This window comes from Streptomyces sp. NPDC059874 (assembly GCF_042731135.1).
Taxonomy (GTDB): domain Bacteria; phylum Actinomycetota; class Actinomycetes; order Streptomycetales; family Streptomycetaceae; genus Streptomyces.
In genome coordinates, this window is sequence record NZ_JBHWJY010000015.1 from 10055 (window position 1) to 119789 (window position 109735).

The 109735-nt window shown below is 72.2% G+C and carries 83 protein-coding genes and 3 pseudogenes; 47 read left to right on the plus strand and 39 right to left on the minus strand.

The genetic code is table 11. From position 1 onward, the window contains the following. Window positions 1-143 precede the first annotated feature (143 nt). The 4 genes from ACFV9H_RS11485 (at window position 144) to ACFV9H_RS11500 (ending at window position 4972) form a co-directional block, all read left to right on the plus strand. Entirely contained in the window at window positions 144-1070 is a 927-nt protein-coding gene (locus ACFV9H_RS11485) for a formylglycine-generating enzyme family protein (protein ID WP_385396466.1), read from the plus strand. A gap of 196 nt (window positions 1071-1266) precedes the next feature. Then, on the plus strand, window positions 1267-2958 hold the full coding sequence (gene abc-f, locus ACFV9H_RS11490) for a ribosomal protection-like ABC-F family protein (RefSeq protein ID WP_385396468.1): 1692 nt from the start codon (window positions 1267-1269) through the stop codon (window positions 2956-2958). Between the two features lie 202 nt (window positions 2959-3160). Continuing rightward, the gene (locus tag ACFV9H_RS11495; RefSeq protein ID WP_385396470.1) at window positions 3161-3952 is read left to right on the plus strand and encodes a TIGR01458 family HAD-type hydrolase; all 792 of its coding nucleotides are present in this window, start codon (window positions 3161-3163) and stop codon (window positions 3950-3952) included. Between the two features lie 69 nt (window positions 3953-4021). Then, the gene (locus tag ACFV9H_RS11500) at window positions 4022-4972 is read left to right on the plus strand and encodes a MerR family transcriptional regulator (RefSeq protein ID WP_385396472.1); all 951 of its coding nucleotides are present in this window, start codon (window positions 4022-4024) and stop codon (window positions 4970-4972) included. On the opposite strand, the pseudogene ACFV9H_RS11505 reads toward ACFV9H_RS11500, so the two are convergent. From ACFV9H_RS11505 to ACFV9H_RS11515, 3 genes and pseudogenes are all read right to left on the minus strand, one after another. After that, window positions 4967-5590, minus strand: a pseudogene (locus tag ACFV9H_RS11505) (RNA polymerase sigma factor); the annotation flags it as partial. The gene ACFV9H_RS11500 and the pseudogene ACFV9H_RS11505 overlap by 6 nt on opposite strands. 90 nt (window positions 5591-5680) lie before the next feature. Then, complete coding sequence (locus ACFV9H_RS11510) at window positions 5681-7108, minus strand: cryptochrome/photolyase family protein (protein ID WP_385396474.1); 1428 nt, start codon at window positions 7106-7108, stop codon at window positions 5681-5683. Window positions 7109-7204: 96 nt separating this feature from the next. Next, window positions 7205-8731, minus strand: a complete 1527-nt coding sequence (locus ACFV9H_RS11515; protein ID WP_385396476.1) for an SDR family oxidoreductase — start codon at window positions 8729-8731, stop codon at window positions 7205-7207. Between the two features lie 195 nt (window positions 8732-8926). Between ACFV9H_RS11515 and ACFV9H_RS11520 the strand changes: the two genes are divergently transcribed. Further along, window positions 8927-9727: a VOC family protein gene (locus ACFV9H_RS11520; protein WP_385396478.1), complete on the plus strand. Its 801-nt coding sequence runs from the start codon at window positions 8927-8929 to the stop codon at window positions 9725-9727. On the opposite strand, the gene ACFV9H_RS11525 is transcribed toward ACFV9H_RS11520, so the two are convergent. The 4 genes from ACFV9H_RS11525 to ACFV9H_RS11540 all read right to left on the minus strand — a co-directional run bounded on the left by ACFV9H_RS11525 (window position 9724) and on the right by ACFV9H_RS11540 (window position 14760). Beyond that, window positions 9724-10530: an N-formylglutamate amidohydrolase gene (locus tag ACFV9H_RS11525; RefSeq protein ID WP_385396480.1), complete on the minus strand. Its 807-nt coding sequence runs from the start codon at window positions 10528-10530 to the stop codon at window positions 9724-9726. The two genes, ACFV9H_RS11520 and ACFV9H_RS11525, sit on opposite strands and share 4 nt — an antisense overlap. Beyond that, window positions 10527-12845, minus strand: coding sequence for an Rv1355c family protein (locus ACFV9H_RS11530; RefSeq protein ID WP_385396482.1), 2319 nt, complete (start codon window positions 12843-12845; stop codon window positions 10527-10529). The genes ACFV9H_RS11525 and ACFV9H_RS11530 overlap by 4 nt, the downstream gene beginning before the upstream one ends. Window positions 12846-12896: 51 nt before the next feature. Beyond that, a complete protein-coding gene (locus tag ACFV9H_RS11535; RefSeq protein ID WP_385396484.1) occupies window positions 12897-13643 on the minus strand; it encodes a GNAT family N-acetyltransferase in 747 nt (248 codons plus the stop codon). 217 nt (window positions 13644-13860) lie between these two features. Beyond that, a complete protein-coding gene (locus tag ACFV9H_RS11540) occupies window positions 13861-14760 on the minus strand; it encodes a helix-turn-helix domain-containing protein (protein WP_385396486.1) in 900 nt (299 codons plus the stop codon). A gap of 103 nt (window positions 14761-14863) precedes the next feature. On the opposite strand from ACFV9H_RS11540, the gene ACFV9H_RS11545 reads away from it, so the two are divergent. Then, complete coding sequence (locus ACFV9H_RS11545) at window positions 14864-15784, plus strand: MBL fold metallo-hydrolase (RefSeq protein WP_385396488.1); 921 nt, start codon at window positions 14864-14866, stop codon at window positions 15782-15784. Between the two features lie 27 nt (window positions 15785-15811). On the opposite strand, the gene xdhC is transcribed toward ACFV9H_RS11545, so the two are convergent. The 5 genes from xdhC to ACFV9H_RS11570 form a co-directional block, all read right to left on the minus strand. Further along, window positions 15812-16618, minus strand: a complete 807-nt coding sequence (gene xdhC, locus ACFV9H_RS11550; RefSeq protein ID WP_385396625.1) for a xanthine dehydrogenase accessory protein XdhC — start codon at window positions 16616-16618, stop codon at window positions 15812-15814. A 1-nt stretch (window position 16619) separates the two neighbouring features. Further along, window positions 16620-19010, minus strand: a complete 2391-nt coding sequence (gene xdhB / locus ACFV9H_RS11555; RefSeq protein WP_385396490.1) for a xanthine dehydrogenase molybdopterin binding subunit — start codon at window positions 19008-19010, stop codon at window positions 16620-16622. Next, window positions 19007-20479 (minus strand): xanthine dehydrogenase small subunit, encoded by a 1473-nt coding sequence (locus ACFV9H_RS11560; RefSeq protein ID WP_385396492.1) that lies wholly within the window; start codon window positions 20477-20479, stop codon window positions 19007-19009. Before ACFV9H_RS11560 ends, xdhB begins: the two co-directional genes overlap by 4 nt. 457 nt (window positions 20480-20936) lie before the next feature. Then, window positions 20937-21758, minus strand: a complete 822-nt coding sequence (locus tag ACFV9H_RS11565; protein ID WP_385396494.1) for an ABC transporter permease subunit — start codon at window positions 21756-21758, stop codon at window positions 20937-20939. Then, on the minus strand, window positions 21755-22678 hold the full coding sequence (locus ACFV9H_RS11570) for an ABC transporter ATP-binding protein (protein WP_385396496.1): 924 nt from the start codon (window positions 22676-22678) through the stop codon (window positions 21755-21757). The genes ACFV9H_RS11565 and ACFV9H_RS11570 overlap by 4 nt, the downstream gene beginning before the upstream one ends. A gap of 112 nt (window positions 22679-22790) precedes the next feature. Here ACFV9H_RS11570 and ACFV9H_RS11575 point away from each other — a divergent pair, with 112 nt between their 5' ends. Together ACFV9H_RS11575 and ACFV9H_RS11580 are read left to right on the plus strand one after the other, a co-directional pair. After that, on the plus strand, window positions 22791-23618 hold the full coding sequence (locus ACFV9H_RS11575; protein ID WP_385396498.1) for a dienelactone hydrolase family protein: 828 nt from the start codon (window positions 22791-22793) through the stop codon (window positions 23616-23618). A 91-nt stretch (window positions 23619-23709) separates the two neighbouring features. Continuing rightward, a complete protein-coding gene (locus ACFV9H_RS11580; protein WP_385396500.1) occupies window positions 23710-24441 on the plus strand; it encodes a helix-turn-helix domain-containing protein in 732 nt (243 codons plus the stop codon). On the opposite strand, the gene ACFV9H_RS11585 is transcribed toward ACFV9H_RS11580, so the two are convergent. Next, complete coding sequence (locus tag ACFV9H_RS11585) at window positions 24394-25047, minus strand: class I SAM-dependent methyltransferase (protein ID WP_385396502.1); 654 nt, start codon at window positions 25045-25047, stop codon at window positions 24394-24396. The two genes, ACFV9H_RS11580 and ACFV9H_RS11585, sit on opposite strands and share 48 nt — an antisense overlap. A gap of 125 nt (window positions 25048-25172) precedes the next feature. Here ACFV9H_RS11585 and ACFV9H_RS11590 point away from each other — a divergent pair, with 125 nt between their 5' ends. Then, on the plus strand, window positions 25173-25610 hold the full coding sequence (locus ACFV9H_RS11590; RefSeq protein WP_385396504.1) for an SRPBCC domain-containing protein: 438 nt from the start codon (window positions 25173-25175) through the stop codon (window positions 25608-25610). Window positions 25611-25619: 9 nt separating this feature from the next. On the opposite strand, the gene recQ is transcribed toward ACFV9H_RS11590, so the two are convergent. Then, on the minus strand, window positions 25620-27680 hold the full coding sequence (gene recQ / locus ACFV9H_RS11595) for a DNA helicase RecQ (RefSeq protein WP_385396506.1): 2061 nt from the start codon (window positions 27678-27680) through the stop codon (window positions 25620-25622). A 207-nt stretch (window positions 27681-27887) separates the two neighbouring features. Here recQ and ACFV9H_RS11600 point away from each other — a divergent pair, with 207 nt between their 5' ends. From ACFV9H_RS11600 to ACFV9H_RS11620, 5 genes are all read left to right on the plus strand, one after another. After that, window positions 27888-30089, plus strand: a complete 2202-nt coding sequence (locus tag ACFV9H_RS11600; RefSeq protein ID WP_385396508.1) for an MMPL family transporter — start codon at window positions 27888-27890, stop codon at window positions 30087-30089. Window positions 30090-30146: 57 nt separating this feature from the next. Then, window positions 30147-34763, plus strand: coding sequence for a type I polyketide synthase (locus tag ACFV9H_RS11605; protein ID WP_385396510.1), 4617 nt, complete (start codon window positions 30147-30149; stop codon window positions 34761-34763). A gap of 11 nt (window positions 34764-34774) precedes the next feature. Further along, window positions 34775-35455: a 4'-phosphopantetheinyl transferase family protein gene (locus ACFV9H_RS11610; RefSeq protein ID WP_385396512.1), complete on the plus strand. Its 681-nt coding sequence runs from the start codon at window positions 34775-34777 to the stop codon at window positions 35453-35455. 116 nt (window positions 35456-35571) lie between these two features. Then, the gene (locus ACFV9H_RS11615) at window positions 35572-37728 is read left to right on the plus strand and encodes a SpoIIE family protein phosphatase (protein ID WP_385396514.1); all 2157 of its coding nucleotides are present in this window, start codon (window positions 35572-35574) and stop codon (window positions 37726-37728) included. Window positions 37729-37872: 144 nt separating this feature from the next. After that, the gene (locus ACFV9H_RS11620; RefSeq protein WP_385396515.1) at window positions 37873-38103 is read left to right on the plus strand and encodes a response regulator transcription factor; all 231 of its coding nucleotides are present in this window, start codon (window positions 37873-37875) and stop codon (window positions 38101-38103) included. Window positions 38104-38110: 7 nt separating this feature from the next. On the opposite strand, the gene ACFV9H_RS11625 is transcribed toward ACFV9H_RS11620, so the two are convergent. The 4 genes from ACFV9H_RS11625 to ACFV9H_RS11640 form a co-directional block, all read right to left on the minus strand. After that, a complete protein-coding gene (locus ACFV9H_RS11625; protein ID WP_385396517.1) occupies window positions 38111-39097 on the minus strand; it encodes a serine/threonine-protein kinase in 987 nt (328 codons plus the stop codon). A gap of 195 nt (window positions 39098-39292) precedes the next feature. Continuing rightward, the gene (locus ACFV9H_RS11630) at window positions 39293-39898 is read right to left on the minus strand and encodes a hypothetical protein (protein ID WP_385396519.1); all 606 of its coding nucleotides are present in this window, start codon (window positions 39896-39898) and stop codon (window positions 39293-39295) included. A gap of 84 nt (window positions 39899-39982) precedes the next feature. Beyond that, window positions 39983-40444, minus strand: coding sequence for a hypothetical protein (locus ACFV9H_RS11635; protein ID WP_385396521.1), 462 nt, complete (start codon window positions 40442-40444; stop codon window positions 39983-39985). Window positions 40445-40571: 127 nt separating this feature from the next. Beyond that, a complete protein-coding gene (locus tag ACFV9H_RS11640) occupies window positions 40572-41165 on the minus strand; it encodes a hypothetical protein (protein WP_385396523.1) in 594 nt (197 codons plus the stop codon). Window positions 41166-41339: 174 nt separating this feature from the next. On the opposite strand from ACFV9H_RS11640, the gene ACFV9H_RS11645 reads away from it, so the two are divergent. Together ACFV9H_RS11645 and ACFV9H_RS11650 are read left to right on the plus strand one after the other, a co-directional pair. Further along, the gene (locus tag ACFV9H_RS11645; protein ID WP_385396525.1) at window positions 41340-42068 is read left to right on the plus strand and encodes a TetR/AcrR family transcriptional regulator; all 729 of its coding nucleotides are present in this window, start codon (window positions 41340-41342) and stop codon (window positions 42066-42068) included. Window positions 42069-42284: 216 nt separating this feature from the next. Next, window positions 42285-44888: a discoidin domain-containing protein gene (locus ACFV9H_RS11650; protein WP_385396527.1), complete on the plus strand. Its 2604-nt coding sequence runs from the start codon at window positions 42285-42287 to the stop codon at window positions 44886-44888. Here ACFV9H_RS11650 and ACFV9H_RS11655 read toward each other — a convergent pair. After that, on the minus strand, window positions 44854-47007 hold the full coding sequence (locus ACFV9H_RS11655) for an FUSC family protein (RefSeq protein WP_385396529.1): 2154 nt from the start codon (window positions 47005-47007) through the stop codon (window positions 44854-44856). The two genes, ACFV9H_RS11650 and ACFV9H_RS11655, sit on opposite strands and share 35 nt — an antisense overlap. Window positions 47008-47183: 176 nt before the next feature. Between ACFV9H_RS11655 and ACFV9H_RS11660 the strand changes: the two are divergent. After that, a pseudogene (locus tag ACFV9H_RS11660) lies at window positions 47184-47558 on the plus strand (hypothetical protein); the annotation flags it as partial. Window positions 47559-47680: 122 nt separating this feature from the next. On the opposite strand, the gene ACFV9H_RS11665 reads toward ACFV9H_RS11660, so the two are convergent. Next, window positions 47681-48094, minus strand: a complete 414-nt coding sequence (locus ACFV9H_RS11665) for a Fur family transcriptional regulator (protein ID WP_385396531.1) — start codon at window positions 48092-48094, stop codon at window positions 47681-47683. Between the two features lie 256 nt (window positions 48095-48350). Between ACFV9H_RS11665 and katG the strand changes: the two genes are divergently transcribed. The 3 genes from katG to ACFV9H_RS11680 all read left to right on the plus strand — a co-directional run bounded on the left by katG (window position 48351) and on the right by ACFV9H_RS11680 (window position 53719). Next, on the plus strand, window positions 48351-50561 hold the full coding sequence (gene katG / locus ACFV9H_RS11670; protein ID WP_385396533.1) for a catalase/peroxidase HPI: 2211 nt from the start codon (window positions 48351-48353) through the stop codon (window positions 50559-50561). A 187-nt stretch (window positions 50562-50748) separates the two neighbouring features. Further along, window positions 50749-51633, plus strand: coding sequence for a S1 family peptidase (locus ACFV9H_RS11675; protein ID WP_385396535.1), 885 nt, complete (start codon window positions 50749-50751; stop codon window positions 51631-51633). 193 nt (window positions 51634-51826) lie between these two features. Further along, a complete protein-coding gene (locus ACFV9H_RS11680) occupies window positions 51827-53719 on the plus strand; it encodes an NAD-binding lipoprotein (RefSeq protein WP_385396537.1) in 1893 nt (630 codons plus the stop codon). 9 nt (window positions 53720-53728) lie between these two features. On the opposite strand, the gene ACFV9H_RS11685 is transcribed toward ACFV9H_RS11680, so the two are convergent. The 5 genes from ACFV9H_RS11685 to ACFV9H_RS11705 all read right to left on the minus strand — a co-directional run bounded on the left by ACFV9H_RS11685 (window position 53729) and on the right by ACFV9H_RS11705 (window position 64916). Then, window positions 53729-55690, minus strand: coding sequence for an FAD-dependent oxidoreductase (locus tag ACFV9H_RS11685; protein ID WP_385396539.1), 1962 nt, complete (start codon window positions 55688-55690; stop codon window positions 53729-53731). 149 nt (window positions 55691-55839) lie between these two features. Then, window positions 55840-58404, minus strand: a complete 2565-nt coding sequence (locus ACFV9H_RS11690) for an FtsX-like permease family protein (RefSeq protein WP_385396541.1) — start codon at window positions 58402-58404, stop codon at window positions 55840-55842. Beyond that, window positions 58404-59141, minus strand: coding sequence for an ABC transporter ATP-binding protein (locus ACFV9H_RS11695; protein WP_385396543.1), 738 nt, complete (start codon window positions 59139-59141; stop codon window positions 58404-58406). The genes ACFV9H_RS11690 and ACFV9H_RS11695 overlap by 1 nt, the downstream gene beginning before the upstream one ends. 58 nt (window positions 59142-59199) lie before the next feature. After that, window positions 59200-62205, minus strand: a complete 3006-nt coding sequence (locus ACFV9H_RS11700) for a BTAD domain-containing putative transcriptional regulator (RefSeq protein WP_385396545.1) — start codon at window positions 62203-62205, stop codon at window positions 59200-59202. An 83-nt stretch (window positions 62206-62288) separates the two neighbouring features. Further along, a complete protein-coding gene (locus tag ACFV9H_RS11705; RefSeq protein ID WP_385396547.1) occupies window positions 62289-64916 on the minus strand; it encodes a SpoIIE family protein phosphatase in 2628 nt (875 codons plus the stop codon). A 307-nt stretch (window positions 64917-65223) separates the two neighbouring features. On the opposite strand from ACFV9H_RS11705, the gene ACFV9H_RS11710 reads away from it, so the two are divergent. Together ACFV9H_RS11710 and ACFV9H_RS11715 are read left to right on the plus strand one after the other, a co-directional pair. Beyond that, window positions 65224-66027, plus strand: a complete 804-nt coding sequence (locus ACFV9H_RS11710; RefSeq protein WP_385396549.1) for a tRNA-dependent cyclodipeptide synthase — start codon at window positions 65224-65226, stop codon at window positions 66025-66027. After that, window positions 66017-67201 carry a cytochrome P450 gene (locus ACFV9H_RS11715; protein WP_385396551.1) on the plus strand — a complete coding sequence of 395 codons (1185 nt, stop codon included), beginning with the start codon at window positions 66017-66019 and terminating at the stop codon, window positions 67199-67201. Before ACFV9H_RS11710 ends, ACFV9H_RS11715 begins: the two co-directional genes overlap by 11 nt. 105 nt (window positions 67202-67306) lie before the next feature. Here ACFV9H_RS11715 and ACFV9H_RS11720 read toward each other — a convergent pair whose 3' ends face one another. Then, window positions 67307-68752 (minus strand): glyceraldehyde-3-phosphate dehydrogenase, encoded by a 1446-nt coding sequence (locus ACFV9H_RS11720; protein ID WP_385396553.1) that lies wholly within the window; start codon window positions 68750-68752, stop codon window positions 67307-67309. 120 nt (window positions 68753-68872) lie between these two features. On the opposite strand from ACFV9H_RS11720, the gene ACFV9H_RS11725 reads away from it, so the two are divergent. Next, window positions 68873-70207 (plus strand): radical SAM protein, encoded by a 1335-nt coding sequence (locus ACFV9H_RS11725; RefSeq protein WP_385396555.1) that lies wholly within the window; start codon window positions 68873-68875, stop codon window positions 70205-70207. 189 nt (window positions 70208-70396) lie between these two features. Here the strand turns inward: ACFV9H_RS11725 and ACFV9H_RS11730 are convergent, their stop codons facing one another. Next, complete coding sequence (locus ACFV9H_RS11730; protein ID WP_385396557.1) at window positions 70397-70999, minus strand: sigma-70 family RNA polymerase sigma factor; 603 nt, start codon at window positions 70997-70999, stop codon at window positions 70397-70399. A 77-nt stretch (window positions 71000-71076) separates the two neighbouring features. Between ACFV9H_RS11730 and ACFV9H_RS11735 the strand changes: the two genes are divergently transcribed. Next, the gene (locus ACFV9H_RS11735; RefSeq protein WP_385396559.1) at window positions 71077-71931 is read left to right on the plus strand and encodes an alpha/beta fold hydrolase; all 855 of its coding nucleotides are present in this window, start codon (window positions 71077-71079) and stop codon (window positions 71929-71931) included. A gap of 77 nt (window positions 71932-72008) precedes the next feature. Continuing rightward, window positions 72009-72950, plus strand: coding sequence for a hypothetical protein (locus tag ACFV9H_RS11740; RefSeq protein WP_385396561.1), 942 nt, complete (start codon window positions 72009-72011; stop codon window positions 72948-72950). A 45-nt stretch (window positions 72951-72995) separates the two neighbouring features. Here ACFV9H_RS11740 and ACFV9H_RS11745 read toward each other — a convergent pair whose 3' ends face one another. Beyond that, window positions 72996-73355 (minus strand): zinc ribbon domain-containing protein YjdM, encoded by a 360-nt coding sequence (locus ACFV9H_RS11745; RefSeq protein ID WP_385396563.1) that lies wholly within the window; start codon window positions 73353-73355, stop codon window positions 72996-72998. A 156-nt stretch (window positions 73356-73511) separates the two neighbouring features. On the opposite strand from ACFV9H_RS11745, the gene ACFV9H_RS11750 reads away from it, so the two are divergent. Both ACFV9H_RS11750 and ACFV9H_RS11755 read left to right on the plus strand, forming a co-directional pair. Beyond that, on the plus strand, window positions 73512-75566 hold the full coding sequence (locus ACFV9H_RS11750) for a discoidin domain-containing protein (RefSeq protein WP_385396565.1): 2055 nt from the start codon (window positions 73512-73514) through the stop codon (window positions 75564-75566). A 90-nt stretch (window positions 75567-75656) separates the two neighbouring features. Next, window positions 75657-76256, plus strand: a complete 600-nt coding sequence (locus ACFV9H_RS11755) for a TetR/AcrR family transcriptional regulator (protein ID WP_385396567.1) — start codon at window positions 75657-75659, stop codon at window positions 76254-76256. 72 nt (window positions 76257-76328) lie between these two features. Here ACFV9H_RS11755 and ACFV9H_RS11760 read toward each other — a convergent pair whose 3' ends face one another. Further along, the gene (locus ACFV9H_RS11760; protein ID WP_385396569.1) at window positions 76329-77987 is read right to left on the minus strand and encodes an FAD-dependent oxidoreductase; all 1659 of its coding nucleotides are present in this window, start codon (window positions 77985-77987) and stop codon (window positions 76329-76331) included. A gap of 146 nt (window positions 77988-78133) precedes the next feature. Between ACFV9H_RS11760 and ACFV9H_RS11765 the strand changes: the two genes are divergently transcribed. Together ACFV9H_RS11765 and ACFV9H_RS11770 are read left to right on the plus strand one after the other, a co-directional pair. Continuing rightward, the gene (locus ACFV9H_RS11765; protein ID WP_385396571.1) at window positions 78134-79234 is read left to right on the plus strand and encodes a SchA/CurD-like domain-containing protein; all 1101 of its coding nucleotides are present in this window, start codon (window positions 78134-78136) and stop codon (window positions 79232-79234) included. A gap of 13 nt (window positions 79235-79247) precedes the next feature. After that, on the plus strand, window positions 79248-79505 hold the full coding sequence (locus ACFV9H_RS11770; RefSeq protein WP_385396573.1) for a phosphopantetheine-binding protein: 258 nt from the start codon (window positions 79248-79250) through the stop codon (window positions 79503-79505). Between the two features lie 65 nt (window positions 79506-79570). Here ACFV9H_RS11770 and ACFV9H_RS11775 read toward each other — a convergent pair whose 3' ends face one another. After that, window positions 79571-80629 carry a methyltransferase gene (locus ACFV9H_RS11775; protein ID WP_385396575.1) on the minus strand — a complete coding sequence of 353 codons (1059 nt, stop codon included), beginning with the start codon at window positions 80627-80629 and terminating at the stop codon, window positions 79571-79573. Window positions 80630-80664: 35 nt separating this feature from the next. Further along, on the minus strand, window positions 80665-81810 hold the full coding sequence (locus ACFV9H_RS11780; protein ID WP_385396577.1) for a nitrous oxide reductase family maturation protein NosD: 1146 nt from the start codon (window positions 81808-81810) through the stop codon (window positions 80665-80667). Window positions 81811-82124: 314 nt separating this feature from the next. Here ACFV9H_RS11780 and ACFV9H_RS11785 point away from each other — a divergent pair, with 314 nt between their 5' ends. Continuing rightward, window positions 82125-82487 (plus strand): hypothetical protein, encoded by a 363-nt coding sequence (locus ACFV9H_RS11785; RefSeq protein WP_385396579.1) that lies wholly within the window; start codon window positions 82125-82127, stop codon window positions 82485-82487. A gap of 161 nt (window positions 82488-82648) precedes the next feature. Next, window positions 82649-86467: a helix-turn-helix domain-containing protein gene (locus ACFV9H_RS11790; protein WP_385396581.1), complete on the plus strand. Its 3819-nt coding sequence runs from the start codon at window positions 82649-82651 to the stop codon at window positions 86465-86467. Here the strand turns inward: ACFV9H_RS11790 and ACFV9H_RS11795 are convergent. Continuing rightward, a complete protein-coding gene (locus ACFV9H_RS11795; RefSeq protein WP_385396583.1) occupies window positions 86464-87033 on the minus strand; it encodes a helix-turn-helix domain-containing protein in 570 nt (189 codons plus the stop codon). The genes ACFV9H_RS11790 and ACFV9H_RS11795 overlap by 4 nt on opposite strands. A 163-nt stretch (window positions 87034-87196) precedes the next feature. Between ACFV9H_RS11795 and ACFV9H_RS11800 the strand changes: the two genes are divergently transcribed. The 12 genes from ACFV9H_RS11800 to ACFV9H_RS11855 all read left to right on the plus strand — a co-directional run bounded on the left by ACFV9H_RS11800 (window position 87197) and on the right by ACFV9H_RS11855 (window position 99458). Continuing rightward, the gene (locus ACFV9H_RS11800) at window positions 87197-87976 is read left to right on the plus strand and encodes an ABC transporter permease (RefSeq protein WP_385396585.1); all 780 of its coding nucleotides are present in this window, start codon (window positions 87197-87199) and stop codon (window positions 87974-87976) included. After that, window positions 87973-88689: an ABC transporter ATP-binding protein gene (locus tag ACFV9H_RS11805; RefSeq protein WP_385396587.1), complete on the plus strand. Its 717-nt coding sequence runs from the start codon at window positions 87973-87975 to the stop codon at window positions 88687-88689. Before ACFV9H_RS11800 ends, ACFV9H_RS11805 begins: the two co-directional genes overlap by 4 nt. Before the next feature lie 29 nt (window positions 88690-88718). Further along, on the plus strand, window positions 88719-89735 hold the full coding sequence (locus tag ACFV9H_RS11810) for an ABC transporter substrate-binding protein (protein ID WP_385396589.1): 1017 nt from the start codon (window positions 88719-88721) through the stop codon (window positions 89733-89735). Between the two features lie 20 nt (window positions 89736-89755). Next, complete coding sequence (locus ACFV9H_RS11815; RefSeq protein ID WP_385396591.1) at window positions 89756-90865, plus strand: aryl-sulfate sulfotransferase; 1110 nt, start codon at window positions 89756-89758, stop codon at window positions 90863-90865. Between the two features lie 177 nt (window positions 90866-91042). Continuing rightward, the gene (locus ACFV9H_RS11820) at window positions 91043-92047 is read left to right on the plus strand and encodes an amino acid ABC transporter permease (RefSeq protein ID WP_385396593.1); all 1005 of its coding nucleotides are present in this window, start codon (window positions 91043-91045) and stop codon (window positions 92045-92047) included. Further along, window positions 92044-92832 carry an amino acid ABC transporter ATP-binding protein gene (locus ACFV9H_RS11825; RefSeq protein ID WP_385396595.1) on the plus strand — a complete coding sequence of 263 codons (789 nt, stop codon included), beginning with the start codon at window positions 92044-92046 and terminating at the stop codon, window positions 92830-92832. Before ACFV9H_RS11820 ends, ACFV9H_RS11825 begins: the two co-directional genes overlap by 4 nt. A gap of 41 nt (window positions 92833-92873) precedes the next feature. Then, window positions 92874-93890, plus strand: coding sequence for a transporter substrate-binding domain-containing protein (locus tag ACFV9H_RS11830; protein ID WP_385396597.1), 1017 nt, complete (start codon window positions 92874-92876; stop codon window positions 93888-93890). Then, the gene (locus ACFV9H_RS11835; RefSeq protein ID WP_385396599.1) at window positions 93887-94618 is read left to right on the plus strand and encodes a GNAT family N-acetyltransferase; all 732 of its coding nucleotides are present in this window, start codon (window positions 93887-93889) and stop codon (window positions 94616-94618) included. The genes ACFV9H_RS11830 and ACFV9H_RS11835 overlap by 4 nt, the downstream gene beginning before the upstream one ends. 144 nt (window positions 94619-94762) lie before the next feature. Continuing rightward, complete coding sequence (locus ACFV9H_RS11840; protein ID WP_385396627.1) at window positions 94763-95872, plus strand: LLM class flavin-dependent oxidoreductase; 1110 nt, start codon at window positions 94763-94765, stop codon at window positions 95870-95872. 17 nt (window positions 95873-95889) lie between these two features. Then, window positions 95890-97272 (plus strand): NtaA/DmoA family FMN-dependent monooxygenase, encoded by a 1383-nt coding sequence (locus tag ACFV9H_RS11845; protein ID WP_385396601.1) that lies wholly within the window; start codon window positions 95890-95892, stop codon window positions 97270-97272. Further along, complete coding sequence (locus tag ACFV9H_RS11850; protein ID WP_385396603.1) at window positions 97269-98315, plus strand: LLM class flavin-dependent oxidoreductase; 1047 nt, start codon at window positions 97269-97271, stop codon at window positions 98313-98315. The genes ACFV9H_RS11845 and ACFV9H_RS11850 overlap by 4 nt, the downstream gene beginning before the upstream one ends. 9 nt (window positions 98316-98324) lie before the next feature. Next, window positions 98325-99458 carry an LLM class flavin-dependent oxidoreductase gene (locus ACFV9H_RS11855; RefSeq protein WP_385396605.1) on the plus strand — a complete coding sequence of 378 codons (1134 nt, stop codon included), beginning with the start codon at window positions 98325-98327 and terminating at the stop codon, window positions 99456-99458. Here ACFV9H_RS11855 and ACFV9H_RS11860 read toward each other — a convergent pair. The 5 genes and pseudogenes from ACFV9H_RS11860 to ACFV9H_RS11880 form a co-directional block, all read right to left on the minus strand. Continuing rightward, the gene (locus tag ACFV9H_RS11860) at window positions 99391-99816 is read right to left on the minus strand and encodes a MerR family transcriptional regulator (RefSeq protein ID WP_385396607.1); all 426 of its coding nucleotides are present in this window, start codon (window positions 99814-99816) and stop codon (window positions 99391-99393) included. The genes ACFV9H_RS11855 and ACFV9H_RS11860 overlap by 68 nt on opposite strands. A gap of 26 nt (window positions 99817-99842) precedes the next feature. After that, window positions 99843-100877 carry an MDR family NADP-dependent oxidoreductase gene (locus ACFV9H_RS11865; protein ID WP_385396609.1) on the minus strand — a complete coding sequence of 345 codons (1035 nt, stop codon included), beginning with the start codon at window positions 100875-100877 and terminating at the stop codon, window positions 99843-99845. Window positions 100878-101011: 134 nt separating this feature from the next. Beyond that, window positions 101012-102580: a hypothetical protein gene (locus ACFV9H_RS11870; RefSeq protein WP_385396611.1), complete on the minus strand. Its 1569-nt coding sequence runs from the start codon at window positions 102578-102580 to the stop codon at window positions 101012-101014. A gap of 144 nt (window positions 102581-102724) precedes the next feature. Further along, a complete protein-coding gene (locus tag ACFV9H_RS11875) occupies window positions 102725-102919 on the minus strand; it encodes a hypothetical protein (RefSeq protein WP_385396613.1) in 195 nt (64 codons plus the stop codon). A gap of 126 nt (window positions 102920-103045) precedes the next feature. Next, window positions 103046-103162, minus strand: a pseudogene (locus ACFV9H_RS11880) (ABC transporter ATP-binding protein); the annotation flags it as partial. 102 nt (window positions 103163-103264) lie between these two features. Here ACFV9H_RS11880 and ACFV9H_RS11885 point away from each other — a divergent pair. Both ACFV9H_RS11885 and ACFV9H_RS11890 read left to right on the plus strand, forming a co-directional pair. Beyond that, a complete protein-coding gene (locus ACFV9H_RS11885; protein WP_385396615.1) occupies window positions 103265-104212 on the plus strand; it encodes a fibronectin type III domain-containing protein in 948 nt (315 codons plus the stop codon). Between the two features lie 63 nt (window positions 104213-104275). Then, complete coding sequence (locus ACFV9H_RS11890; protein WP_385396617.1) at window positions 104276-106387, plus strand: ATP-binding protein; 2112 nt, start codon at window positions 104276-104278, stop codon at window positions 106385-106387. A gap of 158 nt (window positions 106388-106545) precedes the next feature. Here the strand turns inward: ACFV9H_RS11890 and ACFV9H_RS11895 are convergent, their stop codons facing one another. After that, a complete protein-coding gene (locus tag ACFV9H_RS11895) occupies window positions 106546-106731 on the minus strand; it encodes a DUF5999 family protein (protein WP_365170754.1) in 186 nt (61 codons plus the stop codon). Between the two features lie 155 nt (window positions 106732-106886). Between ACFV9H_RS11895 and ACFV9H_RS11900 the strand changes: the two genes are divergently transcribed. Beyond that, a complete protein-coding gene (locus ACFV9H_RS11900) occupies window positions 106887-107324 on the plus strand; it encodes an SRPBCC family protein (RefSeq protein WP_385396619.1) in 438 nt (145 codons plus the stop codon). 149 nt (window positions 107325-107473) lie between these two features. On the opposite strand, the gene ACFV9H_RS11905 is transcribed toward ACFV9H_RS11900, so the two are convergent. Further along, on the minus strand, window positions 107474-108703 hold the full coding sequence (locus tag ACFV9H_RS11905) for an acyl-CoA dehydrogenase family protein (protein WP_385396621.1): 1230 nt from the start codon (window positions 108701-108703) through the stop codon (window positions 107474-107476). A gap of 196 nt (window positions 108704-108899) precedes the next feature. On the opposite strand from ACFV9H_RS11905, the gene ACFV9H_RS11910 reads away from it, so the two are divergent. Next, complete coding sequence (locus tag ACFV9H_RS11910; protein ID WP_385396623.1) at window positions 108900-109544, plus strand: TetR family transcriptional regulator; 645 nt, start codon at window positions 108900-108902, stop codon at window positions 109542-109544. The last annotated feature ends 191 nt before the right edge of the window (window positions 109545-109735 follow it).

Genomic DNA, 109735 nt, shown 5'->3' on the forward strand with positions numbered 1-109735 from the left:
ACGGACGGCAACGACACGGCGGCGTACGAGGGCGGCGGATGGCGGGCCGTCGCGGGGGGCCCCGGGGGCCCCCCCCCGGGGGGCCCCGGCGCCCCCCCCGGGGGCCCCCCCGCCCCGCCCCACCCCACACCGACGGAGCCGTCATGCTTTCCTGCTGCACCCCCGGACACGGTGACGCCACCACCATCGCGCTCACCCCGGCGCCGCGGCCACCCGCCGAAGCCGGCCGGCGGGCCGTCCGGCGCCTGATCGACCTGCCGGGCGGGCGCTTCCTCATGGGGACCGACGACCCGGACGGCTTCCCGGCCGACGGCGAAGGGCCGGTGCGCGAGGTCGCCGTCGACCCGTTCCGCATCGCCCCGACGACGGTGACCAACGCCCAGTTCGCCACCTTCGTCAAAGCCACCGGTCACGTCACCGAAGCCGAACACTTCGGCTTCTCCTTCGTCTTCGGCGGCTTCCTGGCGGACGACGTCGCCGCCGTGTCCCGGCCCGTCGCGGCCGTCCCCTGGTGGCGGGCCGTCCCCGGTGCGAGCTGGCGCCACCCGGAGGGAGCCGGCTCGTCCGTCACCGCGCGCCAGAGCCACCCCGTGGTCCACGTCTCCTGGAACGACGCCCAGGCGTACTGCGCCTGGTCCGGTACCCGCCTGCCCACCGAGGCCGAATGGGAGTACGCGGCCCGCGGCGGCCTCGAACAGCGGCGCTACCCGTGGGGCGACGATCTCGCGCCCGGCGGCCGGCACATGTGCAACATCTGGCGGGGTGACTTCCCCACCCTGAACACCGCGGAGGACGGCTACGAGGGCACGGCGCCGGCCAAGTCCTTCCGTCCCAACGGCTTCGGCCTCTACAACGCGGTCGGCAACGTGTGGGAATGGTGCGCCGACCGGTTCGCGCCGGGCGCCGGCCGCGTGATGCGCGGCGGCTCCTACCTCTGCCACGACTCGTACTGCAACCGCTACCGCGTCGCGGCCCGCAGCTCCAACACGCCCGACAGCTCCACCGGCAACATCGGCTTCCGCGTGGCCGCGGACCATGCCGTCCCCGGACGTGATGCCGCGCACCGGTGACGGCAACAGAGCCCACGCCTCCGCGGCGAGGTGAAATCCGCAAGACGAGACGGTTCGGTCCGCAGTACGCTGGTCCCATGTGCGTGCACTGCCTGTTCCTCTGACCCCTGCCGCGTGATCCGGCCACGGCCACCACGCAGCCGGTTCACGCTGCCCTTCGCCAGGAAGCAGGTGCCACGCTCTCAGAGGATTCCCCATGCAGCCCACCCGTCCCACGACTCCCACCACCGCAGGCTTCACCGCACCGGTCTCCCAGCTCGCTCTCACCGATGTGTCCAAGGCCTACGGCGACCGCGTCGTGCTCGACCAGGTCTCCTTCAGCCTGCGCCCCGGCGAGCGGGCCGCGGTCATCGGCGAGAACGGCGCCGGCAAGTCGACCCTCATGCGGCTGATCGCCGGTGTCGAGGCACCCGACCACGGCCGGATCACCCGCAGCTTCCCCGGCGGCATCGGTCACCTCGCGCAGACCCTCGGTCTCGGGCCGGACCGCACCGTGCGGGACGCCGTCGACTCCGCCCTGCACGAGCTGCGCACGCTGGAGTCCGACATCCGGGCCGCCGAAGCCGCGCTCGCGGACGCCGAGCCCGTCCGACCCGCCCAGCTCGACGCGTACGGTGACCTGCTCACCGCGTACGAGGCCCGCGACGGCTACACGGCCGACGCCCGCACCGACGCGGCCCTGCACGGACTCGGCATCGGGCACATCGGCCGCGAGCGGACCCTCGGCTCGCTGTCCGGCGGCGAGCAGTCCCGGCTCGCCCTCGCCTGCGTACTCGGCGCGTCCCCGGAGCTGCTGCTGTTGGACGAACCGACCAACCACCTCGACGAACCGGCCGTGGAGTGGCTGGCGGAGCGACTTCGCGCACACCGGGGCACGCTCGTCGTGATCACGCACGACCGCGCTTTCGTGGAGGCCGTGGCCACGACCGTGCTGGAGGTCGACCGCGATCTTTTGACCGTCACGCGGTACGGAGACGGCTGGGCGGGCTACCGGGCCGCCCGGGCCGCGGCCCGCCGGCGTGGCGAGCAGCGCCACCAGGAGTACCTCGACGAACTCGCCCGTACGCGGCGACTCGTCGACGCCGCCGGGCACCGGCTGGCCACCGCCGGCAAAGACCCGCACGAGGGCTTCGGCAAGCACCGGCGCTCACACGAGGCCAAGCTGTCCGGGCAGGTCCGGGCGGCCCGACGGCACATGGACCAGCTGCTGCGGGAGCCCGTCGCGGCGCCGCCGGAGCCGCTGCGGTTCACCGCGCGGATCGACGAGGACGGCGACGCCCTGCCGGAGGACACCCCGTACGTGGCGGAACTCGCCGCGGTCCGGGTCGACGGCCGGCTGAACGTACCGGAACTGGCGATCGGGCCGGGCGCGCGGCTGCTGGTCTCGGGCCCAAACGGCGCCGGCAAGTCCACGCTGCTGCGGGTGCTCGCCGGTGACGTCACCCCGGACCAGGGCACCGTACGGTGCGGGACATCGGTCGGCTACCTCCCGCAGGAGGTCACCTTCGATCCGGGCCGACACCCGCTGCTGCACGGCTTCGCGGCCGGACGCCCCGGCGATCCGGAGGAGTACGCCGATCAGCTCCTCGGCCTCGGCCTGTTCCGCGCGGAGGACCTGCGCGTGCCCGTGGCCGCGCTCTCGGTCGGCCAGCGCCGCCGGCTGGAACTGGCCCGGCTCGTGACGCGACCCGCCGGACTGCTCGTACTGGACGAGCCGACCAACCACGTCTCCCCGGCCTTGGTCGAGGAGTTGGAGGAGGCCCTGGCGGCCTTCAGTGGCGCCGTGGTCGCGGTCTCCCACGACCGCCGCTTCCGCTCCACCTTCACCGGCCCCGGCCTGGAGCTCTACGCGGGCTCCCCGGTGGCGGGCTCCGTCCGGCACGTCTAGTGCTGTGACCGGAAAGGTTCACCGGGTCACGGCGCTCGGCACGGCACCTCGCCGCGTTGTCGGACCGCGCAAGTACGTCCAGTACGAGCCGCGGCCCTCCGCCTTGCGATGCACCGCACCGAACACCGCGCCCCGGCAAACCTTTCCGGTCACAGCACTAGGTCGAGGCGGCGCCCGCCGGGATTGGGCTACCGTCGGCTCCATGGAGCGAATCCGAGCGGTCCTGATCGACATCGACGGCGTCCTCACCGTCTCCTGGAAGCCCCTGCCCGGAACGGTCGCCGCCATGGAGCGGGCGCGCGCCGCCGGCCTCCGTCTCGCGCTGGTCACCAACAACACCTCCCGCACGCGCGCCGCCATCGCCGCGCGCCTTGCCGACGTCGGCTTCCCCGTCGGCGTCGAAGACGTCCTGAGCGCCCCGGCCGCCACGGCGGCGTACCTGCGCGAGCACTGTCCGGGCGCCCGCTGCCTCCTGTTGGGCAGCGGCGACGTACGGGACGACCTGTCGGGAATCACCCTCGTCGACGACGGGGACGCGGACGTGGTCGTGCTCGGCGGCGCGGGCCCCGAGTTCACCTACGAGGCCCTCAATCGCGTGTTTCACCAACTGCGGCGCGGGGCCCGGTTGGTGGCCATGCACCGCAACCTGTACTGGCGTACCGAGGGCGGCCTCGATCTGGACACCGGCGCGTACATCGAAGGTCTCGAGAAGGCCGCCCGCACGAAGGCGGAGGTGACGGGCAAGCCGGCGCCCGCGTTCTTCGAGAGCGCCCTCGCCCACCTGGGTGTCGACGCCTCCGAAGCGCTGATGGTCGGCGACGACATCGAGGCGGACGTGCTGGCGGCCCAGCGGTCCGGCATCGTCGGCGTCCTGGTGCGGACGGGCAAGTACCTCCCCGACACGCACCACGCCGCCTCCGGAACCCCCGACCACGTCCTCGACTCCTTCGCCGACCTGCCGGACCTGCTGATCACCCCGCCCGCATCGCCTTGACCCGCTCGGCCACGGCAGCCGGCCGGACGGTTCCGGCTCGCATCGCTCGTGCGTCGTATCGTTGACCACATGACCGACGTGTCGACCGGCATCACGACGGGGGCCGTGGCCCGACGGCTGGGGGTCTCCCCGACCACGCTGCGGTCGTGGGACCAGCGGTACGGCATCGGCCCGGCGGCGCGTGAGGACGGGCGGCACCGGCGCTGGTCCCCGGCGGACGTCGCGATGCTGGAGGCGATGTGCCGGCTCACCGCGTCCGGGGTGCCGCCGGCCGAGGCCGCCCGGGTCGCCCGGGCGGGAGCGGGGCAGCAGCCCGGGCCGGTGGCCGTCGACGGGCCCGCGCCCACACCCGCCGGCGCCCCGGGTTCCGGCGACGGGATGCCGCGCGCCGAGATCCGTCAGGCGTTCCGGGGGCTGGCCCGGGCGGCGGTGCGCCTCGACGGCCCCGCCATGGACACGCTGCTGCGCGACCTCATGGCCGCGCACGGGCTCGTCACCTCCTGGGAAGAGGTCATGGCGCCGGCGCTCCACGCCGTCGGCCGCAAGTGGGAGTCCTCGGGCGACCGGTACGTCGAGGTGGAGCACCTGCTGTCCTGGCACATCTCCACCGCCTTGCGCAGGTTGGCGGGCCCCGCCCGTCCGCGCGGGGCGGACTCGGCCCCGGTCCTGCTGGCCTGCGTCCCCGCCGAGCAGCACACTCTCGCCATCGAGGCGCTGGCCGCCGGACTGGCCGAACGGGGGCTGCCGACCCGCATGTTCGGAGCGGCGGTCCCGGCCGAGGCGCTGGACTCGGCGGTACGGCGCCTGGGCCCCGCGGCCGTCGTCCTCTGGTCCCAGGCGCGCTCCACCGCCGGTCACGCCCTGGCCCGGCACGTCGCGGACATCTCGTTCGGGGTTCGGGGCGCCCGGACCCACCCCCTGGTGCTGCTCGCCGGCCCCGGTTGGGCCGGGCGGGCCATCGCACCGGGAATGCTCCGGCCCGGCAGCCTGCGCGAAGCCCTCGACGTCCTGGGCCGCTGAGTCCGGGGCCGGCCGGCGGCGGAGCCGCCGCATGCCACGGCGGGCATGGCTCTTGACGGTGCCGAGCGGCATTCCGGTGCGCCGCGCGATCTGCTCCTGCGTCAGGTCCCCGAAGAACGCGAGCGTCAGGACGTCACGCTGGACGCGGGGCAGACGAGCGAGTTCGCCGGTGACGACGATCCGGTCGAGTACGCGGTCGGGTCCGTCGACCGCCTCGGTGCGCGGCGGCAGCTCGGCTCCCGCCGCGGCGACGAGTGCGGTCCTGCGGGTGCGGGCGGAGAGCGCGTCGGCGATCTTGCGGCGCGCGATGCCGACCAGCCAGGCGGGGACGGGTCCCCGCTCGGGGCGGTACCCGCGGCGACCGCGCCAGGCGGCGATGAACACCTGCTGCGTGACGTCCTCCGCCTCGTGGGGGTCCCCGATCGTACGGCCGGCGAGCGTGTGCACGAGGCCGCCCCAGCGCCGGTAGGCCAGGGCGAGGCAGTGTTCGTCGCCGCGGGCGAGCCCGGCACCGATCTCCTCGTCCGTCGGCCCGTCCGTCGGCCCGTCGGATCGCGGGCCGGGCAGATCGTCGGGCGCGAGGGGGTCGACGCGGCGTGCCGGGGCCGCTGTGATCATCACCGCTCCTCCTCCCGCCCGGTGTACGGGCCACCACCGGGAGCCAGGCGCTTCCGGCCTCCTCAGCATCCGGCGACCGGAAGCCGCGCCTCAACACGCATCGGTTGTGCGTCGTTTCCCCGTCTGTGACGTGCCCTGGACGGCCTGGTCCTGGCCTCGGGCTCGGCGGAAGCGTGCCAGGCCGTCGGCGAGCGTCACGATCGGGTCGGGGTACCCGCGGGAGGACCTGTCCGCCGCGGAGAGCTTCCACGGCTCGTGGATCAACGGGGGTTCCAGATCGGCGAGTTCCGGGAGCCACCGGCGGACGTAGGCGCCGATCGGGTCGTACTTCTTCCCCTGGAGCACGGGGTTGAGGACCCGGTTGGGCCGGGTGTCCGTGCCCGTGCCCGCGACCCACTGCCAGTTCAGCTGGTTGTTGGCGACATCGCCGTCGACGAGGAGGTCGAGGAAGTGGCGGGCCCCGTCCCTCCAGTCGAGGTAGATGGTCTTGGTCAGGAAGGAGGCCGCGAGCAGCCGCCCCCGATTGTGCATCCAGCCCTCGTGTGCGAGTTGTCGCATGGCGGCGTCCACCACGGGGTACCCGGTCCGGCCTTCCTTCCAGGCACGCAGGTCGGCCTCCGCCTGCTTCCCGTGCCGCCACCGATCGTCCCGCGGACGGTAGTCCTTCGTGGCGGTGTCCGGCCGGGCGCTGAGCAGCTGGTGGTGGAAGTCCCGCCAGCACACCTGTCGTACGAACGCCTCTGCTCCCGCCCCGCCCCGGGACCGCGCGCGGTGCACCACCTCCGTCGCGGAGACCGTGCCGAAGTGCAGGTGGGGCGAGAGACGGGAGGTCACGTCACCGGCGAGGTCATCGTGCCGTTCCCGGTACGCGTCGACGTGCCGGGACATCCAGGCCGTGAGCAGCCGGCGCCCCTCGCGCTCCCCGCCGAGGGCCAACCCCTCGGACACTGCGGCGACCGCGGCCCGCGAGGGCAGCTCGTCGGAGCGTACGCCCTGGGGCACCGGAACCGACCCGGGGGCCGCGACCGGGGAGCGCGGCGGCTCGGCCGACCACCGCCGGTAGTACGGGGTGAACAGGGCGAAGTGGTCCGACGCGCCGGGAGTGACCTCGCCTGCGGGCAGTACGGTGACGACTCCGTCGTGGACGTACAGGCGGCGGCCGTCGGACTCCAGGGCGTGGCGCAGCCGCCTCTCCCTCTCGCGCGCGAAGCCACTGCACCCCGCGGCCATGTGCACCTCGTCCGCGTCGGCCTCCCGGGCCACGGCGCACACCTCGGCCACGGGGTCGCCGTGCCGTACGACGAGCCGGCCGCCCCGTTCACGCAGCCCGGCGTCCAGGTCGGTCAGGCAGTCGGCGAGAAAGGCCAGCCGGTTGGGCGCGGAGAACCCGGCCCGGTCCACGGCGGGGTCCCGGACGAAGAGGGGGACCACCTCGGGCGCCGATTCCAGCGCGGCTCGCAGGGGCTGGTGGTCGTGGAGGCGGAGGTCCGCGGTGAAGAGGACGACCGAGACGTTCATGGCACCACTCCTGGCGATCGAGCACCGGGGCGGGGGCGACTGCGCCCGGTGGACTGCTGCACGTGCTCTGCGGTTCTCCTTCTCCGCGCGGGGCGCTCACGGATGCGGCGGCCGCTCCGCGACGGCGGATTCCTCCGCGGTCCGCGCGATCCTGCGGGCCATGCCGCCGAACACGACCGCGTGGAAGGGCGCGACGCTCCACCAGTAGAGCTGTCCGGCAAGCCCCCGGGGGTGGAACAGGGCGCGCTGCCGGTACCGGGAGCGGCCGTCCCCGTCCCGCTCCGCGTACATCTCCAGCCAGGCCTTGCCGGGCAGGCGCATCTCCGCCCGGAGCCGGAGCATGCTCCCCCGCTCGATCTCCTCCACGCGCCAGAAGTCCAGGGCGTCGCCGACCCGCAGCCGGCCGGCGTCACGGCGCCCGCGGCGCAGCCCCGCCCCGCCGACGATCCGGTCGAGCCAGCCACGCAGGGCCCACGCGAGGGGGAAGGAGTACCAGCCGTTCTCGCCGCCGATCCCCTCGATGATCCGCCACAGGGCCTCGGGTCCCGCGGCGACGTCCCGTTCTCGTTCGTCGGCGTACAGGCTGCCGCCCGCCCAGTCGGGGTCGGTGGGCAGCGGGTCACTCGGCGCTCCCGGCAGCGTCGCCGAGGACCAGCGCGTGACGACCTGGGCGTCGCGCACGCGCTGCAGGGCGAGGGCCAGGGCCCGGTCGAAGGGCACGGGCGCCCCCGGCGGGTCGGGGACGTGGTCGGCGATGTCGTGTTCGGTGCACACGACCTCGTACCGCAGGGACTCCGCGAGGGGTCGCGCGAGGGCTGCGGGTACCGGTGTGACCAGTCCGATCCACTGGCTGGACAGGCGTGGGGTGAGCATGGGGACGGGCAGGATCAGCCTGCGGGGCAGACGGGCGACCGCTGCGTAGCGCTCCATCATCTGCCGGTACGTGAGGATGTCCGGCCCCCCGATGTCGAAGGTCCGGTTGACCCCCTCGGGCATGCGGGCGCTGCCCACGAGGTAGCGCAGGACGTCTCGTACGGCGATGGGCTGAACGCGGGTGCTGACCCAGCTCGGGGTCACCATGACGGGGAGGCGTTCGGTGAGGTACCGGAGCATCTCGAAGGAGGCGGAGCCGGAGCCGACCACGACGGCGGCCCGCAGCACGGTCGTGGGTACCCCTGATTCGAGCAGGATCCTGCCGACCTCGGCCCGGGAGCGCAGGTGCGGGGAGAGGTCCTCGTCCGGGATGCCCGCCGGGGTGAGACCCCCGAGGTACACGATCCGCCGGACCCCGGCCCGGCGGGCCTCCGTGGCGAAGGTGCGGGCGGCGCGGCGGTCGGTCTCCTCGAAGTCCCGCACGGAACTCATGGAGTGGACCAGGTAGTACGCCACCTGTACGTCCCGCAGGGCGGACCGCAGGCTGCCGGCGTCGGTGACGTCGCCCCGGACCACGTCTACGCGGTCCGCCCACGGGTGGTCGCGGAGATGGGCGGGCGTGCGGGCCAGGCAGCGGACGGTGTACCCGGCGTCGAGCAGTTCGGGCACGAGCCGGCCGCCGATGTAGCCACCGGGGCCGGTGACCAGGCACCGCTCGCCCGTGGATGAGGTCTGTTCACGCGTCGCCATGCACAGTCACTCCCCTTCCCGACCGGAAGGACATGGAATCGGATGCGATCGGACATCCGATCGGACATCGCCCTGCCTCGTGCAGGCCTACGTCCTGAGTCTTCCCCCTTCCCGGCCTCCTTGGATGCGGTCGACGGGCGAGGGTGGGTCTCCGGTGCCAGGCTGGGTCGTACTCGACCGTGAAAGGCCATCGTCATGATCACCACTGACTTCGCCCCCGGCTCCCCCTGCTGGCTGGACCTCGGCGCTCCCGACGTACCCGCCGCCGCGGCCTTCTACGGCGCCGTCCTGGGGTGGGAGTACGAGTCCATGGGCGAGGGGGAGGACATGGAAGGCGGCATGTTCCGCAAGGACGGCAAGATCGTCGCCGGGCTCGGCAAGCTCACCGAGGAGGGCGCGCGCTCGGCCTGGATGATCTACTACAGCGTGACCGACGCGGACGCCACGACCCGGGCCGTCGAGAGCGGCGGCGGCACGGTGCGGGTGGAGCCGAGGGATCTCGACGAGTGGGGCCGGATGGCGCAGTACAGCGACCCGCTGGGGGGCCAGTTCGCGGTCTGGCAGCCCGGCACGAACAAGGGCGTCGACCTGGTGGACGAACCGGGCTCGCTGTCCTGGACGGAGCTGTACACGAGCGACGCCTCCGCCGCGAAGGAGTTCTACGGCGGTGTCTTCGGCTGGCGGTTCAGTGACATGGGGCTGCCGGGCGGCGGAGGCACGTACTCGCTCATCACCCCCGCCGGCCTTCCCGAGGAGCGCATGCACGGCGGCCTGATGGAGCTCCCGAAGGAGAACCTCGCCCTGGCGAACGGACGGGCGTACTGGCACCCGGTCTTCAACGTCCCGGACTGTGACGCCGCGGTCGCCAAGGTCACCGAGAACGGCGGCAGCGTGCAGATGGGGCCGGAGGACGCCGAGGGCGTCGGCCGGCTGGCCGTCTGCCTCGACCCGTCGAACGCCGACTTCGTGCTGCTCACCCCGACCCCGACCGCCTAGTGCTGTGACCGGAGCGGGCCGCCCGCGAGTTCCGCCAGAGCGGCCGCCAGGGCGACGAGGCCGGGGCCGGCGGGGCCGCCCGGCTCGGACATGTAGACGTCCCGGCGGATCTCGATCATCAGCGCACTCACCCGCTCGTCCTTGCCGTAGTGCTTCAGCGGTACGTACGTGCCGGCGAAGGGGCTGTCCAGCCCCGTGCCGCCGAAGCCCGCGAACGCCTTCTCGGCCGCGGCGAGGAGCCCGGCCGGGGTGTGGAAGGGGTCCGTGCCCAGGCAGATCGGCGGCCGGTGGCCGTCACCGTGCAGTTCGTACGGGAGCGGCTCCGTCGGGTACGAGTGGACGTCGATGATCACGGCTCGTCCGACGGCCTCCAACCGGTCCTCCACGGCCCGCGTCATCGCGTCCGCGTACGGGTGGAAGTAGCGGTCGATCAGCGGCCGATCGTCGAAGTCGTCCGGGCGCAGGCGCTCGCGGTGGGTCGTGCGCGTGTACACCGCTCCCATGCCGACGGCCCGCATCTCCTCGCGCTCGTCGGGGAACCGCTCGGGGTCGATCACGAGCCGGGACAGCCCGTTGACGAACTGCCACGGCGTGACGGACGACCCGGCCGCGGCCGCCGCGGCGATGTCGGCGGTGTGGGAGTCCGTGATGTGGTCCAGCTCCCGCGCGAGCGCCTGGTCGTCCAGCACCATGCCGCCGCGGACCGACTCCGGTACGACGCGCGAGGAGTGCGGCACGTGCAGGATCACCGGCGACGTGGCGGCGCCGGGAAGGAGCCGGAAGGACTCGGGCGAGTGATTCATGTGTGGTTCCTCGGTGAGGCGGGCCGTGCGTCGAAGCCGAGTACGGTCTCGACACCCCGGCGCAGGGCCCGGGCGGTGGGCGGGGGCGCGTAGGAGAGGCGGAACAGGAGCAGTTCGGTCTCGTCCGGGCGCTGCGGGACGATGGCGGACAGGCGCTTGCGCAGGGCGTGCAGCGTCGCGGTTTCCGTGGCGTCGAGGCCGGCGCCGTCGCCGCGCTCGACGCGGGCCAAGAGGTACAGCAGTACGGTGACGGGCTGGAATCCGAGGCCCAGGGACGTGGCGGTGAGCCAGAGCCGTTGGAGGGCCCTGCCTCCGTCGAAGGAGGCGCGGGAGCCGGTTCCGGCGATGGTCAGGCAGCCGATCGCCGAGGATCCCGCGACGCTGCTGCGCGCGCCTTCCTCGAAGGCCCGGCCGCCGCCCATGTCCCGGACGAAGGCCAGGTGGGGCTGGTGCCGGGCGAGGGACAGGCCGGCCAGGTCGGTGGCGTCCGCTTCGAGCGTGGCGATGTCGATGCCGTCCCGGGTCGACCGCACTTCCTCGGGGGTCCAGCGCAGCTCGCTCATCATTTCGCGGTGCAGGCGCGGGGACAGCATGCGCAGCCGGTCGGCGGCGCCCAGGACGCGCCCCGTCTCCTCCAGGTCCGCGCGGTCGGTGACCAGGTGCAGGCGTGCGCCGCTGTCGGCCGCGCAGCGCGTCAGGGCCTGCCGGTGGGCCTCGTCCAGGGGACGGGCGGGGCCGAGCCGACGGTTGGTGGCACGCCGGTCGATCCAGTCGACGAGCGCGGGCCGCGTGGTGTGCGGGGCCCTGGAGAAGGTGAGTTCGCAGACGAGTCCGGGATCGACCGGGTCGGGAAAGGGGCGCACGTGGCAGGCCCAGCCCGCGGCCCGGGCCGCGAGGTCGATGTTCTCCACGGCCGCTCCGATCGCCAGGTGGGTCGCGGCCTCCCGGAAGTCGAGCAGGGTCGTGGGCCGGGTGTCGTCGGTGCGGCAGTGCAGCACCGGGCCGCGTGCGCGAAACGTCCAGGGCTGGACGTTCCCTCCGGAGGGGGCCTGGATTCCGTACGCCACGAGGCGCCGGATGCCCTCCTCGCCGAGGGCCTCCCCGGGGCCGGGCAGGGGGAGCGCGGGGCTCCGTACCGTGCCGGTCGGCTTCTCGGGCGCCGCGGAGGGCGCCGGGTGGGCCTGGATCCGGGCCTGCGCCCCGTCGCGTATGAGCTCCGCCGGGTCGACGAAGAAGCGTCCCGAGGCGGTGAACTGCCCGAGCAGGACGCGCCGGGCGGTATCGGTGAGCACGGCGGCGCCCAACGCCACCCCCGAGGCGAGCTGGGGCCAGGAGGAGAGGGTGTGCCCGATCTCCATCAGCGAGGGGGCCATGCGTGCCGAGAGGTTCTCCGGGCCCAGGATCCGCATCACGTGGGGCACCTTGTCGCGGACCGGAAGACCCTTGAGGTCGGCGGCCGCCACCCCGTCGATCAGACCGTGCAGCAGGGGCCGGTCCGGTTCGAGGTCGAAGCGTTCCACGTCCAGCATGCCGCGCTCATTGGTCTCCATCAGCACGACGATCCCGTGCGCCCGGGCGCGTTCGCGGGCGAAGACCTTGATGTAGAGGTCGTCGCACTCCTCGATGAACAGATCGGCGCGGCCGTCGCCGGTGAGGAACGCGTCGACGTTGTCCTCGGTCAGGCCTTCGGGCCAGATCGTTATGTCGAGGTAGGGGTCGATCTCGTACATCTGACGGGCGGCGATGACCACTTTGGGCAGGCCTATGTCGGTGACCGAGGCGCGCAGGCGGTTCAGGTTCGAGAGGGAGAGCCGGTCGAAGTCCGCGATCCGGAAGCGGCTGCCGACCCCTTCCTGGGCGAGGGTGAACGCGCTGGCGGCGCCCACGGAGAGGCCGGCCACGGCGATCGTCCTGCCGGTGAGCTCGGCCTGTTCCGCCGCCGTGATCTTGTACTGGTTGCGGGACTGGCGCAGCTCGCGGTACTCCGGCTCGGGCAGGACGTGGGCGAGCCGGCGCGACCACGGGTACCAGACCCAGGTCCCGTACTCCAGGGGCGGCCGACCGCCGAGGTGTTCCGCCACGGCCTCCGCGAGTTCGTCTTCGCTCGGACGCCAGGCGGGGCGGCGGGTGCCGAGCAGCTCCGCGACCTGTTCGGTCAGGGTGTCCCCCACCGCCCTCGCCTCGCCGCGGGTCAGCATCCCGGTCAGCTCCGCCCGCTGCCCGGGGTCGCTCGCGGAGAACAGCCGCGGACGCCAGGGGCTCGTGTCGTCGGCCGTCCGCCGGACGAGGGAGTTGATGTGCGCTTCCAGACTCATCGTGCACCTTCGGCAGGTCGTGGTCGGGGGACAGGGGGCGGACGGAGGGGGTCAGGCTTCCGGCGAGGACGTCGACGGCATTGACCGCTGCGACGGAAGCGACGGCTGCGACGGCTGCGACGGCTCGAACAGCCGCAGTCCGAGTTGGTCGGCACAGACGCGCAACACCTGCTCGGGTACGCGCTCGCGCGTGCTCCTCAGCCCTTGGCCCAGCGCGTGCAGCGCCCGAGTCAGCCGCGCTTCCCGATGGTGGAACGCCTCGATGCGGTCGATGGAGTAGTACGAGGTGACACCGGGCAACGGGGCGTCGACCAGGGGGTGTTCCCACCGCCAGCGATATCCGCAGCGTTCGTACGTCCCCGTCAGCGGGGCCGAGCAGCTGCCGAGGAGCGCCGTGGCGCCCAGGGTTTCGGCGGCGGCGACACCGGCGACCACCAGTACGGTGACGAGGTGGCGTCCCTTCCACTGCGGCGCCACCCAGGCGCCGGAGAGTTCCGCCACCACCTCTCCCCGGGCGCGCGCCGCGGCGACGGCGGAGGAGACTTCCGGACTGCGGAGGTGGATCTCCGAGGGCAACTCCCCTTTGACACCGTGGTGGATGCGCACCCCGCCCACGAGCCGGCCGTCGTCGTCGACGGCTGCCACGCAGCTGAGCGCATCGGCGCCGACGCGCGGGTCGCCCTTGCCGAACCTCACCATCGTCTCGTGGCCGAGCCGGGCGTACGCCCTCTCCTGCTCGGCGAGGAAGTCCTGGTAGAGCGGGTCGTCGAAGTCGATGTCGAACAGTTCGAGGTGCATGCGGGTGCCTTGAGGGTGTGGGTGGACCGGCGCGCGACAGCCCGGCGCGGCGGGGTCGGCCGTGGTCGAGACCGCCCGGTGCGCATGCGTGTGCAGCGTTCCCTCGCCCCCCTCCCCCGTCCACCGCGCGAAGGGTGGCGCGCGGCGCAAACCGACTGTACCGGCGGTGCGCCGTCCACGTCCCGCGGCCTCCGAGGTCCGCCCCGGGGCCACCCCGTCAGCCGGCCGGCGGAAACACTCCCACTCCCGCTTCCCGCTCCTTGCCCACGACCCCGGCCGTGGCTTGCGCCAGCAACCGGAGGGCCGTACGGGCTTCCGAGTCGGCGGGAGCGGTCGCCACGACCAGGAGCTGGTCGTCGGTGAGTCTGAGCGCCTGCTGGGTGACCGTCAGGGAACCGACCAGCGGATGCCGCATCCGGTGTTCGGCAACCGTGCACATCCGTACCCGGTGATCGGCCCACATCGTCGCGAACTCGGGGCTTGCCATGCTGAGTTCGCCGATGAGGGCGGCCAGCAGCGCGTCCCCGGGGTGGCGGCCCGCCGCGTAGCGCAGGCCGGCCACGACGGCCCGGGCCTTGTCCTCCCAACTGGCGTACAGGTCCCGGGTGTGGGCGTCGAGGAAGATCAGCGACGCCATGTTGGGGCGGTCCGCGGGCCGGTCCGGTGCGGTCGCGTCCAGGTGGCCGGCGAACAGGGCGTGGCCCAGCGGGTTCCAGGCCAGGATGTCGTTGCGCCGACCGGTGACGACGGCCGGCACGTCGGGCATGGAGTCCAGGAGCGTACGGGTCGCCGCGTCGACGCGCTCCGGCGGCGGGCGGCGGGCCGGTCGGCGCCGGACGGCGGACCCCGCGAGGTCGTGCAGGTGCCGGCGCTCGACCTCGTCCAGCCTCAGGGCGTGGGAGATCGCGTCCAGCACCTCCGGGGACGCGTTGTGCGCGTGGCCCTGTTCCAGGCGGGCGTAGTACGAGGCGCTGACTCCGGCGAGCAGGGCCAGTTCCTCACGGCGCAGGCCCTGGACGCGGCGCCGTTCGCCGTAGGTGGCGAGGCCGATGTCCTCGGGGCGCAGCCGGGAGCGGCGGGCCAGCAGGAACGCGCCGAGAGAGCTCTGTCCGTCCATGCGCCCCAGTATCCGGGAGGGCTCCCACCGGTTGCCGCTCCCTGTCGGGGATAGGCAGCGGAGGGTGTGGCTACCCGCTGCGGCGCCGGCGAGTGTGGGGGCCATGGACACCATCGAGTTGGGCAACGTCACCGTGAGCAGGGTCCGCGAGTTCTACGGACCCCTCGGGCTCACCCCCCACGCCTTCATCCCCGAGAGCAGCGAGAACGTATGGGCGGAGGAATCCGCCTGGCTGCGGCCGGAGTTCGTCGACGGCGAGCCGCCGGTCGCCAACGCGGCCCTGCAGACCTGGGTGCTGCGCAGCGAGGGCCGCACCATCCTGGTCGACACCGGCGGCGGCAACCACAAGTCGCGCCCCGGCATGCCGTGGGACCGGCAGGAGACCGACTTCCTGGGCAACCTGGCCCGGGCCGGAGTACGCCCCGAGGACGTCGACCTCGTCGTGAACACCCACCTGCACGCGGACCACGTGGGCTGGAACACCCGTCTGGACGGCGAGGACTGGGTGCCGACCTTCCCGAACGCCACCTACCTGATCCACCGAAACGATTTCGACTTCTGGAACCCGGCGAACGGTCACGCCTCCGTCCTCGGCGACGGCAACGTCGAGGCGTTCGAGGACAGCGTCGCCCCCGTCCACGACGCGGGCCGGACCCTGTTGTGGGAGGGCGACAGCCACCGGATCGACGCGAACCTGACGCTGGAGCTGGCCGCGGGCCACACGCCCGGGTCCTCCGTGGTCACGCTCGCCTCGGGCACCGACCGGGCGGTGTTCGTCGGAGACCTGCTGCACAGTCCGGTGCAGATCATGGAACCGGACGCGAACAGCTGTTTCTGCGAGGACGCCGAACAGGCGCGGGCCGCACGGCGCCGGCTGCTCGGCTGGGCCGCCGACCGGGGCGGGCTGCTGATCCCGGCGCACTTCGGCGGCCACGGCGCCGCCGAAGTGGTGCGCGACGGCGGCGGCTTCGCCCTCAAGGGCTGGGCCCCGTTCACCGCGTACACGCCGGGTGACGAGGCCTGACCGACAGGCCCTGGGCCGAGGAACCCCTCAGTGGCCCTGCTCGAACGTCCGGAGCAGGTCCGCCGCGATGCTCACCGCGATCGTGGCGGGTTCCTTGCCGGTGATCCCGGGCGTTCCGATCGGGGTCTTGATCCGATCGATGGTGGCGGCGTCGTGGCCGCCCTCGGTGGCCAGGCGGTGCTTGAACCGCGTCCACTTGGCAGCCGAGCCGATCAGTCCGATCGAGCCGAGCTCGGGGGTGCGCAAGGCGGCGTCGCACAGTGCGGCGTCCTCGGCGTGATCATGGGTCATGATCAGGACGTGGGTGCCGGGTGCCAGGTCCGCGAGCACCTCCTCCGGCAGGAGGGGTGTGTGGTGCACGTGGACCTCCGCCACCGCATCCGAGAGCACACCGAGCCGTTCGTCGGTGAGCATGTCGGAACGGGAATCGATCAGGTGCAGATCGATGTTGTGGCGGGCCAGGATGCGTGCCAGCTCCAGCCCGACGTGCCCGATGCCGAAGACCGCCACCGCGGGTACCACCGGCAGCGGTTCGAGCAGCACGTTGACGACTCCGCCGCAGCACTGCACGCCGTGGCTGTTGGTGACCTTGTCGTTGAGGGCGAACTCCATCAGCTCCGGCTCCGGGTCGGACGAGCCGAGCAGCTCGCGGCCCCGATCGATGGCGACGGCCTCGATGTTGCCGCCGCCGATGGAGCCCCAGGTCTCGGTCCGTCCCACGACGAGCTTGGCACCGGCCTTGCGGGGTGCGTGGCCGCGCACGGTCGCGACGGTCACGAGCGCACCGGGTTCCCGGCGAGCTCGCAACCGCGCGACCGCGGCCACCCACGTCATGTCAGGCATTGCTCAAAGCGCTCGTGGCGGTGAGGACTTCACTGCCGTCGCGCTCCACATCGGCCGCACGGGCCGCTTCGATCGCCCAGTACACCGCTTCCGGCGTCGCGGGGGCGGCGAGGTCCACGCTGACTCCGGCGGGCCCGAACGACGCGGCGGCCTGCCGCAGCGCTTCGCGCACGCAGAACGCCAGCATCAGCGGAGGCTCACCGACGGCCTTGGAGCCGTACACGGCGCCCTCTTCGTGGGCGTTCTCCATCAGCGTGACGTTGAACTCCTCGGGCATCTCCGAGAAGCTCGGCAGCTTGTACGTGCTCGCCGCCTGGGTCAGCAGTCGCCCGCGGTTCGGACCGTCGCTGGTGTCCCAGCGCATGTCCTCGAGCGTCAGCCAGCCCGCGCCCTGCACGAAGCCGCCCTCGACCTGACCGATGTCGATCATCGGGGACAGGCTGTCGCCGACGTCGTGCACGATGTCCACGCGCCTGATGCGGTACTTGCCGGTGAAGCCGTCCACCTCGACCTCGGCCGCGGCCGCGCCGTAGGAGAAGTACTTGAACGGCGAGCCTCGGAACGACTTGGCGTCCCAGTGCAGACCCTCGGTCCGGTAGTAGCCGGCCGCCGAGAGCTGGACCCGCTGGAAGTACGCGGTGTGCACCAGGTCGTCCCAGGCCAGCTCCTTGTCGCTGCCCAGGGTGCGCGCGACGCCGTCGACGATGCGCACGTCCGAGGCGTTCGACCCCAGCTGGCTGGCGGCCACCTGCAGCAGTCGCTCGCGCAGCTGCTCACAGGCGTTCTTGATCGCTCCACCGTTGAGGTCCGCGCCGGAGCTGGCGGCGGTGGCGGAGGTGTTGGGCACCTTGTCGGTACGCGTCGGGGCGAGGCGGACCTTGTGCAGCGGAATGCCCAGCGTGGTCGCGGCCACCTGCAGCATCTTGGTGTGCAGGCCCTGGCCCATCTCGGTGCCGCCGTGGTTGATCAGGACGGAGCCGTCCTTGTAGATCAGCACGAGCGCGCCGGCCTGGTTGAAGGCCGTGAGGTTGAACGAGATGCCGAACTTGATGCCGGTGATCGCGAGCGCCCGCTTGGTGTGCGGGTGCGCGGCGTTGAACGCGGCGATCTCGCGCTTGCGGTCGGCGATGCCGCCGTTGTTCTCGACCTGCTCCCAGACCGCGGCGATCCGCTCGGCCTGCGTGACCGGCTGGCCGTACGGCGTGTGCTGACCCAGACCCGGCTGGTAGAAGTTGCGCTTCCGCAGCTCCATCGCGTCCAGGCCGAGCAGGGGCGCCACCCGGCCGAGGATGTCCTCGATCACGAGCATGCCCTGCGGGCCGCCGAAGCCGCGGAAGGCCGTGTTGGAGACCTTGTTGGTCTTGGCGATGCGACCGGCGACACGCGCGTTGGGGATCCAGTACGTGTTGTCGATGTGGCACAGCGCGCGGGCCGTCACCGGCTCGGACAGGTCCAGGCTCCAGCCGCCGTCGGAGGTCAGCGTGGCGTCCAGGGCCTGGATGCGGCCGTCGGCGTCGAAGCCGATCTTCCAGTCGGCGTGGAACCCGTGCCGCTTGCCGGACATGGTCAGGTCCTGGGTGCGGTTGAGTCGCACCCGGACCGGCCGGCCGGTGAGCTTGGCGCCGAGTGCGGCGATGGCCGCGAACCCGTGCGGCTGCATCTCCTTGCCGCCGAAGCCGCCACCCATGCGCAGGCACTGCACGGTGATCTCGTGGCTGTGCAGGCCGAGAACGTGCGCGACGATCTCCTGCGTCTCCGAGGGGTGCTGGGTGCTGCTCTGGATGAAGATCTGCTCGGCCTCGTCGATGTAGGCCAGCGCGGCGTGCGTCTCCAGGTAGAAGTGCTCCTGGTCGGCGAACTGGAACTCGCCGCTGAAGACGTGCACGGAGTCGGCGAAGCCGGCGTCGATGTCGCCGGTCTCCATCAGGGGACGGGCGCCGTGGAAGGCCTCGGCCGCGATCGCTTCCTTCAGCGTCATGATCGAGGGCTCTTCGTCGACTTCCACCTCGACGGCCGCCGCACCGAGCCGGGCGGCCTCCAGGGTCTCGCCGAGCACCCAGGCGACCGAGTGGCCGTGGAACTGGATCTCGTCGGGGAAGAGCGGCTCGTCGTGCTTCATGCCGGCGTCATTGACGCCGGGCACGTCGGCGCCGGTGAGCACGCGGACCACGCCGGGCACGGCGAGCGCGGGCTCGGTGTTCAGCTTGGTGATCCGGCCGCGGGTCTTCATGACCTGGACCGGGTACGCGTGCAGCGTGTCCTTGGTCCGGTAGACCAGGTCGTCGGTGTAGAGCGCGGTGCCGGTGACGTGCAGGAACGCGCTCTCATGCGGCATCGAGACGCCGACTACGGGCTTCTCGGGACGCTCGGACAGATGACTCATGACGACACCGCCTCGGTGGTCTGTGCGTGCAGCTTCAGCAGGCTCTGGCCGAGCATCGCGGAACGGTAGATGGCGCTGGCGCGGTGGTCGCTCATCGGCGTTCCCTCGCCCCGCAGCACCCGGGCCGCGGCCTCGACGGTCTCCGCCGACCACGGCTTGCCCTCGAGGGCCGCCTCGGTGGCGAGTGCACGGATCGGGGTGGCGGCCACGCCGCCCAGGCCGATGCGGGCCTTGCGGACGATGCCGTCCTCGATGTCGAGCGCGAAACCGATCGCCACGCTGGAGATGTCGTCGAAGCGCCGCTTGGCGATCTTGTGGAACGCCGTGACGGGCGACAGCGGCAGCGGGATGCGCACGGCGCGGATCAGCTCGTCGGGACGGCGCACGCTCTGCCGGTACCCGGTGAAGTACTCCGCCAGCGGGACCACGCGCTCACCGTCGGCGTCGGCGAGTACGAGCGACGCCTCCAGCGCGAGCAGCACCGGCGGGCTGTCACCGATGGGGGAACCGGTACCCAGGTTGCCGCCGAGGGTGCCGCTGTTGCGGATCAGGCGCGACGCGAACTGCGGGAACAGCTCCGCCAGCAGCGGGACGTCGCCGTCGAGGCGCCGCTCGATCTCGGTGAGGGTGACCGCCGCGCCGATCTCGATGTGGTCGGACTCGACGCGCAGCTCCCGCAGCTCGGGCAGCCGGTCGATGGCGACCACCAGGTCCGCACGACGGGAACGGATGTTGACCTCGACGCCGTAGTCGGTGGAACCGGCCACCACGACCGCGTCGGGGCGCTCGCGCAGCAGCTGCAGCGTTTCGGCCAGGGTGCTCTTGCGCACGAACGTGCTGTCGCCCTGGGTGTACTCGGTGACGGCCGGCGCCGGCGGCTCCTGCTCGCGACGCTGCGCCAGCGGGTCGTCCTCGGTGGGCTCACCGACGGCGAACGCGGCATCGCGAATCGGGCGGTAGCCCGTACAGCGACACAGGTTTCCGCTCAGCGAGTGCAGATCGAAACCGTTCGGACCGTGCTCGGCATCGGCGTGGTCCGCACCGTCCGCCGATTCCCCGTGCGCACAGCGGTCGGGGCGGTAGTACTCGGAGGCCATGCTGCAGATGAATCCCGGCGTGCAGTAACCGCACTGGGATCCACCGCGGACCGCCATCTCCTCCTGCACCGGGTGCAGGGTGGGGGGCGCGCCCGCTTCGCCGGGGGTGGCGAGGCCTTCGGAAGTGATGACCTCCTGGCCGTCGAGCGCCGCGGCCGGGACCAGGCAGGCGTTGACCGCCACCCAGTCAGTGGGCTTGTCCACGCCGGGGCGGGCCACCAGGACCGAACAGGCGCCACATTCGCCCTCGGCACAGCCTTCCTTGGTGCCCGTGAGGCCACGGTCACGAAGGAAATCGAGCACCGTGGTGTGGGGCGCGGCCGGTGAAAGCGGCGTCTCTTCCCCGTTGACCGTGATCCGCGCGGCTACCATGGCGCAACCCCATTTCGGTGCGCGATCAATCTGATTGTCCTAGTCGCCATTTCAGGAGCTTTCTATTTCGGTGGCGCAGCTCGAGTACCCAGAGCGCAAATCAGCACGCAACGATGTGCCGGAGGCCGCGCAACGACATGCCGAAGGCGGTGAAAGAGATCAAAAAGATGCCGGGACCCGGAATCGGGCACGCCGGGAAGAGGGGCTGTTCAGCAGCCGTGTGCTACACGACCCGGAACCCAGACGTCACGCTGAGCGAGGCGATGCAGGTCGGAGATGGTGGACATCCGAGTTCGCCTCCTTTCAACAGTGACAGTTCACAAGTCGTTTCGCTTGAAATTACGTTGCCGCAGGCCCATCGGTCAAGCCGGGGCGCGCAGATCAATCCGGCACCGGCTCCCCGCCCGGCGGCTCTACCCGCGGGTAAGGCTTCCCGCCTGACATTCCGGGCATCTCGCTAGGGCGCGAGGTCCCGCCTCAAAAGCAACGCGTGCCCCCACAGCAGCCCCAGCACTCCTACGCCGACGAGGACGCCCAGCTGGGGCCACAGCACCTGGCCGCGCGCCAGCGCGTCGCCCGGTGTGTAGTAGTGGAACGGGCTGACGAACCTCAGCGGCGCCACCGCCGACCAGGCCAGGGCGATGAAGTTCACGGCGAAGCCGACGGCGCCGATCACGATCGTCACGCCCACCACCTGGGCGCGTCGGCGCCCCCAGGCCGATACGGCCAGCGCAGGCCCCGCCACGCACAGCGCGAAGCCGCAGCCCATCACCCCGGCGGCGAAGACGCCGCTCAAGGGCACGGCCCGGTGGATGTCCGGGGACAGCCAGACTCCCGCCGCGACCGTCACCGTGGCCGCCGCGTTCAAGGCGAGGACCACGATCCCCAGGGCCGCCGCCCGCTCGGCCAGCAACCGGCTCCGGCTGACCGGGCGGACCATGACCAGTTCGACGGTCCCGGATTCCACGTCGGCGGCCACCGCCGCCGCGGCCAGCGAACCGATCGCGGTCAGCTGCATGGCGATCCAGAACGGGTGCACCAGGCCCGCTCCGAGCAGCCCGGGGTAGCTCGCGATCGACACGTCGCCGCCCGAGCCGCTGAACGCCCGGTACGCCGACGGCGGCCCCTTGCCGCCCGCCGAGAACAGTTGTCCCGGCGCGATGGTGTTCGCCACGACCACGATGAGCGCCTCGAAGACGACCATCCCCAGCACCAGGGCGATCAGCATCCGCCGACGCCGGTGCAGCGCCAGCCAGAGCAGCGGCCACCGGTCCCTCACGGCTCCGCCTCCCCCGCGTTCCCGTTCCGGTAGAGGTCCAGGAAGGCCTCGTCCAGCCCCGCCTCCTCCACGGTGACGTCGGCGACCCCCAGGGCCAGCAGACCGCGCAGTGCCGCCACCACCTCGCTCGGGGGTACGAGCAGCTCCACCCGGTCGCCTTCCCAGTGGGGCGCCCACTGGTCCGCCCGCCCCAGGGGACGCGCGCCCTCGCCATCGCCGAAGTCCAGGCGGATTCGTCGTGCCCGCGCCTCCCGGAGGGCGGCGACGCTCTCCACCGTCACCAGCCGTCCCTCCCGAACGATGGCCACCCGCCCGCAGGCCCGCTGCACCTCGGGCAGCACATGGCTCGACAACAGCACCGTCCGGCCGCCGGCCGCCGCCTCCTCCATCAGCTCGAAGAACGTCTCCTGCACGAGCGGATCCAGCCCCTCCGTCGGCTCGTCCAGGACGACCAGCCGAGGGTCGTGCTGCAGCGCCTGCACGAGCCCCAGCTTCTGCTTCATGCCCCGGGAGTACCCGCCCACCGTGCGCCGCAGGACCGTGGCGCTCAGCCCCAGCCGGTCGCACAGCTCGCCGCGGAGCGGGGCGGGCACGCCCTGGAGGGAACACAGCAGGTCCAGGGTCTGCGCGCCGGTGAGTTCCGGGTAGAGCCGCAGCTCGCCGGGCAGGTACCCGAGCGCCCCGGCGAGCCGACGGTGGTCGCCGACGGGATCGAGGCCGAGCACCCTGACCCGCCCCGCCGTAGGCCGCAGCAGACCGGTCAGGCAGCGCAGCGTGGTCGTCTTGCCCGCCCCGTTGGGGCCGAGGAACCCGAACACCTCGCCCTCGTCCACCGTCAGGCTCAGCGCCTCGATCCCGACGACGGGCCCGTACGTCTTGGTCAGGCCGCCGAGCTCGATCGCCCGCGCATCCACCCGCATGCACCCAGTCTCCGCCCGGCTCCGGACGCCTGCTTGCCCGCGTGCGACACTCCCCCGGGGCCGGCGAGTTCCTCCCGGCCCGATCCGGTGTGCGGAGGGGATGAGACGAGTCATGGCCGACCACGACCTGTCCGGCTACGAGCGGAGCACGTTCACGCACGAGGGCACCGAACGCCGGATCCTGCGGCGCGGCAGCGGCCCCGCCGTGATCGTGATGGCCGAGATTCCGGGCATCACGCCGAAGGTGTTGGAGTTCGCGGACCGGGTCGCGGCGATCGGCTGCACGGTCGTGCTCCCGGTGCTGTTCGGCGAGCCCGGGCTCGACCCCCGCCCCGAGGCGCACGGGCGGCTGAGCGCCGGGCGTTACGCCGCCTCGTCGATCCTCAAGGTGTGCGTGAGCCGGGAGTTCACCCTGCTGGCCACGGGCCGTGGTTCCCGGGTCGTGACCTGGCTGCGCGCCCTGGCCGCCCATGAGCACGAGCGCTGCGGCGGCCCGGGCGTCGGAGCCGTCGGGATGTGCCTGACCGGGGGCTTCGCCCTGGCGATGGCGACCGACCCCCGGCTGGTCGCGCCGGTGTTGTCCCAGCCGTCGCTGCCGGTGGCCGTGTCGGCGGGCCGTTCGCGGACGATCGACATCAGCCCCGAGGAGCTGGCCGTCGTACGGGGGCGCTGCGAGCGGGAGGGACTGCAGGTCATGGGGCTGCGGTTCAAGGGCGACCGGTTCGTGCCCGGGGGCCGGTTCGCGTTCCTGCGGCGTGAGCTCGGCGAGGCCTTCGTCGCCGTCGAGTTGGAGGACGCCTCCGCCAACCCCGAGGGGCTGCTGCCCCCGCACTCCGTGCTGACCGAGCATCTGATCGACGCCCCCGGCGAACCGACCCGGGCGGCGCTGGACCAGGTGCTCGACCTGTTCCGCACGCGGCTGCTCGACGCCGGGTCCTGACCCCGCGCCGCGCCGGCGCGGCGGGGTGGGTGGAACGTCCGCGTCGGGCCGCGCGTTGAGCCCCCGGCGCGGCATCCAGGAGGGGGAGATCATGCAGGAGGATGCGGCGGGGGCGCGCTTCGCCATCGGGGCCGGGTACGCGTTCTACCAGGGGCCGACGACCGACAACTCCCCGCACCGGCACGCCGCCTTCCAGCTGGCCATCGCCCTGCGCGGCGAGGTCACGATGGTGGACGCCGCCGGGACCGCGCATCGCGGCATCGCGCTGGCCGTGCCGCCGATGGTGCCGCACCGCATGCTGCCGATGCCGCACCAGCGCACGTTCTTCATCGAGCCGCAGTGCGCCTTCGCCGACCTGCTGCGCGAGCGCTGCGCCGGTGGCATCAGCCCGGTCCCCGAGCTGCACGCGCTCAGCGAGCGGGACCTCGTCCGCTCCGGCGCGCGGCCGTCGACCCGGCTCGACGGCCGCCTCCTGGCGGCCATGGACACCCCGGCGACCGCGAGTCTCACGATGCCCGAGCTCGCAGCCCGGGTCGGCCTCTCCCCCCAGCGTCTTCGGGCCCTCGCCCAGCAGCAGTTGGGCATGACGCTCGCGCGCCGGCGCATCTGGCACCGACTGGCCCGCACCGCCGAGGCGTTGCGCGCGGGCCAGTCGCTCGCCGGGGCGGCGGTCACGGGCGGCTTCGCCGATCAGGCGCACTTCACCCGGCAGATGCGCGAGATGATCGGACTCACGCCGTCGGCCGTGGTGCCGATGCTGCGCCCCTCGGGCCCCTCAGGGGCGCCGGGCGACGTAGACCGAGATCGAACCGGTGACCGTTGACACGACCTCGGCCTCGCGCACCTCGTCGAACCCGGCGTCGACCATCAGCCGCGGCAGGACGCCGTCGGCGTTCGGCTGCGTGTCCTCCTTGCCGTCCGCCCACTGCACCAGTCGGAAAGCGAGGCGCATCGACCGGGTCCGCTGCCGGCCGTAGTCGGCGATCACCAGTCTTCCGCCGGGCCGCAGCGCCGCGAACATCGACCCGAGAATCGCCCGCTTCACCGCGAGCGGGCACTGGTGGAGCACCAGGCTGGAAACCACGGTGTTCACGGAGTCCGCTGCGACCGTCTCGGCCAGCGCGTCGCCCATGCCCTCCCGCCATTCCACCGCCGCGCCGGTGACGGCGGCCTTGCGCCGCGCGATCTCCAGCACGTCGCGGTCGGGATCGACACCGACGACGCGTGCGCGCGGTTCGATCCGCTCCAGCAGCAACGTCGTCGAGCCGGTACCGCAGCCCACGTCGAGGATCACGTCGCCGGGCCGCGGCGCCACGTGCATCGCCAGCAGGCCGCGCCACAGCCGCTCGCGCGTCAGGGACAGCACGAAATCGTAGAAGCGCGTGGGCGCGAACCGGCCCAGCGCGGGAGTGAAGCTTCGCTCGTTCATGTCGGGCAGCCTGGGGCACGCACCGCCACCCGGTCTTGAACGAAGCGCTCGCGGCTCACCCGCCACGCAGGTGGGTCCCGGCCATAAGCTGCTCTCCGGTGCCGGCGTCGGCGAAGGGACCGCAGGTGAACACGGACGTGGTGACTCTGGAGCGGCATATCGCCGCCCGCCCCGAGACGGTGTTCTCCTTCTTCGCCGAAAGCGACAAGTGGCTCGCCTGGATGGGCAAGGACGGCGAATTCGCCTTCGAGCCCGGCGGCGCCTACCGGATCAGCGTCAGGGGCGACAACGTCGCCGAGGGGCGGTTCATCGAGATCGACCCGCCCGATCGGATCGTGTTCACCTGGGGATGGGCCGAGGGCGGCATGCCCCCTCCGCCCGGGTCCACCACCGTGGAGATCGCCCTCGAGCGGGTCGGCGAGGGGACCCTGCTGCGTCTGGCCCACCACGGCCTGTCCTCCCCGGAGGCCTGCGCCGCGCAGGCGGAGGGCTGGACGCACTACATCCGGCGCCTGGTGGCCTGGGCCGAGGGCGGAGACCCCGGGGCCGACGACTGGGTGTGACCGGCTCGACTACTCCCAGTCGTCCCACGGCGGGTCCATCTCGTCCAGGTCGAAGGGCGGCTCTTCGTCGTACGGCGCCGCATGACGAGACGCCGGCGCCGGCGCCGGCGCCGGCGCCGGCGAAGGGACGGACTCGGACGGGGCGGCCGGGGCCGGGGCAGGGACGGACTCGGCCGGGGACGCAGTGGCCTGGGCCGGGACCGGGGCCGGGACCGTGGCGTGGGCCTCGGCCAAGGCGTCGAGCACGCCTTCGGCGTACTTGGCGAGCTTGGCCTCCCCGACCCCGCCGACCGTGCCCAGCTCCTCGACCGTGCCGGGCAGACGCGTCGCGATCTCCCGCAGCGTCGCGTCGTGGAAGACGACGTACGCCGGCACGCCCTGCTCGCGCGCCGTCGCGGCCCGCCAGGCGCGCAGGGCCTCGAAGACCGGGACCGCGGCCGCCGGCAGGTCGGCCGGTACCCGGGCGCCCTTGCCCTTGCGCGACGCGGATTCCTTCCGCGCGGGGCTCGCCGTCGCCGTCTCCTTGCGCATCGTGACCTTGCGGCGCCCGCCCAGGACCTCGCCGCTGTCGTCCGTGAGCACGAGCGTCCCGAAATCGCCCTCCACGGCCAGCAGCCGCAGCGCGAGCAGCTGGCGTACGACGCCCCGCCACTCCGCGGTGCCGAGGTCCGAACCGACTCCGAACACCGACAGCGCGTCGTGGTCGAACTGGATGACCTTGGCCGTCTTCTTGCCCTGCAGGATGTCGATGATCTGCCCCGCGCCGAACTTCTGGCGTCGTTCCTTCGCCAGCCGCCACACCGTGGACAGCAGCTTCTGCGCCGCGACCGTCCCGTCCCAGGACTCGGCCGGCGTCAGGCAGGTGTCGCAGTTGCCGCAGGGCCCGCCCAGCTGGCCGAAGTACTCCAGCAGCCGCTCCCGGCGGCAGTCGACCGTCTCGCACAGCGCGAGCATGGCGTCCAGGTGCATGGCCAGCGCCCGGCGGTGCGCCTCGTTGCCCTCGGAGCCGTCGATCATCTTGCGCTGCTGGACCACGTCCTGGAGGCCGTACGCCAGCCATGCCGTGGCCGGCTCGCCGTCGCGGCCGGCGCGGCCGGTCTCCTGGTAGTAGCCCTCGACCGACTTCGGCAGGTCGAGGTGGGCCACGAAGCGGACGTCCGGCTTGTCGATGCCCATGCCGAAGGCGATCGTGGCCACCACCACGACCCCGTCCTCCCTCAGGAAGCGCGACTGGTTCGCCGCACGGGCGCGGGCGTCCATTCCCGCGTGGTACGGCACGGCGTCGATGCCCTGCTCGACCAGGAAGGCCGCCGTCTTCTCGACCGAGGCCCGCGAGAGGCAGTAGACGACTCCGGCGTCCCCCTCGTGCTCGGTCCGGATCAGCTCCAGCAGCTGCTTGAGCGGGTTGTTCTTGGCGACGATGCGGTACTGGATGTTCGGCCGGTCGAAGCTGGCGACGAAGTGCCGGGCGTCCTGAAGGCCCAGCCGCTTCGCGATCTCGGCGTGGGTGGCCTCGGTGGCCGTCGCGGTCAGTGCGATCCTCGGCACCTTGGGCCAGCGCTCGTGGAGCATCGACAGCGCCAGGTAGTCCGGCCGGAAGTCGTGGCCCCACTGGGCGACGCAGTGCGCCTCGTCGATCGCGAAGAGCGCCACCGTGCCCCGGTCGAGCAGCCGCTGGGTGCCCTCGGTGCGCAGCCGCTCGGGCGCCAGGTAGAGCAGGTCCAGCTCGCCGGCGAGGAAGGCCTGCTCGACGGCCTGGCGCTCGTACGGGTCCTGCGTCGAGTTGAGGAACCCGGCCCGCACGCCGAGGGCGGTGAGCGCGTCCACCTGGTCCTGCATCAGCGCGATGAGCGGCGAGATCACGACGCCCGTGCCTTCTCTGACGAGCGCCGGGATCTGGTAGCAGAGCGACTTTCCGCCGCCGGTCGGCATGAGCACGAGGGCGTCACCGCCGCCGGCCACCTGCTCGATGATCTGCTGCTGCTCACCGCGGAAGGAGTCGTATCCGAAGACACGGTGGAGCACGGCAAGAGGATCGGAGATCTCGGGGGACGCGTCGGTAAGGCCCATTGGAGAAGCCTAGCCGCACCTGCCGACACCCCCGGCCGGCCCACCCGAGCCTGTGGACAACCCGGACACCGTCCGACGGCACCTGTCAAGTGACGAATTGCCGGGGCTACGGCCCCGGCCCTCCCGCGGGCACGGTGGAGATCGACCGTCCTGCACAGCGCAGGAGGAACGGACCGCCATCGGGATCGACCAGGGATCGGAGGCACCATGTACCCCCGTGCAGGGGTCTTCGTGACCCGCCGCCCCCGGCTCGTCCTCCTCGCCGCGCTCGTGTTCCTGCTGCTGTCCGTCGTGTTCGGTGCGGGATCGGCCGGCCGGTTGAAGTCGCAGGGCTACGACGACCCGCGCTCCGAGTCCAGCCGCGCCGCCCGTGTGGTGGCCGAGCACCAAGGGGCCTCCCCGAATCTGGTCGTCGTCGCGCGGACGCTCAGCGGTTACGTCGAGGACCCGGCGGTCCGGAGCGCGGGCAAGGCCCTGACCGAGCGGCTCGCCGCCCGTCCGCACGTGAGCGCCGTGACCTCGTACTGGACCGGCGGCGCGGCGGAGCTGCGCAGCCGGGACGGACACTCGGCCCTGCTCCTCGCGCACGTGGACGGCGAGGGGGAACAGCTCGGCGCGCGGGTCGAGCGCCTGCGCGACGAGCTGACCACCCCGGCCGCTTCCACGACGGCCCTGGCCGTGCGCGTGGGCGGCACGGCGCTCATCGACGCCGAGCTCCAGGACATCGCGGAGTCCGACCTGAAGCGGGCCGAGTCCGTCGTCCTGCCCGGCACGCTGGTGCTGCTGGTCCTGGTGTTCGGCAGTGTGGTGGCCGCCGCGCTGCCCCTGCTGATCGGGGTCCTGGCCATCGCCGGGACCCTGCTGGTCCTGAGCGTCCTCGGCGCAGTCACCGACGTGTCCGTGTTCGCGCTGAACCTCACCACGGCGCTCGGCCTGGGGCTGGGCATCGACTACGGCCTGCTGATCGTCTCCCGGTTCCGTGAGGAGCTCGCCGCCGGGTACCGGCCGCGCAACGCCGCCGTACGGACCGTGCGCACCGCGGGCCACACGATCCTCTTCAGTGCCGCCACGGTCTCCGCCGCGCTCGCGACGCTGCTGGTGTTCCCTCCGTACTTCCTGCGCTCCTTCGCCTACGCGGGCATCGCCGTGGTGGCGATCGCGGCGGTGAGCGCCGTGACCGTGCTGCCGGCTCTGCTCACGCTGCTCGGGCGGCGGGTGAACGCCTGGCCCGTGCCGTGGCGCCGCCGGGTGCACGCGGGCTCGCGGTCGCGCTTCTGGGAGGGGCTGGCGCGGATCGTCGTACGCCGCCCGCTGCTCGCGGCGCTGCCCGTGATCGGTCTGCTGGTGCTGCTGTCCGGGCCGTTCGCGCACGCCGGTTTCGCCACCCCCGACGACCGTGCGCTGCCGCTGAGCGCGTCGAGCCGGCAGGCCGGGGACCTGGTGCGCGAGGAGTTCGACATGAAGGGCGCCGACGCGCTGACGGTGGTCGTGACGGGTACGTCGTCCCCGCAGGCGCGGGCCGAGTACCTCCGCCGGCTGTCCGCGCTGCCTCATGTCGCGCAGGTCGTGGGGCCCGTCGGCGAGGACCCGGTCCGGCTCTCGGTCGTTCCCCTGGTCGACCCCCAGTCGCAAGCGGCACAGCGGCTCGTGCACGACGTCCGCGAGGCTCCCGCCCCGGCGGGCACCGAGGTCCTCGTCGGCGGGCCGAGCGCGGTCCTGGTCGACGCCAAGGCCACCGTGGGGGACCGGCTGCCGCTGGCCCTCTCCGTGATCACCCTCACCACCTTCGTGCTGCTGCTCGGATTCACGCGCAGCCTGCTCCTGCCGCTGAAGGCCATCGCGCTGAACGCCCTGAGCCTCACCGCCGTCCTCGGCGCCATGGTGTGGATCTTCCAGACGGGCCATCTGCGCCACCTGCTCGGCTTCACCCCCGGCCCCCTCAGCACGACCATGCCGGTGCTGCTGTTCTGCATCGTCTTCGGGCTCTCGGTGGACTACGAGGTGTTCGTCCTCGCCCGGATCAAGGAGGCGCACGACGCCGGGCAGGACGACGACGCGTCGATCGTCTCGGGCATCGCCCGCACGGGCGGCATCGTCACGACCGCCGGCGCGCTGCTCGCCTTCACCCTGCTCAGCTTCGGCACCTCCCGGGTCTCCCTGCTGCAGTTCTTCGGGATCGGCGCGGGTCTGGGCGTTCTCCTCGACGCCACGCTCGTACGGGGCGTCCTCGTACCGGCGCTCATGCGCCTGGCGGGCGGCCTGAACTGGTGGGCACCGCGGGCCTTGAGGCGCAAGGCGCCGCGCCCGGCGCCCCGACCTCCCCCGGGGACCTCCGGGAGGTGTCCCCCGGCACGCCGCCGGGCCCCGGTCCGCACCGGCCTCTGCACCCACGCCCCCGCGCGCCGCTGACCACCAGGGCGCACACCCCGTACGCATCCCGCACGACACACCGAAGGAAGAACCGTCATGGACATCGCCATCACCGGACTCGGCTGCCGCTTCCCCGGAGCCCCCGACGTACACGGTTACTGGAAGCTCCTGATGAGCGGGGAGCGTCAGTTCTCCGCGGTCCCGTCGGAACGCTGGAACCACGAGACCTTCCACGAGCCCGGCAACCGGTCGGCGCCCAACGCGGCCTACACCGACCAGGTGGCCTTCCTCGACGACGTGGACCGCTTCGACGCCCTCTACTACGGCGTGCCGCCCGCGCGCGCCCGGACCATGGACCCGCAACACCGGCTGATGCTCGACGTCACCCGCGAGGCGCTCGACGACGCGGGGCTCGGGCGCGGCGACTTCGACCGGGAGAACACCGGGGTCTTCTTCGGCATATCGGTGTCCGACTACAAGGACCTCATGGCGGCCCCCATGCGCGCCATCACCCTGGCCGAGGACGCGCTCGACCCGAACGACCAGGAGGGACTCGACGCCGTCAAGGAGCAGGCGGGACGGCTCGGCACCATCCAGAGCTTCACACTGCCCGGGAGCCTCCTCAACATGGCGGCCGGCACGGTCAGCCGGCAGTTCGACCTCGGCGGCCCCAGCTTCGCCGTCGACGCCGCCTGCTCCGGCTCACTGGTCGCCCTCGACCAGGCGATCGCCCACCTGCGGCTGGGCACCTGCCGGATCGCCGTCGTCGGCGGGGTGTACCTCAACCTCACCCCGGACAGCCTGGTCGGTTTCTCCCGGCTCCGCGCGCTGTCCGCCACCGGGGTGTGCCGCCCGTTCGACGAGGAGGCCGACGGCTTCGTCCTCGGCGAGGGAGCGGGTGTCGTCGTCATCCGGCCGCTCGCCGACGCCCTCGCCGACGGCGACCGCGTCTACGCGGTGATCAAGGGCATCGGCTCGGCCAACGACGGCGCCTCTCCCGGACCGCTGGTCCCCACCGCCGAAGGCCAGCTGCGCGCCATGCTCCGCGCCTACGACGACGCCGGGGTCGCGCCCTCCTCCGTCGGCTTCCTCGAAGCCCACGGCACCGGCACCGCCGCGGGCGACCGCGCCGAGACGGAGGCGCTGCGCCGGCTGCGCACCGAGTACCCCGACGACGACCCCGCCCTGTGCTACCTCGCCGCGGGCAAGGCCCTCATCGGGCACTCCCTGGCCGCGGCGGGCGTCGCCGGGCTGATCAAGACGGCCCTGGTCGTCCACCACGGCACGATCGTGCCTCAGCCGCGGACCACCCCCCATCCGGACCTGGGCATCTCCGCCGCGGGCCTGCGCATCGCCGAGACCGCGCGGCCCTGGCCGAGCGCGCACGCCCCGCGGCGGGCCGCCGTCAGTTCCTTCGGTTTCGGCGGCACGAACGTCCACGTGGTGCTGGAGGAGGCGCCGCCCGCCCCGCCCGTCGTCGGCCCGGCCGTACGGACCGAGGTCCCCGCGCCCCACCTCGTACTGCTGTCGGCCGGCAACCCCAAGCTGCTGGACCGGCACATCGGCGAGGTACTCGACGTGCTCGACGCACTCGACGCGGCAGACCGGCCGCCGATCACGGCACTGGCCCACACGCTGGGCGCGCGCCGGCCGCTGACGGCCCGGCTCGCGATCGTGGCCACCGACACGGACGGGTTCGTCGAGCGGCTGCGCCACGCACGTCAGCAGCTCGTCGACGGCGCCCGGGGCGACCTCGGCGAGGGCGCCTTCGCCGCCGACGCTCCGCTGCCGGCCGAGCAGCGCCGGATCGCCTTCCTCTTCCCCGGTCAGGGCAGTCAGCGGCCGGGCATGATGGAGGACCTCCACGAGCGGTTCACCGGGTTCCGGGCGACCGTCGGGGTCCTCAGCGCCGTGGCCCGCCGGGACACCGGCTTCGACCTCGCCGACCTGCTGTACGGCGAGGCCGCGTCCACCGCGTACACCCGCGGCCGCACCGAGGAGCTCGGGCAGCGGCTCGGCGCCACCGAGGTGTGCCAGCCGCTGCTCGGTACCGTCCAGATCGCCGCGACCCGGCTCCTCGCCGACTGCGGGGTCACTCCCGACCTCGCCCTCGGCCACAGCGTCGGTGAGTTCGCCGCGGCCGCGGCCGCCGGAGCCCTCACGGACGAGGACGCCGTCCGGCTGCTGGTGCGCCGCGGCGCGGCGCTGCGGCAGGCGGAGACCGGACTGCAGGGCGGGATGCTCGCCGTGCAGAGCGACAAGGAGACCTGCCGCCGGCTCGTCGACGGCATCGACGACGTGTGGCTCGCCTGCTTCAACCAGCCCCGGCAGGTCGTGGTGAGCGGCACTCCGCAAGGGCTCGCCGCCATGCGGCAGGCCTGCGCCGAGGCCGGGATCGTCACGGCCATGCTGGAGGTGTCCAGCGCCTTCCACTCGCCGCGGCTGGCCTCCGCCGAGGAGACCGTGCGCGCGGACCTCGCGGCCCGTCCCGTCGGCAGCCCCGCGCTGGCCTTCGTCTCGTCCGTGAACGCGCAGGCCTGCGCCGACCCCGAGCGGCTGCGCGAGCTGTGGGCCCGGCACGCGTCCACGCCGGTCCACTTCGACGATGCCGTGCACACCGCGTACGAGCAGGGTGCCCGCGTCTTCGTCCAGGTGGCAGGCGGCAGCTCGCTGCTCACCTCGGTCCGCCGCAACCTCACCGGCCACGGCGACGTCCACGTCGTCCCCGCCGCGGGGGCGGAGCCTGACGACGGGCGCGCCTTCGTCCTGGCCCTCGCCCGGCTCGCCGTCATGGGCGTCCCGGTCGATCCGCGCGCCCTGGTTCCCGAGGAGGACCGCCGTCTGGTGGACCTGCCGGTGGCGAAGCTCGCCTCCCAGTCGTACTGGGTGTCCGGCGGGCGCCCCGCGAAGCAGGCGGCCCGCGCCTCCGCCGCCTCGGCCGCCTCCGTCCAGGCCGAAGCCCCGGCCCAGGCCCGGCCCGAGCCGGAGCCGGAGCCCGAGGTGGAGCCGGAGGCGGAGGTCTCCGTGCCGGTCGCCGCACCGGCCGACGAGGAGACTTCGTCGATCGGGGGCACGGACGAGGTCACCGAAATCGTGTTCGCGCACGTGGCCCGGATCAGCGCGTTCCCGGTGGATCACCTGCACGGCGACCAGTTGCTGATCGACGACCTCGGTTTTGACTCGCTGATGCTGACCGACCTGTTCACCTCCCTCCAGCGGCAGTGGCCGCGGTGGAGGTTCGACGAGACGGTGGCCGACCGGCCGACCGTAGGGAGGATCTCCGCGCTCATCACGACCGGCTCGGCCGAGATCATGCCTCCCGTCACCGCTCCCGTCACCGCTCCCGTCGAGGCCGCTCCCGTCGAGGCCACGCCCGCTCCGGCAACGCCCGCCGCGGTCCCGGGTCAGCGCGCCGAGCACGAGAACGCGTACGAGGACGAGGCACCACCGGCGCGGCCCGCCGACCAGCAGGCCCCGCTGCCCGAGGAGCACACGCGGATCGAGTGCTTCCCGGAGGTCACCGAGCACGGCCGCCGTATCGCCGCGCTCGGAGAGCTCGGGCTGCCCAATCCGTACTTCCTCGTCCACGAGGGCGGCATGACGGACACCACCGTCGTCGACGGCCGGGAGCTCCTCTCGTTCGCCGGCTACAACTACCTGGGCATGGCCACCCACGCCCGGGTGAACCAGGCGGCCAAGGAGGCGATCGAGCGCTACGGAACCTCGGTGTCCGCCAGCCGGCTGCTGTCGGGCAGCCGTCCGCTCCACGTGGAACTCGACACGGAGGTCGCCGACCTGCTCGGATGCGAGGCCGCCGTCACACTGGCCAACGGGCACGCCACCAACGTCACCGTGATCGGACACCTCGTCGGACCGGGGGACCTCGTCGTCCACGACTCCCTCGCCCACGACAGCATCCTGCAGGGGTGCAAGCTGTCCGGCGCGACACGGCGGCCCTTCCCCCACAACGACGCGGCCGCCCTCGACGCCCTCCTCACGAGGGTCCGCCACCAGTACCGGCGGGTGCTCGTCGTCATCGAGGGCGTGTACAGCATGGACGGCGACATCGCCGACCTGCCGGCGCTCGTCGAGGTCAAGCGCCGGCACGGCGCGCTGCTGATGATCGACGAAGCGCACAGCATCGGGACGATCGGCGCTACCGGGCGCGGCATCGGCGAACACTTCGGCATCGACCGCTCGGCCGTGGAACTGTGGTCGGGCACGCTGTCCAAGGCGCTGGCGAGCTGCGGTGGCTACGTCGCCGGGAACCGGGCGGTCGTGGAGTACCTGCGGTACACCGTTCCGGGTTTCGTCTTCAGCGCGGGCATGACCCCGGCCGACGCCGCCGCGTCCCTCACCGCCCTGCGCGTGCTGCGGGCCGAGCCGGAGCGCGTGGCACGTCTCTCGGAGAACGCCGCGCTGTTCGTCCGCCTCGCGCGCGAGGCGGGCGTGGACATCGGGGAGAGTCACGACACGCCGATCGTGCCGTGCATCGTCGGGGACTCCCTGAAGACCCTGCGGCTGGCGGAGGCCCTGTTCCGGCAGGGCATCAGCGTCAACCCGATCCTCTACCCGGCGGTCCCCGAGGAGATGGCCCGGCTGCGCTTCTTCGTCACGTGTGACCACACGCCCGACCAGATCCGCCGCACGGTGACCGCGCTGGCGCATGAGCTGCGGCAGCCGGCTCGGGCCGCGGCCCCGGCCGCCGCCTGAGGCCCGCCGTCATGAACACCACCTTCCGGTCGATCGCGCCGGGCGGCCTCCACCGATGGGGCGGAGCGTCCCTGATGGTGGCCCGGCGCGCCGACCTCCCCGCGGCGCCGCCCCTGTCGCCGGCTCTCCCGCCGGCTCGCCCGCCGGCTCTCTCACCGGCCGAGCGCCACGTGGTCGGCGCACTCCCGGCCTGGCGGCAGGCCGAGTGGCTGGCCGGCCGGCTGCTGGCCAAGCGCCTGGTCGGCGAGGCCGTGGCCGCGCCGGCGCAGGACGTGGAGGTCCTCCCCCGGGCCGACGGCAGTCCGTACGTGCTCGTCGGCGGCAGCCCGATGCCCGGCCTGAACGTCTCCATCAGCCACACCGCCCGCCACGTCGCCGCCGCCCTGGCACCGGAACCGGTCGGTGTGGACCTGTGCGAGACCGGCTCGGCCGCCGTGGTACGCCGTGTCGCGGACCACGCATTCTCGCCCGGGGAGCTCTCCCTCATCGGCACGCGGCGGCCCGAGGCCCTGGCCGGCGCCTGGGCGCTGAAGGAAGCCGCGGTCAAGGCCGACCGCAGCGGCATCTTCGGCGCCGCCGCGCGCGGCATCGAGATCCTCGACCTCGGGCCGCCCGTGCTCGGCGGCCGGCGCCGCGCGATGGTGTGGCAGACGGGGGACGCGGTCCTCGCCCTCGTCCTCGCCCGCCCGTGACGGCACTGCGTTGGTGCTCATTGCCCTGCCGGATCATGCTTGTCAGTGGAGCCCCTGGCCATGCGGGTTGCCGTCGGAATGCGGCATGGGAACTAGCGAGGGCGAGATGAGCGGCGATGGAGCAACTTCCCACCTCCCCCGGTGAGCGGCCGGAGGAGACGAACGCCTCCCACGATTCGGCGCGCACGGCCACGACCACCACACCCTGGGACGAGGTGCTGAAGGAATGGGCCTTCGACCAGTCCCCCTGCTTCCTGGCGATCTTCGGCTCCGACCTGCGGCTGCTGCGGGCGAATGCCGGCATGGAGCGCACGCTGTCGCGCACCGAGGCCGAGATGCGCGGGCTGCGGCTGCCGGAGATCGCGCCGGGTCCCGTCGGCGAGGAGACCGAGCGGAGGATGCGCCTGGCGTTGGAGACCGGTGAGCCGCAGCACCTGGATGACTTCGTCCGCCCCGCGGCTGCCGGCCCGGAGCGCGGCTGGGCGACCTCGCTGTCCCCGTTGCGGGACCCGGACGGCCGGGTGCGTGCCGTCGGCCTGGCCGCTCACGACAGGACCACGATCGCGGGTGAGCGGCAGCAACTGCTCATGCCGGACGTGACCGGGGCGCTCATCGGCACCACCCTGGACAGCGCCCGTACCGCGCAGGAGCTGGTCGACGTCGCCGTCCCCCGGCTCGCCGACCTCGCGGTCGTCGACCTGCTGGACCCTCCCCCGCGCCCCGACGCGGTGTCCACCCGCCCCGTGACCGGGCCGGTCACCGTGTCCCGTACGGCGGTGCGGTCGATCCTCGAAGGCAGCCCGGAGGCCCGGATCGCGGTGGGGGCGACGACCGTCTATCCGCCGCTCTCCCCTGCCGCCGAGTGCCTGGAAGCGGGCCGTGGCGCGGTGTACGCGACCACCGATCCGGCCGTGGCCCGGTGGGTGTCCCAAGACCCCTCGGCCGCCTGGATCGGCGAGTACGAGGCCCGCGCGCTGATGCTCGTACCGCTGCGCGCCGACGGTGTCACGCTCGGACTGGCCGTCTTCAGCCGTCATGAGCGCCAGGAGCCCTTCCGGCCGGAGGACCTGTTGCTGGCCGAGGAGCTCACGGCCAAAGCGGCCGTCAGCATCCACAAGGCGCGCCGGTACACCCGCGAGCACACCACCACCATGACCCTGCAGCGCAGCCTGCTCCCGCACACGCTGCCCGACCAGCCGGCGCTGGAGATCGCCTCCCGCTATCTGCCCGCCGGGGCCGAGGCCGGCGTGGGCGGCGACTGGTTCGACGTGATCCCCCTGTCCGGCGCCCGGGTGGCCCTGGTCGTGGGCGATGTCGTGGGCCACGGCATCCGCGCCTCCGCCACCATGGGCCGCCTGCGCACCGCGGTGCGCACCCTGGCCGACGTGGACCTGCCGCCCGACGAGCTGCTCACCCACCTGGACGACCTGATCATCCACCTGTCCGCCGACGAGGCCGACCAGGAGGGCAACGGGGAGGCGGCCGGGGGCATCGGCACCACCTGTCTGTACGTGGTCTACGACCCGGTCACCCGGGGCTGCACCGTCGCCCGGGCCGGCCACCCCCCGCCCGCCGTGGTCTCCCCCGAGGGCTCCGTGTACCTCCTGGACGTCCCGGCCGGGCCGCCGTTGGGCCTGGGCGGTCTGCCCTTCGAGACCGCCGAGGTCGAGCTTCCCGAGGGCAGCATCCTCACCCTCTACACCGATGGCCTGCTGCAACCCCGCGAGCGCGACATCGACGAGGCCCTGGACATCATGTTCTCGGCCCTCGCCCGCCCCGCCTCCACGCTGGACACGGTCTGCGACCGGGTGCTGACCGCTCTGTTGACCCACCGTCCCGATGACGACGTCGCCCTGCTCGTGGCCCGGACCCGTGCCCTGCACGCCGACCAGGTCGTCGTCTGGGACCTGGCCTCCGACCCCTCCGTCGTCGCCGAGGCCCGCCGCCGGTGCACCGAGCAACTGACCGCCTGGGGTCTCGAGGAGGCCTCCTTCGTCACCGAGCTGCTGGTCAGCGAACTGGTCACGAATGCCATCCGCTACGGCGCGCCGCCGATCCAACTGCGGCTGATCCACGAGAACCGCACCCTGATCTGCGAGGTCTCGGACGCGAGCAGCACCGCTCCGCACATGCGGCGGGCCCGGATCTTCGACGAGGGCGGGCGGGGCCTGCTGCTGGTCGCCCAGCTCGCCCAGCGCTGGGGCACCCGGCACACCGTGATCGGCAAGACCATCTGGGCCGAGCAGTCCCTCGTCGACTTCGGGTCCCTGTGACGCCCCTGTGACAGTCGGCGGACACCGCCATGAACTCCGACGAACAAGCTCTTTATCAGGGACATACGACGACATTCGGGATATGTCCCCTGCTTCCGAAGGTGTGAGCAGCGATGACCGAGCCGATTCGTCGGAGGAAATCCCATGAGCCTCACACTCGCCACGCCGCACGTCGAAGCCCCCGCCACCGCGCTGGCCCCGCGTGAGCAGGAGGCACTGCGCTACATCGCCGCCGGGTGCACCTACCTGCAGACGGCCCGCCTCATGGGACTCTCCAAGCACACGGTCGACGCGTACCTGCGCCGCATCCGGGCCAAGCTGGGCATCAACACCACGGCGGAAATGACCCGCCTGGCCATCTCCCTGGGGCTGTGACCCCGGATCAGAGCAGGCCGGTCGGTCCTCGGAAGACCGGCCGGGCCCAGGCCGGCGGCTCCGGCGGCGGAACGGGCTTCCCCGGGACGGTGCGCTTGGCGGCGCCGTTCCCGAGCCCGGCGGCGGCGCGCAGGGCCGCCACGAACTCCAGGCAGGATCCGTACCGGTCCTCGGGGATCTTCGCCAGGGCCTTTCCCAAAACCTCATTCACCGCGGGCACGATATCCGGCCGCCTCTCGGTCACGGGAGGCGGCTGGTCGTATTGGTGCGCCCACAGCAGGGCCACGTCCTCGTCGCGCTCGAACGGGGGACCCCCCGCGAGGGACTCGTAGACCACGCAGGCGAGGCTGTAGAGATCACACCGGCCGTCCACGGGACGGCCGGTGATCTGTTCCGGCGCCATGTAGTCCAGCGTGCCGACGAACTCGCCCGCCGTGGTGAACCCGGTGAGCGACAGCGCCTTCTTGGTGAGCCCGAAGTCCGTGAGGTAGACGTGCTCGGGGTGGTCGCTGTCGGTGCCCGCCGCGACGAGGATGTTGGCGGGCTTCACGTCCCGGTGGACCAGATCGTGCTCGTGGGCCGCGTCGAGTGCGGACGCCACCTGGGCGGCGATGCGCAGGGCGGTCGCGACGGGCAGCGGGCCCTCCCGGTCCAGCAGGCCCCGCAGGTCGAGGCCGGAGACGTACCGCATGGCGATGTACAGGACGCCGTCGGTCTCACCGGCTTCGAAGATGGGCACGATGTGCGGGTGGTCGATCTTCGCGGCGACCCGTGATTCGTGGGTGAAGCGGCGTCGGAAGGTCTCGTCGCGGGCGCGCTCCGGGGCGATCAGCTTCAGCGCGACCATCCGGTCCAGGCGCAGGTCCTTCGCGCAGTAGACGACGGCCATGCCACCTCGGCCGATCAGGCGCTCGACGCGGTAGCCCGCGATCTGCCGGCCGATCAGGCCGGAGGCCCGGCCCGTGTACGCGCTCAGGTTCGCTGCCGTGCCCATCTGGGGCCGCCCCCTTCAACGGGCCGACCCGACGACGGACGCGGCAGGCCGCCCTTCCATACCGAGAAGTCTATCGAGTGGTTCATGCGAGTGCCTTTGCGACAAGGCTCCAGGGGATCCCGGTGTGGAGGAGTCGGGATCCCCTGGAGCAGTTCCTCGCCGGTCGCCGACCGGCCGTGACATCCCCGGCGGGGGTCAGCCCTCACCGCCGTCGCCGCCGCGGCCGCCCTGGCCGCTGGTCTGGCAGCCGACGCCGACACAGATGCCGCCGTTGCCGCCCCGGCCCCCGTCGCCGCCGTCGCCGCCGGCCGGCGCGGCCCCGCCGTTGCCGCCGTTGCCCCCGTTGACGCTGCCGTTGCACACCCCGACGCAGACCCCGCCGTTGCCGCCGTTCGTGCCGTTGGCGCCCGTCCCGCCGTTGATGCCGTCGCCGCCGTTGGCGCTGCCGTTGCACAGCCCGGCGCAGACCCCGCCGTTGCCTCCGTTGGTGCCGTTGACCGACCCGTTGCACCTGCCCGCACACACCTGGTCACCGACGCGGACCGTGCCCTTGGCGACCTTGACGCCGCCGATACGGCCGAGCGCCGCGCCGCCGCCGAACCGGCTCCCGCCCGTCCGGCCGTCACCACCGCCGGGTGAAGGGCCTTGGTACTCGGCGGCGGTCGCCGGCGCTGCCGCCTGGACCGCCGATGCCGACGCCGACGCCGGCGCTGCCGTTGCGGCCGGCACCATCGCACCGGCGCCGAGCAGAGTCGTCGAGACGACGAGACCAAGACGGAACTTCCAAGTGCGGACACGCATGACGTTCTCCCTAGCCGAGGATTTGATTTCCGTGGCGCGGATGCGTCGGTTCGCTTTCCGCGCCGATTGTCGAACGGGACCGGATCACAGGCAGAAGGGGAGACCGCCCGCCATCAGGGAGCACCAGTCGCCCGCCAGGAAGTCCTTCTTCCAGTCGTCGAGCTGCTCACGCGAGATGTCGTACTTCTTGGTGAGCTTGTCCTTCGTCGCGTCCGTGTCGTCGGCCATCAGGACCATCACGATGCGAACCTTGTCCACCGCCGTCAGCTCCGACTTCGACTTGTCGGGCAGGTCCTCGAAGCGGAGGCAACCCACTCGACCGGGCTTGCCGGGCTCACCCGGCTGACCGGGCTGACCACCCTTGCCGCCCTCTCCGCCCTTGCCGCCTTCGCCACCGGCGCCACCCAGGAGGCAGTGCGAGGGCGAGGAACTGATGCCGGCCGGAGCCTGGGGCTGTGACGCTTGCGCGGCGCACGCCGTACCGGTGACGAGAGCCAGTGAGGCCGCCGCCAGAAGGAGCGGACGCTGCCAGGGACTCGTGAACATGGGGGTTCTCCTTTTGCGTAAGTACGGGTGTCGCTGCGTACGGGTGTCGCTGGGGGGTGGGGGGTGAGGGGGTGGAGGCCCGGAGGCCTCCACCCCGTGGGTCAGGTACGAAGGTCAGGTACGAGGGTCAGAAGATGCTGCCGCCTCCGGCCCCACCGGCTCCGCCGAGGCCACCGAAGATCCCGAGGCCGCCCTTGCCGCCCTTGCCGCCGTTGCCGCCCTGGAAGACACCGAAGCCGCCGTTGCCGCCCTTGCCGCCGTCGCCACCCTTGAGGATGCCGTCGCCGCCGCCACCGCCGTTGCCCGCGCTGCCGCCGAAGAGACCGCTGCCGCCGTCGCCGCCCCTGCCGCCCTTGCCGCCGATGAAGCCGTCGCCGCCGCCACCGCCGCCGCCACCGCCGCCACCGGACAGGACGCCGTCGCCGCCCTTGCCGCCGTTGCCACCGGCGCCGCCAGTACCCAGGACGCTGCCGCCACCGGAGCCGCCGGAGCCACCGCCGCCACCGACGATGCCGCCGCCGCCCTCGCCGCCGTCCCCTCCGGCGCCTCCCGCGGCCGGGAAGGCCGCGGCCACGTGGGCCGGCATCGGGGCCGCCGTCGCCATGGAGGCCGGAACGAGAACCGCTCCCGAAACCATCGCGGCCGAGGCGACCAGCGTCGCGAGCCGGAATCCCTTGCGGTGGGGACGGACAACGTTGTTGGTGTGAATCTTGCGGTTCATGACTTTCTCCTACCGATTCAGATGCGGTGACTCATTTCGTTTCCGGATTTCTTTTCCGGTGAGGCCCGCACCACAAGTAAGCCGCGATCGGCACAACACGGTCATGTTCCGGAAAGTCGGGACTTGACACGCCCCGAGGTACCCCGTATAACCGCGGCCGGTACGGTTCCCGGCATGGATCTTTCCGCAGCACGTTCGAGTGACGAGAATCCGACGCCGACGACGGCGATCAAGGGCGCCGCACGGCAGCAGCTGGTGAAGGTGGGGGCCGCCGGGCTGTCCCTGGAGGGCGTCGCGCGCGACGGCGGCCTCGCGGTCACCGAGGTGGAAGCCGTCTTCCCACACCGGGACGACCTGCTGACCGCCCTGGTCATCGATGCCTACGACGCGTCCGCCACCGCGATGGAGCAGGCCGATCGGGCCGCCGGGGACGCCGGTGCGTCGGCGGGTGCGCGGCTGCTCGCCGTCACCCGCGCCCTGCGACAGTGGGCCTTCGAGAACCCGGGCGAGTTCACCCTGATATACGGCTCGCCCGTGCCGGACTACCACGCCCCGCAGGACACGGTCCCGGCCGCCTCGCGCACCCCCGCGGTGCTCGCCGGCATCGTGCGGTCGGGCTTGGAGGGCGGTGAACTCACCCCGCCCCGGCGGGCGGTGCCCGGTCCGCCGCTGCTCCTGCCGGCGGCCGTGGAGCTGTTCGGCGGCGTGCCCGAGGCGCCGTTCTCGGACATCATCGAGCGCGGCATGGTCCTGTGGAGCAACCTCATCGGGCTGCTCGTCTTCCAGGTGTTCAGCCGTACCCACGACAGCGTCCGGGACGAGGCCGCGTTCTTCGACTACGCCGTGGCCGTGGCGGCCGAGAGCATCGGGCTCGTGGTGTCCCCGGGCGAGAGCTCCGACTGAACCGTCTCCGGGCCCGGCCCCCGGCATCCAGGGGGCTCGGGCTCGGATCGTCGGCGCCGGGGGCGGGTCGGGCCCGGTCTGGTCGGGTCGGGTCGGGTTGTCCGGGATCTGCCCGCCGAGGGCGCCGTTTCATATCAACCCATCAATTTGCCGGGCAAGTTCGCATCTCTCTGACTTATGTTCTAGGGCGCCCACCCCACGCCCCAGGAGGTCAGCTTGCAGTTCAGACGACGCCCGGCCCGTCCACGCCGGGTACGGAGGTCCCACCTGCTGGTGGGCGCCGGCCTCGGGTCGCTGCTGATCGGCCTCACGCCCTGGCTCGGGATCGAGAGCCAGGCGACGGCCACGCCGCCCCCCGCCCCGGCGGCCACACCCTTCGACCAGCAGCCGGCGAAGCAGTCGCCGCACCACGGCATCGTGCCGGCGAACGCCCTGGAACCCTCGGCTCCGGTCCTGGACCGGACCGGCTGGACGGCCACCGCGAGCGACGAGGAGACCGTCGGCGAGAACGGCCGCGCGGCGAACGTGCTCGACGGCAGCACCGCGACCATCTGGCACAGCAAGTGGTCGGGCACTCCCGCCCCGCTCCCGCACAGCATCACCATCGACATGCACCGCACGGCGGTCGTCTCCGCGCTCATCTACGTTCCCCGCACCAGTGGGGCCAACGGGCGCGTCGGCGAGTACAGCATCAGTGTCAGTGCGGACGGGCAGAACTGGGCGAACCCGGTCGCCACCGGCACCCTCGCGGACGACGCGAGCACCAAGACGCTCGGGTTCGCACCCCAGGGGGCCCGGTTCGTACGGCTGACCGCGCTCACCGAGGCCGGCGGCCGCGGGCCCTGGACCTCCGCCGCCGAGCTCAACCTGCTGGGCGACCCCGGCACCCCCGCCGCCACCGTCGACCTGTCCCGGACCGGCTGGACGGCCACGGCGAGCGACGAGGAGACCGTCGGCGAGAACGGCCGCGCGGCGAACGTGCTCGACGGTGACTCCGCGACCTTCTGGCACAGCAAGTGGTCGGGCACTGCCGCCCCGCTCCCGCACAGCATCACCATCGACATGCACCGCACCCAGACCGTCTCGGCCCTCACCTACCAGCCGCGCCGGGACGGGCCCAACGGCCGGGCGGGCACGTACTCCATCACCACCAGCACCGACGGCAGTTCCTTCGGCGCACCCGTGGCCACGGGCACCTGGCGGGACGACGACACCGTCAAGACCGCCACCTTCACCCGTGCCGAGAACTCCCGCTTCATACGCCTGACCGTGACGACCGAGGCCGGCGGCCGCGGGCCGTGGACCTCGGCCGCCGAGATACGACTGAGCGGACCGGCCAGCTCCGCCGTCCACGGCTCCTGGGACCGGATCACCGGCTTCCCGCTGGTGCCCGTCGCCACCGCCGTCCTGCCCGGTGACAAGCTGCTGGCCTGGTCGGCCTACGCGACCGACCGCTTCGGCGGCAGCAGCGGCTACACCCAGACCGCGATCCTGGACCTGAAGACCGGCAAGGTCACCCAGCGTCGCATCGACAACACCGGCCACGACATGTTCTGCCCGGGCATAGCCATGCTCGCCGACGGGCGGGTGCTGGTCACCGGCGGCAGCAACGCGGAGAAGGCGAGCATCTACGACCCGGTCACCGACGCCTGGTCGGCCACCACCAACATGAACATCGCCCGCGGCTACCAGGCCATGACACTGATCTCCACCGGTGAGGCCTTCGTGCTCGGCGGTTCCTGGAGCGGTACCGCGGGCACGGACAAGGCGGGCGAGGTCTGGTCGCCGAACACCGGCACCTGGCGCAGCCTCCCGGGCGTCCCCGCCGGCCCCGCGCTGACGGCCGACCCCGCCGGCCCCTACCGCGCCGACAACCACATGTGGCTGTACGCCACTTCGGGCGGGAAGGTCCTCCAGTTGGGGCCGAGCAAGCAGATGAACTGGATCTCGACGACCGGCACCGGCAGCATCACCGCCGCCGGCCCCCGGGCCGACAGCCCGGACGCCATGACCGGCAACGCCGTCGCCTACGACATCGGCAAGCTGCTCACCCTGGGCGGCTCGCCCGCCTACCAGGACTCCCCGGCCACCCGACGCGCGTACACCGTGAACCTCTCGGGCAGTCAGGTCCAGGCCTCCCGTACGGGCGACATGGCGCACGCCCGCGGCTTCAGCAACAGCGTCGTCCTGCCCGACGGCAAGGTGGCCGTCTTCGGCGGGCAGGCCTACCCGGTGCCGTTCAGCGACGCGACCTCCGTACTGGCCCCCGAGCTGTGGGACCCGGCGACGGGCACCTTCAGCCCGCTCGCCACCATGGCCATACCGCGCAACTACCACAGTGTGGCGAACCTGTTGCCGGACGGGCGGATCTTCTCCGGCGGCGGTGGCCTGTGCGGTGACTGCGCGACCAACCACGCCGACGGGGCCGTGTTCACGCCCCCGTACCTCCTCAACGCGGACGGTTCGCCCAAGCCGCGTCCCGTCATCACCGGCGGCGTGCCCTCCCGGCTGGCGCCCGGCGCGACGCTCTCGGTGAGCACCCAGGGCCCGGTGGCGTCGTTCGTGCTGATGCGGGCCGCGGCCGCGACCCACTCCACCGACAACGACCAGCGACGGGTCCCCTTGAAGTCCACGGCCACGGGGACCGGCACGTACACGGTGTCCGTGCCCGCCGACAGCGGAGTGGTCCTGCCGGGGAACTACATGCTCTTCGCCCTGGACGCACAAGGGGTGCCGAGCATCGCCAAGTTCCTGACCGTCGCCCCGTCGGATTCGGGCGGCGTCGTCATCGGCCGTCCTGCCCCGGCCCCCCGTCGGTGATCCGTTCCAGATCCGCCAGCAGCGCCGCCAGCCAGGCGTCCACCACGTAGTAGCTGTCCGGCGCCCCTGCCGGTACGGTCCCCGGCGCGCCGCCGTCTTCGTACGGCGCGCCGGGGACCTGCCCGGCCTCCTCGATCGGGTCCAGTACCGCGGACAGCAGCAGCATCCGCCCCGCCACCCGGTCCCCGAGCCGCGTCAGCGCGGCGGCCGCCGCCGGTTCCAGAGGCGGCACGAAAACGGGCACGGCCCGCCGTCCCACCGCGGGGCCCGGCGCCGCCGCGGGCGGCACCAGCACCCGGTCGGCGCCCCACAGGGTGTGGTGCCCGGTCAGCAGCACCGCCTGCCAGTCGACCGCCGGCCGCGACCCCTCCCCGGACCCCGGCTCGCTCTGTACCTGGGCGAACGCCGACTCCGCCAGCACGAGCGAATGCCGCAGCGATCCGTGGGTCGGCGGCGCGTCCGGATCCCGTACCCCGCCGGCCGCGATCGTCGCGGCCGTGGTGACCACGGCCTGCGCGGCGGACCGCAGCAGCACCGCGCCCGAGCGCCGTACCTCCCTCTGCGCGCCGCGCGGCCAGGCCAGCAGCCCGAAGACGGCGCCGATCGCGCTCCCGACCAGCACGTCCAGCAGCCGCACCTCGGCCAACCGCCAGGTCGCCGGCGCCAGCTGGGCGAACACCAGGGAGACCGTCAGCGCGAACAGCGCCTGCGCCCAGCCGACGCCCTTGACCGGCCCCACCGTGAAGGTGATCAGCATCAACGGCAGCAGAACGGCGGCGTACACCGCGGTGTGGGTACCGACGAGGGCGATCACGCCGGCCGTGCACAGGGCTCCGATGAAGGTCCCGGCCACCGCCTGGCGGATCCCGCTGCGGGTGGCGTCCAGGGTGGTGCGGGTCAGCGTCAGCGTCGCCAGCATCGCCCAGAAGCCGTGCGGCAGCGTGGCCAGCCCGGCGACGGCCCGGGCGGCCGCCAGCGCCAGGCTGATCCGTACCGCGTTCTGGAAGTAGACCGACCGGCTCCCCGCGTGCCCCACCAGCCGCCGCCACCACAGCTGCGGCGCCCGCATCCCCGCGTACCAGAAGCGGCCGATGGGCAGGCCGGGCGCGGCCTCCCGTCCCCGTACGGCGAGCCCCGCGGCCGCGGACAGCGCCAGCGCGGCGTCGGCCAGCTCCATCAGGTCCGCCCGGCGGCGCAGCGTTGCCGGACCGGCCGGGCCGGTCGGAGCGGCGGCGAGCAGGGCGCGCTCCCGGGCCGGTCCCGGGTGCGGGTCCCCCGCGCCGGGAGCGCCGCGCAGCAGGGCGGCGCTGTCCGCCGCGGACCGTCCCACGGCGCGCAGCAGGTCGAGGCCCGCCTCCGTGGGGGCGTGGCCGGGCGGCGGTGCGGGCAGCCGGCCCAACCGGTTCAGCAGCGTGCGCGCCGCCAGTCCGGTGTGGGCCAGGCCGCGGGAGCGGATCCCGGGTCCGGCGGGGCGTTCCGCCTCCGGGACCTTCGAGGGCCGCAGCGCCTCGGACGCGGCCCGGGCGGCGGCTCGCGTCGCCGGGGACAGCGCGTACGGCTCCCGGGACAGCTCCCCGGCGCAGCGCTCGGCGGTGCCCGCGGCGCGGGCGGCGAGTTCCCGGTACGGCACGGTCTGCGGATCGGGAAGTACGAGGGCCTCGGCGAGCACCAGCAGGAGGATCCCGGTGGTGGTCCCGACGAGCCGCTCCCCCAGGGTGTCCGGGGCGTACGGCGGGAACGACGGCAGGATGTAGAGCAGCTGGAGCCCCGGCGCGGCGCCGGCGGGGCGGGGCCCGGCGGCGGCGACGAAGGCCAGGGCGAAGCCGATGACCAGCATCCCGGCCACCGCGCTCCAGGTCCGTACGGCCAGGAAGGTGCCGACGACCACCAGCAGCCAGGCCGCCGGGAGCAGCCGCAGCAGGAGGGCGGCGCGTTGTCGCCCGGTCCCCGGGATGCGCGAGAGGCCGGCCAGCGCCACGGCGGCGAACAGCGCGTAGGTGGCCGCCACGGACTGCCCGAAGCCGTACAGGAACAGGTAGAACCCGGCCCCCGCGGCGAGGGTGACCCGCAGCGATCGGCGGGCCGCGCCCGCGTAGGCGGCGGCACCGTTCGTACCCATGCCACCAGCATCGGGCACCCGCCGCGCCGCGGCACCCGCGCCCCGGCGTCACGCCCCGGCATCGCGCTCCGTGGAAAAACACCTGGCGGATCGGGGTGCGCCGCCATAGCCTTCCCGACGATGACCACTCAATCAGCCATCCGATTGGGGGTCCCGTCCGCGCAAGGTGAGTGCTGATGCTCACTCTGATCGCGAACGAGGATTCCCACCTGTCCTTGTGGCTGCGCGTGCGCGAGTTCGCCGTGCCGCCCTCCATGATCGAGACCGCGACCGTCCGCCGCCTCGCCGGGGACTGGGCCGCGGCGTGTACGGCCTCGGGCTTCGAAGTCGATCTCGACCTGCGGTCCGTGGCGCGCGTCCAGGGACGGGAACTCGCGGCCCGGATCCGGGCCGACCTGCGCCATCTCGCTCCCGACCTGCTGCGCTGGCACATGCCGAGGATCGCTCCGCACGGGCTGCTGCGCCCGGGGCTGACGATCACGCTGGCCCGGTACGAGGTCCCCGGGCGGGACGGCGGACGGCCAGACCCCCTGGCCGAGCACGCGGCCCCCGTGCCGGACGGTGGTGGGCCTGTTCCCCCGCGGCCACTCGTCCCGCTCGTACGACGAGAACAACCCGGACTACGTCCCGGATGCGCCGCCCGCCTGGGCCCGGGTGGTCGAGATCGGGTGAATCACCGGGCGCAGCCCGGACACAGCCCGCGGTAGGTGACCTCGACCCCGGAGACCCGGAAGCCGAACCGCCCCTCGGCCGGGAGGCCGGCCAGCGGGTCGCCGGTCGGGTGGACGTCGCGGATGAGGCCGCAGCCGGAGCAGATCAGGTGCTGGTGGGGGCGGTGCGCGTTGGGGTCGTACCGCTTGGCGCGGCCGTCGGTGGAGACCTCCACCACCTCGCCGAGGGAGACCAGCTCGCCGAGGGCGTTGTAGACGGTCGCCCGGGAGATCTCGGGCAACAGCCGGGCCGCGCGGGCGTGCACCTCGTCGGCCGTGAGGTGCACGTGGTCGCCGTCGAGGACCTCCGCAACGACGCGCCGCTGGGAGGTCAGCCGCCAGCCACGCTCTCGCAGTCGCTCCAGCAGGTCACTCATATCGGTCCACCTACTCCAGGATCGGCGGGATTCCCGAAAGTTCACCGGAAGGCATCCGGGATCCGATGGGATATGGATTTGACACACTTCTTGACTTGGACTCTGTCCATCGTAGGATCGCTGTCGACGTTAGCCAAGTGACAGGAAGACTCCAATACGGCCCGAGACGGAGCCGTGACGGATGTGCACCGACCCACGGATCGACCGCACGCAGTTCCTCTCAGCACCATGACCCCCCGGGTCCGGAAGGATTCTCATGTCTGAGAACCATGACGCACACGCAGTAGACGCGACGACCGAGGCCGGCGGCTGCCCCGTCGCGCACGGCCGAGCCGCGCACCCCACCCAGGGCGGCGGAAACCGCCAGTGGTGGCCGGAGCGCCTCAACCTCAAGATCCTCGCGAAGAATCCCGCCGTGGCCAACCCCCTCGGTGAGGAGTTCGACTACGCAGCGGCGTTCAACGCCCTCGACCTCGCGGCCGTCAAGCAGGACATCGCCGAGGTCCTCACGACCTCGCAGGACTGGTGGCCGGCCGACTTCGGCAACTACGGCCCGCTCATGGTCCGTATGGCCTGGCACAGCGCCGGCACGTACCGCATCAGCGACGGCCGCGGCGGCGCGGGCGCCGGCCAGCAGCGCTTCGCCCCCCTGAACTCCTGGCCGGACAACGGCAACCTGGACAAGGCCCGCCGTCTGCTGTGGCCGGTCAAGCAGAAGTACGGCCAGTCCATCTCCTGGGCCGACCTGATGATCCTCACCGGCAACGTCGCCCTGGAGACGATGGGCTTCAAGACCTTCGGCTTCGCCGGTGGCCGCGCCGACGTGTGGGAGGCCGACGAGGACGTCTACTGGGGTCCCGAGACCACCTGGCTCGGCGACGCGCGCTACAGCGGCGACCGTGAGCTGGAGAGCCCCCTCGGCGCGGTCCAGATGGGCCTGATCTACGTCAACCCGGAGGGCCCGAACGGCAACCCGGACCCGATAGCCGCCGCGCGCGACATCCGCGAGACCTTCCGCCGGATGGCGATGAACGACGAGGAGACCGTCGCCCTCATCGCCGGTGGCCACACCTTCGGCAAGACGCACGGCGCGGGCCCGGCGGACAACGTCGGCGCCGACCCCGAGGCCGCCCCGCTCGAGGCCCAGGGCTTCGGCTGGGCGAGCACCTACGGCACCGGCAAGGGCGCCGACGCGATCACCAGTGGCCTGGAGGTCACCTGGACCAGCACCCCGACCGCGTGGGGCAACGAGTTCTTCAAGAACCTCTTCGAGTACGAGTACGAGCTCACCCAGAGCCCGGCCGGCGCGAACCAGTGGGTGGCGAAGAACGCCGAGGCGATCATCCCCGACGCCTTCGACGCGTCGAAGAAGCACCTCCCGACGATGCTCACCACCGACCTGTCGCTGCGCTTCGACCCGGTCTACGAGCAGATCTCGCGCCGCTTCTACGAGAACCCGGACCAGTTCGCGGACGCCTTCGCCCGCGCCTGGTACAAGCTGACGCACCGCGACATGGGCCCGATCGTGCGCTACCTCGGCCCGGAGGTCCCCGCCGAGACGCTGCTGTGGCAGGACCCGCTGCCGGCGCGCGAGGGCGAGCTGATCGACGCCGCGGACATCGCCTCCCTCAAGGAGCAGATCCTCGGCTCGGACCTCACGGTCTCCCAGCTGGTCTCCGCGGCCTGGGCCGCCGCCTCGTCCTTCCGCGGCAGCGACAAGCGCGGCGGCGCCAACGGCGCCCGCATCCGCCTGGAGCCGCAGCGCAACTGGGAGGTCAACAACCCGGACGACCTCGCGCAGGTGCTCCGCACCCTCGAGGGCATCCAGGCGACCTTCAACTCCGGCGCCAAGCAGGTCTCGCTGGCCGACCTCATCGTGCTCGCGGGCTCCGCGGCCGTCGAGAAGGCCGCGCAGGACGGTGGCGTCGAGATCGAGGTGCCGTTCACGCCGGGCCGTGTCGACGCGACGCAGGAGCAGACGGACGTCGAGTCCTTCGCCGCGCTCGAGCCGTCCTCCGACGGCTTCCGCAACTACGCCGGCAAGGGCAACCGCCTGCCGGCCGAGTACCTGCTGCTCGACAAGGCGAACCTGCTGACCGTCTCCGCTCCCGAGCTGACGGTCCTCGTCGGTGGTCTGCGCGTCCTGGGCGCCAACCACGCCGGGTCGAAGCTCGGCGTCCTCACGGACCGTCCGGGCACCCTGTCCAACGACTTCTTCGTCAACCTGCTCGACATGGGCACGACCTGGAAGTCGACGTCCTCGGCGCAGGACGAGTACGAGGGCCGTGACGCCTCGGGCGCCGTCAAGTGGACCGGCACCCGCGCCGACCTGGTCTTCGGGTCGAACTCCGAGCTGCGCGCCATCGCGGAGGTCTACGCGAGCGACGACGCCAAGGAGAAGTTCGTGAAGGACTTCGTCTCGGCGTGGGACAAGGTCATGAACCTCGACCGGTTCGACCTGGTCTGATCGACCACGTCAGGGCCGGCCCCCCGCGGGCCGGCCCTGACGCGTGCGTGGAGCACGCGGCCCGCGGTCTTGTGCGGGTCGCGGGGCTTGCGCATACTCCCCGCAGCGCTTGTCAGGAACACGCCATTTCTGACGGGCCTCACAGGGCCCACCACCCACGGGCCCCGACGCTCCGAGGAGGAGACAAGTGAGGAACACGCGCACCTCGTCCCGCACCACCCCCACCACCCGACGCACCGCGATCGCGGCAGCCGCCGTCGGCCTGTTGGCGGCGACCGTGCTCGCCGGGCCGGCCGCGGAGGCGGCCGCCCCCAAGCCCTTCGGCGCGGCCGAACTCGCTGCGGTCGACCGGGCGGTGCTCGGCGCGGACGTCGGCGGCACCGCCTGGTACACGGACGAGGCGAGCGGGCGGGTCGTGGTCACGGCCGACAGCACCGTGTCCGAGGCCGCCCTCGCGAGGATCCGGAAGGCGGCGGGCGCGAACGCCGGCGCGCTGCGCGTCGAGCGCGCCCCCGGGACGTTCACGCGCCTGCTCGGTCCGGGCGACGCCATCTACGGCGGCGGATACCGCTGTTCCGTCGCGTTCAACGCCGTCAGCGGCGGCACCCGCTACTTCCTGACCGCCGGCCACTGCGGCAACGTCGTCAAGACCTGGTACGCCAACTCCGCGCAGAGCACGCTAATCGGCCCCACCGTGGGCTCCAGCTTCCCCGGCAACGACTACGCGCTCGTCCGCTACGACAACGCCTCGATCAGCGCCCCCGGCGGCTTCACCGCCGCCAACGCCTACGTGGGCGAGCCGGTCAAGCGCAGCGGCTCCACGACGGGCACCAAGAGCGGTACGGTCACCGCGCTGGGCGTGACCGTCCACTACAGCGGCGGCGGAACGGTCCGCGGCATGATCCAGACCAACGTCTGCGCCGAGCCCGGCGACTCGGGCGGCGCGCTCTACGACGGCACGAAGGCGCTCGGCATCACCTCGGGCGGCAGCGGCAATTGCTCCGTCGGCGGCACGACCTTCTACCAGCCGGTCCCCGAGGCCCTCGCCAAGTACAAGGTCTCCCTGTCCTGACCCACGCCACCGCGCGGGGCCGTCGTCCGACGGAGGGACGGCGGTCCCGCGGGTGGATCTTTCGTGCCCGATCTTTCATACCTCTGAGTGAGGTCGCGGGCCACGGAGCGGAATACCGTGCGCGGTTCCCTAGGGTGAGGCCGAGGGCGGCGGGCAGCCGCCCGACCGGCGCGTCTCATGTTCGGGAGCTTGCGTGGCGCAGCACCACACGACGGCACTCCGCCTGCGGCTTCGATATCGGTTCGACAACCTGGTGGCGGGGGGAACCGCCGGGCTCATCGGCTGGCTCGCGCTGGTCTGTCTCACCGTCGTGATCCCGGCGAGCGCGGTGCTCGTCTGGTCCGACCGAACGCCTCCGACGACCCTCTCCGGGCGGCTCACGGCCGTGTGGGTCAGCGTCGGCCAGACCCTCAAGCTCGGGGGTGCGGTCGGCTCCCCGCTGCATGTGCTGGCCTCCGTCGCACTGGCGCTGGTGGCCCTGCTCTTCGTGTCGACCCTGGTCAGCCTGATCACCACGGGCATCAACCAACGCCTCATGTCGCTGCGTCGCGGGCACTCGACCGTGCTGGAGGCGGGGCACACGGTCGTACTGGGCTGGTCCGACCAGGTCTTCCCCGTCGTCGGCGAGTTGGTGGCCGCCAACGCCAACCGGCGCCGCGCGGCCGTCGCCCTCCTCGCCCCGAAGGACAAGGTGGAGATGGAGGACGAGATCGCCGCCCGGGTCACCGACCGCGGAACGACACGGATCATCTGCCGCAACGGGGGCATCACCGACCCCGCCGAGCTCTGCCGGGTGAGTCCGCGGACGGCGAAGGCCGTACTGGTGCTGCCCTCCGGCGGGGACGCCGGTGACGCCCACGTGGTGAAGACCCTGCTCGCCCTCGACGCGGCCGTGCCCGGGAAGGGCGGAGCGGTGGTGGTCGCCGCGGTCCGCGACACCCGCAACCACCTGACCGCCAGGCTCGCCGCCGGGCCGGGCGGGCACGTCCTGTGCGTCGACGACATCGTCGCCCGCCTCCTCGTCCAGACCGCCCGCCAGCCCGGCCTCTCGCTCGTCTACCAGGAGCTGCTGGACTTCGAGGGCGACGAGTTCTACACCGTCGCGGCCGGGGGGCTCGTGGGACGCGCCTTCGGCGAGGCCCTGCTGTCCTTCGCCACCTCCTCGGCGGTCGGCCTGCTGCGCGCGGACGGCGGTGTCGCGCTCAATCCCGATCCGGGCACGCCGATCCGCGCGGGCGACCGGATCATCGTCATCTCGCAGGACGACGACACGGCCGCCCAGCTGGACGTGGCCTGCCGGGTCGAGGAGGAGGCCATCGTCACACCCTGCCCCCGCAGCGCCGTGCCCGAGCGTCTGCTCCTGCTCGGCTGGAACCGCCGCGCCCCGCTCGTCGTCGAGCAGCTCGACCAGTACGTGGTCCCCGGGAGCACCCTGGACGTCGTGGCGCTCGGTGCCAGTGACCTCGACAAGCCGCGGCAGCGGCTCGAGGTGACCTTCCACGGCGGGGACATCACCGATCCCGTCGTGCTCGCCAAGCTGGACGTGTCCTCGTACGACAGCGTGATCGTCATCGGCGAGGAGACCGGTCCGGCGGCGGAAGCGGAACCGGAATCGGATCCGCGGACGGACGACAGGACGCTGGTCACGCTGCTGCACCTGCGGGCCATCGGGGAGGCGGCGCAGCGCGAGCTCTCGCTCACCACCGAGATGTCCGACGACGGCAACCGGCTCCTCGCGCCCGCCCGGGAGGGCGCCGACTTCATCGTGAGCGGTCGGCTGATCAGCCTCCTGATGACGCAGATCTCGGAGAGCCCCCATCTCGCCCTGGTCTTCGATGAGTTGTTCAGCGCGGAGGGGAACGAGCTGTACCTGAAGCCGGCCTCGGACTACGTCCGGGCCGGCTCCGAGGTCAGCTTCGCCACCGCCGTCGAGGCGGCGCGTCGCCGCGGGGAATGCGCCGTCGGCTACCGTATGCGGGCGCGGGCGGCCACCGGCCCCGACTTCGGTGTGCGGATCAACCCGGACAAGCGGCAGCGGGTCCGCTTCGCCGAGGGAGACTGGCTGATCGTCCTCGCCGAGGACTGACGGCGGAGCCTACCGTGCCAGGTGGACTTCCAGGGCGGTCCGTACCGCCGACTCCAGGGCGCCTTCGATCCACGCGGGCTTGATCGAGGTGTGGCAGCCTGCGAAGTACAGATCGCCTTCGGGCTCGCGGACGTGCGGGAACAGCTCGGTGTGCTGGCCGGGCAGCAGGACGGACGCCTCGCCGTAGGCGTACGGGTCGCGCATCCAGGACTGGGTGCGTCCGACTCCGGTGTAGAACACCTCGATCCGCTGCCCGAAGACTTCCTGCACTCCGGCGAGGGCGCGCGGGTAGCGCTCCTCGTCGTCCAGGGAGTCCCACTTCAGCGCGTCGTCGGACCAGCTGTACGAGGCGAGGACCACGCCGCCGGCGCTGCCCTCGACGGGGTAGGAGGGCTGGAACATGAAACGGTTCGGGTTGTCGGTCGCCGAGCCGCCGCCGATGACCCCGGCCGCCTCGGGCTGGTCGCGGGTGACGACGCGGCAGGCCGCGTAGTGGGCGCGCTGGGCTTCGGAGATGTGGCCGTCGGGGACGGAGGGGTGCGCGCCCAGCAGGGCCCCGTCCGCCGGGGTCTTCGCGACCTGGTAGCTGCGGTAGAGACCGGGCTTCACGGCCTCCAGCTCGCGCTTCCAGTCGGCTTCGTCGAACTCCCACCAGCGCCGGCTGAATTCCAGCAGCACCTTGGTGGCGGCGTCGTAGTGCAGTTCGGTGACCGCGCGCCGCTTGCCGTACGAGAGCGCGGGCGCGACCGGGATGTGGCGCAGCCCGGAGAAGGGCACGGTGATGATCGCGGTGTCGGCGGTGAAGGTCTCGCGCCGCACGGTGCCGTCGCGGCCCTCGGAGACGGTGTCGATGCTCACCTTGCCCTCGCCGTGCGTGATCCGCGTGGCGCGGCGGTCGAGCCGTACGAGGTCGTTGACCCGGGCGTAGAGCGCGTCGGCCAACGTGGCGGTGCCGCCGGGCAGTTCGAAGAAGGCGGTGTCGGGGCTGATCAGCGAGGCGCCGATGAAGCTGTGGACGAAGGCGAGGTGCAGGCGGGAGGTGAGGTTCTCGACGGTCCCGATCAGGTCGATGGTCCGTTCGTCGAGCTTCGCCTCCTCGGTGAGGTAGCGGTACATCGACATGTGGCCGTAGCGCTGGATGACGCGGGCCCAGCCCTCGACGAGTTCCTTGTCCTGCTTGCCCTCGATCTCCTTGCGGACCGGGGCGAAGGCATTGCGCACGATCTGCGACGCGGGCAGGGCCTCGTAGGCCTCCGGGACCCCGAAGGAGCGGTTGACCGCCTGGGGGCTGCGCGCGTAGTCGGCCCGGCGCACCCGGATGCCGTTGACGTGGATCCACGTCCGGTACGCGGGCCGGCCGGCCCCGTCGACGTCGACGAGGTGGAAGCGCCGGCGCTTCAGGCCGAGGCTGTCGATCAGCCCGGTGACCAGCGGGTGGCTGTCGGGGATGCGCATGGCCCCGGCCTCGGCGTACTGCTTCGGGTCCGCGAAGGGCGCCGCGGCCTTCTCGTGGCCGCCGCTGCGGAAGGTCTTGATCCGGCCGCCCACGCGGTTCGCGTTGGCCTCGATGACCGTGACCTTGTGGCCGGCCTCGCGCAACAGGTGGGCGGCGGTGAGCCCGGCGGGTCCGGCGCCGACGACCAGCACCTTCTTGCCGGGACGGCCCGCGCCGCCGCGGTTCTTGGGCAGGCCGTTCTTCAGCAGGATGTCCGCGTAGCGCGGTACGAGCGGCTGGTCGTTCTCGTCCCGTACGAGGATGGCCCGGGCGACGGTGAGGCAGGTGTCCCAGTCGGGACCGACCGAACCGGAGGGTGCCTGCGGGGTCTCGGCGGAGGCGGCGGCGACCGTCAGCGTGGCGGCTCCGGCGACGGCGGCCGCGCCGGCGATGACCTTGCGGCGGGAGGGTCGGCGAGCGGGCTCCGGGGCGGGCTCGGCGGAGGGTTCGGGGGTGGGAAGCGGGTCCGTGATCATGAGCCAACTCTTGCGGCCCCCGGAAGCCCCGACGGCCGAAAAGCCCTCGTGCGGTGAACAACCACCCGGACGTGCGGCGCGGTCAATCCGAGGCTGACGCACTGGAATTCGTACGACCGGCCCCGTCCGCGGGGCCGGCCGTACGAGATCTACTGGCGCGAGCCGATGACGTCCGCTGGCCGGCCGGCCAGCGCCAGCCGGCCCGGGATCAGCGTGGCCGACGCGGTCAGCGCCGCCGCGAAGCCGAGGACGCCCAGGTACATCCACGGGTCGATGGACGGGGACGCGGAGCCCGTCATGCCGATGCTGAAGGCGGTGAGCACCGCGAAGGCGATCCCGGTGCCGAGGAGCGCGGAGATCAGGACCACCTGGGCGGCCTCGATGCGGAGCATGCGCATCACCTGGCGGCGGGTGGTGCCGACGAGCTGGAGCAGGGCGAACTCCCGGGTGCGGTCGGAGACCGACATGGCCAGGGTGTTGACCACGGCGATGGCGGTGAAGGCGATGATCAGGCCCATCGCCACGTAGTTGACCTCGGCGTTGGACTGCTGGACCTCGGCCTGGAGGTCCGCCACCTGCTCGCGGTCCAGGACCCCGACACCGGGCAGGCCGTCCAGCGCCTTCTGCAGTTCGGCGCGGCCGGCGGAGCCGTCCCCTGCGGTCTTGACCAGCAGGGACGCGGCCAGCGGGTTGTCGACGTGCTTCGAGACCAGCGCGTGCGGCAGGGTGAGGTCGCCGAAGCCCAGCCCGCGCTCGTAGACCGCCGCTACGTCCAGCTCGGTCTCCGTGCCGTCGCCCAGGGTCAGTTTCAGCCTGTCCCCCGGCCGCTTGCCCAGGTTGTCGGCCGCGACCTCGCTGAGCGCGACGCTCTGCGGGCCGAAGCCGTTCAGGCTGCCGCCGGTGACGCCCGGGTCCCAGGTGCGGGTCAGGCCCTCGGTGGACACGCCCTGCGCCGGGTACTTCTCCAAGCCCACGCGCACGGAGGTCCGTACGACCTCGGTCACCGCCGTCACCCCGGGGACCTTGCGCAGCCGTTCGGCCGCCTGGTCGGGCACCCCGGGCCCGGCGGAGCCGACGACCCAGTCGGCCTGGTTGCCGGCCCGCGCCTGTGTGGTGGCGGCCGCGCCCATCGTGGTCTGTACGAAGAACACCGTGCAGGCCATCCCGATCAGCAGGGCCAGCGGGGTCACGGCGGCCGCCACCCGCTTGGTGTTGGCGCGGGCGTTGGCCGTGGCCAGGTGCCCGGCGACCCGGGAGGCCCGTAGCGGCACGCCGAGGACCCCGACCGCGATCCGGGCGATCAGCGGCCCGAGCAACGAGACCGCCACCGAGAGCACCACCACCGACAGGAAGGTCACCGGAGTGGACGCGGGCTCGCTGCGCAGCGAGGCGAGGACGGCGAGCAGTACGACCCCGCCGGCGAGGAACGCGGCTCCGGCGCCGAGCCGGCCCCAGGTGAGGGTCCGCTGCTCCATGGCCGCCTCGGACAGGGCTTCGGCGGGACGGATGCGGGCGGCCCGCCGGGCGGAGATCCTGGCCGCAGCCCAGGCGCCGAGCAGGGCCGCGCCGATGGCGGCGAAGAACGGGAAGACGCTGAAGGTGACTTCGAGGGTCTCGGGGATCGCCTTGAAGCCGACGAACCGGGCGTGGAGCCAGTAGGCGATGGGCAGTCCGGCGATCGAACCGAGCACACCGGCGAACAGGCCGACGATCAACGCCTCGCGGCCGATGAGCTGCCGGACCTGCCGGGGGGTCGCCGCGATGGCGCGCAGCAGGGCCAGCTCGCGGTAGCGCTGCTGGATGGAGAGGGCGAAGGTGCCGACGACCACGAGGATGGCGACGAGCAGGGAGGTGCCGCCGATGGCGCCGCCCATGGACACCAGCTTGATCCGGGCCTTGGACGCGTCGAGGAATTCGACCGGGCCGCGGTCGCCGCCGGTGACCACCTGGGCGGTGGTGCCGGTGAGGGCTTTCCGTACCTGCGCGGCGAGCTCGGTGGTGGAGACGCCGGGCTTCGGCAGGACGCCGACGGCCGCGACCTGGCCGGTGCGGCCCGAGAGCCGCTCGGCCTCGCCGTCGGAGAAGAACAGCGAGCTCTGCTGCTTGAGGTCACCGCCGGCCGGCGCCGCGATGCCGGTGACCCGGTACGTGCGCGGGGTTCCGGTGGCCTGGACGGTCAGCTCGGCTCCGGGCTTGATGCCGGCCCGTCGGGCGAGTTCGCGGTCGACGACGACCTCGTTCGGGCCGGCCGGGGCGGCACCCTCAGCGAGGGTGAAGGGGGTCAGGGGGGCCGAGGTCCACGCGTGCCCGTACGAGGGCTTGCCGTCGACGCCGGGGACGACCTGGCCCTTGGAGGTGACCGCGTACGCCGGGAAGGTGACCTCGGGGAGCGCGGCCCGGACCCCGGGCAGGGAGCCGAGGGTGGCCGCGGTGTCGGCGGGAAGCCAGACCCGCTCGCCGAGCGGCTTGGCCTTCTCCTTGGTCTTGGTCTTCCCGTCCCCCTTGTTCGAGACGGTGACCTGGTGGACGTTCTGATCGCCTCCGACGATCACCGGGGCGCCGGCGTGGCGCTCGGTGCCGATGGTGCCGCGCAGGCCGGTCTCCAGGAGGATGCCGCAGGCCGTGACCAGCGCGGCGGCGCAGAAGAGGGCGAGGAAGGCCCCGATGAAGCCGCCCTTGCGGGCGCGCAGTGTCTGCAATGCGTAGCGCAGCATCAGGCCCACGCTCCCAGGTGGGTCATGCGGTCGGCGACGCGGTCGGCGGTCGGGGCCTGCATCCGGTCGGCGATGCGGCCGTCGGCGAGGAAGAGGACGGTGTCGGCATAGGAGGCGGCGACCGGGTCGTGGGTGACCATGACCACGGTCTGGCCGGTCTCGTCCACGCAGGAGCGCAGCAGGGAGAGGATCTCCTTGGCGGTCACGGTGTCGAGGGCGCCGGTGGGTTCGTCGCCGAATATGACGTCGGGACGGGTGATCAGGGCGCGGGCGATCGCCACCCGCTGCTGCTGGCCACCCGACAGCTCGGCGGGCCGGTGGGTGGCCCGGCCGCCGAGGCCGACGCGGGTCAGGATCTCCTCCAGCCAGGCGGGGTCCAGGCGCTCGCCGGCCAGGCGCAGCGGGAGCTCCACGTTCTGTCGTACCGACAGCGAGGGGATCAGGTTGAAGGCCTGGAAGACGAAACCGATGCGCCCCCGGCGCAGTTCCGTCAGTTGGGTCTCGTTCAGCCCGTTCAGCTCGGTGTCGCCGATGTACGAGGAACCGCTGGAGGGCTTGTCGAGGCCGGCGGCGCAGTGCAGGAAGGTCGACTTGCCGGAACCGGAGGGTCCCATGACGGCGGTGAACGAGCCCCGGTCGATGCCGACGGAGACACCGTCGAGGGCGCGCACGCCGCGCCCTGCCTTCCCGTACTCCTTCACGACCGCGTCCAGACGCAACGCAACTGCAGGTGACATCGCAGACTCCACAACTCGGCAGGTTTCTTGTCTGCGTTGACGTTATGGAGCGGCCTTATCAGCGGCTTATCACGCGGTTAAGGGCTGCGTTTACCTTCTCCTCCCAGGGCGGGGAGCCGATGCGCCGGAAGATCGCGAGCGCGGCGGTCAGATGCTCCCGCCCCTCGTCCTCGTGGCCGCTCCCCCGACGGGCTTCGCCGAGCGCGAAGAGGATCTGGGCCTCGATCATGGGGCTCCGGGTGCGGCGGGCTACGTCCAGCGCCTCCAGGAAGGTCCGCTCGGCCGTTTCCGCCGAACCCGCCAGGAGCCGGGTCTCGGCGAGGCCCAGCAGCGTGTAGGCGAGACCGAGCAGATCGGACCGGTCCCTGACGATCTCCAAGGCCCGGGTGAACTCGATCTCCGCCGTCTCCAGCTGGCGCAGCGCGAGATGGGCGGTCCCCAGCCGGTGCCTGGCCTGAGCCAGACTGCGCCGGTCCGCCCCGATGTTCTCGCAGATGCGTACGGATTCCCGGCACAGCTCCAGCGCGGCTTCCGCCTGCCCCTGGTCGAGAGCGCACTGCGCCAGGCTATGGAGCGTGTACCCCTCGGATGAGCGGTCGCCCACCTCCCGGAACACCGGGAGGATCTCCCGAAGGCGCTCCCGTGCCCGGTCTGTCTCCCCTCGGAGCCGGTCGATCAGGGAAAGACCGCTCAGCACCAGCGCCCGCCCGTGGGAGTTCCCCGCCTCGGTGTAGAGCGCGTGAGCCCGCTCGTACCGTTCGGTCGCCTCCGCGACCCTGCGCAGGCGCAGCTCCACCGCGCCCAGCTCGTGTTCCATGACCGCCTGGCCCCGGACGTTTCCCGCGCTGCGTGCGGCCTCAAGGGCCAACTCGCTGCACCGGCGCCAGTCCTCCAGGTAGTTGCGGCATCCGAAGAGAAACTCCATGCACGAAACCAGCTCCCAGCACAGATCGTCCATGCCCATCCGGGCCGACTGCTCCACGACCGCGAGCAGCGTGAGCCGTTCTGCCTCGAACCACTCCAGCGGGGCCGCCAGCAGCTCCTCCTGCAGGACGGGGTCGACGGCACGCCGGGGGGAGTCTCCGCGCACCTTGTTGTAGGCGCCGCCGTACTCACGCTGGTAGGCCTGGTCCGCGATGGTCAGGAAGGTGCGGAACGCCCGGTCGCAGGCGGCCGTGCGCTCTTCCTCCGCTTCCTCCTCGGCGGCGCGTTCGCCCGCGTACAACCGCATCAGGTCGTGGAACCGGTAGCGCAGCTGCCCGGTGGCGTCGACGCCGACGACCTGGAGGAACTGGGTGTCCACGAGGTGCTCCATGAGCCGCTCGGCGTCCAGTACCCCGCTGTCCATCAGCGCCGCCCCCACCCACGCGGTGAAGTCGGGTACGGCGAGCAGCCCGAGGAAGCGGTACAGCCGGGCCGCGTCCTTCGGCAGGTAGCGGTAGCTCAGCTCGAAGCTCGCCCGTACCTGGGACTCGCCCTGGCTGAGCTCGTCCAGCCGGCGCCGCTCGTCGCTGAGCCGGGTGACCAGGTGGCGGACCGACCAGTGCGGCTTGGACGCCAGCCGGGCCGCAGCGATGCGCAGGGCGAGCGGCAGCCGGTCGCAGAGCTCGGCCAGCCGCATCGCTTCCCCGGGGGCGCCGGCGACGCGAGCCTCGCCGACGATGCGCTGGATGAGTTCGATCGACCGGTCCTCGGGGAGGAGGCCGAGATGGACCCGGGCCGTCTGCGGCCAGGTGACGAGCTGCTCCAGCTGGTCCCGGCTGGTGACCAGGACGGTGCAGCCGCTGCTGCCCGGCAGCAAGGGCCGGACCTGGGCGAACGTACGGACGTTGTCGAGCACCAGCAGTACCCGCCGGTCGGCGAGCACGCTGCGGTAGAGCGCGATGCGGTCCTCCAGCCCGTCGGGGACGACGTCGCTCTCCACTCCGAGGGAGCGCAGGAAGCGGCTGAGGATGTCACCGGCCGTGGTCGGCGCGTGCCGCTCATCGTAGCCGCGGAGGTCGGCGAACAGCCGCCCGTCGGGGAAGTGTTCGCTGACGCGGTGGGCCCAGCGGACGGCGAGGCCGGTCTTGCCGACTCCGGCGACGCCCGTGATCAGCCCGGTGGTCGGGGCGTGGCGGTCCCCGCCCGCATCGTCGATCAGGGTGTCGAGGGCGGAGAGCTCCTCGACGCGTCCGGCGAACCCGGGTACGTCCGGGGGCAGTTCGGAGGGGACGATCTGGCCGCGCGCCCTCGGGGGTGCCGCCTTCACTGCCTCTCTCACGACGGGCGGGGGCGCCTCAGCGGACGGCGTCGCGGCCGGACTGAGCGCCGGGTCGTCCCGGAGGATCGCCTCGTGCAGCTCGACCAGTTCGGGCCCGGGCGCCATGCCGAGTTCGTCGATGAACCGGCGCCGCGCCTCCCGGAAGCTCTCCATCGCCTCGGCCCGCCGCCCGGAGCGGTACTGGGCGAGGATGAGGTGGTAGCGGGACCGTTCGCGCAGCGGGTGCTCGCGCACCATGGCGGCCAGTTCGGGCAACAGCAGCTGGTGCCGCCCGAGTTCGAGCTGTACGTCGGTCATCGCCTCGTAGGCGTTGATGCGTACCTCTTCCCACCGGGCGGCCTCGTCCTCGACGAGCCGCCCCGTGACCCCGGCCAGGGCCGGTCCGCGCCACAGCGCGAGCGCGGCGGCGTAGGCGCCTGCGGCATCTGCCGGCCTGCGCCCGCGCTGCGCGGCCTCCGCCTCGGCGACCAGATCGGTGAAGGTGACGCTGTCGAGCGCGTGCCCCTCGACGCGCAGCAGGTAGCCGGGGTGCTCGGTGGCGATGACCTCCTCGTCCACCCCCTCGCCCTTGAAGGACTTGCGCAGGGCCGCGATGACGATGGCCACCTGCGTCCGGGCGGTGGCGGGCGGACTGTCGCGCCATACCACGTCCACCAGGGTGTCCACCGGCACGATCCGGCCGGCGTTCAACAGCAGAAGGCCGAGGATCGTGCGTTGTCGGGCGCCTCCCAGGGCGACCGGACGCCCACCCACGGTGACCGTGAGCGGGCCGAGAATTCTGAAGTCGAGCTGCTCGCCCACTGTTTCTCCCCCGTTGCCGGCCGCGCCAACCGACATGATCACCTTACCTGTCAGGGGCCGCCGGCAGGAGGCCCCGCGGGCCGTCAGAGGGGTTCCGCGTCCATGAAGTCCCAGACGGCGGGTTCCGTGCGGCCGGGGGTGCCGGGCAGGGCCTGCTGCGCCCAGATGACCTTGCCCTCGGGGGTGTACCGGGTGCCCCAGTGCTCGCTCAGCTGCGCCACCAGGAACAGGCCGCGCCCGCCCTCGTCGGTGGTGGCGGCGTAGCGCAGGTGCGGGGCGGTGCTGCTGCCGTCCCACACCTCGCAGGTCAGGGTGTGGTCGTGCAGCAGCCGCACCCGGACCGGCGCCCGGCCGTGCCGCACGGCGTTGGTGATCAGCTCGCTGAGGATCAGTTCCGTGGCGAAGCCGAGTTCGGGCAGGCCCCACTCGTCGAGCTTCCTCGACGCCGCGTTCCGTACGGCGCTGACCGCGCTGGGCTGGAACGCCACGTCCCACTGCGCGACCCGGTCCGGGCCCAGGGTCCGCGTCCGGGCGATGAGCAGCGCCACGTCGTCGGTGGGCCGGACCGGCAGCAGCATGTCGAGCACGGCCCGGCAGCTCTCTTCCGGGTTCCGGTCGGGCCGGCTGAGGGCCGCGCGCAGCAGTTCCAGACCCTCGCCGATGTCCCGGTTGCGTTCCTCGACCAGGCCGTCCGTGTACAGGACGAGCTGGCTGCCCTCGGCCAGTGCCAGTTCGGCGGTCTCGAACGGCATGCCTCCCAGGCCCAGCGGGGGCCCGGCCGGGAGTTCCATGATGCTCGTCGTGCCGTCGGGGGCGACGAGCATGGGCGGCAGGTGCCCGGCCCGCGCCATGGTGCAGCTGTGGGAGACCGGGTCGTAGACGGCGTAGAGGCAGGTCGCGCCGATGACGCCGCCGGCGCCGTCGTCGACCTCCCCGTCGTGGTCGATGCGCTGTACGAGGTCGTCCAGGCGGGCGAGGATCTCGTCGGGCGGCAGGTCGAGGGAGGCGAAGTTGTGCACCGCCGTGCGCAGCCGACCCATGGTGGCGGCGGCGTGCAGGCCGTGCCCGACGACGTCGCCGACGACCAGCGCGACCCGGCTGCCCGGGAGCGGGATCACGTCGAACCAGTCCCCGCCCACCCCGGACTGCGCGGGCAGGTAGAAGTGGGCCACGTCCACGGCGCTCTGCTCGGGCAGGGCGCGGGGCAGCAGGCTGCGCTGGAGCGTGACGGCGAGGGCGTGTTCCCGGGTGTAGCGGCGGGCGTTGTCCATGCTGACCGCCGCGCGGGCGACGAGTTCCTCGGCCAGGAACAGGTCGTCCTCGTCGAAGGGCTCCGGCTTGGTCGAGCGCCAGAAGTTGACCACGCCGAGGACCACTCCGCGGGCCTTGAGCGGGGCCGCGATCAGCGAGTGGATGCCGTAGTCGACGATGGCCCGGGCGCGCGGCGGGTCCTGGGCCTCCCAGCCGGGCGCGTCCGCCAGGTCGGGCACCAGCTCGGCTTCGCCGGTGCCGTAGCCGCGGGCCTGCGGGGTGGACGGCAGGAAGTCGATCAGCCGGCCGCGGGGGTAGAGCGGGTGGTCGGTGCGGATGCCGTTGACCGCGGTGCGCCGCAGGTCGGCGCCGGGGCCGGGCTCGTCCCCGTCGAGCACCGGGGCGGCCAGGTCGACGGTCACGTAGTCCGCGAACCGCGGGACGGCGACGGCGGCGAGTTCCTCGGAGGTTCGCACCACGTCGAGGGTGGTGCCGATGTCGCCCCCGGCGTCGTAGAGCAGCTTGAGCCGTCGGCGGGCCGTGTCGGCCCGGCCGGTCAGGACCCGCATCTCGGTGGAGTCGCGGATGGTGGCCACGGCGCCCCCCGGCTTGCCCCCGGGGTGGGTGTGCCGCTGGTTGACGACGAGCAGCCGCTCGCCGCTCTCCAGTACCTCGTCGGTGGCGACCCGACCGGACAGCAGCAGGTCCGCCATCCGGCGCTCCAGGCCCGGCACGTCCGCGATCGGGCGGCCTTCGGCGTCGGGGGGCAGGCCGAGGAGGCGCGCAGCCTCGTCGTTCGCCAGGAGCAGCCGCCCGTCGCCGTCCGTGATCACCACCCCTTCGCGGACGGCGTGGAGCACCGCGTCGTGGTGCTCGTACATCCGGGTCATCTCCTGCGTGCCGAGCCCGTGGGTCTGGCGGCGCAGTCGGCGGCTGATCAGCGCGGTACCGACGGTGGCCAGGGCGAGGGCTCCGGCGATGGACAGGAGGATCACCGGGAGCTGGCGGTCGACGACACCGGTCACGTTCTTCACCGTCAGGCCGGCCGAGACCAGGGCCACGACCCGGCCGTCGGGGGCGGTGACGGGCACCACCGCCTGGATCTCCTTGCCGAGCGGGCCCTGCACGCTCTCGGTGTGGACGCGTCCCGCGAGCGAGGGCTCGATGGTGCCGACGAACCGCTTTCCGATGCGGTCGGGCTGGGGATGGCTGTACCGGATGCCGTGGGTGTCCATCACGACGATGAAGTCGACGTGGGCGGCCTTGCGCGTGGTCTCGGCGAGGGGTTGCAGGATCGCGGACGGGTCCGGCGTCCTCAGTGCCTCCCGCAGACCGAGGGAGTGGGCGAAGGTCTCGGCGACGGACACCGACCGGTTGCGCGCCTCGCGGTCGATGTCGTGCCGCGACTGGAGTACGAGGGCCAGGAGCGCTCCGGCGGCGAGCAACACCACGATCGTCACCTGGAGGACGAATACCTGGCCGGCGACGCTCCTGAACCGGTTGCCTAGGGGTGACCGCACCGACGTGCCCGGCACGGGTGGCGAGGAATGGTCACGCCCCCAGTTGTAGCACCTCCGGGCGGCTATGGCTCCTGAGCGGCGCATCACGCGTCCGATAAGTCACCAGGAGTGACGAAAAAGGAGGGGCTCACACCGCTCACCCTCGGATGACCCCCGGAATTCCAATCTTTTACGATCGGGCGACCGATAGAAATAGGAAGATACAACCACGCTGCCCGGCAAAGGAGTTACCGTCCGGAAGCGGTAGGTGATCGCACGTGAATTCGGGTACCTTCCTCACGTCGCCGCTACACCTTGGGCACAGGGCCTCCTGGGACTCGCGGCGCGAAGGACCCGACATCTGTTGACGACAGCGACCGAAGTCTTCATTGTCCGGCCGTACACCCCTCATTGCGAAGTGATTAACAAAGAGGGCGATCATGCGGTCATCGGGATCTCTCCCGGTAATAGTTATTTCTCAGCCCAGCGCGTCCTCGATCTCGCCCAGTGGGGCATGCGCAACTTCGATCAGGTCGACCTGATCTACACCGACATGCACGTCGCCGAGATGTACGAAGCCCTCGGCTACGACGAGATCGAGGCACGGCGCAAGGCGGTGAAGAACCTGCGCGGTGTCCGCGCCAAGGTCAACAACGCCGCCGCCGAGGCCGACCCCACGGGCATCCGGCTGCGCGCCCGGCCGATGTCGGCCCTCACCGACATCCCCGCCTACCAGGCCATCCACTCGGACCTGACCAACCGACTGGACAACGACCCGGACTTCAAGGCGACCTGCAGCGCGCTGGTGGACTCGTTCCTCTCCTCCAAGGTGCTGAACGGGGAGACCGCCACCACCCGGCAGCGCGAAGTCTGCCTCCAGTACGTCTGCGCCGAGGCGCCGCTCTTCCTCGACACGCCCGCCATCATGGGCGTGCCCTCCTCGCTCAACTGCTACCACCAGCTCCTGCCGATGGCGGAATTGCTCTACTCGCGCGGCTCGGGCCTGCGCGCCTCCCGCAACCAGGGCCACGCCGTCATCACCCCCGCCGAAGGAACCTTCGATGACCACTGACACCATCCTCGACTTCCCCTTCTCCGCCCGCGGCGACCAGATCCCCGCCGAGGTCGAGCAGCTCCGCTCCGAGCCGGTGAAGAAGGTCCGCACGATTGCCGGCGACGAAGCCTGGCTCGTCTCCTCCTATCAACTGTGCAAGCAGGTCCTGGAGGACCCCCGGTTCAGCCTCAAGGACACCTCGGCCCCCGGTGTGCCCCGCCAGTACGCTCTGACGATCCCGCCCGAGGTCGTCAACAACATGGGCAACATCACCGGCGCCGGCCTGCGCAAGGCCGTGCTCAAGGCGATCAACCCCAAGGCGGCCGGTCTCAACGACTGGATGCGGGCCGAGGCCAACGCTCTCGTCGACAGCATGCTGGCCTACGGTGCCCCGGTCGACCTGCGCGGCCAGTTCACCAACCCGTACTCCGAGAACCTGCACTGCCGCATCCTCGGCATCCCGCAGGCGGACGCCCCGCGGCTGGCGGGCAGCCTCGACATCGCGTTCATGAATTCGGCCTGCCCCGTCACCGGTGCCAAGCTCAACTGGGACCGTGACATGGCGTACATGGTCGAGCGGCTCGACGACCCGGCCACGACCGGTCTGATGGCCGAGCTCGCGGCCCTGCGCGAGGACCCGGACTACGCGCACCTGACGGACGAGATGCTGGCCACGGTCGGCGTCACCTTCTTCGGCGCCGGCGTCATCTCCACCATGGGCTTCCTGACCATGGCGATCTTCTCGCTCCTGCAGAACCCCGACGTGTGGGAGCAGCTGCGCGAGAACCCGGAGAAGATCCCGACCGCCGTCGACGAGCTGCTGCGCGTCAACCTCTCCATCGCCGACGGCCTGCCCCGGCTGGCCACCGAGGACGTCCAGCTCGGTGACGTCCTGGTGAAGAAGGGCGAGCTGTGCCTCGTCCTGGTCGAGGGTGCCAACACCGACCCGTCCGTGTTCCCGGACCCGCACAAGTTCGACATCGACCGGGAGAACGCCCACCAGCACCTCTCCTTCGGCGGCGGCGGCCACTACTGCCCCGCCACGGCCCTCGGCAAGCGGCACACCGAGATCGCCATCGAGGTCCTCCTGGAGAAGATGCCCAACCTGGCGCTCGCCGTGCCGGTGGACCAGCTCGTCTGGCGCACCCGCTTCATGAAGCGCATCCCGGAGCGCCTGTCCGTGCTCTGGTAACAGCGCGTGGCAGCGCGCCCACGCCGACACGGCGCGCATGACGACGATGGCCCCGGCCGGGTTTCCCCGGCCGGGGCCGTCGTCTTACCGCTCAGCGGGCCCGGATCAGACGCCCGGAACCGGGTACGTCGGGTACTCGACGCCGGAGACGTGCTGGACGACCCGGATGACCTGGCACGAGTAGCCGAACTCGTTGTCGTACCAGAGGTAGAGGATCGCGTTGTCGCCGTCCACCTTGGTCGCGCCCGCGTCGACGATCGACGAGTGGCGCGAGCCGACGAAGTCCATGGAGACGGCGTCGGGGGCGGTGGTGAAGTCGATCTGGCGCTTCAGCGGCGAGTGCAGCGAGACGTCGCGGAGGTAGTCCAGGACCTCCTCGCGGGTGGTCTCGCGGCCCAGGCGCAGGCTCAGGATGGCGATCGAGACGTCCGGGACGGGGACGCGGATCGAGCTGCCGGTGATCGGCGCCTTGAGGTCGGGCAGCGCCTTGGCGACGGCGGACGCGGCACCGGTCTCGGTGATGACCATGTTGAGCGGCGCGCTGCGGCCGCGACGGTCGGCCTTGTGGTAGTTGTCCAGCAGGTTCTGGTCGTTGGTGAACGAGTGGACGGTCTCCACGTGGCCGCGCAGCACGCCGTACTCGTCGTCCATGGCCTTCAGCGGCGGGACGATCGCGTTGGTGGTGCAGGAGGCGCAGGACAGGATCTGCTCGTCGGGCTTGATCGTGTCGTGGTTGACGCCGTGGACGATGTTCGGGACGTCGCCCTTGCCCGGGGCGGTCAGGACGACCTTCTCGATGCCCGGGCGCAGGTGCTTGGAGAGACCCTCGCGGTCGCGCCACTTGCCCGTGTTGTCGATGAGGATGGCGTCCTTGATGCCGTACGCCGTGTAGTCGACCTCGGACGGGTCGTTCGCGTAGATCACCTTGATGGTGTTGCCGTTGGCGACGATGGTGCTGTTCGCCTCGTCAACGGTGATCGTGCCCTGGAACTGGCCGTGGATGGAGTCGCGGCGCAGCAGCGAGGCGCGCTTCACGAGGTCCTGGTCGCCGCCACCGCGGACGACGATGGCGCGCAGGCGCAGGCCGTTGCCGGAGCCGGCCTTCTCGATGAGCAGGCGGGCGACGAGGCGGCCGATCCGACCGAAGCCGTACAGGACGACGTCACGGCCGGCGGAGCGCTCGAGCTTGTTCTCGCCGGTGGCGCCGGAGACGGCCTCGGCGGTGAACTCCGCCACCGAGAGACCGCGACCGTCCGTCTTGTACGTCGCGGCGAGCATGCCGATGTCGATCTGCGAGGGGCCGAGATCGAGCGCGGTCAGCGCCTGCAGGAACGGAAGCGTCTCGGTGACCGACAGCTCCTCGCCGTCGATCTGCCGCGCGAATCGGTGGGTCTTGAGGATGCTCACCACCGACTTGTTCACCAGCGAGCGGCTGTGAAGCAGGACCGTGACGTCCCGCTCCCGGTGCAGCTTCCCGATGATCGGGATCATCGACTCCGCGATCTCTTCGCGGTTTTTCCAGCTGCTGAACGAGTCCTCAATGACAGTCACAGGTTTATCTTTCGAGCTAGACGGTGCTCATATGCTAACCCGCCCATCCTCTGCCCCTTCAAGCGACCCCCCGGGCTACGCTGCCAGGTGATCCTCAAGCAGTCACGGATGGAGCATCACATGGAGACTGGCAGCCGTACCGCGCTGGTGGAAGGCCTGATGGAGCGCTTTCCTCAGGTGCCCCGGGAAGCCGTGATCAAGGAGGATCTGCTCCGCGGCGGCATGGCCTTCGACGAGTCCGCGCTCAGTGGCACGGCCGACGGTTCCTCCGGTGACGTGAAGCCCAAGTCGTACTTCATCTTCTCCTTCGACCACCGGACCCTGCCGGAGCTCGGCGCCGCCGCGCTCAACCGCCCGCCCGAGGAGATCGTACTCACCGGCGGCCCCTACGAGCTGCGCCGCACGGTGGTGTCCGTACGCGTGAACCCGGACTCCCCCTACGTCGTGCGCGGCGGCGAGGACGGCTCGCTCGGCCTGTACCTGGACGGCGTCCGGATCGCGGACGTCGGCCTGCCGCCGATGCCGGAGTACTACCGGCACAAGCTGTCGAACGGCAAGTCGGTGATGGAGGTCGCGCCGACCATCCAGTGGGGCTACCTCATCTACCTGACGGTCTTCCGGGTGTGCCAGTACTTCGGCGCCAAGGAGGAGTGCCAGTTCTGCGACATCAACCACAACTGGCGCCAGCACAAGGCGGCGGGCCGCCCGTACACCGGGGTGAAGCCGGTGGAGGAGGTGCTGGAGGCCCTGGAGATCATCGACCGGTACGACACGGCGGGCACCTCCCGGGCGTACACCCTCACGGGCGGTTCGATCACCTCGCAGGTCGGCGGCCGCGACGAGGCCGATTTCTACGGGCACTACGCGAAGGCCATCGAGGAGCGCTTCCCCGGCCGCTGGACCGGCAAGGTCGTCGCCCAGGCCCTGCCCCGCGACGCCGTGCAGCGCTTCCACGACTACGGCGTCAAGATCTACCACCCCAACTTCGAGGTGTGGGACCGCCGGCTGTTCCAGCTGCACTGCCCGGGCAAGGAGCGCTACGTCGGCCGTGACGAGTGGCACCGCAGGATCCTGGACTCCGCCGAGGTGTTCGGCCCGCGCAACGTGATCCCCAACTTCGTGGCGGGCATCGAGATGGCCGAGCCCTTCGGTTTCACGAAGGTGAGCGAGGCCATCGAATCGACCACGGAGGGCCTGCGGTTCTTCATGTCGAACGGTGTCGTGCCCCGCTTCACCACCTGGTGCCCCGAACCGACCACTCCGCTGGGCAAGGCCAACCCGCTGGGCGCGCCGCTGGAGTACCACATCCGGCTGCTGGAGGCCTACCGGGCGACGCTGGAGGAGTTCGGCCTCAGCTCCCCGCCCGGCTACGGTCCGGCCGGTCCGGGGCGCGCGGTGTTCTCCGTGAGCTCGTTCATGGACAGCCTGGAAGGCCTCGAAGCCGCCGACGCCTAGTGCTGTGGCCGGAAAGGTTTGCCGGGGCGCGGTGTTCGGTGCGGTGCATCGCAAGGGGGAGGGCCGCGGCTCGTACTGGACGTACTTGCGCGGTCCGACAACGCGGCGAGGTGCCGTGCCTGGGGGCACCTCCCAGCGGTAGCTGGGGGAGCGCCGTGACCCGGTGAACCTTTCCGGTCACAGCACTGGCTAGGCCCTGAGCCGGTCGCGCTGGATGCGGTGGGCCAGGGTGCGGCGCACCGAGGCCGACGAGTGGGCGGCCGTGGTCTTCGACGGGACGTCGAGGCCACGGCTGATCTCGTCGTACGCGGCCCGGCAGCCGTCGGGGAGCTCCGCCCGGTGCAGCCTGAGGTCCTCTTCGACGAGGCGTCGCAGCTCGTCGACGTTCCCCGGGGTGAAGCGCTTGCGGCCCCGGGCGAGGGCCTCGACGTAGCGCGCGCAGCGGGCGGTGCCGTGGCAGCTCTCGGCGATCTCCTCGGCCAGACCCCACAGCCTCCCTTCGAGCCAGGGCGCGTCGCGCTGGTCGAGGCAGAGCCCCATCGGGGGCAGCAGATCGTCGCCGTCCTTGTGCTTCGTCACCTGCTTCGAGACGGCGGGCTGACTCATCCCGGTGAGCCGGGCGATCTTGTCCTGGGTCCAGCCCAGGCCGGCCAGCACCTGGATCATTTCGGCGCGGAGCCTGCGCGCCTCCTCGCCCGCGCGGATGACCTCGTTCATGTCGGCGAGCATGCGCCCGGCCTGCTCGTCGGTCAGCGCCCCCAGGCGCCGGTCCGTGTCTTCTTCGCCTGCCATGGCTCTCTTATACACCCGGGAACACCCCCTTCATAACCGGGTTGTATAACCCAGTTATAGCCGGCAGGATCCGGACCATGCCCACCTTCTCCGCACCAGACGGAACCCTTCTCGCCTACCGCGTGACCGGAGCCGACGGCGACCCCGTCGTCTGCGTCCCGGGAGGCCCCGCCGACTCGGCCTACCTCGGCGACCTCGGCGGCCTGTCCGCGCACCACCGGCTGATCGTCCCGGACCTGCGCGGCACCGGCCGGTCCGCCGCCCCCGCGGACCCCGCCTCCTACCGCTGCGACCGGCTCGTCGAGGACTTCGAGGCCCTGCGCGTCCACCTGGGACTCCCCCGCATCGACCTGCTGGCCCACTCCGCCGGCACGAACATCGCCGTCCAGTACGCGGCCCGGTACCCGGAGCGCGTCGGCCGGCTCGCCCTGATCGGCCCCAGCAGCCGGGCCGTCGGCCTGGAGATCACCGGCGAGACGCGCCGCGCGTGCGCGTTGCTCCGTCAGGACGAGCCGTGGTTCCCGACGGCCTTCGCCGCCTTGGTGGCGCTCACCGAGGGCAGGGGCGGCGACGCCGAGGCCATCGCCCCCTTCTTCTGGGGACGTTGGGACGCCGTGGCCCGGGAGCGGCACGCCGCCGCCCGACCGGGCAACGCGGAGGCCGTCGCCCGCTTCGGGGCCGAGGGCGCCTTCGACCCGGAGGCCACCCGCGCGGTGCTCGCCGGCTTCGACCACTCCGTCCTGCTGCTGACCGGAGAGTTCGACCTCAACAGCCCGCCCCCGATGGCCGGCGAGTACGCCGGACTCTTCCCCGACGCCACGTTCGCGGTGCAGCCGGGGGCGGGGCACTACCCGTGGATCGACGACGCCGACCGGTTCGTGGCCGCCGTCAGGGCCTTCCTGACCTCGCCATCTCACCGTACGAGACGGTAGGGTCTCGGATTCCCTCCGCGCATAACAATCCTCCGTGAAACGGGTTTGAACGCCGGATGATCTCCTATCCTCCCGGCATGCCGATCTTCGGAAGCCGCCGCCGCAAGCCGCGCCTCGCACCTGAGCTCGACGACAGCCAACTCGGCCGGGTCCTCAAGGCGTTGGACGGCAGCCCTTCCCCGGGTCTGGCGGACCTGCAGATCGCCCAGGTGGAACAACTGCTCGCGGACGCCGGCACGGACTGGGACCGGCGCGGGCACCGAATGCGCGTACTGGCCCACCACACGGCCGACGCCAACTTCGTACGGACCTGGCCCGCCCGGCGTCCGGGCAGTGGCGACGCGCTGCTCCTGCAGGCCTGGGCGGACCTGGTCCGGGGCACCCGCAAGGGCGATCTGGACGACGCCCAGGCGACGGTCGACACCTGCTACAACGCCGCGGACCTCCAGCCGGCCGACCCCACCCCGTGGGTGGTGCTGCTGGGGGTACTGCGCCTGCTGCGGCGCCCCTCCCAGGAGGTGTTCCAGATATGGCAGGAGATCCTGGCCCGCGACACCTGGAACCGCGAGGCGCATCTGCAGATGCTCGGCTACCTCTCGCCCGACGAGTGCGGCTCGCACATGCAGGTGCTGGAATTCATCGACGCCTCCCGCTCCCGCATGCCGGCCAACGCTCCCACCGTCGGCATCGAGCTGACCGCGACCGTCCGGCGGCACCACACCGGCGCCACCGAGGACGACCTCAGTACGCTGATGGCGCGCCGGCACTGGGCGAGCGCCCCCGCCGCGCCCATCCTCGACCGGGCGTACGCCAATTGGAAGAGCCCGGGGTTCCTGCACCACGCGGCCACCAAGGCCGATCTCAACCTGCTGGCCTTCGCCCTCGTGCAGGCCAATCGCATCCGGGACGCGGGGGAGGTCTTCCAGCTGATCGACGGCACCGTCACCGAGTGGCCGTGGCGGCTCGGCGGGGAGCCGATGCAGCAGTACGCGTACTGGCGGGACCGCTCCCAACGGTGATCCGCGGGGCTCGCCGCGAGCCCCGCAGCGGGCTCGTCAGGCTCGTCAGCCCTTCCTGACCACGCTGGACTTCAGCTGCATGTTGCCGAAGCCCTCGATCTTGCAGTCGATGTCGTGTCCGTCGACCCCGTCGACGAGGCGGATGTTGCGCACCTTGGTGCCGGCCTTGATGCCGGAGGTGCTGCCCTTGACCTTGAGGCCCTTGACGACCGTCACGGTGTCGCCGTCCGACAGCACGTTGCCGACCGAGTCCTTGATCACCCGCTCCTCGGAGGCGGCGGCGCCGCCCTCGGCGGAGGCGGGCTGCCACTCGTGCCCGCATTCGGGGCAGACCAGGAGGGCGCCCATCTCATAGGCGTACTCACCGGAGCATTCGGGACAGGGGGGCAAAGGGGTCTCAGTCATCCGGACAGTATATTTCCGGCGGCCCGGGCGACCCTCCCCTGACGATTCATCAGGTCAAGCGTCCCGGACTATTGACTCTGCTGTCAGCAGCCGAGATTCTCGATCGGATCCCCCACCGTGCCATCCGCCGAGCGAAGACGTGATGATGACATGCACATGACCCTCCCGCGCCACAGGCGCAGACCCCTGGCGGTCCTCTCCATACTCCTCACCGTGGTGGCCATGGTGATCGGGCCCGCGGCCACTTCCTCGGCCGATCCCGGCTGGTGGAACCCGGTCGCCCGGCCCGCCCCCGATTCCCAGATCAACGTCACCGGAGAACCCTTCAAGGGGACCGACGCCCAGGGGCGGGTCCGCGGCTTCGTCGACGCCCACGACCACCTGATGTCCAACGAGGGCTTCGGCGGCCGGCTCATCTGCGGCAAGCCGTTCTCCGAGCAGGGCATCGCCGACGCCCTGAAGGACTGCCCCGAGCACTATCCCGACGGCACCCTCGCGATCTTCGACTTCATCACCAAGGGCGGCGACGGGAAGCACGACCCGGACGGCTGGCCCACCTTCAAGGACTGGCCCGCCCACGACTCGCTCACCCACCAGCAGAACTACTACGCCTGGGTGGAACGGGCCTGGCGCGGCGGCCAGCGGGTGCTCGTCAACGACCTCGTCACCAACGGCGTGATCTGCTCGGTCTACTTCTTCAAGGACCGCGGCTGCGACGAGATGACCGCCATCCGCCTGGAGGCGCAGAAGACGTACGAGATGCAGGCCTACATCGACAAGATGTACGGCGGCCCGGGCAAGGGCTGGTTCCGCATCGTCACCGACTCCGCGCAGGCCCGCGAGGTGATCAAGCAGGGCAAGCTCGCCGTCGTCCTGGGTGTCGAGACCTCCGAGCCGTTCGGCTGCAAGCAGATCCTCGACGTCGCGCAGTGCTCCAAGGCGGACATCGACCGCGGTCTGGACGAGCTGCACAAGCTGGGCGTGCGCAGCATGTTCCTGTGCCACAAGTTCGACAACGCCCTCTGCGGGGTCCGCTTCGACCAGGGCGCCCTGGGCACCGCGATCAACGTGGGCCAGTTCCTGTCGACCGGCACCTTCTGGAAGACCGAGAAGTGCGCGGGCCCGCAGCACGACAACCCCATCGGGCTCGCGGCGGCCCCCGAGGCGCAGAAGCAGCTCCCGGCGGGCGTGGCCGTGCCCTCGTACGCGGCGGACGCCCAGTGCAACAGCCGCGGTCTGACGGAGCTCGGCGAGTACGCGGTGCGCGGCATGATGAAGCGCAAGATGATGCTGGAGATCGACCACATGGGCGTCAAGGCCGCGGGGCAGGCCTTCGACATCCTGGAGTCCGAGTCCTACCCCGGCGTGATCTCCTCGCACAGCTGGATGGACATGGACTGGACCGAGCGGGTCTACAAGCTCGGCGGCTTCATCGCCCAGTACATGGGCGGCGCCGAGGGATTCAGCGCCGAGGCGAAGCGCACGGACGCCCTGCGCGACAAGTACAACGTCGGCTACGGGTACGGCACCGACATGAACGGCGTCGGCGGCTGGCCGGGGCCCCGCGGGGCGGACACCCCCAACCCGGTGCGCTACCCCTTCCGCAGCACCGACGGCGGCTCCGTCATCGACAAGCAGACCACCGGGCAGCGCACCTGGGACCTCAACACCGACGGCGCCTCGCACTACGGCCTGGTCCCGGACTGGATCGAGGACATCCGGATCGTCGGCGGCCAGGACGTGGTGGACGACCTCTTCAAGGGCGCCGAGTCCTACCTCGGCACCTGGGGCGCCTCCGAGCGGCACAAGGCCGGCGTGAACCTCGCGGCGGGCGCTCCCACCGCGGCCAGCTCGTCCGAGTGGAACCCGTTCATCAGCTACGCGCCCGGCCGGGCCGTGGACGGGGACACGGGCACCCGCTGGGCGAGCGACTGGAGCGACGACCAGTGGCTCCGGATCGACCTCGGGACCACGAACCTCGTCAAGCGCGTGACGCTCGACTGGGAGCGCGCGTACGGTAAGGGCTACCGCATCGAGGTCTCGTCCGACGGCACGAACTGGCAGTCCGCATGGTCCACGACCACCGGTGACGGCGGCCTGGACACGGCCCTGTTCGCCGGGGTCTCGGCCCGCTACGTACGTGTCCACGGGGTGCAGCGCGGCACCCAGTGGGGCTACTCCCTCCATGAGGTCGGCGTGTACAGCAGCTGACCACGCAACCCCGCACGGGAACACCCCCGGGGCCGGCCGGATCAGGACTCCTGGTCCGACCGGCCCCGTCACCATCACCGGAGGGACCCGATGGCACGGATGCCGTCCGCCGAGCGCCGTCGGCAGCTGACCGAGGCCGCGATCCGCGCCATGACCCGCGACGGCGTCGCCCGGACGACGACGCGGTCCATCGCCGCGGAGGCGGGCGTCTCACTGAGCGTCTTCCACTACTGCTTCGACTCCAAGCAGGCCCTGCTCGAATCCGTCATCACGGCGATCACCGACGAGTACATCACCGTGGTGCGCGGGGCGATCCAGCCGAAGGCCACCCTCCGGGAGACCGTCCGGGCCGGCTTCCGGGCGTACTGGGACCATGTGGCCGCCCATCCGGGCACGCACATGCTCACCTACGAGCTCACCCAGTACGCCCTGCGCCAGCCCGGCTTCGAGCACCTGGCGCGTCGGCAGTACGAGCTGTACTCCGAGACCTACACGGAGCTGCTCGAAGGGCTGCGGGGCAGTGTGGAGTTCGAGCTGCGCATCCCGTTGCCGGCGCTGGCCCGCTACCTGGTGGCCATGACGGACGGGCTGACCTTGAACTTCCTCGTGCTCGGCGACGACAAGGCCGCGGCGGAGATCCTCGACACGATGACCGAGCACGTGGCCGCCCTGGTCAGCCACGACGGCTGAGCGCCGGCGACATGGGAGCCCGCTCCCGCCGGACATCTCCGGGCCGGTCGAGGCGATCCGCCGGCCCGCGCCTCAGGACCGGTGGAGCAGGGTGGTCAGCACCTCGTGGAGGACCGCCTCCGGGTCCTCCGCGGCCCGCGGCCACCGCCACGCCACGAATCCGTCGGGCCGTACGAGGACGGCCCCGGCCGGGGTGGTGCCGTGCGCCTGCGCCCAGTCGGCGCCCTCCTCCGGGGACAGGTCGGCCTCGGGCCCGCTGCCGATCGCGTAGGCGACCAGGTCCACGCCCAACTGCCCGGCGACGGACCGGGCCGCGTCCCGCCACGGCGTGCCCTCGGAGCTGAGCAGCACGAAGGACCGTTCGTAGAGGTCCACGGTCGACACGGACACCGACCCCGGCTCCGCCCGCGCACAGCCGCGTCGCAGCCACATGTGCGGCGCCCTGGTGCCCGGATCGCCGGCCGGCCGCATCCGCTCGGGGACGACGGGGTGGTCCTGGTCCGCGCCCAGGACCGCGCCCCGGTGGTAGCGGTAGCCCATGGCCACCGTGAGCACCCCACCCTGCCGTCCGCCGGGTGCGACGGTGGAGGGGTCGGGCTCGTATCCCGGATGGTTGTGCTCCGCGGAGCGGGCCGAGGCGCGCTCGGCCGTCGCCCGCGCCACCGGCAGCCGCTCGTCCTCGTAGCTCTCCAACAGCCTCGGTCCCGCCGAGCCCTTCAACACCGCGGCGATCTTCCAGGCCAGGTTGTGGGCGTCCTGGATGCCGGTGTTCGAGCCGAACGCGCCGGTGGGGGACATCTCGTGGGCGGAGTCACCGGCGAGGAAGACCCGTCCGACCGCGTACCTCTCGGCGACCCGCTCGGCGGCGTGCCACGGGGCCTTCCCGGTGATGTCCACGTCCAGGTCGGGCGCGCCGACGGCCCGCCGGATGTGATCGACACAGCGTTCGTCGGTGAAGTCCTCCAGCGTTTCGCCCCGGTCGCGGTGCCACGGCGCGTGGAAGACCCACCGCTCGCCGTTGTCCACGGGCAGCAGGGCGCCGTCCGCGTCGGGCTTGGTCAGGTAGCAGACGATGAAGCGCCGGTCGCCGACCACGTCCCGGAGGCCGCGGGACCGGAAGGTGATGCTCACGTTGTGGAACAGGTCGCCGGGACCGGTCTGCCCGATGCGGAGCTCCTCCCGAACGGGGCTGCGCGGGCCGTCGGCGGCGACGAGGTAGTCCGCGCGCACCGTGGTGTGCTCCCCGGTGTCCAGGCTCTTCAGGACGGCGGTCACCCCCGTCGCGTCCTGGTCGAAGGAGAGGAGCTCGGTGGAGAACCTCAGGTCGGCCCCCAGCGAGGGGGTCACGGACATCAGCACCGGCTCGATGTCGTTCTGGCTGCACAGGCACCAGGCCGCCGGACTGAAGCGGGCCAGCGCGCCGCCGGGGTCGATCTCCTCGAACAGCCATTCCTGGTCGTCGCCGGTCAGCGAGCCGCCCTGCAGGATGCCGTGGTTGTCCGCCAGGACGCTCGCGGCCGCCCGGATCCGGTCCTCGACGCCCGCGACCCGGAACAGCTCCATGGTCCGTACGTTGATGCCGCGTCCGCGCGGATGCATCGACGTGCCCGCGTGCTTCTCGACGAGCACGTGCCCAATGCCGTGCCGGCCGAGGAACAGCGAAGTGCACAGGCCCACCAGCGAGCCGCCCACGATGAGGACCGGGACGCGGAGGTCGACATTTTCCTTCATGGCTCACCAATGCCCTGCCCGAGGACCGTTCGTTCGCCCGTTCACCCGCATGGTTCTCCCCTCTCGCGCCGGTGGGTTTGCGGGACAACGATCGGTTCGGGTGGCGCCGCCCGTGGCGACCGCGACGTCCCGAAGGAGTGTGAACGATGACAACTTTGTCGGAACGGATATCCCAGTCCGCCTTCGACGGCTCGAAACTTCGGGTCGTGCTGCTGCTGGATCTGTACGACGGCGCTCAGAACCGGTTCCTGGAGGTGTACGAACACCTGCGCAAGCAGGTGTCCTCCGTCCCCGGGCACATCAGCGACGAGCTGTGCCAGTCGATCGAGAACCCCTCGCAGTGGCTGATCACCAGCGAGTGGGAGAGCGCACCGCGCTTCCTCGCCTGGGTCAACAGCGAGGAGCACCTCGCGTCGGTGCAGCCGCTGCACGGCTGCGTACGGGACACCCGCTCGCTCCGGTTCAGCGTCATGCACGCGGCCGGCAAGGACTCCGCTCCCCCGGTCTCCCCCGCGCCGCGGCGCGGTGACGGCGTGGTGCGCCACGCCCTCACCTTCACCGTCAAACCGGGCAGCGAGCCCGTGGTCGCCGAACTGCTGGCCGCGTACGCCTCCCCGCAGGCCCGGGTCGACGAGAGCACCCGGCTGCGCCGCACCTCCCTCTTCATGCACGGCAACCGCGTCGTGCGGGCCATCGAGGTGGAGGGCGACCTGCTCGCGGCACTGCGCCATGTGGCCATGCAGCCCGAGGTGAGGGCGCTGGAGGAGGCCATCAACCCGTACCTGGAGGTGGACCGGGACCTCGGCGACCCGGGGTCGGCCCGGACGTTCTTCACCCGGGCGGCCCTCCCGGCCGTCCACCACGTGGCGGCGGGCCGGAGCGACGGCACCGACCTGCGGCGGCACGCGCTCTTCTACCCCGCGAAGGACGGCTGCGGCATGGCACTCGCCCGACTGCTCGCGCACCAGGACGAGGCGACCGTGGACGATCCGACGAGCCCCGTCCAGGCGAGCACCGTCTTCCAGCGCGACGACGTCGTCGTCCGGCTCCTGGACGCGCGCGGCCCGCTCGACGCCCGGCCGGCCCTGGCCCTCGGCGTCGAGGGCGGCCACAAGGCGGCCGTGCTGGCCCGGCTGCTCGACAGTGCCAAGGACGGGGTCCCCACCACCGACCAGGAGATCTCACGCTTCCTCGCGCGCTCCGAAATGCGCCTGATCACCGACCGGCGCCGGCCGGTCCGAGCCTGAGGAGTTGTCCGTCATGACCGATCGACTGACCATGGAAGAACTGGCCGCCCTGATGAAGAAGGGCGCCGGCGTCACCGTCGACGCCCGCGACATGGCGAGCCGCCCCGACTCCGGATTCGACGAGTGGGGCCTGGACTCCCTGGGCCTGCTGGGCATCGTCGGCGAACTGGAGAACAGCCGCAGCCGGCCCCTGCCGCCCGACGCGGACCGGTGCAAGTCGCCGCAGGAGTTCCTCGACCTCGTCAACGGCGCTCTGATGACCGGTACTTGACCGGCCGCCCGCACCGACGGCCCCCGAGACCGGCCCCGCGCCGGTCTCGGGGCGTTTTCGGGCGCTCATCCGGGCACGGTGGACTCGAATGCGTGCAGGAACGCGTTGACCGGGCGGACCGAGTCGACCCGCAGGCCCGCGTCCGCCATGCGCGTGCGCAGGCTCTGCTCGGTGTGTTTCGCCCCGCCGACGTTGAGCAGCAGGAGCAGGTCCATGGCCGTGGTGAACTTCATCGACGGGGTGTCGTCGACGAGGTTCTCGATCACGACGACGCGGGCTCCGGGTCGGGCCGCCGCCCTCACGTTCCGCAGGGTCCTTCGGGTGCTGTCGTCGTCCCACTCCAGGATGTTCTTGATGATGTACAGGTCGGCCTCGACCGGCACGGCCTCGCGGCAGTCCCCCGGGAGGATGTCGGCGCGCCCGGCCAGCGCTCCGCCCTCCCGCAGCCTCGGATCCGCCTTCGCCGCCACGTCCGGCAGGTCGAGCAGGGTGCCCCGGACGGCCGGGTGCTTCTCCAGCAGGCTCGCCAGCACGTGGCCCTGGCCGCCGCCGATGTCGGCGACCATGGAGACGCCGGTGAGGTCGAGGAGTTCCGCGACGTCCAGCGCCGACTGCACGCTGGAGGTGGTCATGGCCCGGTTGAAGACGTGGGCCGACTCGTGCGCGTCCTGGTGCAGGTAGTCGAAGAACCCCTTGCCGTACAGGTCCTGGAAGACGCTGCCGCCGGATCGCACCGCGTCGTCGAGGCGCGGCCAGGCCTGCCAGGTCCAGGGCTCGGTGCACCACAGGGAGATGTAGCGCAGGCTGTGCGGATCGTCCTCGCGGAGCAGCCTCGACATCTCCGTGTGGACGTACGTGCCCTCCTCGGTCTCCGCGAAGATCCCGTAGCAGGACAGTGCGCGCAGCAGCCTGCTGAGCGGCCGGGGCTCGGACCCGATCGCCGTCGCGAGCTCCTCGGCTGTGGCGGGCGATTCCCCGAGCACGTCGGCCACGCCCAGGCGGGCCGCCGCCCGGACGGCCGCGGCGCAGGCCGCGCCGAAGACGAGCTCGCGCAGCCGCATGGCCGGCTGGGGGGTGGGGAGCTGGGCGGGGGTCGGGGTGGGGATCGGGCTCACCGTGGTCATACGGTCTCGTTTCTCCTGGTGGCGGGGAACACGGGTCAGCACATCCCGGCGGGTACGGACGTCCTACAGCGGTTGCCGACGAACTTGTTGCCGGTCCCGATGCCCTGGTTGGCGAGGTCGGCGGGCATGTTGCCGCGTACCACGTTGTCCTTGATGACGTTGTCGCTGTTCTTGGCGCCCACGAAGCTCTTGAACAGCAGGATTCCGCCCGACAGCGGCGAGGAGCCGACGTTGTCACGGATGGAGTTCGAACGGATGACCGTCTCCTCGGCGCCGGTGAGGACGATGCCCACGCCCTGGATGTCGGGGAGGCGGGTGTTGCCCTTGCAGAACTTGTTGTTCGCGTGGATCCGGTTGCCGCGGATGGTCATGTCCCCGGCGCCCGGGATGCCCTCGTCGCCGACGACGAACACGCCGCCGCAGTTTCCGGTGAGGGTGTTGTCGTTGACGGTGAGGTTCCGTACCCGCCTGACCGTCACTCCGATCCGGTTCCCGGTCAGGGTGTTGTCCCGGACGACGGCCCCGAGGGTGTCGGTGGCGCCGCCCTCCCGGTCGACGGTGTTGGCGATGAAGATGCCGGACTCCACGTTGTCCCGGGCGATGTTGCCCCGGAACACCCCGCGGGTGGACCTCTCCTGGGCGATGCCCCAGGTGCCGTTCTTCTCGGAGATCACCTGCTCGACGCTGAGCCGGTCGGTGCGGGAGGCCCAGATGCCGTTGCGCTTGAAGCCGGAGACGGTCAGCGAGCGGATGCTCACCCGGTCGACGGTCTTCTCCGCCGTCCCCATGACACAGATACCGGTGTCGGCCTGCGAACACACGGCCCCGACCCGGGCGGGCGGCGCCACGGCCGGCGTGGCGGGCCCGGCCGGCGCTGCTGGCGCGGCCGGGCCGGCCGGGGCTGCGGGTGCGGCCGGGCCGGCCGGGGCAGCGGGCGCCGGAGGCGCGGGCGGTGCGGCCGGTGCCGCGACCTCCGGCGGCATGATCACCGTCTGCCGCCCCCACCCGCGCAGCGTCAGCCGCTTGGTGATCAGCACGTTCTCCCGATAGGTGCCGGGCATGACGGTGATACTGTCCCCCGGCTTCGCGGCGTCGACCGCCGCCTGGATCGATTGGCCCGGATGCACCGTGTGTCCGGCCGCGGCGGCGGGTGGCGCGGCGACGCCGAGACCTGCGGCCATGACGACTGTGATGCATGTGAGGCACTTGAGCTGTCGGTTCGTCACGTTGCCGAAGCTATGGGCGATCACCGCCGCCCGCCACACCGGGTAAGCGGATGGATACATCCCGCCGGCAAACGGCTTCATTTTGAGGTCCATCGGAGTGGCGGCCACCCACCGTTGACCGCCGCCTCGAAATCGTGCTGGTCGGCGGGGGTTTCCCGGGGCGGCTCGATACGGGCAACGGGAAACCCGTCGACCCCGGGGCGGAGCCGGCCACACGCTGGAGGGGACCGCACGAAGCAACACCCGGAGCAAGACCCGAGGGGAAACACATGCGCAAGCTGTTCCGCGGCGCCGCCGCGCTCGCGACCGCCACCGTAGCCGTGATCGCGCTCAGCGGTACGGTTCAGGCCAAGCCCGCCGACTCGTGGGCCGGCTGCCCGGACGGAGCCGTCTGCATCTATCCGCAGAACCAGAATCCCGCCGTAAAGCCGACCCACGTCTTCTACAGCTACGGGGCGCACAACCTGAACGGCCAGTACGGGAACCACTGGGTCCTCAACAACCAGTACGGCGGTGCGACCGCAAACCTGTGCACCGGCTACAACGGGGCCGGCTGTGGCAATCCCATCGCCGCCAAGACCGGCGTCTACGCCGACCTGACGCCCATCAACTCGATCCGCCTCAACCGGTAGCACCGCCCCCACGGGACCGCGTCCGGAGACCGTACCCGAAACGGCTCCGGACGCTCCTGTTCTGGTCATACCGGCGCGAAGAGCCGGTCCTCCGTCAGACCCCCGCTGTAGCCTGGGCAGTGCCGTACCGCTGCCTCGGCGCGCATTGCCATGGGGGTGTCGTGGGGGATCCGGACCACCGCCGGAAGACCGATCACCAGCTCGAATCCGACCACACCGAAGACGCCGACCTGCCCTTTCCCGCGCGGTTGCGGCGTCTGCGTGTGCAACGGGGGCTGTCGCTGGCCGATCTGGCGCGGCAGACGCATTACAGCAAGGGCTACCTGAGCAAGATCGAGACCGGCTCGAAGCCCGCGACCCCCGACGTGGCGCGCCTCTGCGACGAGGTGCTGGGGGCGGGGGGCGAACTCCTGCGCATGGTGCCGGCGGCCGAACCACCTGCCGATCACGCGGCCGATGCCGGTGAGTGTCCCTACCGCGGCCTGCCGGCCTTCACCGTCCGGGAAGCCGGCTGGTTCTTCGGCCGGGAGCGGGCCACGGCCGAGTTGGTCGAGCGCGTTTTCGAACGGATCGGCAGCGGCCCGCTGCTGCTGGTCGCGCCCTCGGGCGCCGGCAAGTCGTCCCTGCTGAACGCCGGTCTCGTGGCGGCCCTGCGCCGCCCGGGCGGCTTCCCGATGGCCGGCGCCGACGCCTGGCCGGTGGTGCGGTTCACTCCCACGGCGCAGCCGCTGGAGGAGCTGCTGGACCGCACCGCGAAGGTGCTGGGCAGCGATCTCGGCCTCACCGTACGGGAGTTGCGAGCCCGTCCGGAGGTCCTGCTCGATGTCGTCCACCGGCTGTCGGGCGACTGCCCCACCGACCCGCGGGACCGCCCGGCCCCGCCACCGCGTCCGGTGCTGATCGTCGATCAGTTCGAGGAACTGTTCACCCTCTGCTCCGACGAGGACGAGCGGCGCGCCTTCGTACGGGTGCTGCGGGCCCTGTCCGTCGCCCGCCCGGCGGACGGCGGGGACGCGCACGACCCGGCCGTCGTCGTGCTCGGCGTTCGGGCCGACTTCTCGGGGAACTGTCTGGACCTTCCGGAACTGGCCCCGGTGTTCGCCGAGGGCCTGTTCGTCCTGCCGCCCATGTCCCTGGCCGAGCTGCGGGAATCGATCACGTGTCCGGCGGAGCGCGCCGGGCTCGCCCTCGAACCGGGCCTGGTCCCCCTGCTGCTGCGCGATGCCGGCCTGCAGGGCGATCCGCCGGACCGGATTCCCTCCGGCGCCCTCCCCCTGGTCTCCCACGCGCTGATGGCCACCTGGCGGCAGCGGGAGGGGGACACGCTGACCGTCGCCGGATACGAGCGGACCGGCGGAATCAGGGGGGCGGTCGCGCGCACGGCCGAGGACGTCTTCGCCCGCCTGTACCCGGCGGAGCAGCGGACCGTGCGCCGGGTGCTTGTGCGGCTCGTCCACGTGGTCGACGGGGCCGACGGCGCGGGGGTGACGCGGCGCCGGATGAGCCGGAGCGAGCTGTTGGCGGCGCGTCCGGCCGGGCCCGACCGGACGGCGGCCGCGCTCGACAGTTTCGTACGGGCCCGTCTGATCACCATGGACAGCGACACCGTGGAGATCACCCACGAGGCCCTGCTGCACGCCTGGCCGCGGCTGCGCGGCTGGATCCGGGCCGACCGGGCCGGGCTGCTGATCCACCAGCAACTGGCCCTCGCCGCCGCCGAATGGGAGCGCGAGGGGCGCGACCCGTCGGCGCTCCACCGCGGTACCCGGCTGGACAACGCCCGCGCCTGGGCCGACGAGCTCGACGGGCGCAGCCGCCTCGGCCCCCTGGAGGAGGCCTTCCTGCGGGCCAGTCAGGCGGCCGAGGAGGCCCGGCGGCGGCAGGCCGGCCGTCAGGTGCGGCTGCGCCAGCGGATGCTGGCCACGCTCGTCGTCCTGCTGGTCCTCGCCGTGGGCGCGGGCGGGCTGGCGTACCAGCAGCGGGCGGGCGCGCTGGGTCAGGAGCGCGTGGCCCGGTCGCGGGCGCTCGCCCTGCAGTCGGCGGCACTGGCGGCGGGCCAGCCGGAGGCGTCGATGCGGCTCGCCGAAGAGGCCTATCGGGCCGCGCCGACGAGCGAGGCCCGCGGCGCCCTGCTGAGCACCCAGTCCCAGCCGTTCATCGCCCGGCTCGGCGGGAACGGCGGGCCCGTCAACGCGGTGGCGTTCGCGCCCGACGGCAAGACCCTGGCCTCGGGCGGGAACGACGGGAAGGTGCGGCTGCGGCGGACGGCCGAGCACCGGACCCTCGCGGCCTTCACCATGCCGGGACGGGTCCGCGCGATGGCCTTCAGCCCCGACGGCCGCACCCTCGCGGCCGCTTCAACGGACGGCCCGGCCCAATTGTGGGACATCGCCGGGCGGCGTCCGAAGGCGCTGCTTCCCGCGAGCACGGCCGGTGCCCGGGCCGTCGCCTTCGCGCCCGACGGCCGGACGCTGGCGATCGCGGACCCGGACGGGACGATCCGGCTGTGGGAGGCGGCGGGCGGCCCGGCCGGGGAACAGCACGCCGTGGCCGAACTGGCGGGCCACACCGGGCGGGTCAACGCCCTCGCGTACGCCCCGGACGGCCGGACGCTCGTCTCGGCCGGCGCGGACAGGACCGTACGGCTGTGGGATCCGGTCGGGGCCCGCCCGCTCGCCGTCCTCGCCGGGCACACCGACGAGGTGCTGGGCGCGGCCTTCGCCCCGGACGGCCGGTCGGTCGCCAGTGGCGGCGTCGACCGGACCGTACGGCTGTGGGACGTGGCGGGCCGCCGGACGACCGCGACGCTGACCGGGAACAGCGACGACGTCAACGGGGTCGCGTACACCCCGGACGGGACGATGGTGGTCAGCGCGGGGGGCGACGGCGCGACCCGGCTGTGGGACGTGGGCAGCGGCCGGCTGGCGGCGACGCTGGCCGGGCACACCGACTACGTGCTCGGGGTGGCCGTGGACGCCGCCGGCGCGGTGCTGGCCACGGCCGGGTTCGACCAGTCGGTGGTGCTGTGGGACCTGCGCGGCGCGGTGCTGGCCCCGCGGCCGTTCACGGAGATCTGGCACGCGGCGTACAGCCCGGACGGGAAGCTGCTCGCCACCGCGGAGGCGGACCGCGCGGTGCGGCTGTGGGACGTGGCCGGGCGCAGGGTCCTGGCCACCTTCGAAGGACACGGCGAGACGGTGTTCTCGGTGGCGTTCTCCCCCGACGGGCGCACGCTGGCCTCGGCCGGGTCCGACGGCACGATCCGGCTGTGGGACGTCGCCGCGCGCGGCCTCTCGGCCACCCTCGCGGGCCACGTCGGGACGGTGTTCTCGGTGGCCTTCTCCCCCGACGGGCGGACCCTGGCCTCGGCCGGATCCGACGGCACGATCCGCCTGTGGGACACCGCGGGGCACCGCCGGTCGGCCGTCCTCACCGGCCACACGGACTTCGCCAACGACGTGGTGTTCAGCCCGGACGGGCGCACCCTGGCGAGCGCCGGCGACGATCTGACGGTGAGGCTGTGGGACGTCGCCGGGCGCCGCGCGACGGCGACCCTGACCGGCCATACGGGTGCGGTGCGCGGGGTGGCCTTCAGCCCCGACGGGGGCACCCTCGCCAGCAGCGGCAACGACGGGACCGTACGACTGTGGGACGCCCGCCGCCACCGCTTCGAGACGGCGCTGACCGGCCACACCGGTTCGGCCCGGGGCATCGCGTTCTCACCCGACGGCCGCACCCTCGCCAGTAGCGGCAACGACCGTACGGTGCGCCTGTGGGACGTCGCCGACCGCCGGCCGGTGGCCGCGCTGTCGGGTCATACGAACGCGGTCTGGGGCGTGGTGTTCTCCCCGGACGGGCGCACGGTGGCCTCCAGCAGCACCGACGGCACGGTCCGCCTGTGGGACCCGGACGTCGGATCCCGACTGGCGGCCATCACCCGGACCCTGCGGGGCGGAACTAGGGCGACGGACACCCCCTAGGCATTGACGATGACCAGGAGGGTGCGGGCGGGTTCCGGGCCCGACAGGCGGCAGCGGTGCGGGACTTCGCCCCTGTGGTGGGCGCTCTGGCCGGCGCGCAGGGTGAGCGGGTCCTCGCCCTCGACCTCCAGGACGATCTCGCCCGCCAGGACGTAGAGGAAGTCCTCTCCGGGGTGTTCGAACCAGCCGCGCTCGCCCTGGCCGGGCTCGAAGTGGTGCTCGTACGCCTCCATCAGGGAGCTGCGCCCGCCGGGGATGAGCACCTGGGCGATCTGCCCCGCGGCCTCGTTGACCCGGATCACCTGCGGGTCGGCCTCGTGGCTGACCGCGCCGGGGCGGTCCGGCGGCCGCAGGAAGGTGCCCGGGGTGACGTCCAGGGCCTCGGCGATCCGGTAGATCGAGCTGAGGCTGGGCGTGGCGAGTCCGCGTTCCAACTGGCTGAGGAAGGGCTGGGAGAGTCCCGATCGGGCGGCGAGCGCGGCCATGGAGACGCCGCGTTGTTTGCGGCAGCCGCGGATCACCCGTCCGACCTCGATGGCTTCGGGCGTGGGTTCGGGGCGAGACACGCAGGTGAACGTACCTCATGGCGGATCCCGGGCCGGGTGGCTCCGGGAGGTTTCGTACGCCCGCAACACGCCCTTCATAAACGTGGTCAATTATTGACCTCACTTATGAATGCCCTGAGGCCGTCCGCCCGGGGCTGCGCGCCATCGACCGAGGAGCCGCCCCGTGTACGCCACCCCCTCACCGCCCGGCCGGGCCCTCGGCCGACTCGGCCCGGCCCTGGGCGCGGCCGGTGCCGTACTCGCCCTGTGGTACCTGCTCGCCCGGTCCGGCGCGGTGGCTCCGGGGCTGCTGCCCACGCCCGCGCAGACCCTGGCCGCGCTCGTGGACAGTGCCGACAGCGGGGTCCTGGCCTCCGACCTCGGTGCCAGCCTGGCCCGGGCGGGTCAGGGTTTCGCCCTGGGCGCGGCCGTCGGCAGCGCGCTCGGCTTCGCCACCGGCAGCCTGCCGTGGCTGTCCGCCGCCGTGACCCCGGTGGTGTCCTTCCTCCGCCCGATCCCGGCCATCGCGCTGGTGCCGCTGGCCACCGCCTGGTTCGGCATCGGCGAGAGCGCCAAACGCCTGCTGATCGCGTACGCGGTGCTCCTCGCCGTATGGCTGTACGTGCACGACGGGGTGTCCCGCGTGCCCGTCTCCCACCTGCGGGCGGCCAGGTCGCTGGGGGCGCCGCTGCACCGGCGGTTCACCGAGGTGCTGCTGCCCGCCGCCGCGCCCGCCCTGCTCGCGGCGCTGCGGTACGGGGCCTCGGTGGCGCTGCTCGCCCTGGTCGCGGCGGAACTGGGCGGCGCGGACAGCGGATTGGCGTACCGGCTCCAGGTCGACGGCCAGTTCCTGCGGGTGGACCGGATGTTCGCGGGGCTGCTCGTCCTCGGGCTGCTCGGGGTGGCCGTCGACCTCGTCCTGGCCGCGGTGGGCCGCCGGTTCGCGCACTGGAGCGAGTCATGAGCCTCGACGTACGCCTGGAGGGGCTGTCGGTCGGCTACGGGGCCGCCCCGGTGCTGGAGCGCACCGACCTGGAGTTCCCCGCGGGGTCGTTCACGGCCCTGCTGGGTCCCAGCGGCTGCGGCAAGTCCACGGTGCTGAACACGATCGCCGGCTTCGTACGGCCCGCGGGCGGCCTGGTGACGGCCGGCTCCGCGCCGGTGTCGGGGCCGGGCCCGGAGCGGGGTGTGGTCTTCCAGCACTACGCGCTCTTCCCCTGGCGCACGGCCCGCGGGAACGTCGAGTTCGCCCTCAAGCGGCTCGGCCTGCCGCGCGCGGAACGTCGACGTCGAGCGCTCGCCGCGCTGGCCGAGGTGGGGCTGGCGGAGGGCGCGGAGAAGTACCCGGCCGAACTGTCGGGCGGCATGCGCCAGCGCGTGGCACTGGCCCGCGCCCTGGCCGCCGAGCCGGAAGTCCTGCTGATGGACGAGCCGTTCGGGGCGCTGGACGCGCTGACCCGGACCCGGATGCAGGCCCTGCTGCGGGAGTTGTGGCGGCGCACCGGCACCACCGTCCTGTTCGTCACGCACGACATCGACGAGGCCCTGACCCTCGCCGAGCGGGTGATCGTCCTCGGCGGCGCGCCCGGCCGCGTGCTCGCCGACCACCCCGTGCCCGCCGGGCCTCCCGATCCGGACCTCCGTTCGCTGATCGCCCGTCACCTCGGCTCCGAATGACACCCCTGACCCACAAGAGGACCTTCCCCATGCACAGACCCCGACCCCGACCCCGACCTCGTGCCCTGGCCGTCGCACTGCTGGCGGCCCTGCTCGGCACGCTGGCCACCGCCTGCGCCGGATCCCCGTCCGCCCCGGCGGGCGGCGCTCGCCCCGCCGTCGCCATCTCGGCGAGCGACCATCTCGGCGGCGCCCCCGTCTACCTCGCCCAGGAGCACGCCCTGTGGTCCGCCGAGGGCATCACCGCGGCCGTCACCACGCATCCCACCGGCCGGGACGCGCTGAACGCCGTGCTCGGCGGGCAGGCGCAGCTCGGCGTCGTCGGTGACCTGCCCGCCGTGACGGCCGCGCTGGGCGGGCGCGAGCTGCGGATCGTCGCCGACCTGTCCCGGTTCTCCGACTGGCGGCTGCTGACCCGGGCCGACCGCGGCATCTCCGGCTTCGCCGCGCTCAAGGGGCGCAAGGTCGGCGTCCCGCAGGGCACGAACGTCGAGTACGCGCTGTCGCGGATGCTCGCCTCGGCTCAGCTGACGGCCGCCGACGTGACGGTGGTCAACCTCGCCCCGAACCAGGTCCCTTCGGCCCTGGCCCGCGGGGACATCGACGCCGGGGTCACCTTCCCCGGCTTCTACGACGCCGCGCGCACCGCCCTGGGCACCGGCTACGCCGAGATCCCCTTCACCGGGTACACCGCCAGGACCCTCCTCGTCGCCGGACCCTCGGCGAGCGAGGAGAGCACGGCCGCGGTGCTCCGCGTACTGCTGCGCGCGCAGCGAGAGGGCGACGCCGACCCGGCGGGCGCGCGCAAGGCCGTGCTCGCGCAGTCCAAGGGTGTGCTCCAGACCGGTTACGTCGACGCCTTCCAGCCCCGCTACACCTACGGCGCCACCCTCTCGCCCGAGCTGCTCGCGCAGTTGGAGGAGGAGGCCGCCTGGGCCAAGGCCGCCCAGGGCCTGCCGGGCGCCGCAGACCGCGCCGCCCTGCTCGCCTTCCTCGACCCCGGCCCCCTGACGGCCGTCGACCCGTCCGCCGTCACCGTTCGCTGAAAACCCATCAGGAGATCCTCATGACCGTCGACCAGAACACCCTGCGCCGCCGCGGCGTCGGCCTCATCGCCCACGACCCCGCCCGCAGCTACGGCGGCTACACCCTCTACACGCCGATCACCGGCGCCGGCGAGATCCACCTCGTCGACATCGAGGGCCGCACCGCCCACACCTGGAACTCCCCGCACCCGCCCGGCCGCCAGGCCCAGCTCCTTCCGGGCGGCAACCTCTTCTACGCGGCCAAGGACACCAGCGGCCCCACCCTCTTCCCGATCTGGGAGGTCTACCACGGCGGCATCTTCCAGGAGTTGGCCCCGGACTCCACGGTCCTGCGCGAGGCCCGGCACCCCTTCCACCACCACGACGCCTCGGTGCTCCGCAACGGCAACCTGATCGTCACCGTCGTCGAGCCCCTGACCCCGGCCGACGCGGCCCGGATCCGCGGCGGCATCCCCGGCTCCGAGGCTCCGGGCGGGGTGATCTACGGGGACGTGGTGTACGAGCTGACCTGGGACGGGGAGCCGGTGTGGCGTTGGGCCGCCATCGACCACCTCGACCCCGAGGAGTTCCCCCTCGACCGGCACTTCGCCCGCGAGCACTGGCCGATGGCCAACACCGTCAACGAGCTCGCCGACGGCTCGATCGTGGTCGGCTTCCGCAGTGCGTCCAGCACCGTGGCCATCGACCGAGCCGACGGCTCCGTCCGCTGGCGCTTCGGCCCCGACGTGCTGGCGCAGCAGCACCACCCGCACGAGCTGCCCGGCGGCAACATCCTGGTCTTCGACAACGGCAGCTACCGCGACACCACTTCGGTGCCGTACTCGCGGGTGCTGGAGCTCGACCCGCGCACGGGAGAGCTGGTGTGGTCCTACGAGGACAACCCGCCGCAGAACTTCTACAGCCCGTACATGTCCAGCGCGCAGCGTCTGCCGAACGGCAACACCTTCATCGCCGAGGGCTCCTTCGGCCGGCTCTTCGAGGTGACCCCCGGCGGCGAAGTGGTCTGGGAATTCGTGGTCCCGCAGTTCCGGTCCTTCGGCGAGGGCGTGGGCCTGGAGTCTTCGGCCGGCGCCCAGAACTCCGTGTTCCGTGCCTACCGTTACGCCGCGGAAGAGCTGCCCTGGTTGTGAACGCGACCCCTGTTTCATTTCGCCAAGCGGCGTTTTGTGTACGGCGGATGAAGTTGCCGTAAGCCCGCACGGATATCGATATCGAGGACGTTGACAGCCCTTCTCGGGGCTGCCTACTTTACCCGGCAGAAAACGAAATCAGCGGCCTCCCCTGTCCGGCATGACGGCTGCTTTTCGATGATTCGCCTTGCCGAATCCGAAGCTGCTGGAGCGTCCTTGACCGAATCACTCGCCCTCGCCGCGCCGCCCGGCCGGTCCGCCGAACCGCCCGGGCCGGCCGAGCGGGTCCTCCCGCTCCGCCGGCCCGGGCGGTGGATCGCCACCGCCGTCGTGCTGGTGCTGCTCGCCCAGGTCGGCCACGGGCTGGTCACCAACCCCTTCTACCAATGGGACCGGTTCGCCTACTGGGTGGTGCGGCCGGTCGTCCTGGACGGGCTGCTCGTCACCCTCCAAGTGGCCGCGTACAGCGCGGTCCTGGGCCTGGTCGGCGGGGTGCTCCTCGCCCTCGGCAGGCTCTCGTCCAACCCGGTGCTGCGGTCGGTGAGCTGGACGTACATCTGGCTGTTCCGTTCCGTGCCGCTGATCGTCGTCCTGCTCTTCCTCTACAACTTCAGCGCGCTCTACCCGACCCTGAGCGTCGGGGTGCCCTTCGGCCCCGCCTTCTTCACCTTCGACGAGTCCCGGCTCGCCACCGACATGGCCGTGGCGGTCGTCGGACTGAGCCTGGCCGAAGCGGCGTACGCGGCCGAGGTGGTCCGGGCGGGCCTGCTCTCCGTCGACCAGGGCCAGCACGAGGCGGCGGCCGCACTGGGGCTGCCCAAGCGATACCAGTTCACCCGGATCGTCTTCCCGCAGGCGCTGCGCGCGATCGTCCCCGCGTACGTGAACCTGTTGATCGGGCTGGTCAAGGCCACCTCGCTGGTCTTCTACGTGTCCCTGCTCGACCTCTTCGGCACCGTGCAGAGCCTCGGCAGCACCTACTCCGGCGACGTGGTGCCGCTGCTGTTGGTGGCCACAGCCTGGTACGTGATCCTCACCAGCGTGATCTCCGTCGTCCAGTTCTACGTGGAGCGGCACTACGCGCGCGGCGCCCTGCGCACCCTGCCGCCCACCCCCGTGGAGCGGGCCCGGGCGGGCCTGCGCGAGCTGCGGGTCCGCTTTCGGAAGGAGACGGCGCGATGACCACGGCCACCGCCACCGAAACCGAGCCCGCCGCGATCGAAGTCCACGACGTGCACAAGTGGTTCGGCGGGCAGCACGTCCTGGACGGGGTGAACCTGACGGTCCGGCCGGGCACGGTCACCGTGATCCTGGGGCGCTCCGGCTCCGGCAAGTCCACGCTGCTCCGGGTCATGAACCACCTGGAGCGACCCGAGGCCGGTCACGTCAGCGTGGGCGGCGTCCCGATCGGCGTCCAGCGCCACGGGACGCGACTCAAGGAGCTCGGCGAGCGGGCGATCCTCGCCCAGCGCGCCCGGATCGGCTTCGTCTTCCAGGACTTCAACCTCTTCCCGCACCTGACCGCGCTGGAGAACGTCGCCGCCGCCCCGGTGGCCACCGGCAGGCTGCCCCGCCCCCGGGCCGAGTCCCTGGCGCGCGAGCTGCTGGAGCGGGTCGGGCTCGGGGACCGGACCGGCGCCTACCCCCGACAGCTCTCCGGCGGCCAGCAGCAGCGGGTGGCCATCGCCCGGGCCCTCGCGCTGCGGCCCGGCGTGATCCTCTTCGACGAACCCACCTCGGCGCTCGACCCCGAGCTGGTCGGCGAGGTGCTCTCCGTCATCAAGGACCTGGCCAACGGCGGCACCACGCTGGTGATCGTCACGCACGAGATCGGCTTCGCCCGCGAGGTCGCCGACGAGGTGGTCTTCCTCCACGAGGGCCGCATCGTCGAACAGGGGCCGCCCGAGCGGGTGCTGGATCGGCCTGCGCATCCCCGCACCAGGGAGTTCCTGAGCAAGGTCCTCTGACTTCCCCGCATTTCGCCCGCCCACTCCCGTAAAGGAACGCCATGCACCGCCAGTCCTCCCTGCGCACCAGACTCGTACGCGGCCTCGGCGCCGCGACCGCCACCGTGGCCCTCGCCTCCGGACTCACCGCCTGCGGCGGCAAGGCCGAGGCCAGCGGGTCGCCCTCCGACGCGGTCACCATCGGCGGAGCGTCCAACGGCGCCGCGCAGCAGGCCGAGCTGTCCGTCCCGGTCGTCGAGTCGCTGCGAGCCCAGCTGCCCGCGGCCGTCCGCGAAAGCGGCGAGCTGGTGATCGGGGTCGGCGCGCTGCCCGCGGGCTACCCGCCGCTGGCCTACCTCGGCACCGACCAGCAGACGCTCACCGGCGCGGAGCCCGACCTCGGCCGACTCGTGGCCGCCACGCTCGGGCTCAAGCCCGTGGTGAAGAACTCCACCTGGGAGAACCTCTTCGTCGGCATCGACAGCGGCAAGGTCGACGTGGCCTTCACCAACGTCACGGTCACCGAGGAGCGCAAGAAGAAGTACGAGTTCGCCTCGTACCGGAAGGATAACCTGGGCTTCGAGGTGCTGAAGGACAACGCCTGGACCTTCGGCGGCGACTTCCGCGGGCTCGCCGGCCGCAACGTCGCGGTCGCTTCGGGCACCAACCAGGAGAAGATCCTGCTGGAGTGGCAGAAGAAGCTCCAGGCCGAGGGCCGGGACTTCAACATCAAGTACTACCCCGACGCCAACAGCACCTACCTGGCCCTGAGCGGCAGGAAGATCGACGTCAACTTCGCCCCGAACCCGTCCATCGCCTACCACGTCACCCAGACGGCGGGCACCAACGCACCCACGCGCAACGCGGGCTCCTACTCGGGCGCCGGCGAGTCGCTCCAGGGCCTGATCGCGGCGACCGCCAAGAAGGACAGCGGGCTGGCCAAGCCGGTGGCGGCGGCGATCAACCACCTGATCGACAACGGCCAGTACCGCAAGCTGCTGACCGCCTGGAACCTGTCCGACGAGGCCGTCACGGCCTCGGAGGTCAACCCGCCCGGCCTGCCGCTGACCAACTCATGAGCGGGGCCGCGCGCACCTCGGTGTCCCCGCGGGTGCTGGGCAACCCGGCCTGGGCGGCGCTCTCCGGTGCGCACGCCGCCCTGGCCGAGTACCCGGCGGGCGGCGGCCGAGCCGCGCGGTACCCGGCGGACGTCTCGCCCTTCAGCGCTCTGGCAGACCCGGACGACCCGCGCTCCTGGGCCGACCTGCACGCACTGGTCGGCGACGGCGAGGTCGCCTCGCTCGCCGGGATCCTGAGCCCGCCCGAAGGCTGGGAGACGCTCGGCGCGATCCCGGGAGTCCAGCTGATCGACACCTCGCTGCGCGCCGAACCGGCTCCCGACGCGGTGCGGCTGGGCCCCGCCGACGTGCCGGAGATCCTCGCCCTGATCGAGCTGACGCGGCCCGGCCCGTTCCGGGCCCGCACCCTCGAGCTGGGTACGTACCTCGGCGTCCGCCACCGGGGCCGGCTCGTCGCGATGGCCGGAGAGCGGCTGCGACCGCCCGGCTGGACCGAGATCAGCGCGGTCTGCACCCATCCCGACCACCGGAACCGGGGGCTGGCGACGCGGCTGGTCCGCGCCGTGGCGGCGGACATCCGGGAACGCGGCGAGGTCCCCTTCCTGCACACCGCCGCGAGCAACACGAACGCGATCCGGCTCTACGAGTCGATCGGCTTCACCCTGCGCCACCGGCTCTTCTTCATGGCGGTCCGGGCACCGGGAAACACTGCCGCCAAATCCTCTTAACACTGCCAACTTCTTTTAATACCGGTGTCATTGAACGGCCCGGAGGTGCGGGCGTAGCGTTTTCGAGAAGACCTCCAATTCCACGGCCCCGATCGATTTACTTCGGTACGGCCGATCAGGAAGGCTCAATTCGACGTGTCCACACTGCATCTCGCCGTCGCCCTTGACGGCACGGGCCGGCATCCGGCTTCCTGGCGCGAGCCGGGCGCCAGGCCGGCGGAGCTGTTCACCGCCCGGTACTGGGCCGACGTCGTCGCCGAGGCCGAGGCCGGGCTGCTGGACTTCGTCACCTTCGAGGACGGCCTCGCCCTCCAGTCCTCCTCCCCCGTCGCGCCCGACGAACGCACCGACCAGGTGCGCGGGCGACTCGACGCGGTGCTCACCGCCGCCCGGATCGCGCCCCTGACCCGGCACATCGGCCTGGTCCCGAGCGTGACGGCCACCCACACCGAGCCGTTCCACATCTCCAAGGCGATCGCGACGCTCGACTACGTCAGCCGGGGCCGCGCCGGCCTGCTCGTGCAGGTGTCGGGACTGCCCCACGAGGCACGCCACTTCGGGCGTCGCGCATTTCCCGTGCCCGTCGGCGAGTTGTCCGGGGAGGCCGCCGACCATGTCGAGGTGGTCCGGCGGCTGTGGGACAGCTGGGAGGACGACGCGGAGATCAGGGACGTGACCACCGGCCGTTTCGTGGACCGGGACAAGCTCCACCACATCGATTTCGAGGGCCCTCACTTCAGCGTCCGGGGCCCCTCGATCACCCCTCGCCCGCCGCAGGGACAGCCCCTGGTCACCGCGTCGTCCGGTGTGCTGGGAGGCTCGGCCGACCTCGTGTACGTCACCCCCCGTGATGCCGATGAGGCCGCCGCCGCCGTCGCGCGGGCGGCGGACGGCACCGCGCACGTCTTCGGCGACCTCGCGGTGTTCCTGGACCGGGACGGCCCGGCGGCCGCCGCCCGCCGGGCCCGGCTCGACGAGCTCGCCGCAGGCCCGTACTCCGATGACGCGGCGACCTTCACCGGTACCCCGGCGCAGCTCGCGGACCTGCTCCAGGAGTGGCGGGCGGCGGGCCTGTCGGGGTTCCGGCTGCGTCCCGGCGTGATCGCCCACGACCTGCCCGCCATCACCCGGGCCGTGGTGCCCGAGCTTCAGCGGCGCGGAGTCTTCCGCCGCGAGTACGGGGCGGACAGCCTGCGCGGCCTGCTGGGGCTGGAGCGTCCCGCGAGCCGCTACGCCGCCCCGCCCGCCGCCTGACCCCGGAAGGACGAACCATGAGCACCAAGCCGCTCAAGCGGATCCATCTCGCGGCCCACTTCCCGGGCGTCAACAACACCACCGTGTGGAGCGACCCGGCGGCCGGCAGCCACATCGACTTCGAGTCGTTCGTCCACTTCGCGCGGACCGCCGAGCGCGCCAAGTTCGACTTCCTCTTCCTCGCCGAGGGGCTCAGACTCCGTGAACAGGGCGGCAAACTGTACGACTTGGATGTCGTCGGCCGCCCCGACACGTTTACGGTCCTCGCTGCGCTGGCGGCGGTCACCGAGCGCCTCGGCCTGACCGGCACCATCAACTCCACCTTCAACGAGCCGTACGAGGTGGCCCGCCAGTTCGCCTCGCTCGACCACCTCTCCGACGGTCGGGCCGCCTGGAACGTCGTCACCTCCTGGGACGCCTTCACCGGTGAGAACTTCCGGCGCGGCGGATTCCTGCCGCGCGAGGACCGCTACTCCCGCGCCCAGGAGTTCCTGGCCACGGCCGGCGAGCTCTTCGACTCGTGGGACGGCACCGAGATCGTCGCCGACGCCGGATCGGGCACCTTCCTGCGTGACGCCCGGGCCGGGGCCTTCAGCCACCGGGGACGCCACTTCGACATCGAAGGCCGGTTCAACGTCCCGCGCAGCCCGCAGGGCCGGCCGGTGATCTTCCAGGCGGGCGACTCCGACGAGGGACGCGAGTTCGCCGCCTCCAGTGCCGACGCGATCTTCGGCCGGTACGGGACCCTCGACGAGGGCCGCGCGTTCTACGCCGACGTCAAGGGCCGGCTCGCCAAGTACGGTCGTACGCACCATCAGTTGAAGATCCTCCCCGCGGCCACCTTCGTCCTCGGCGACACCGACGCCGAGGCGCAGGAGATCGCCCACGAGGTGCGCCGGCTCCAGGTCAGCGGGCAGACCGCGATCAAGTATCTGGAGCACGTCTGGAACCGGGACCTGTCGTCCTACGACCCGGACGGCCCGCTGCCCGAGGTCGATCCCGAGGTCGGGGAGAACACCATCGCCCTCGGGCGGGCGAGCGTACGCCAGTTCTCCGACCCGCTCGCCACGGCCCGCCAGTGGCGCGAGCTGGCCCGGGCCAAGAACCTCTCCATCCGCGAACTCGTCATCGCCACCACCTCCCGCCAGACCTTCGTCGGCTCGGCTTCCACGGTCGCCGGGCAGATCGACGACCTGGTGCAGGCCGACGCGGCCGACGGCTTCATCCTCGTCCCGCACATCACCCCGGGCGGCCTGGACGTGTTCGCGGACACCGTCGTCCCGCTGCTCCAGGAGCGCGGCGTCTTCCGCACCGACTACGAGGGCAGCACCCTGCGCGACCACCTCGGGCTGGCCGTGCCGAAGGCGGAGCCGGCCGTCCGGGGGGCCGCGGCCTCGTGAAGTTCCTGGCCATCACCCTGATCACGGACTCCTCGGACCCGGTGACGGGCGCCCCCACCCCGACCCGGGAGCGGTTCCGCGAGGTGGTCGCCTCCGCGCTGCTCGCGGAGGAGCTCGGTTTCGACGGGTTCGGTGTGGGCGAGCGCCACGAGCGGCCGTTCCTGTCGTCCTCGCCGCCGGTGGTACTCGCCCACATCGCGGCGCTGACCCGCCGGATCCGGCTGTTCACCGCCGTCACCACGCTGAGCCTGCTCGATCCGGTCCGGGCGTACGAGGACTACGCGACGCTCGATCACCTCAGCGACGGCCGCCTGGAGCTGATGATCGGCAAGGGCAACGGCACGGCCCAGCGCGAGCTGTTCGACGTGACCCCCGAGGACCAGTGGGAGCGCAACGCGGAGGGTTACGAGCTGTTCCGGCGGATCTGGCGCGAGGACAAGGTGACGGCCCGGCCGCGCTTTCGTCCCGCGCTGACCGGGGCGGAGGTGCTGCCCAGGCCGTTCCAGCGGGCGGTACGCGTCTGGCACGGCAGTGCCACGAGCCGGGAGTCCGTCGATCTCGCCGCGCGCTACGGCGACCCGCTGTTCTCGGCGAACGTCACCCATCCGATCGGCCCGTACGCCGAGCTGATCCGCCACTACCGGGAGCGCTGGGAGCAGTACGGGCACGATCCGGCGCACGCGGTCGTGGGCGCGGGCACGGCCGGCTTCCACACGGCCCCCACCTCTCAGCAGGCGGTGTCGGCGTACCGGCCGGCCTTCGCCAGGTACCTCGCCTTCCACGAACAAGTCGGCGCGGCTCCCGTCTTCCCGACCCTGGAGGACTTCGTCGAACGCAGTTCCGCGCTGATCGGCAGCCCGCAGCAGGTGATCGAGAAGGTCCACCGCTACCACGAGGAGTTCGGCCACACCGTCCTGCACCTGCAGGCCGAGCCGGGAGGGCTCACGCACACGGAGCACCGCGCCTCACTCGAACTCTTCCAGTCGGAGATCGCGCCGGTGCTCCGCCGCGAGATCCCCGACCCGCACTTCCCCGACCTTTAAGGAGCCGTCATGTCCGGCATTCCCCTCGGGGTCCTCGACCTCGTCCCGGTCCCGTCCGGCTCCACCGCCGCCGAGGCCCTGCACCACAGCATCGACCTCGCCCGGCAGACCGAACGCTTCGGCTACGCCCGCTACTGGTTCGCCGAGCACCATCTCAACCCGGGGGTCGCGGGGACCTCTCCGGCGGTGGTCCTCGCGCTGACCGCCTCGGCGACCAGCACCATCCGCCTCGGCTCCGGCGCCGTGCAGCTCGGACACCGCACCGCGCTGTCGACGGTCGAGGAGTTCGGCCTGATCGACGCGCTGCACCCCGGGCGCCTGGACCTGGGCCTGGGCCGCTCGGCGGGCCGGTCGGCGCCGAGTTCCGGATCCGGCGAGCCCGCGCCGCCGCAGACTCCGGTCGTGGACGGGTACGCCCCGAACGGACTGCGCATCCCCGCCCGGTTCTCCTTCGCCCACCTCCTCGGCCATCCGCGCGTCGCGCTCCAGCAGAAGCTGCTGAACCTGCCAGGTGCCCAGCCGCAGGACTACGCCGAGCAGATCGACGACGTCCTGGCCCTGCTCCGGGGCGAGTACCGCTCCCCGGAGGGGGTGGAGGCGCATGCCGTTCCGGGTGAGGGGGCCGACGTACAGGTGTGGATCCTGGGCAGCAGCGGCGGGGTCAGCGCGGAGACTGCGGGCCGGAACGGGCTGCGGTTCGCGGCCAACTACCACGTCAGCCCCGCCTCGGTGTTGGAGGCCGCCGAGGGCTACCGGGCCGCATTCAAGCCGTCGGCGGAGCTGGACCGTCCGTACCTGACGGTGTCCGCGGACGTGGTCGTGGCCGAGGACGACGAGACCGCCAGGGAACTGGCCACCGGGTACGCGCCCTGGGTACGCAGCATCCGTACCGCCGAGGGCGCCATCCCCTTCCCCAGCCCGGCCGAGGCGCGCGCACTGCCCTGGTCGGAGGCGGACCGGGCACTCGTCGCCGATCGGGTGGAGACCCAGTTCGTGGGGTCCGCGCGGACGGTCGCCGATCACCTGGAGCGGCTCCAGGAGGCCACCGGGGCGGACGAGTTGCTGATCACCACCATCACGCACGACCACGCGGACCGGGTCCGCTCCTACCGTCTGCTGGCCGAGGAGTGGCAGCGCCGCTGACCGACAGCCGGGCGAGTTCGTCCCGCCGTCGGGTCAGGCGGGCGATCTCGGCATCGAGGGCGGCGATCCGCCGGTCGACGACGGGGGCGAAGCTCCCGGCCCGGCCGGCGGAGCCGCACGGGGGCGGTGGGTCCTGGGTGAGCAGCACAAGCCGGTCCGCGCGGGTGCGCAGGTCCTGGATGGTGAGGCCGAGGCCCAGGAGCTCGCGGATGACGCGGACCAGGGCCACCTCGGCGGGACCGTAGACGCGCTGGCCGGAGGGACTGCGTACGGGAGGGGGCAGCAGACCGCGCTCCTCGTACAGGCGCAGTGCCCGCGCCGTGGTCCCAGCCGCCGCTGCCGCGTCACCGATGCGCAACCCGCCGCCCTCCTTCCGGGCCACCCCTACAACCGCACGACGACCGCGCCGAAATGGCGCCCGGCGATCAATTCCGGCAACGCGGCCGTGGCCCGCCGCATTCCCTCGATCTCCGTGTAGGGGAAGCGGATCTCACCGGACCGCAGCCAGCCGCCGAAGCGACCGGTCCACTCGGCCTCCACCCCCGGGTGGTCCGCGCCGGCGTACCCGGCGAGGGAGACGCCGCGGATCACTAGGTGGAAGGTGTCGATCTCGGCCGGCGCGCCGGCGCCGCCCGTGCCGGGCGCCAGCTGCCCGGACAGTGCACCGACCAGGGCCACCCGGGCTCCCTGGCGGGCGGCTCCCAGGGCGGCGGACAGCTGCGCTCCGCCCACGGAGTCCAGGACGACGTCGAGTCCCTCGGGTGCGGCTTCGCGCAGCCGGTCGGCCAACGGCCGCTGCCCGGGACCTTCCACCAGCACGTGGTCGTAGCCGAGTTCGCGTACGAGCCGGTCGGCCTTGTGTGGCGACCGGGTGCTGCCGATCACCTTCGCGGCCCCGAGCAGCCGGGCGATCTGTCCGGCCAGCGTGCCGACCGCTCCCGCCGCACCCGAGACGAGGACCACATCGCCCGGGCGGACCCGGGCGAGGCGGGTCAGGGCTCCGTACGGCGCCGATCCCTGGGCCAGGTGAGCCACCGGCGTGGGCAGTCCGGGGTCGAGGGGAGTGACCTGCCCGGCGGGCAGCAGGGCGTGGTCGCGCCAGCCGGCCATGTGGAACACGAGGTCGCCGGCCCGGAGCGTGCCGTCGCCCGGCGCGGCGACCACCTCGCCCACCGCGGGGCCGAAGAGGGTGTCCCCGGCGGCGAGTGTCGGCAGCGGCAGCCCTTCGATGCGGCCGCCGATGAGGGTGCGCAGGCCGGGGAAGACCAGGAAGTGTCGGTTGCGCACCAGCACCTGGCCCGGTTCCGGGATGGGGAGCGAGGCCTCGGCCAGGGTGAAGTGCCTTGGTTCGGGCAGGCCTTCGGGCACCGAGGCGAGGCGGACTTCGAGGGCGGTGCGGGGCAGGGCGGCGGTGGGCATGCGCGGGCTCCTTGAAGACACGGGCGGGCGGGGTGCGGTGACGCTAACCCCTGACCCGCGCGTCAAGGTCAAGCCCCGACCCGCGGCCGATCCGGCCGGCACGGGTCGCGTGCCGGCCGGATCGGCCTGCGGGATCAGCCGCCGTCGCGGACCGAGACGATGCCGTTGAAGACGCCGACGTAGGCCGTGCCGTCCGGGCCGAGGGTGATCGGGGCCCAGTTGTTGTCGTACAGCGGTCCGGTGCCGGTCAGCTTGCTCCAGCGCCGCTCACCGGTGCGGAAGTCGACCGCGGTGAGGTACCAGGCGTCGATGCCCAGGACGTTGGGCTGCTTCTCGTAGAAGTAGAGCAGCCCGTTGGCGGTGGAGAGCTTGGGGACGACGGAGGGAGCGCGGATCGCGCTCTCCCAGACCGTGTCGCAGCCGCTGCCGTCCGGGCGGACGTCGATGCGGCTGACGCCGCCGACGACCGACCTGCCGAGGAGCAGCGACGTCACGTTCTCGTAGCCGTAGTTGTTCTCGACGACGATGCTGTTGCCCCAGGTGATGAGGGAGTTGTCAGTGGTCGAGGCGCCGGAGCCGAACACCGGCACCTTGCAGACCAGCCGCTGGTCCGCGGGCACGTTCACGCCCCGCTTGTAGACCAGGACGTTCATCCGGTCGTCGGCGTTGTCGGTGATGGCGACGTAGCCGTTGCCGAAGAGGTCCGGGGTGGTTCCCGAACCCTGGTTGACGGAACCGGGCTTGGTGCCGGTGCCGCGGTCGTACGTCTGGCGCCACTGCACCTCGGGGGTGCCGTCGGCGGCGGCGCGGAAGCTGTACAGCGCGTGGTCGCTGACGATGGAGACACCGTCATCGGCGACCGAGAAGGAGTTCTGGATCTCCTCGCCGGGCAGCTGGATGGCCCGGATCTGCGAGGTCGCCGGGTCCACGGTGCCGACCCGGCCCTGGCGGGTGACCCACCAGATGCGGCCGTTCCAGTCGGGCATCACCGAGGTGACGGGGTCACAGGTGCCGCTGGGCCACAGGTTGGTCCAGCTGACGCAGTCGTGCGGGACGTGACCGGTGAGGTCCCAGTCGTTGTCGACCGTGAACTTCCAGCTGCCGTCCGGGTTCCGGGAGTGCGCGAGGCGCAGGATGTGCTGGCGGGAGTCGGCCAGCACGGCCCGGTCCTGGTCGTCCAGGTAGAAGTAGGCGCCGCCCGAGGTGTCCTTGAAGATCTTCGAGAAGTCGAGCGAGGTGATCGCCTGGACCGTCGAAGAGCGCTGCGGGAGCTGGTACTCCGCGAGCGTGGCGAGCGTACGGGGCTCCAGGAGCTTGACCTTGAAGCCGGAGAAGGTGCCGCACACCGTGACGAGCCGGCCGCCGGTGTCGAAGGTGGCGGTGGCGCATTCGCCGCCGAGAGCGGCAATGGCCTCGCTCTTGACCTGGAGGTTCTTGCCGAGCGGTCCCGACCAGGGCGAGGTGGCGCTGCCGGCCGCGTCGGAGTGCATGCCGCTGCGGCCGTTCGGCGCGAGGAAGGGGTGCTGCGGGGGCGCTTCCCCGGGCAGCGGGGCGGCGGTGGCGGGGCCGCCCTCGTAGTGGCTGACCAGGCGGTGGCCGGGGGTCTTGGGTATCTCGTCGGCCCCCGCCGGTGTGATGCCGTAGATCGTCGTGAACACGGCGACCACCGGCACCACAGCGCAGTTCAGCGCTCTTCGGAACATCCGGGCTTCCTCCCTGTCTCTTCAGTTTTGTTGACAATGTGTCTGACATCGCGCCGCCGCCAGACGCTAGATCGCCGTGCCCGAAGAGTCCATGGAGGTGCCGGATGATTCACGAACGCGCAATGGTTGATCGACTTCGCCGGTCTACGGTTTGAGGCTGCCGACCACGTTCGCGGTGGCGGTCAGGCCGTCGTGGATCGTCGTGGCCATGCTGCTGCTCGCCAGGTAGAAGCCGAGCAGCACGCAGACGAGCGCGTGCGAGAACTTGAGGCCGCCGCTGCGCAGGAAGATCCACGCGAGGACGAGGAGCAGGACGACCACGGAGAGGGAAATCACCATCGAAACCTCCTTACTCGGCGCCATGGTGGCGCAGCCAGGGGTTCCTTCGGGCGAACGACGTGTCCGCCGAACGGGTGTTGACCGTCCGTGACGTTCGACCGGTCCTTGACGATCAGTTCTTGACGATCAGTTCTTGGCGATCTCGCTCCAGCGGGTCGTACGGTCGCACCAGCGCTCCAGCAGCACCGGATCGTGGCCGACCGCCAGGAGCCCGGCCCCGCTCACGGCGCGGCACTCCTCAAGAGCTATTGCAAATAGCTCGCAATGATGTCGGACATCTTGCCCGGCCCGCGATCCGCATGCCATACATGTCTAGACCTTTCCGAGGAAGCGGAGGACGGCACCGTGCGACGCACCGCCCCCACGCTCGCCCTGTGCCTGGCCCTGGCCGGCCTGCCGGCCTGCACCGCACCCGACACCCGACCCCCGGCCGCCCCCACCGGGCTCACCGCCCAGGCGGGCAGCGCCACCAGCGTGCACGTCATGTGGGAGGCGGTGGCCGAGCGCGAGCGGGTGAGCGGATACCAGGTCTTCGAAGCCGGCCGCCTGGTGCGCGAACTCCCGGCCGAGAAGACCATGGTGGACGTCACGGGCCTGACCCCGCAGACCGGCTACGCGTTCACGGTCCGGGCCCGGGACACCGCCGGGAACCTCTCCGAGCCGGGACCGGCCGTGCACGTCACCACCCCGGCGGCCAAGGCCGAGGACCGCCGGGCCCCCACCGCCCCGGCATCGACCACGGCCCGCGCGACCGGGCCCCGGACCGCCTGGGTGTCCTGGTCCGCCGCGACGGACGACACCGGCGTGACCGCGTACGACGTCTACCAGGGCGGTGTACGCATCCACACCGCGGAACCCGGCGCGAGCGGCACCGCGCTCGGCGGCCTCCGGCCCGACACCGTCTACACCTTCACGGTCCGCGCCCGGGACGGGGCGGACAACTCCTCCCCCGACGGCCCCGCCGTGGACGTGACGACCCCGCCGGCCTCCGGTGACGGGCCCGGCACCGCACCCTCGGAGTTCACGGCGACCGCCGCACCGGGCACGGTGACCCTCACCTGGACCGCCCCGGACACCGGCCGCGAGACCAGCGAGTACGAGCTCCACGTCAACGGACGGGCCACGACCGTCATCCAGTTCGGCGCGGGCGCCGTCCCCAGCGGCCGGGCGGAGCACCGGCTGACGGTGACCGAGCCGGCCGGTACGGTATGGGTCGTGAAACTGCGGGCCCGACTTCCCGACGGCGACTGGGGCGCCTTCTCCGCAGAGCGGAGCATCACCCTCACGGGGTGAGTTTCGGCAACGATCTGACCGAAATCAGCCCTGTCGGATTAGAAGATCACGCACAATACATCCGTGTTCGGTGAGTACTCGGTCAACGACAATCAGGCTGGATCCGCCGGCGGCGATCCCGCGCCTGCCCCGGGCACCTCGGCGGGGAACCTGCCGCCGCAGCCCTCGGCCTTCGTCGGCCGCGAGCGTGAACTGGCGCTCCTGCGCGATCTGTTGGAGGAGCGGAGGCTGGTCACCCTCACCGGGGTGGGCGGTGTCGGCAAGTCCCGGCTCGCCCTGCGGGCCGTCTCCGAGGCCGTCGGGCCGAGACCCGACGGCGTGTGGTGGGTGGAGCTGTCACCACTGCGCGATCCCGGCCTGCTCACCACGACCATCGCCCACGCCGTCGGCCTCGCCGACCACTCCTCGCGGCCCCTGGACGAGGAGCTGTGCGCCTGGATGGCCGACAAGCAGCTCCTGCTCGTGCTGGACACCTGCGAGCACCTGGTGACCGACTGCCGCCACCTGGTGGGCGAACTCCTGCAGTCCGCCCCCGGGTTGACGGTCGTGGTCACCTCCCGCGAGCCGCTCGGCTCCCCGGGCGAACAGGTCGTCGAGGTCCGCCCGCTGCCCTGCGAGGGGCCGGACAGCGATGCCCTCGCCCTCTTCCGCGCCCGCGCCCTCGCCGCGACCCCGCAGGCGGCGGCCGTCTTCGCGGACCCCGCACGCGCGGCGGTCGCCGCCGAGGTGTGCAGGCGCCTCGACGGCATCCCGCTCGCCCTCGAACTCGCGGGCGCCCGGATGCGGTTGTGGACGCTGGAGCAGATGGCCGAGCGGCTCGACGAGCGCTTCGACCTGCTGTCGACGTGCCACTCGCCGGACGGCCGCGCCGCCGGACTGCCCCGGCACCAGACGATGCGCACCACCATCGGCTGGAGCCACGAGCTGTGCGAGCCGCTGGAACGGCTGCTGTGGGCCCGACTCTCCGTCTTCTCGGGTGACTTCGACGTCGCCGCCGCCCGCGCGGTGTGCGCGGGCGGCCCGCTGGCCGCCTCCCGCGTGGAGCGCGTACTGACGGGCCTGGTCGCCAAGTCCGTGCTGCTGCGCACCGAGGAGCGCGGCGCGGGGGCCCGCTACCGGATGCTGGACACGATCCGCGAGTACGGGCACGACTGGCTGGGCGAACTCGGCGAGGTACAGCTCCTCTCCGACCGGCACGCCCACTGGTACGCGGCCCTCTCCGAAGCCGCCGACCGGGGCTGGCTGGGGCCGGGGCAGGTGGACTGGTACCGCAGGATCACCGCCGAGCACGCACAGCTCCGTACGGCCCTGGAGCACCTGCTGGGCACCGACCCCCAGGCGGCCCTGGGAATGGCCGGGGCGCTGTGGTTCTACTGGTTCTCCTGCGGGCACGTGCACGAGGGCCGCGGCTTCCTGGAACGCGCCCTCCGGGCCTCCCCGCACCCGGGCCCCGCATACAACCAGGCCCTGTGGGCACTCGGGCTCACCGCGCTGCTCCAGGGCGACATGGACACGGCCCGCAACCTCGGCGAGCAGTGCACGCGGGACGCCGCCCTCCTGTCGGACCCCGAGCGGGAGCTGCGCGCGGCCTACCTGCACGCGGTGTCGGTGCTGATGCCGGGCGATCCCGTACGAGCCCTCGCGCTGGCCGGACCTCGGGCCCGGGCGGGCCACGGCGGGCGCACGAGCGGCGCGGGCTGGCTGCTGTGCAGGCTGGCCACCTCTTACGCGCTGTGCGACCTGCGGCGGTTCGAAGAGGCGGCGCAGGAGGCGCGGGCCCTCCGGGAGGCCTGCGCGGAGCTGGGCGAACGGTGGCTGCGGGCCTACGCCGACTACGTCCTGGCGGTGGCCGCGCTGGGCCTGGGCGAGCACGGGGAGGCCGCCCGGCACGTCAGGGCGATGCTGTCCGGGAAACGGCTGCTCGGCGACCGCTTCGGCATCGCGCTGGGCCTCGACCTGCTGGCCGCTGCGGTGGCGGCACTGGGCGACGGTGAGCTGGCGGCGCGGCTGCTGGGCACCGGGCACGCGTGGTGGCGCACGGTGGGCCGGCCACAGATGGGCTCCCCCTCGCTGACGGCCCTGCGGGACCAGGGCGAGCGGCAGGCTCGGGCGGCGATCGGCGACGCCGCGTACGAGACGGCCTTCCTGGGCGGCGCGGCCGCACCCACCGGCTGACTTCCGGCCGGTGGGTGGCGTCGTACTGAATTACTGCCGGCGTCGGCTCCCGTCAGTACGGGAGGGGTCTGCCCGACGGTGTGCGCAGGTCCAGGTCTCGGGGAGCGGGCTTGGGGACGGGCTTGCGGATCAGCTGCTGGCGCATGCTGCCTCCTGGCTCAGACCAGGGCCGGGCGGCGGGGTTCCACCGTCTGGCCTTCGGGGAGCAGTTCACCGGTGTCGTCGAAGACGACCACGCCGTTGCAGAGCAGGCTCCAACCCTGTTCGGGATGGGAGGCCACGGTGCGGGCGGCGTCGTGATCGGCGCTGTCGGCGGACGGGCAGGGGGGCTGGTGGGAGCACATGGCGCACCTCCTCGCAGTGTGGGGCGGGAAGGCCGGTGGTCACCCGGTCGAATCCGCGATCCACGGTGGCGGTGAGTATTGCTGATCGCCACCCCCCGACGGAACCCATATTCGCGGTCCAGTTCAAGCTGTGTATGCCCGATTACCATGCGCTCATGCCCGTTATCCGGATCGTTCACCGAACGTCGTTGCCGCCCTCCGAATCATGGGAGCGGCTGACGGACTGGGCGGGACACGGAGCCCAGGTCCCTTTCACCCGGACGATCATCGAGACGGCCCCGCCGACGCGCGTCGGAACGATCTTCACGGCCCGGACGGGCGTGGGCAGGATCACATTCGACGACCCGATGGAAGTCGTGGTCTGGCACCCCCCGACGGACACCGCGCCGGCCCTCGTCCGACTGGAGAAGCGCGGCCGCGCGGTAACGGGCTGGGCGGAGATCGAGATCCACCCGTCCCCCACCGGCGGCAGCGAGATCCACTGGCGCGAGGACCTGCGCCTGCGAGGCCTGCCCCGCGCCCTGGATCCCGCGGTCGCGGCGGCGGGCCGCCGCCTCTTCGGGCGGGCCCTCGCCCGGCTGCTGCGCCCCTGAGCACACGGACCAGGGTGCCGTGATCACCGCGTCGCCTCCGTGCCCCCGCCACCGCCGCAGCAGGACGTCGACCCGCACGCCCCGGGCAGCCCCTACGCCCCGCGGCAGGCATCCCCTCCGGCCCGGCCCGGCCCGCCGAGGCACAGCGCCTAGCGGATCGGCATGCCGGAGAGCGTGCGCGCGATCACCAGCCGCTGGATCTCGCTCGTCCCCTCGAAGATCGTGTAGATCGCGCTGTCCCGGTGCATGCGCTCCACCGGGTACTCCCGGGTGAAGCCGTTGCCGCCCAGGATCTGGACCGCCTGCGCGGTCACCTTCTTGGCCACCTCGCTCGCGAAGAGCTTCGACATCGAGCCCTCCGCCGAGGTGAACGGCCGGCCGGCGACCGCCATCCACGAGGCCCGCCACACCAGCAGTCGGGCCGCGTCGATCTGCGTGCGCATGTCGGCGAGCTGGAAGGCCACGCCCTGGTTGTCGATGATCGGGCGGCCGAACTGCGTACGGGTCTTGGCGTAGTCCAGGGCCACCTCGTACGCCGCCCGCGCCGTACCCACGGCCATCGCACCGACCGCCGGCCGGGAGGCCTCGAAGGTGGCCATGGCGGCGTTCTTCACCCGCTCGCCCCCGCCGCTGCGGGCCCGCTCGTGGGCCCGCGCCAGGCGCTCGTCCAGCTTCTCCTTGCCGCCGAGCAGGCAGGACCCCGGAACCCGTACGTCCTCCAGTACGACCTCGGCGGTGTGCGAGGCCCGGATCCCGTGCTTCTTGAACTTCTGCCCCTGGGACAGCCCCGGGGTGTTCGGCGGCACGATGAAGGAGGCGTGGCCCTTGGTCCCCAGTTCCGGGTCGACCACGGCCACGACGATGTGGACGTTGGCGATGCCGCCGTTGGTCGCCCACGTCTTGGTGCCGTTCAGCACCCACTCGTCCTTGGCCTGGTCGTACACCGCGCGGGTCCGCATGGACCCGACGTCCGACCCGGCGTCCGGCTCGGAGGAGCAGAAGGCGGCGACCTTCACGTCGTCCGGGGTGCCGTACATCTGCGGGATCCAGGTGCCGATCTGCTCCTCGGTGCCGTTGGCGACGACGCCGATGGCCGCGAGTCCGGTGCCCACGATGGACAGGGCGATGCCCGCGTCGCCCCAGAAGAGCTCCTCCATCGCCATCGGGATGCCGAGGCCCGTGGGGTCGAAGAACTGCTGGGCGTAGAAGTCCAGGGAGTAGATGCCGACCTTGGCGGCCTCCTGGATGACGGGCCAGGGAGTCTCCTCGCGCTCGTCCCATTCAGCGGCGGCGGGCCGGATCACGTCGGCGGCGAAGCCATGGATCCATTCCTGTACCTGCTTCTGGTCCTCGTTGAGCTCCATGGTGAACTCCGCCATGTCCCCTCCACCTGTCCGTACTCGTCCTAGCGCGGGTTACTAGCGGTAACCAGCACGATCGGCACAGTCTGTTACCGGTGAGTAAGCACTGTCAAGCGCGGCCGAAGGAGGTACGACCGATGGGATCGACAGGGTGTGCGGGGTGTTACGTTGCGTGGGCGTCACGCACATCGCAAGGGCGGGGAGAAAACACGTCATGGAGACCACGCAGCAGGCCGGCGAGCCCGGAGCGGCCGATCGCCGGCGGCGGGAGCTGCTCGAAGCGGCCGACCGGGTCGTACTCAGGGACGGCCCCAAGGCCTCCATGAACGCCATCGCGGCCGAGGCCGGCATCACGAAGCCCATCCTCTACCGCCACTTCGGCGACAAGGCGGGCCTCTACCAGGCGCTGGCCGTACGGCACACCGACGCCCTGCTGGACTCCCTGCGGGCCGCGCTCGACGCCCCGGCGGAGCGGCGGAGCCGGGTGGAGCACACCCTCGACACCTACCTCGCAGCCATCGAGGCCCGCCCGCAGGTGTACCGCTTCCTGATGCACCCGGCCGAGGACTCCCACAGCGCCGAGCGCGGCTTCGACGTCGGTCTGCACTCGGCGCCGCTGCTGCGCAGGCTCGGCGAGGAGCTGGCCCAGGTGATCGGCGAACGGGTCGACCTCGGCCCCGGCGGCGAACGCCTGGCCCGGGTCTGGGGCCACGGCATCGTCGGCATGATGCACGCGGCGGGCGACTGGTGGCTGGGCGAACGCCCCTGCGAGCGCGCGGAGCTGGTGGCCGGCCTCACGGACCTCCTCTGGGGCCGCCTGGCCACAGCCGGCAACCGCGAAGACGGCCCGGGCTTCTGACCCCTCCGACTCCGCCGAACCAAACCCCGCCCCTCCGGCCTCCGCCGGGCCACCCACGCCGCGCGCCTCAGGCCCCGCCGAGTCCCTTCGACCCTGCCGGGGCAATCCAGCGCATCCGACCCTGCCGGGGCAAATGCCAGCCCCTCCGGCGTTTGAGGAGCGGGTCCGGGCGGAGCCCGGTGCCCGGCGGA

What these genes read in the sequence shown, in the direction of transcription:
- ACFV9H_RS11715 (WP_385396551.1), top strand. Translation starts at nt 66,017, where the DNA reads ATGACCACTGACACCATCCTCGACTTCCCCTTCTCCGCCCGCGGCGAC.
- ACFV9H_RS11755 (WP_385396567.1), top strand. Translation starts at nt 75,657, where the DNA reads ATGGCACGGATGCCGTCCGCCGAGCGCCGTCGGCAGCTGACCGAGGCC.
- ACFV9H_RS11600 (WP_385396508.1), top strand. Translation starts at nt 27,888, where the DNA reads ATGTACCCCCGTGCAGGGGTCTTCGTGACCCGCCGCCCCCGGCTCGTC.
- ACFV9H_RS11900 (WP_385396619.1), top strand. Translation starts at nt 106,887, where the DNA reads ATGCCCGTTATCCGGATCGTTCACCGAACGTCGTTGCCGCCCTCCGAA.
- ACFV9H_RS11510 (WP_385396474.1), bottom strand. Translation starts at nt 7,108, where the DNA reads ATGAACGTCTCGGTCGTCCTCTTCACCGCGGACCTCCGCCTCCACGAC.
- ACFV9H_RS11500 (WP_385396472.1), top strand. Translation starts at nt 4,022, where the DNA reads ATGACCGACGTGTCGACCGGCATCACGACGGGGGCCGTGGCCCGACGG.
- ACFV9H_RS11615 (WP_385396514.1), top strand. Translation starts at nt 35,572, where the DNA reads ATGGAGCAACTTCCCACCTCCCCCGGTGAGCGGCCGGAGGAGACGAAC.
- ACFV9H_RS11560 (WP_385396492.1), bottom strand. Translation starts at nt 20,479, where the DNA reads ATGGTAGCCGCGCGGATCACGGTCAACGGGGAAGAGACGCCGCTTTCA.
- ACFV9H_RS11575 (WP_385396498.1), top strand. Translation starts at nt 22,791, where the DNA reads ATGGCCGACCACGACCTGTCCGGCTACGAGCGGAGCACGTTCACGCAC.
- ACFV9H_RS11765 (WP_385396571.1), top strand. Translation starts at nt 78,134, where the DNA reads ATGACAACTTTGTCGGAACGGATATCCCAGTCCGCCTTCGACGGCTCG.
- ACFV9H_RS11515 (WP_385396476.1), bottom strand. Translation starts at nt 8,731, where the DNA reads ATGGCGACGCGTGAACAGACCTCATCCACGGGCGAGCGGTGCCTGGTC.
- ACFV9H_RS11725 (WP_385396555.1), top strand. Translation starts at nt 68,873, where the DNA reads ATGGAGACTGGCAGCCGTACCGCGCTGGTGGAAGGCCTGATGGAGCGC.
- ACFV9H_RS11610 (WP_385396512.1), top strand. Translation starts at nt 34,775, where the DNA reads ATGAACACCACCTTCCGGTCGATCGCGCCGGGCGGCCTCCACCGATGG.
- ACFV9H_RS11870 (WP_385396611.1), bottom strand. Translation starts at nt 102,580, where the DNA reads ATGTTCCGAAGAGCGCTGAACTGCGCTGTGGTGCCGGTGGTCGCCGTG.
- ACFV9H_RS11730 (WP_385396557.1), bottom strand. Translation starts at nt 70,999, where the DNA reads ATGGCAGGCGAAGAAGACACGGACCGGCGCCTGGGGGCGCTGACCGAC.
- ACFV9H_RS11820 (WP_385396593.1), top strand. Translation starts at nt 91,043, where the DNA reads ATGATTCGCCTTGCCGAATCCGAAGCTGCTGGAGCGTCCTTGACCGAA.
- ACFV9H_RS11745 (WP_385396563.1), bottom strand. Translation starts at nt 73,355, where the DNA reads ATGACTGAGACCCCTTTGCCCCCCTGTCCCGAATGCTCCGGTGAGTAC.
- ACFV9H_RS11685 (WP_385396539.1), bottom strand. Translation starts at nt 55,690, where the DNA reads ATGATCACGGACCCGCTTCCCACCCCCGAACCCTCCGCCGAGCCCGCC.
- ACFV9H_RS11620 (WP_385396515.1), top strand. Translation starts at nt 37,873, where the DNA reads ATGAGCCTCACACTCGCCACGCCGCACGTCGAAGCCCCCGCCACCGCG.
- ACFV9H_RS11865 (WP_385396609.1), bottom strand. Translation starts at nt 100,877, where the DNA reads ATGCCCACCGCCGCCCTGCCCCGCACCGCCCTCGAAGTCCGCCTCGCC.
- ACFV9H_RS11530 (WP_385396482.1), bottom strand. Translation starts at nt 12,845, where the DNA reads ATGAGTCTGGAAGCGCACATCAACTCCCTCGTCCGGCGGACGGCCGAC.
- ACFV9H_RS11785 (WP_385396579.1), top strand. Translation starts at nt 82,125, where the DNA reads ATGCGCAAGCTGTTCCGCGGCGCCGCCGCGCTCGCGACCGCCACCGTA.
- ACFV9H_RS11545 (WP_385396488.1), top strand. Translation starts at nt 14,864, where the DNA reads ATGGACACCATCGAGTTGGGCAACGTCACCGTGAGCAGGGTCCGCGAG.
- ACFV9H_RS11845 (WP_385396601.1), top strand. Translation starts at nt 95,890, where the DNA reads ATGAGCACCAAGCCGCTCAAGCGGATCCATCTCGCGGCCCACTTCCCG.
- ACFV9H_RS11485 (WP_385396466.1), top strand. Translation starts at nt 144, where the DNA reads ATGCTTTCCTGCTGCACCCCCGGACACGGTGACGCCACCACCATCGCG.
- ACFV9H_RS11640 (WP_385396523.1), bottom strand. Translation starts at nt 41,165, where the DNA reads ATGAACCGCAAGATTCACACCAACAACGTTGTCCGTCCCCACCGCAAG.
- ACFV9H_RS11495 (WP_385396470.1), top strand. Translation starts at nt 3,161, where the DNA reads ATGGAGCGAATCCGAGCGGTCCTGATCGACATCGACGGCGTCCTCACC.
- ACFV9H_RS11810 (WP_385396589.1), top strand. Translation starts at nt 88,719, where the DNA reads ATGCACAGACCCCGACCCCGACCCCGACCTCGTGCCCTGGCCGTCGCA.
- ACFV9H_RS11535 (WP_385396484.1), bottom strand. Translation starts at nt 13,643, where the DNA reads ATGCACCTCGAACTGTTCGACATCGACTTCGACGACCCGCTCTACCAG.
- ACFV9H_RS11875 (WP_385396613.1), bottom strand. Translation starts at nt 102,919, where the DNA reads ATGGTGATTTCCCTCTCCGTGGTCGTCCTGCTCCTCGTCCTCGCGTGG.
- ACFV9H_RS11855 (WP_385396605.1), top strand. Translation starts at nt 98,325, where the DNA reads ATGTCCGGCATTCCCCTCGGGGTCCTCGACCTCGTCCCGGTCCCGTCC.
- ACFV9H_RS11520 (WP_385396478.1), top strand. Translation starts at nt 8,927, where the DNA reads ATGATCACCACTGACTTCGCCCCCGGCTCCCCCTGCTGGCTGGACCTC.
- ACFV9H_RS11525 (WP_385396480.1), bottom strand. Translation starts at nt 10,530, where the DNA reads ATGAATCACTCGCCCGAGTCCTTCCGGCTCCTTCCCGGCGCCGCCACG.
- xdhC (WP_385396625.1), bottom strand. Translation starts at nt 16,618, where the DNA reads ATGACGTGGGTGGCCGCGGTCGCGCGGTTGCGAGCTCGCCGGGAACCC.
- ACFV9H_RS11570 (WP_385396496.1), bottom strand. Translation starts at nt 22,678, where the DNA reads ATGCGGGTGGATGCGCGGGCGATCGAGCTCGGCGGCCTGACCAAGACG.
- ACFV9H_RS11585 (WP_385396502.1), bottom strand. Translation starts at nt 25,047, where the DNA reads ATGAACGAGCGAAGCTTCACTCCCGCGCTGGGCCGGTTCGCGCCCACG.
- ACFV9H_RS11625 (WP_385396517.1), bottom strand. Translation starts at nt 39,097, where the DNA reads ATGGGCACGGCAGCGAACCTGAGCGCGTACACGGGCCGGGCCTCCGGC.
- ACFV9H_RS11630 (WP_385396519.1), bottom strand. Translation starts at nt 39,898, where the DNA reads ATGCGTGTCCGCACTTGGAAGTTCCGTCTTGGTCTCGTCGTCTCGACG.
- recQ (WP_385396506.1), bottom strand. Translation starts at nt 27,680, where the DNA reads ATGGGCCTTACCGACGCGTCCCCCGAGATCTCCGATCCTCTTGCCGTG.
- ACFV9H_RS11750 (WP_385396565.1), top strand. Translation starts at nt 73,512, where the DNA reads ATGACCCTCCCGCGCCACAGGCGCAGACCCCTGGCGGTCCTCTCCATA.
- ACFV9H_RS11605 (WP_385396510.1), top strand. Translation starts at nt 30,147, where the DNA reads ATGGACATCGCCATCACCGGACTCGGCTGCCGCTTCCCCGGAGCCCCC.
- ACFV9H_RS11775 (WP_385396575.1), bottom strand. Translation starts at nt 80,629, where the DNA reads ATGACCACGGTGAGCCCGATCCCCACCCCGACCCCCGCCCAGCTCCCC.
- katG (WP_385396533.1), top strand. Translation starts at nt 48,351, where the DNA reads ATGTCTGAGAACCATGACGCACACGCAGTAGACGCGACGACCGAGGCC.
- xdhB (WP_385396490.1), bottom strand. Translation starts at nt 19,010, where the DNA reads ATGAGTCATCTGTCCGAGCGTCCCGAGAAGCCCGTAGTCGGCGTCTCG.
- ACFV9H_RS11835 (WP_385396599.1), top strand. Translation starts at nt 93,887, where the DNA reads ATGAGCGGGGCCGCGCGCACCTCGGTGTCCCCGCGGGTGCTGGGCAAC.
- ACFV9H_RS11740 (WP_385396561.1), top strand. Translation starts at nt 72,009, where the DNA reads ATGCCGATCTTCGGAAGCCGCCGCCGCAAGCCGCGCCTCGCACCTGAG.
- ACFV9H_RS11645 (WP_385396525.1), top strand. Translation starts at nt 41,340, where the DNA reads ATGGATCTTTCCGCAGCACGTTCGAGTGACGAGAATCCGACGCCGACG.
- ACFV9H_RS11580 (WP_385396500.1), top strand. Translation starts at nt 23,710, where the DNA reads ATGCAGGAGGATGCGGCGGGGGCGCGCTTCGCCATCGGGGCCGGGTAC.
- ACFV9H_RS11895 (WP_365170754.1), bottom strand. Translation starts at nt 106,731, where the DNA reads ATGTGCTCCCACCAGCCCCCCTGCCCGTCCGCCGACAGCGCCGATCAC.
- ACFV9H_RS11770 (WP_385396573.1), top strand. Translation starts at nt 79,248, where the DNA reads ATGACCGATCGACTGACCATGGAAGAACTGGCCGCCCTGATGAAGAAG.
- ACFV9H_RS11780 (WP_385396577.1), bottom strand. Translation starts at nt 81,810, where the DNA reads ATGGCCGCAGGTCTCGGCGTCGCCGCGCCACCCGCCGCCGCGGCCGGA.
- abc-f (WP_385396468.1), top strand. Translation starts at nt 1,267, where the DNA reads ATGCAGCCCACCCGTCCCACGACTCCCACCACCGCAGGCTTCACCGCA.
- ACFV9H_RS11635 (WP_385396521.1), bottom strand. Translation starts at nt 40,444, where the DNA reads ATGTTCACGAGTCCCTGGCAGCGTCCGCTCCTTCTGGCGGCGGCCTCA.
- ACFV9H_RS11540 (WP_385396486.1), bottom strand. Translation starts at nt 14,760, where the DNA reads ATGGACGGACAGAGCTCTCTCGGCGCGTTCCTGCTGGCCCGCCGCTCC.
- ACFV9H_RS11905 (WP_385396621.1), bottom strand. Translation starts at nt 108,703, where the DNA reads ATGGCGGAGTTCACCATGGAGCTCAACGAGGACCAGAAGCAGGTACAG.
- ACFV9H_RS11760 (WP_385396569.1), bottom strand. Translation starts at nt 77,987, where the DNA reads ATGAAGGAAAATGTCGACCTCCGCGTCCCGGTCCTCATCGTGGGCGGC.
- ACFV9H_RS11665 (WP_385396531.1), bottom strand. Translation starts at nt 48,094, where the DNA reads ATGAGTGACCTGCTGGAGCGACTGCGAGAGCGTGGCTGGCGGCTGACC.
- ACFV9H_RS11655 (WP_385396529.1), bottom strand. Translation starts at nt 47,007, where the DNA reads ATGGGTACGAACGGTGCCGCCGCCTACGCGGGCGCGGCCCGCCGATCG.
- ACFV9H_RS11695 (WP_385396543.1), bottom strand. Translation starts at nt 59,141, where the DNA reads ATGTCACCTGCAGTTGCGTTGCGTCTGGACGCGGTCGTGAAGGAGTAC.
- ACFV9H_RS11735 (WP_385396559.1), top strand. Translation starts at nt 71,077, where the DNA reads ATGCCCACCTTCTCCGCACCAGACGGAACCCTTCTCGCCTACCGCGTG.
- ACFV9H_RS11830 (WP_385396597.1), top strand. Translation starts at nt 92,874, where the DNA reads ATGCACCGCCAGTCCTCCCTGCGCACCAGACTCGTACGCGGCCTCGGC.
- ACFV9H_RS11690 (WP_385396541.1), bottom strand. Translation starts at nt 58,404, where the DNA reads ATGCTGCGCTACGCATTGCAGACACTGCGCGCCCGCAAGGGCGGCTTC.
- ACFV9H_RS11825 (WP_385396595.1), top strand. Translation starts at nt 92,044, where the DNA reads ATGACCACGGCCACCGCCACCGAAACCGAGCCCGCCGCGATCGAAGTC.
- ACFV9H_RS11910 (WP_385396623.1), top strand. Translation starts at nt 108,900, where the DNA reads ATGGAGACCACGCAGCAGGCCGGCGAGCCCGGAGCGGCCGATCGCCGG.
- ACFV9H_RS11815 (WP_385396591.1), top strand. Translation starts at nt 89,756, where the DNA reads ATGACCGTCGACCAGAACACCCTGCGCCGCCGCGGCGTCGGCCTCATC.
- ACFV9H_RS11805 (WP_385396587.1), top strand. Translation starts at nt 87,973, where the DNA reads ATGAGCCTCGACGTACGCCTGGAGGGGCTGTCGGTCGGCTACGGGGCC.